This window comes from Enterobacter cloacae complex sp. HYC080_NIDB (assembly GCF_056673325.1).
In genome coordinates this window covers 2,758,714-2,870,111 of record NZ_CP114212.1, presented here as the reverse complement: position 1 = coordinate 2,870,111, position 111,398 = coordinate 2,758,714, and the positions used below count along the sequence as shown (strand labels likewise).

General features: G+C 56.1%; 114 protein-coding genes, 2 tRNA genes, 2 other RNA genes, 2 pseudogenes and 1 riboswitch (1 of these 121 running past the window's edge). Of the genes and pseudogenes, 68 read left to right on the top strand and 52 right to left on the bottom strand.

Going from position 1 to position 111,398, the window contains the following annotated elements:
* The 4 genes and pseudogenes from O1723_RS13715 to O1723_RS13700 form a co-directional block, all read left to right on the top strand.
* Window positions 1–945 carry the 3' portion of a DUF2264 domain-containing protein gene (locus O1723_RS13715; protein ID WP_248190793.1) on the top strand. The gene continues 894 nt to the left of window position 1, outside the view, so 945 of the gene's 1,839 nt are visible here — the last part of the coding sequence; its start codon lies beyond the left edge, outside the window; the stop codon is at window positions 943–945.
* Window positions 942–2,220, top strand: a pseudogene (locus O1723_RS13710) (oligosaccharide MFS transporter). The gene O1723_RS13715 and the pseudogene O1723_RS13710 overlap by 4 nt, the downstream one beginning before the upstream one ends.
* A 13-nt stretch (window positions 2,221–2,233) precedes the next feature.
* Entirely contained in the window at window positions 2,234–3,424 is a 1,191-nt protein-coding gene (locus O1723_RS13705) for a glycoside hydrolase family 88 protein (protein ID WP_023332637.1), read from the top strand.
* Window positions 3,425–3,446: 22 nt separating this feature from the next.
* Entirely contained in the window at window positions 3,447–4,022 is a 576-nt protein-coding gene (locus O1723_RS13700; protein WP_023337048.1) for a DJ-1/PfpI family protein, read from the top strand.
* Between the two features lie 132 nt (window positions 4,023–4,154).
* Here O1723_RS13700 and O1723_RS13695 read toward each other — a convergent pair whose 3' ends face one another.
* From O1723_RS13695 to hpxO, 3 genes are read right to left on the bottom strand one after another with little or no spacing between them, the layout of a single operon-like run.
* Window positions 4,155–5,090: a PDR/VanB family oxidoreductase gene (locus O1723_RS13695; RefSeq protein ID WP_023337049.1), complete on the bottom strand. Its 936-nt coding sequence runs from the start codon at window positions 5,088–5,090 to the stop codon at window positions 4,155–4,157.
* An 11-nt stretch (window positions 5,091–5,101) separates the two neighbouring features.
* Window positions 5,102–6,136, bottom strand: a complete 1,035-nt coding sequence (hpxD, locus tag O1723_RS13690) for a molybdenum cofactor-independent xanthine hydroxylase subunit HpxD (protein WP_023337050.1) — start codon at window positions 6,134–6,136, stop codon at window positions 5,102–5,104.
* 15 nt (window positions 6,137–6,151) lie between these two features.
* Window positions 6,152–7,306, bottom strand: a complete 1,155-nt coding sequence (hpxO, locus tag O1723_RS13685; RefSeq protein ID WP_023337051.1) for an FAD-dependent urate hydroxylase HpxO — start codon at window positions 7,304–7,306, stop codon at window positions 6,152–6,154.
* A 240-nt stretch (window positions 7,307–7,546) separates the two neighbouring features.
* Between hpxO and uraD the strand changes: the two genes are divergently transcribed.
* A complete protein-coding gene (gene uraD, locus O1723_RS13680) occupies window positions 7,547–8,047 on the top strand; it encodes a 2-oxo-4-hydroxy-4-carboxy-5-ureidoimidazoline decarboxylase (RefSeq protein ID WP_023337052.1) in 501 nt (166 codons plus the stop codon).
* The gene (gene uraH / locus O1723_RS13675; RefSeq protein WP_023337053.1) at window positions 8,044–8,367 is read left to right on the top strand and encodes a hydroxyisourate hydrolase; all 324 of its coding nucleotides are present in this window, start codon (window positions 8,044–8,046) and stop codon (window positions 8,365–8,367) included. Before uraD ends, uraH begins: the two co-directional genes overlap by 4 nt.
* Here the strand turns inward: uraH and guaD are convergent.
* Both guaD and O1723_RS13665 read right to left on the bottom strand, forming a co-directional pair.
* A complete protein-coding gene (gene guaD / locus O1723_RS13670; protein ID WP_023337054.1) occupies window positions 8,347–9,663 on the bottom strand; it encodes a guanine deaminase in 1,317 nt (438 codons plus the stop codon). The two genes, uraH and guaD, sit on opposite strands and share 21 nt — an antisense overlap.
* A 107-nt stretch (window positions 9,664–9,770) precedes the next feature.
* Window positions 9,771–11,267, bottom strand: a complete 1,497-nt coding sequence (locus tag O1723_RS13665) for an NCS1 family nucleobase:cation symporter-1 (RefSeq protein ID WP_023337055.1) — start codon at window positions 11,265–11,267, stop codon at window positions 9,771–9,773.
* A gap of 144 nt (window positions 11,268–11,411) precedes the next feature.
* Between O1723_RS13665 and O1723_RS13660 the strand changes: the two genes are divergently transcribed.
* From O1723_RS13660 to puuE, 3 genes and pseudogenes are all read left to right on the top strand, one after another.
* Window positions 11,412–12,128, top strand: coding sequence for a GntR family transcriptional regulator (locus O1723_RS13660; protein ID WP_023337056.1), 717 nt, complete (start codon window positions 11,412–11,414; stop codon window positions 12,126–12,128).
* A pseudogene (locus tag O1723_RS13655) lies at window positions 12,128–12,999 on the top strand (aspartate/glutamate racemase family protein); the annotation flags it as partial. The gene O1723_RS13660 and the pseudogene O1723_RS13655, both read left to right, overlap by 1 nt.
* A complete protein-coding gene (gene puuE, locus O1723_RS13650) occupies window positions 12,920–13,819 on the top strand; it encodes an allantoinase PuuE (protein ID WP_225990835.1) in 900 nt (299 codons plus the stop codon). The pseudogene O1723_RS13655 and the gene puuE, both read left to right, overlap by 80 nt.
* A 48-nt stretch (window positions 13,820–13,867) precedes the next feature.
* Here puuE and hpxZ read toward each other — a convergent pair whose 3' ends face one another.
* From hpxZ to hpxW, 4 genes are read right to left on the bottom strand one after another with little or no spacing between them, the layout of a single operon-like run.
* Window positions 13,868–14,254: an oxalurate catabolism protein HpxZ gene (gene hpxZ, locus O1723_RS13645; protein WP_023337059.1), complete on the bottom strand. Its 387-nt coding sequence runs from the start codon at window positions 14,252–14,254 to the stop codon at window positions 13,868–13,870.
* A complete protein-coding gene (locus O1723_RS13640) occupies window positions 14,251–15,648 on the bottom strand; it encodes an AtzE family amidohydrolase (protein ID WP_032665412.1) in 1,398 nt (465 codons plus the stop codon). Before O1723_RS13640 ends, hpxZ begins: the two co-directional genes overlap by 4 nt.
* Window positions 15,645–15,833: an oxalurate catabolism protein HpxX gene (gene hpxX, locus O1723_RS13635; protein WP_014883291.1), complete on the bottom strand. Its 189-nt coding sequence runs from the start codon at window positions 15,831–15,833 to the stop codon at window positions 15,645–15,647. The genes O1723_RS13640 and hpxX overlap by 4 nt, the downstream gene beginning before the upstream one ends.
* A gap of 10 nt (window positions 15,834–15,843) precedes the next feature.
* Window positions 15,844–17,427 carry an oxamate amidohydrolase gene (gene hpxW, locus O1723_RS13630; RefSeq protein ID WP_023337061.1) on the bottom strand — a complete coding sequence of 528 codons (1,584 nt, stop codon included), beginning with the start codon at window positions 17,425–17,427 and terminating at the stop codon, window positions 15,844–15,846.
* Window positions 17,428–17,571: 144 nt separating this feature from the next.
* On the opposite strand from hpxW, the gene hpxU reads away from it, so the two are divergent.
* The 7 genes from hpxU (at window position 17,572) to hpxK (ending at window position 23,944) form a co-directional block, all read left to right on the top strand.
* On the top strand, window positions 17,572–18,411 hold the full coding sequence (hpxU, locus tag O1723_RS13625; RefSeq protein WP_014883293.1) for a MurR/RpiR family transcriptional regulator HpxU: 840 nt from the start codon (window positions 17,572–17,574) through the stop codon (window positions 18,409–18,411).
* Between the two features lie 192 nt (window positions 18,412–18,603).
* Complete coding sequence (locus tag O1723_RS13620; RefSeq protein ID WP_014883294.1) at window positions 18,604–19,386, top strand: transporter substrate-binding domain-containing protein; 783 nt, start codon at window positions 18,604–18,606, stop codon at window positions 19,384–19,386.
* Between the two features lie 4 nt (window positions 19,387–19,390).
* Window positions 19,391–20,056: an amino acid ABC transporter permease gene (locus tag O1723_RS13615; protein ID WP_023332651.1), complete on the top strand. Its 666-nt coding sequence runs from the start codon at window positions 19,391–19,393 to the stop codon at window positions 20,054–20,056.
* Window positions 20,056–20,712 carry an amino acid ABC transporter permease gene (locus O1723_RS13610; RefSeq protein WP_014883296.1) on the top strand — a complete coding sequence of 219 codons (657 nt, stop codon included), beginning with the start codon at window positions 20,056–20,058 and terminating at the stop codon, window positions 20,710–20,712. Before O1723_RS13615 ends, O1723_RS13610 begins: the two co-directional genes overlap by 1 nt.
* Window positions 20,693–21,430: an amino acid ABC transporter ATP-binding protein gene (locus O1723_RS13605; protein WP_023292833.1), complete on the top strand. Its 738-nt coding sequence runs from the start codon at window positions 20,693–20,695 to the stop codon at window positions 21,428–21,430. Before O1723_RS13610 ends, O1723_RS13605 begins: the two co-directional genes overlap by 20 nt.
* Before the next feature lie 13 nt (window positions 21,431–21,443).
* Complete coding sequence (locus tag O1723_RS13600) at window positions 21,444–22,685, top strand: pyridoxal-phosphate-dependent aminotransferase family protein (RefSeq protein WP_023337063.1); 1,242 nt, start codon at window positions 21,444–21,446, stop codon at window positions 22,683–22,685.
* On the top strand, window positions 22,682–23,944 hold the full coding sequence (gene hpxK, locus O1723_RS13595) for an allantoate amidohydrolase (protein ID WP_023337064.1): 1,263 nt from the start codon (window positions 22,682–22,684) through the stop codon (window positions 23,942–23,944). The genes O1723_RS13600 and hpxK overlap by 4 nt, the downstream gene beginning before the upstream one ends.
* Here hpxK and O1723_RS13590 read toward each other — a convergent pair.
* Window positions 23,910–24,911, bottom strand: coding sequence for a magnesium transporter (locus tag O1723_RS13590; protein WP_023338231.1), 1,002 nt, complete (start codon window positions 24,909–24,911; stop codon window positions 23,910–23,912). The two genes, hpxK and O1723_RS13590, sit on opposite strands and share 35 nt — an antisense overlap.
* 60 nt (window positions 24,912–24,971) lie before the next feature.
* Window positions 24,972–25,141, bottom strand: a riboswitch (M-box (ykoK) riboswitch).
* Window positions 25,142–25,299: 158 nt separating this feature from the next.
* On the opposite strand from O1723_RS13590, the gene O1723_RS13585 reads away from it, so the two are divergent.
* Both O1723_RS13585 and agp read left to right on the top strand, forming a co-directional pair.
* The gene (locus O1723_RS13585) at window positions 25,300–25,800 is read left to right on the top strand and encodes a DedA family protein (protein ID WP_014883299.1); all 501 of its coding nucleotides are present in this window, start codon (window positions 25,300–25,302) and stop codon (window positions 25,798–25,800) included.
* Window positions 25,801–25,903: 103 nt separating this feature from the next.
* On the top strand, window positions 25,904–27,145 hold the full coding sequence (gene agp / locus O1723_RS13580; protein ID WP_023337066.1) for a bifunctional glucose-1-phosphatase/inositol phosphatase: 1,242 nt from the start codon (window positions 25,904–25,906) through the stop codon (window positions 27,143–27,145).
* A 35-nt stretch (window positions 27,146–27,180) separates the two neighbouring features.
* Here the strand turns inward: agp and O1723_RS13575 are convergent, their stop codons facing one another.
* Window positions 27,181–27,408 (bottom strand): YccJ family protein, encoded by a 228-nt coding sequence (locus tag O1723_RS13575; RefSeq protein ID WP_014883300.1) that lies wholly within the window; start codon window positions 27,406–27,408, stop codon window positions 27,181–27,183.
* 18 nt (window positions 27,409–27,426) lie between these two features.
* The gene (wrbA, locus tag O1723_RS13570) at window positions 27,427–28,023 is read right to left on the bottom strand and encodes an NAD(P)H:quinone oxidoreductase (protein ID WP_014883301.1); all 597 of its coding nucleotides are present in this window, start codon (window positions 28,021–28,023) and stop codon (window positions 27,427–27,429) included.
* A 391-nt stretch (window positions 28,024–28,414) separates the two neighbouring features.
* Between wrbA and O1723_RS13565 the strand changes: the two genes are divergently transcribed.
* Together O1723_RS13565 and O1723_RS13560 are read left to right on the top strand one after the other, a co-directional pair.
* Window positions 28,415–28,585, top strand: coding sequence for a con-10 family general stress protein (locus O1723_RS13565; RefSeq protein WP_023332656.1), 171 nt, complete (start codon window positions 28,415–28,417; stop codon window positions 28,583–28,585).
* 116 nt (window positions 28,586–28,701) lie between these two features.
* Window positions 28,702–29,622: a DMT family transporter gene (locus O1723_RS13560; RefSeq protein ID WP_023337067.1), complete on the top strand. Its 921-nt coding sequence runs from the start codon at window positions 28,702–28,704 to the stop codon at window positions 29,620–29,622.
* A 110-nt stretch (window positions 29,623–29,732) separates the two neighbouring features.
* Here O1723_RS13560 and rutG read toward each other — a convergent pair whose 3' ends face one another.
* Genes rutG through rutA form a run of 7 tightly spaced genes read right to left on the bottom strand, consistent with a single transcriptional unit; the run spans window position 29,733 to window position 35,167 of the window.
* A complete protein-coding gene (rutG, locus tag O1723_RS13555) occupies window positions 29,733–31,055 on the bottom strand; it encodes a pyrimidine utilization transport protein G (protein WP_023337068.1) in 1,323 nt (440 codons plus the stop codon).
* A 21-nt stretch (window positions 31,056–31,076) separates the two neighbouring features.
* On the bottom strand, window positions 31,077–31,571 hold the full coding sequence (gene rutF / locus O1723_RS13550) for an NADH-dependent FMN reductase RutF (protein WP_032665417.1): 495 nt from the start codon (window positions 31,569–31,571) through the stop codon (window positions 31,077–31,079).
* Between the two features lie 9 nt (window positions 31,572–31,580).
* A complete protein-coding gene (locus tag O1723_RS13545; protein WP_014883307.1) occupies window positions 31,581–32,171 on the bottom strand; it encodes a malonic semialdehyde reductase in 591 nt (196 codons plus the stop codon).
* A gap of 9 nt (window positions 32,172–32,180) precedes the next feature.
* Window positions 32,181–32,981, bottom strand: coding sequence for a pyrimidine utilization protein D (gene rutD, locus O1723_RS13540; protein WP_014883308.1), 801 nt, complete (start codon window positions 32,979–32,981; stop codon window positions 32,181–32,183).
* A gap of 7 nt (window positions 32,982–32,988) precedes the next feature.
* Complete coding sequence (rutC, locus tag O1723_RS13535) at window positions 32,989–33,375, bottom strand: pyrimidine utilization protein C (protein ID WP_014883309.1); 387 nt, start codon at window positions 33,373–33,375, stop codon at window positions 32,989–32,991.
* A gap of 11 nt (window positions 33,376–33,386) precedes the next feature.
* Entirely contained in the window at window positions 33,387–34,076 is a 690-nt protein-coding gene (gene rutB, locus O1723_RS13530) for a pyrimidine utilization protein B (RefSeq protein WP_014883310.1), read from the bottom strand.
* Complete coding sequence (gene rutA, locus O1723_RS13525; protein ID WP_014883311.1) at window positions 34,076–35,167, bottom strand: pyrimidine utilization protein A; 1,092 nt, start codon at window positions 35,165–35,167, stop codon at window positions 34,076–34,078. Before rutA ends, rutB begins: the two co-directional genes overlap by 1 nt.
* Before the next feature lie 243 nt (window positions 35,168–35,410).
* Between rutA and rutR the strand changes: the two genes are divergently transcribed.
* Window positions 35,411–36,049: an HTH-type transcriptional regulator RutR gene (rutR, locus tag O1723_RS13520; protein ID WP_014883312.1), complete on the top strand. Its 639-nt coding sequence runs from the start codon at window positions 35,411–35,413 to the stop codon at window positions 36,047–36,049.
* Here rutR and O1723_RS13515 read toward each other — a convergent pair.
* Entirely contained in the window at window positions 36,046–36,441 is a 396-nt protein-coding gene (locus tag O1723_RS13515; RefSeq protein ID WP_023337070.1) for a lysozyme inhibitor LprI family protein, read from the bottom strand. The two genes, rutR and O1723_RS13515, sit on opposite strands and share 4 nt — an antisense overlap.
* Before the next feature lie 102 nt (window positions 36,442–36,543).
* Window positions 36,544–40,506: a trifunctional transcriptional regulator/proline dehydrogenase/L-glutamate gamma-semialdehyde dehydrogenase gene (gene putA, locus O1723_RS13510; RefSeq protein ID WP_023337071.1), complete on the bottom strand. Its 3,963-nt coding sequence runs from the start codon at window positions 40,504–40,506 to the stop codon at window positions 36,544–36,546.
* 422 nt (window positions 40,507–40,928) lie between these two features.
* On the opposite strand from putA, the gene putP reads away from it, so the two are divergent.
* Together putP and O1723_RS13500 are read left to right on the top strand one after the other, a co-directional pair.
* A complete protein-coding gene (gene putP, locus O1723_RS13505) occupies window positions 40,929–42,437 on the top strand; it encodes a sodium/proline symporter PutP (protein WP_023337072.1) in 1,509 nt (502 codons plus the stop codon).
* Between the two features lie 117 nt (window positions 42,438–42,554).
* Entirely contained in the window at window positions 42,555–42,974 is a 420-nt protein-coding gene (locus tag O1723_RS13500) for a DUF3574 domain-containing protein (RefSeq protein WP_014883316.1), read from the top strand.
* A gap of 69 nt (window positions 42,975–43,043) precedes the next feature.
* On the opposite strand, the gene O1723_RS13495 is transcribed toward O1723_RS13500, so the two are convergent.
* Window positions 43,044–44,228 (bottom strand): NupC/NupG family nucleoside CNT transporter, encoded by a 1,185-nt coding sequence (locus O1723_RS13495; protein WP_248190796.1) that lies wholly within the window; start codon window positions 44,226–44,228, stop codon window positions 43,044–43,046.
* 251 nt (window positions 44,229–44,479) lie between these two features.
* On the opposite strand from O1723_RS13495, the gene efeU reads away from it, so the two are divergent.
* The 5 genes from efeU to O1723_RS13470 all read left to right on the top strand — a co-directional run bounded on the left by efeU (window position 44,480) and on the right by O1723_RS13470 (window position 50,973).
* Window positions 44,480–45,313 (top strand): iron uptake transporter permease EfeU, encoded by an 834-nt coding sequence (gene efeU, locus O1723_RS13490; RefSeq protein WP_014883318.1) that lies wholly within the window; start codon window positions 44,480–44,482, stop codon window positions 45,311–45,313.
* A 40-nt stretch (window positions 45,314–45,353) separates the two neighbouring features.
* Window positions 45,354–46,481, top strand: coding sequence for an iron uptake system protein EfeO (gene efeO, locus O1723_RS13485; protein ID WP_023337074.1), 1,128 nt, complete (start codon window positions 45,354–45,356; stop codon window positions 46,479–46,481).
* Window positions 46,482–46,486: 5 nt separating this feature from the next.
* Window positions 46,487–47,770 (top strand): iron uptake transporter deferrochelatase/peroxidase subunit, encoded by a 1,284-nt coding sequence (gene efeB, locus O1723_RS13480; protein ID WP_023337075.1) that lies wholly within the window; start codon window positions 46,487–46,489, stop codon window positions 47,768–47,770.
* A 499-nt stretch (window positions 47,771–48,269) separates the two neighbouring features.
* Complete coding sequence (gene phoH / locus O1723_RS13475; protein WP_014883322.1) at window positions 48,270–49,061, top strand: phosphate starvation-inducible protein PhoH; 792 nt, start codon at window positions 48,270–48,272, stop codon at window positions 49,059–49,061.
* Window positions 49,062–49,467: 406 nt separating this feature from the next.
* Entirely contained in the window at window positions 49,468–50,973 is a 1,506-nt protein-coding gene (locus O1723_RS13470; RefSeq protein ID WP_023332665.1) for an alanine/glycine:cation symporter family protein, read from the top strand.
* Window positions 50,974–51,150: 177 nt separating this feature from the next.
* On the opposite strand, the gene O1723_RS13465 is transcribed toward O1723_RS13470, so the two are convergent.
* From O1723_RS13465 to O1723_RS13450, 4 genes are all read right to left on the bottom strand, one after another.
* A non-coding RNA gene (locus O1723_RS13465) (RtT sRNA) lies at window positions 51,151–51,287 on the bottom strand.
* 42 nt (window positions 51,288–51,329) lie between these two features.
* Window positions 51,330–51,417: transfer RNA gene (locus O1723_RS13460), tRNA-Ser, on the bottom strand.
* A 137-nt stretch (window positions 51,418–51,554) separates the two neighbouring features.
* Window positions 51,555–52,232, bottom strand: a complete 678-nt coding sequence (locus O1723_RS13455) for an isochorismatase family protein (protein ID WP_023337077.1) — start codon at window positions 52,230–52,232, stop codon at window positions 51,555–51,557.
* A 19-nt stretch (window positions 52,233–52,251) separates the two neighbouring features.
* Entirely contained in the window at window positions 52,252–53,112 is an 861-nt protein-coding gene (locus O1723_RS13450; protein WP_023337078.1) for a pirin family protein, read from the bottom strand.
* A gap of 109 nt (window positions 53,113–53,221) precedes the next feature.
* Between O1723_RS13450 and O1723_RS13445 the strand changes: the two genes are divergently transcribed.
* Window positions 53,222–54,127, top strand: a complete 906-nt coding sequence (locus O1723_RS13445; protein ID WP_023337079.1) for a LysR family transcriptional regulator — start codon at window positions 53,222–53,224, stop codon at window positions 54,125–54,127.
* Between the two features lie 131 nt (window positions 54,128–54,258).
* Here the strand turns inward: O1723_RS13445 and O1723_RS13440 are convergent.
* Both O1723_RS13440 and O1723_RS13435 read right to left on the bottom strand, forming a co-directional pair.
* A non-coding RNA gene (locus O1723_RS13440) (RtT sRNA) lies at window positions 54,259–54,395 on the bottom strand.
* 43 nt (window positions 54,396–54,438) lie between these two features.
* Window positions 54,439–54,526, bottom strand: a tRNA-Ser gene (locus O1723_RS13435).
* Window positions 54,527–54,758: 232 nt separating this feature from the next.
* Between O1723_RS13435 and ghrA the strand changes: the two genes are divergently transcribed.
* From ghrA to O1723_RS13415, 4 genes are all read left to right on the top strand, one after another.
* The gene (gene ghrA / locus O1723_RS13430) at window positions 54,759–55,697 is read left to right on the top strand and encodes a glyoxylate/hydroxypyruvate reductase GhrA (protein ID WP_023332669.1); all 939 of its coding nucleotides are present in this window, start codon (window positions 54,759–54,761) and stop codon (window positions 55,695–55,697) included.
* A gap of 84 nt (window positions 55,698–55,781) precedes the next feature.
* A complete protein-coding gene (locus O1723_RS13425; RefSeq protein ID WP_014883328.1) occupies window positions 55,782–56,519 on the top strand; it encodes a phosphatase in 738 nt (245 codons plus the stop codon).
* A 20-nt stretch (window positions 56,520–56,539) separates the two neighbouring features.
* Complete coding sequence (locus O1723_RS13420) at window positions 56,540–57,094, top strand: TorD/DmsD family molecular chaperone (RefSeq protein WP_023337080.1); 555 nt, start codon at window positions 56,540–56,542, stop codon at window positions 57,092–57,094.
* A gap of 96 nt (window positions 57,095–57,190) precedes the next feature.
* Window positions 57,191–57,673 (top strand): DUF1097 domain-containing protein, encoded by a 483-nt coding sequence (locus O1723_RS13415; RefSeq protein ID WP_072093713.1) that lies wholly within the window; start codon window positions 57,191–57,193, stop codon window positions 57,671–57,673.
* A 43-nt stretch (window positions 57,674–57,716) separates the two neighbouring features.
* On the opposite strand, the gene csgG is transcribed toward O1723_RS13415, so the two are convergent.
* From csgG to csgD, 4 genes are read right to left on the bottom strand one after another with little or no spacing between them, the layout of a single operon-like run.
* On the bottom strand, window positions 57,717–58,550 hold the full coding sequence (csgG, locus tag O1723_RS13410) for a curli production assembly/transport protein CsgG (protein WP_014883331.1): 834 nt from the start codon (window positions 58,548–58,550) through the stop codon (window positions 57,717–57,719).
* 26 nt (window positions 58,551–58,576) lie between these two features.
* Complete coding sequence (gene csgF, locus O1723_RS13405; protein ID WP_014883332.1) at window positions 58,577–58,990, bottom strand: curli production assembly/transport protein CsgF; 414 nt, start codon at window positions 58,988–58,990, stop codon at window positions 58,577–58,579.
* A 23-nt stretch (window positions 58,991–59,013) separates the two neighbouring features.
* Window positions 59,014–59,403, bottom strand: coding sequence for a curli production assembly/transport protein CsgE (gene csgE / locus O1723_RS13400; RefSeq protein ID WP_014883333.1), 390 nt, complete (start codon window positions 59,401–59,403; stop codon window positions 59,014–59,016).
* A gap of 4 nt (window positions 59,404–59,407) precedes the next feature.
* Window positions 59,408–60,058: a biofilm master transcriptional regulator CsgD gene (gene csgD / locus O1723_RS13395; protein ID WP_014883334.1), complete on the bottom strand. Its 651-nt coding sequence runs from the start codon at window positions 60,056–60,058 to the stop codon at window positions 59,408–59,410.
* Between the two features lie 756 nt (window positions 60,059–60,814).
* On the opposite strand from csgD, the gene csgB reads away from it, so the two are divergent.
* The 5 genes from csgB (at window position 60,815) to ymdB (ending at window position 63,261) form a co-directional block, all read left to right on the top strand.
* A complete protein-coding gene (gene csgB / locus O1723_RS13390; RefSeq protein ID WP_014883335.1) occupies window positions 60,815–61,270 on the top strand; it encodes a curli minor subunit CsgB in 456 nt (151 codons plus the stop codon).
* A 41-nt stretch (window positions 61,271–61,311) separates the two neighbouring features.
* The gene (gene csgA / locus O1723_RS13385) at window positions 61,312–61,764 is read left to right on the top strand and encodes a curli major subunit CsgA (RefSeq protein WP_014883336.1); all 453 of its coding nucleotides are present in this window, start codon (window positions 61,312–61,314) and stop codon (window positions 61,762–61,764) included.
* A 60-nt stretch (window positions 61,765–61,824) separates the two neighbouring features.
* Entirely contained in the window at window positions 61,825–62,157 is a 333-nt protein-coding gene (csgC, locus tag O1723_RS13380; RefSeq protein WP_023337081.1) for a curli assembly chaperone CsgC, read from the top strand.
* Window positions 62,158–62,316: 159 nt separating this feature from the next.
* Window positions 62,317–62,637, top strand: a complete 321-nt coding sequence (locus O1723_RS13375; RefSeq protein WP_248190798.1) for a fimbrial protein — start codon at window positions 62,317–62,319, stop codon at window positions 62,635–62,637.
* Window positions 62,638–62,718: 81 nt separating this feature from the next.
* The gene (gene ymdB, locus O1723_RS13370) at window positions 62,719–63,261 is read left to right on the top strand and encodes an O-acetyl-ADP-ribose deacetylase (protein ID WP_023337082.1); all 543 of its coding nucleotides are present in this window, start codon (window positions 62,719–62,721) and stop codon (window positions 63,259–63,261) included.
* Window positions 63,262–63,296: 35 nt separating this feature from the next.
* Here ymdB and mdoC read toward each other — a convergent pair whose 3' ends face one another.
* Window positions 63,297–64,436: a glucans biosynthesis protein MdoC gene (gene mdoC, locus O1723_RS13365; RefSeq protein WP_023337083.1), complete on the bottom strand. Its 1,140-nt coding sequence runs from the start codon at window positions 64,434–64,436 to the stop codon at window positions 63,297–63,299.
* 254 nt (window positions 64,437–64,690) lie between these two features.
* Here mdoC and mdoG point away from each other — a divergent pair, with 254 nt between their 5' ends.
* The 3 genes from mdoG to O1723_RS13350 all read left to right on the top strand — a co-directional run bounded on the left by mdoG (window position 64,691) and on the right by O1723_RS13350 (window position 69,078).
* Window positions 64,691–66,244, top strand: a complete 1,554-nt coding sequence (gene mdoG / locus O1723_RS13360; protein ID WP_032628846.1) for a glucans biosynthesis protein MdoG — start codon at window positions 64,691–64,693, stop codon at window positions 66,242–66,244.
* On the top strand, window positions 66,237–68,765 hold the full coding sequence (gene mdoH, locus O1723_RS13355; RefSeq protein ID WP_023338244.1) for a glucans biosynthesis glucosyltransferase MdoH: 2,529 nt from the start codon (window positions 66,237–66,239) through the stop codon (window positions 68,763–68,765). The genes mdoG and mdoH overlap by 8 nt, the downstream gene beginning before the upstream one ends.
* 85 nt (window positions 68,766–68,850) lie before the next feature.
* Window positions 68,851–69,078: a YceK/YidQ family lipoprotein gene (locus O1723_RS13350; RefSeq protein WP_014883343.1), complete on the top strand. Its 228-nt coding sequence runs from the start codon at window positions 68,851–68,853 to the stop codon at window positions 69,076–69,078.
* Window positions 69,079–69,084: 6 nt separating this feature from the next.
* Here the strand turns inward: O1723_RS13350 and O1723_RS13345 are convergent, their stop codons facing one another.
* Both O1723_RS13345 and O1723_RS13340 read right to left on the bottom strand, forming a co-directional pair.
* Window positions 69,085–69,474, bottom strand: a complete 390-nt coding sequence (locus tag O1723_RS13345) for a MysB family protein (RefSeq protein ID WP_021240785.1) — start codon at window positions 69,472–69,474, stop codon at window positions 69,085–69,087.
* A 129-nt stretch (window positions 69,475–69,603) separates the two neighbouring features.
* A protein-coding gene (locus O1723_RS13340; protein WP_100245182.1) for an IS3-like element ISKpn34 family transposase occupies window positions 69,604–70,724 on the bottom strand; the annotation gives its coding sequence in 2 pieces (ribosomal slippage) (window positions 69,604–70,466 and window positions 70,466–70,724; 1,122 coding nt in all).
* A 158-nt stretch (window positions 70,725–70,882) separates the two neighbouring features.
* Between O1723_RS13340 and O1723_RS13335 the strand changes: the two genes are divergently transcribed.
* Complete coding sequence (locus O1723_RS13335) at window positions 70,883–71,308, top strand: class I SAM-dependent methyltransferase (protein ID WP_242527778.1); 426 nt, start codon at window positions 70,883–70,885, stop codon at window positions 71,306–71,308.
* Between the two features lie 141 nt (window positions 71,309–71,449).
* On the opposite strand, the gene mdtG is transcribed toward O1723_RS13335, so the two are convergent.
* Together mdtG and O1723_RS13325 are read right to left on the bottom strand one after the other, a co-directional pair.
* Window positions 71,450–72,667 (bottom strand): multidrug efflux MFS transporter MdtG, encoded by a 1,218-nt coding sequence (gene mdtG, locus O1723_RS13330; protein WP_014883344.1) that lies wholly within the window; start codon window positions 72,665–72,667, stop codon window positions 71,450–71,452.
* Window positions 72,668–72,809: 142 nt separating this feature from the next.
* The gene (locus O1723_RS13325) at window positions 72,810–73,736 is read right to left on the bottom strand and encodes a Kdo(2)-lipid IV(A) acyltransferase (RefSeq protein WP_023332678.1); all 927 of its coding nucleotides are present in this window, start codon (window positions 73,734–73,736) and stop codon (window positions 72,810–72,812) included.
* Window positions 73,737–73,957: 221 nt separating this feature from the next.
* On the opposite strand from O1723_RS13325, the gene trhO reads away from it, so the two are divergent.
* Window positions 73,958–75,007 carry an oxygen-dependent tRNA uridine(34) hydroxylase TrhO gene (trhO, locus tag O1723_RS13320; RefSeq protein WP_014883346.1) on the top strand — a complete coding sequence of 350 codons (1,050 nt, stop codon included), beginning with the start codon at window positions 73,958–73,960 and terminating at the stop codon, window positions 75,005–75,007.
* A gap of 40 nt (window positions 75,008–75,047) precedes the next feature.
* On the opposite strand, the gene O1723_RS13315 is transcribed toward trhO, so the two are convergent.
* The 9 genes from O1723_RS13315 to mdtH all read right to left on the bottom strand — a co-directional run bounded on the left by O1723_RS13315 (window position 75,048) and on the right by mdtH (window position 81,734).
* Complete coding sequence (locus O1723_RS13315; protein WP_014883347.1) at window positions 75,048–75,626, bottom strand: YceI family protein; 579 nt, start codon at window positions 75,624–75,626, stop codon at window positions 75,048–75,050.
* A 1-nt stretch (window position 75,627) separates the two neighbouring features.
* Window positions 75,628–76,194 (bottom strand): cytochrome b, encoded by a 567-nt coding sequence (locus tag O1723_RS13310; protein WP_014883348.1) that lies wholly within the window; start codon window positions 76,192–76,194, stop codon window positions 75,628–75,630.
* A gap of 218 nt (window positions 76,195–76,412) precedes the next feature.
* Window positions 76,413–76,526, bottom strand: coding sequence for a YceO family protein (locus O1723_RS13305; protein ID WP_014883349.1), 114 nt, complete (start codon window positions 76,524–76,526; stop codon window positions 76,413–76,415).
* Between the two features lie 59 nt (window positions 76,527–76,585).
* Window positions 76,586–77,704 (bottom strand): N-methyl-L-tryptophan oxidase, encoded by a 1,119-nt coding sequence (solA, locus tag O1723_RS13300; protein ID WP_014883350.1) that lies wholly within the window; start codon window positions 77,702–77,704, stop codon window positions 76,586–76,588.
* A 116-nt stretch (window positions 77,705–77,820) separates the two neighbouring features.
* A complete protein-coding gene (gene bssS, locus O1723_RS13295; protein WP_008500827.1) occupies window positions 77,821–78,075 on the bottom strand; it encodes a biofilm formation regulator BssS in 255 nt (84 codons plus the stop codon).
* Between the two features lie 272 nt (window positions 78,076–78,347).
* Window positions 78,348–78,593 carry a DNA damage-inducible protein I gene (dinI, locus tag O1723_RS13290; RefSeq protein ID WP_014883351.1) on the bottom strand — a complete coding sequence of 82 codons (246 nt, stop codon included), beginning with the start codon at window positions 78,591–78,593 and terminating at the stop codon, window positions 78,348–78,350.
* Window positions 78,594–78,667: 74 nt separating this feature from the next.
* Window positions 78,668–79,714, bottom strand: a complete 1,047-nt coding sequence (gene pyrC / locus O1723_RS13285; RefSeq protein WP_014883352.1) for a dihydroorotase — start codon at window positions 79,712–79,714, stop codon at window positions 78,668–78,670.
* A gap of 126 nt (window positions 79,715–79,840) precedes the next feature.
* The gene (locus O1723_RS13280) at window positions 79,841–80,401 is read right to left on the bottom strand and encodes a lipoprotein (RefSeq protein WP_014883353.1); all 561 of its coding nucleotides are present in this window, start codon (window positions 80,399–80,401) and stop codon (window positions 79,841–79,843) included.
* Window positions 80,402–80,525: 124 nt separating this feature from the next.
* Window positions 80,526–81,734, bottom strand: coding sequence for a multidrug efflux MFS transporter MdtH (gene mdtH / locus O1723_RS13275; RefSeq protein WP_023337086.1), 1,209 nt, complete (start codon window positions 81,732–81,734; stop codon window positions 80,526–80,528).
* A 236-nt stretch (window positions 81,735–81,970) separates the two neighbouring features.
* On the opposite strand from mdtH, the gene rimJ reads away from it, so the two are divergent.
* From rimJ to murJ, 4 genes are all read left to right on the top strand, one after another.
* Window positions 81,971–82,555, top strand: coding sequence for a ribosomal protein S5-alanine N-acetyltransferase (gene rimJ, locus O1723_RS13270; RefSeq protein WP_014883355.1), 585 nt, complete (start codon window positions 81,971–81,973; stop codon window positions 82,553–82,555).
* Between the two features lie 9 nt (window positions 82,556–82,564).
* On the top strand, window positions 82,565–83,215 hold the full coding sequence (locus O1723_RS13265) for a YceH family protein (RefSeq protein ID WP_014883356.1): 651 nt from the start codon (window positions 82,565–82,567) through the stop codon (window positions 83,213–83,215).
* A gap of 2 nt (window positions 83,216–83,217) precedes the next feature.
* A complete protein-coding gene (locus O1723_RS13260; protein WP_014883357.1) occupies window positions 83,218–84,141 on the top strand; it encodes a Gfo/Idh/MocA family protein in 924 nt (307 codons plus the stop codon).
* Between the two features lie 129 nt (window positions 84,142–84,270).
* Window positions 84,271–85,806, top strand: coding sequence for a murein biosynthesis integral membrane protein MurJ (murJ, locus tag O1723_RS13255; RefSeq protein WP_014883358.1), 1,536 nt, complete (start codon window positions 84,271–84,273; stop codon window positions 85,804–85,806).
* A gap of 59 nt (window positions 85,807–85,865) precedes the next feature.
* On the opposite strand, the gene flgN is transcribed toward murJ, so the two are convergent.
* The 3 genes from flgN to flgA form a co-directional block, all read right to left on the bottom strand.
* Window positions 85,866–86,291, bottom strand: a complete 426-nt coding sequence (gene flgN, locus O1723_RS13250) for a flagella biosynthesis chaperone FlgN (protein WP_014883359.1) — start codon at window positions 86,289–86,291, stop codon at window positions 85,866–85,868.
* A gap of 4 nt (window positions 86,292–86,295) precedes the next feature.
* Window positions 86,296–86,589, bottom strand: coding sequence for a flagellar biosynthesis anti-sigma factor FlgM (gene flgM / locus O1723_RS13245; protein WP_014883360.1), 294 nt, complete (start codon window positions 86,587–86,589; stop codon window positions 86,296–86,298).
* A 93-nt stretch (window positions 86,590–86,682) separates the two neighbouring features.
* On the bottom strand, window positions 86,683–87,342 hold the full coding sequence (gene flgA / locus O1723_RS13240; protein WP_014883361.1) for a flagellar basal body P-ring formation chaperone FlgA: 660 nt from the start codon (window positions 87,340–87,342) through the stop codon (window positions 86,683–86,685).
* 157 nt (window positions 87,343–87,499) lie between these two features.
* Here flgA and flgB point away from each other — a divergent pair, with 157 nt between their 5' ends.
* The 11 genes from flgB to flgL all read left to right on the top strand — a co-directional run bounded on the left by flgB (window position 87,500) and on the right by flgL (window position 97,356).
* Window positions 87,500–87,916, top strand: coding sequence for a flagellar basal body rod protein FlgB (flgB, locus tag O1723_RS13235; RefSeq protein WP_014883362.1), 417 nt, complete (start codon window positions 87,500–87,502; stop codon window positions 87,914–87,916).
* 3 nt (window positions 87,917–87,919) lie between these two features.
* Window positions 87,920–88,324 carry a flagellar basal body rod protein FlgC gene (gene flgC, locus O1723_RS13230; RefSeq protein WP_013097138.1) on the top strand — a complete coding sequence of 135 codons (405 nt, stop codon included), beginning with the start codon at window positions 87,920–87,922 and terminating at the stop codon, window positions 88,322–88,324.
* An 11-nt stretch (window positions 88,325–88,335) separates the two neighbouring features.
* Complete coding sequence (flgD, locus tag O1723_RS13225; protein WP_014883363.1) at window positions 88,336–89,046, top strand: flagellar hook assembly protein FlgD; 711 nt, start codon at window positions 88,336–88,338, stop codon at window positions 89,044–89,046.
* Window positions 89,047–89,072: 26 nt separating this feature from the next.
* Window positions 89,073–90,281, top strand: a complete 1,209-nt coding sequence (flgE, locus tag O1723_RS13220; RefSeq protein ID WP_014883364.1) for a flagellar hook protein FlgE — start codon at window positions 89,073–89,075, stop codon at window positions 90,279–90,281.
* A 20-nt stretch (window positions 90,282–90,301) separates the two neighbouring features.
* Window positions 90,302–91,057: a flagellar basal body rod protein FlgF gene (locus tag O1723_RS13215; RefSeq protein ID WP_014883365.1), complete on the top strand. Its 756-nt coding sequence runs from the start codon at window positions 90,302–90,304 to the stop codon at window positions 91,055–91,057.
* A gap of 11 nt (window positions 91,058–91,068) precedes the next feature.
* Complete coding sequence (gene flgG / locus O1723_RS13210; protein WP_008500810.1) at window positions 91,069–91,851, top strand: flagellar basal-body rod protein FlgG; 783 nt, start codon at window positions 91,069–91,071, stop codon at window positions 91,849–91,851.
* A 57-nt stretch (window positions 91,852–91,908) separates the two neighbouring features.
* Window positions 91,909–92,607 (top strand): flagellar basal body L-ring protein FlgH, encoded by a 699-nt coding sequence (flgH, locus tag O1723_RS13205; RefSeq protein ID WP_003857987.1) that lies wholly within the window; start codon window positions 91,909–91,911, stop codon window positions 92,605–92,607.
* A gap of 12 nt (window positions 92,608–92,619) precedes the next feature.
* Window positions 92,620–93,717, top strand: coding sequence for a flagellar basal body P-ring protein FlgI (locus O1723_RS13200; protein ID WP_014883366.1), 1,098 nt, complete (start codon window positions 92,620–92,622; stop codon window positions 93,715–93,717).
* Window positions 93,717–94,670, top strand: a complete 954-nt coding sequence (gene flgJ, locus O1723_RS13195; protein ID WP_014883367.1) for a flagellar assembly peptidoglycan hydrolase FlgJ — start codon at window positions 93,717–93,719, stop codon at window positions 94,668–94,670. Before O1723_RS13200 ends, flgJ begins: the two co-directional genes overlap by 1 nt.
* A gap of 75 nt (window positions 94,671–94,745) precedes the next feature.
* The gene (gene flgK / locus O1723_RS13190; protein ID WP_248191164.1) at window positions 94,746–96,386 is read left to right on the top strand and encodes a flagellar hook-associated protein FlgK; all 1,641 of its coding nucleotides are present in this window, start codon (window positions 94,746–94,748) and stop codon (window positions 96,384–96,386) included.
* A gap of 16 nt (window positions 96,387–96,402) precedes the next feature.
* Complete coding sequence (gene flgL, locus O1723_RS13185) at window positions 96,403–97,356, top strand: flagellar hook-associated protein FlgL (RefSeq protein ID WP_014883369.1); 954 nt, start codon at window positions 96,403–96,405, stop codon at window positions 97,354–97,356.
* A gap of 75 nt (window positions 97,357–97,431) precedes the next feature.
* On the opposite strand, the gene O1723_RS13180 is transcribed toward flgL, so the two are convergent.
* The gene (locus O1723_RS13180) at window positions 97,432–98,646 is read right to left on the bottom strand and encodes an MFS transporter (protein WP_014883370.1); all 1,215 of its coding nucleotides are present in this window, start codon (window positions 98,644–98,646) and stop codon (window positions 97,432–97,434) included.
* Between the two features lie 16 nt (window positions 98,647–98,662).
* Here O1723_RS13180 and O1723_RS13175 point away from each other — a divergent pair, with 16 nt between their 5' ends.
* Window positions 98,663–99,694 carry a LysR family transcriptional regulator gene (locus O1723_RS13175; protein ID WP_080021206.1) on the top strand — a complete coding sequence of 344 codons (1,032 nt, stop codon included), beginning with the start codon at window positions 98,663–98,665 and terminating at the stop codon, window positions 99,692–99,694.
* A gap of 40 nt (window positions 99,695–99,734) precedes the next feature.
* Here the strand turns inward: O1723_RS13175 and rne are convergent, their stop codons facing one another.
* Window positions 99,735–102,851: a ribonuclease E gene (gene rne / locus O1723_RS13170; protein WP_014883372.1), complete on the bottom strand. Its 3,117-nt coding sequence runs from the start codon at window positions 102,849–102,851 to the stop codon at window positions 99,735–99,737.
* A gap of 572 nt (window positions 102,852–103,423) precedes the next feature.
* Here rne and rluC point away from each other — a divergent pair.
* Window positions 103,424–104,371 carry a 23S rRNA pseudouridine(955/2504/2580) synthase RluC gene (rluC, locus tag O1723_RS13165; protein ID WP_014883373.1) on the top strand — a complete coding sequence of 316 codons (948 nt, stop codon included), beginning with the start codon at window positions 103,424–103,426 and terminating at the stop codon, window positions 104,369–104,371.
* Window positions 104,372–104,450: 79 nt separating this feature from the next.
* Here rluC and O1723_RS13160 read toward each other — a convergent pair whose 3' ends face one another.
* Complete coding sequence (locus O1723_RS13160; RefSeq protein WP_023332694.1) at window positions 104,451–105,035, bottom strand: Maf family protein; 585 nt, start codon at window positions 105,033–105,035, stop codon at window positions 104,451–104,453.
* 140 nt (window positions 105,036–105,175) lie between these two features.
* Here O1723_RS13160 and yceD point away from each other — a divergent pair, with 140 nt between their 5' ends.
* The 8 genes from yceD (at window position 105,176) to fabF (ending at window position 111,378) form a co-directional block, all read left to right on the top strand.
* On the top strand, window positions 105,176–105,697 hold the full coding sequence (gene yceD / locus O1723_RS13155; protein ID WP_014883375.1) for a 23S rRNA accumulation protein YceD: 522 nt from the start codon (window positions 105,176–105,178) through the stop codon (window positions 105,695–105,697).
* A 16-nt stretch (window positions 105,698–105,713) separates the two neighbouring features.
* Window positions 105,714–105,887 (top strand): 50S ribosomal protein L32, encoded by a 174-nt coding sequence (gene rpmF / locus O1723_RS13150; protein ID WP_003857964.1) that lies wholly within the window; start codon window positions 105,714–105,716, stop codon window positions 105,885–105,887.
* Between the two features lie 80 nt (window positions 105,888–105,967).
* On the top strand, window positions 105,968–107,002 hold the full coding sequence (gene plsX, locus O1723_RS13145; protein ID WP_014883376.1) for a phosphate acyltransferase PlsX: 1,035 nt from the start codon (window positions 105,968–105,970) through the stop codon (window positions 107,000–107,002).
* A gap of 6 nt (window positions 107,003–107,008) precedes the next feature.
* On the top strand, window positions 107,009–107,962 hold the full coding sequence (locus tag O1723_RS13140) for a beta-ketoacyl-ACP synthase III (RefSeq protein ID WP_014883377.1): 954 nt from the start codon (window positions 107,009–107,011) through the stop codon (window positions 107,960–107,962).
* Between the two features lie 15 nt (window positions 107,963–107,977).
* Window positions 107,978–108,907 (top strand): ACP S-malonyltransferase, encoded by a 930-nt coding sequence (gene fabD, locus O1723_RS13135; RefSeq protein WP_014883378.1) that lies wholly within the window; start codon window positions 107,978–107,980, stop codon window positions 108,905–108,907.
* A 12-nt stretch (window positions 108,908–108,919) separates the two neighbouring features.
* A complete protein-coding gene (gene fabG, locus O1723_RS13130; protein ID WP_008500795.1) occupies window positions 108,920–109,654 on the top strand; it encodes a 3-oxoacyl-ACP reductase FabG in 735 nt (244 codons plus the stop codon).
* Window positions 109,655–109,808: 154 nt separating this feature from the next.
* Window positions 109,809–110,045, top strand: coding sequence for an acyl carrier protein (gene acpP / locus O1723_RS13125; protein ID WP_003857954.1), 237 nt, complete (start codon window positions 109,809–109,811; stop codon window positions 110,043–110,045).
* Between the two features lie 91 nt (window positions 110,046–110,136).
* Window positions 110,137–111,378 (top strand): beta-ketoacyl-ACP synthase II, encoded by a 1,242-nt coding sequence (fabF, locus tag O1723_RS13120; protein WP_014883379.1) that lies wholly within the window; start codon window positions 110,137–110,139, stop codon window positions 111,376–111,378.
* Window positions 111,379–111,398: the final 20 nt, after the last annotated feature.

Below are 111,398 nucleotides of genomic sequence, written 5' to 3'. Positions count from 1 at the left end.
AAGCAGCCGATATTCGACCGTGACGGCATACTGAGCGTCGGCTACAGCTACCCGAATCTGGTGATGGCGGAAGACTACAACGCGCCGGGTTCACCGTACTGGGGCCTGAAGACCCTGCTGGTACTGGCATTAGATGAGGGCGACGCCTTCTGGCAGGCGGCCGAGCTGCCGCTGCCGCCATTACCCGCGCAGCACACGATAGCCCACGCGGATCAGGTGGTGGTGCATCAGGCCGATCACCTGTGGATGCTGACGTCCGGCCAGCTGGAGCTAAACAACTTCGTGAATACCGAAGCGAAATACTGCAAATTTGCCTATTCCACCCGCTTTGGCTTCACCCTCGAACGCGGGCGCTACGGCCTGAACCATGCCGCACCCGATTCGATGCTGCTGCTGGCCGAAAAAGATAACTACTGGCGTGGTCGCCGTGAATGCCAGCACGTGGTCACCGCTGACGGCACCATTTACAGCCGCTGGCTGCCGTGGCGCGACGTGGTGATTGAGAGCTGGCTGCTGGCGCTGGGCGACTGGCAACTGCGCGTCCATCGTATCAATACTCAACGCGCGCTGGATTGCGCGGAAGGGGGCTTTAGCCTCGCGAACCGCCCACAGCCGCAGGCGCAGGAGATGGAAAGCGCCTGCTGGTTACGCAATGCCCAGGATGCCTCAGCCATTTTCTGTTTACATCCGCACGCCCGCCGCGGCGAAACGGTGGTGACGCCGCCAAACAGTAATCTGTTGTTTGCCGAGCGCGCGGCAGTGCCGCTGCTGCGCGGCGAACTCGACCCCGGCACGCATTTGCTGATAAGCGCGGTGTGGGCGGGAAATGCCGCAGGCTTCGATCCGCAACACTGCCCGCAGGCCTTCATTAGCGATGACGCGGTACGCTTCGTGATGGCACGACAAGAAACGACGCTCGTTCTGGCCCCGGAGACATCGCTATGAGCACATCATCGTCCGTACGCGCCGCACAATACAAAATGAGTACCTTTATTTTTCTCTACTTCTTCACCTGGTCATCCAGCTTTGGCCTGTACGCCTTGTGGCTGAGCCAGAAAGTGGGCCTCGATAGCATCACTATCGGCAGCGTGTTCGCCATCAATGGCGTCTTTGCGGTGGTCCTTAAGCCGGTGTATGGCTACATCATGGACAAAATCGGCATGAGCAAGTGGCTGCTCTATTTTGTCTGCGCCATTTCTGCGCTGATGGCGCCGTTTTGCGCTGGTGTACCAGCCGCTGCTGGAAAGCTATGCGATGGCCGGGATTATCATCGGCGCGCTGTATCTGAGCCTGGGCTGGTACGCTGGCGTGGCGGCGTCTGAATCTTACGCTGACCGCTTTAGCCGCCTGTACGGGCTGGAGTTTGGCCGCATCAGAATGTGGGGTTCGCTGGGCTGGGCGATGGCGGCTTCGGTCTCCGGGCTGTTGTTTAACGTCACGCCGCTGGCCAACTTTCTGCTCAGCAGCGGTACCTCGGTACTAATGCTGCTGGTGCTGATTAGCCTCAAAATCGGCGATGAGCAACTGCGTAATAACAGCGTTATTTCCGCCAATAAGATTGTCTTTGCCGATGTGCTGATGCTCCTGAAAAACCGCAAATTCTGGATGTTCAGCCTCTACGTCGCCGGGGTGGCGTGGATGATGTTTATCGCCGAACAGCAATTCCCGCGCTACTTCGTATCATTCTTCGCCACCAAAGAGCAGGGAAATGCCTGGTACGGCTACCTGAGCACCGTCCAGTCGGGTATGGAATTCCTGATGATGATGTGTATCCCGTGGCTGGTGAATCACTACGGCGCCAAGCGCGGGCTGGTGTTCTGCGGCTGCGTGGTCGGGGCTCGGCTGATCGCCTCCGGACTCACCAGTGACCCGATAGTGATCTCTATCATCAAACCGTTTTATGGCGTCGAGATCGCGCTGCTGCTGATCTCGGTCTTCAAATACATCGCCGAACATTTCCATCGTCGGGTTAACGCCACGATGTACCTGCTGGGCTACCAGGCGATGATTTACGTGGGGTCGATTGTGGTCGCCCCACCTGCTGGCTATCTGTACGACAGGATAGGCTTTGAGCATACCTATCTGCTGATGGGCTGCTGCGCCCTGATATTTACGCTGATTTCCGCCTTTACGCTGTCGCGCTGCCAGTCTAAGTGCGATGTCTCACGCCCCTTTGCTCCGGCATTAGATTCCGCCCCGGTTGAACCGGCCAAACATTAATTCAGGAGTTGTTATGACCAAATCTGTTATCACCGAAGCGCTGCGGCCGATCGAACTGCATCAGGTCGATCGCCTGGCCCTGAGCCAGAAGCTGGAAGCGGCGTTAACCCGCGTAACGCGCAAGCTCGACAAAAATATTGTTGCCTTCGGCGATAAATTCCCCGGCGAAGCCTGTGAGAAGGGCGTCTGGCCGCGCACCGATAACGTGGAATGGACCACCAGTTTTTGGCCAGGCCAGCTGTGGCTGGCGTGGGAGATGACGGGCAAAGCGCATTATCGCGACGCCGCCGAGCGCTATTTACCGTCGTTCGCCCGGCGTATTGAGCAGCGTATCGACACGGCAACGCACGATCTTGGTTTTCTCTATTCGCTCTCCTGCATCAGCGCCTGGCGCCTCACCGGCAACGAAGCCGCTCGCCGGTCGGCGCTGCTGGCAGCCGAGCGCCTGATGGAGCGTTTTAACCCAACGGCCAGGATTATCCAGGCATGGGGTGATTTAAACGACCCGGAGCAGCAGGGGCGAATGATCATCGACTGCAATATGAACCTGCCGCTGCTGTACTGGGCCAGCGAACAGACCGGAGATCCGCGTTATGCGCAAGCGGCGACGGCTCACGCCGGACAGGCCGCGAACTATATCGTGCGGGAAGATGCCTCGACGTATCACACATACTATATGGATGTGCAGACGGGTGAGCCGCGCTTTGGTAATACCCATCAGGGCTACAGCGACACCTCGTGCTGGTCGCGCGGGCAGGCATGGGGCATTTACGGCTTCCTGCTCAGCTATCAGCACACCGGCGATAAGCAGATGGTTGAGCTGTCACGCAGCCTGGCACATTACTTCCTCAACCGTTTGCCGGAAGATGATGTGTGCCACTGGGATCTGGCGCTGCTCGGCACCGACGCCGTGCGCGACAGTTCAGCGGCGGCGATTGCCGCTTGCGGTCTGCTGGAGCTGGTCAAGGCGCTGCCGACGCTCGACGCAAACCGTGCGTATTACGAAGAGATGGCGCTGCGTATTGCGCTGTCGCTGACCGATAACTACCTTGCCCACGACGACGATCCGACCGAAGGGCTGCTGCAACACTCGGTTTATCATATGGGCAGCGGCAAGGGGGTCGATCAGTGCTGTAGCTGGGGAGACTATTTCTATCTCGAGCTGCTGGCGCGGCTGCGACAGATTTGGCACCCGTACTGGTAACCCTGAAGCCATGGAGAGCAAAATGAAAAGCGTAGCCGTGCTATTAGCCCCCGGTTTTGAAGAGGGGGAAGCGATCGTCACCATCGATATCCTGCGTCGCCTGAATATTACGGTGCAGACGATTGCCTGCGGCGAGAGCCGCGAAGTGGTGAGCTATCACGCCATCTCAATGGTGGCGGACAGCACCCTGAAAGCCAGTTTCGATTGCACCTTTGACGCCGTAGTGTTACCGGGCGGCCCGGAGGGCAGCGTTAACCTGGCGAAAAGCGCGGAGGTCATCGCCTTCGTCCGCCGCCACGATGAAATGGGCAAATATATCTGCCCGATTTGTTCCGCCGCCGCCCGTGTGCTGGGCGGTAACGGGCTGCTGAAGGGGCGCCGCTACGTCTGTTCCGGCGATCTGTGGAAAACAGTCAGCGAGGGCAGGTACGTCGATGCCGAGGTGGTGGAAGACGGCAATCTGCTGAGCGGTCGCGGCCTGGGTAACGTATTTGATTTCGCCTTTACCCTGGCAGCGCGATTACAGGGCGATGATGCCCTGGCGCGCGAGCAGGCCAGCCATATTGAGTACGCGTGGCAGGGTAAAGGCGATGTGTGAGTTTCGCCCGGCGGCGCTACGCATGCACGGGCCTACAATGAATAGTGCAATGTATTGATATTGTTACGGATTGTAGGCCGGGTAAGCACAGCGCCACCCGGCAAGAAGGGCCGCTAAAATGTTGATGTCGTTTTACAGCCCAATCACCAGCTCCCCAGAATGGCTCCGCGAGCAGCACAGCGCCACCTGCTGGTTTGTTGCGCCTTTTTCCGCCTCCGACTGCACGCTGTCCCGGTGATCCACCACGCCGTCAATCACTGGCGTCAGGCAGGCGCCGCAGATCCCCATTTCACAGGACAGCGGTACGTCTACGCCGTTTGCCTGTAAGACCTGGGCAATGGTTTTATCCGCAGGCACCGGCCAGCGCTCCCCGGTGGAGGCCAGTTTAACGGTAAAGATCTCGCCGGTTTCATGACCAGCGGCAGGCGCAGCAGGCTGAAACGCCTCGCTGTGAAGGTGGGCGTTATCCCATCCCTTCGTCGTTGCCACATTGCGGACTTTCTCCATAAAACCCGCAGGTCCGCACACCCAGGCATGCAGTCCCGCTTCCGGTATGGGGAGATGTTCTGCCAGCGCTGAGCGGGGGCTGAGGGTATGAATGATGCACTCACCGTACTTTGAGAGTTCCCGAACAAATGCCGCGCTTTCGCGATTTTTAACGTAATAATGCAGCGTAAACGGCGTTCCGGCCGCCTTCAGCTGCAGGGCCATCGCAAACAGCGGCGTAATGCCAATGCCCGCAGCCAGGAGTAAAACCCGCTCTGCCTGAACGAGCGGGAACAGATTGCGTGGGGCGGAGATCGTGAGTTTCTGTCCAGGCCGCAGCGTCTCGTGAACGTAGCGCGACCCGCCGCGCGAGGCGGTTTCGCGCCCCACGCAGATAAGATACCCTTCGTCCTCACAGGCTCCGGTCAGGGAATACTGGCGCACCAGGCCGCAGGGCAGGTGCACATCAATATGCGCGCCGGGCTGCCACGCCGGTAGCGCGGCGCCGTTTTCCGCCACCAGCCTGACGGCGAGGCTTTTATCCCCCTCACGCCACAGCCCATCAACGATAACGCTCAACATATTGGCCTCCGTCATACCAGGAAAAATTCGCCGAATCCCATCTTTTTCAGTCCCCGACGGTAGGCAATCGAGCTTTTATCCGCCGGGATATGGGCTTCGAGCGTCAGATCCAGCGGCAGGCTTTCCGGGCGCTGGGTTTCGACCATCAGACGGTCTTCTTCAAAAATGCGCAGATTGAAGGCATGCACATCTTCCACCGGAATATGCAGATCGAAGTTGCGCGCGATAGGGGCGAACATCCGGGTCACCCGCGATGATACCGGCGACGCGGCGTTCATAATCACCAGTCGGGATTCCCCCGGGAAATGGATCGTCAGCGTGGCGGTAAACGGCAGATGCATTTCAAAATGACGCAGCCACTGGAAGCCCTCCGGAGCCTGGACGTCTGAACTGGCGGGATAGTTGCTCACGGAACTCCAGTAATCGGCCACGAAACCGAACGGCGTCTCCTGCGGCTGATAGGTGGGAACCAGCTGATTATTGGGATCGGCAAAGGTATCGGTGTGGATCCAGGCAAAGTGTGCCACGTCCAGAAATCCTTCCACCTGGCGACCGGCGAAGCCATTCACCTCGAACGCCGGGCAGTTAATCTGCTGGAATCCATCGTCATCCCAGTGCGGCATGGCGGGCAGCGGTACCGGATTATCCGGGTCAAAGGCCAGACAGGTCCAGATCAGGCCAAAGCGCTCCTCCACGGCGAAGTTAATCAGGTTCAGCTTCGCCGGAACGGGCTGGTCGGGGCTGGACGGGATACGGTTGCAGCGCCCGTCCTCTCCGAAGCGTAAGCCGTGGTACGGACAAATAATGCCGTGCTCATCGTGAAAGCCCAGCGTCAGCGGCACGCCGCGGTGCGGACAGACATCCCGGGCGACCACGACCTGGCCGTTAATCCGGTAAATGACCAGCTGTTCATCCAGCAGGGTTGCTTTAACCGGTGCCGGGCCGATGTCGCAGGCGCGTGCAACCGGATGCCAGCATTTCGCCAGGCGCAGCCAGTCCTCTGGCTCAAAGGTGCAGTGGGCGGGTGGAGTCGGTTCTCTTTTCATCGTTGTCCCTCTTGTTCAGCCTAACGGGCCGCCCTGAATGGTTTCGCACAGACCGTTGATGATGCGCTCCCCGGTCTCCTCTTTCAGCTCCTGATACCAGGCCTGCGTCAACGTCATGTCTTTGCCGTGGGTGACGTCGCAGCGTTTGCGCGCCTTCAGCACCAGGTCACGCACCCGGTCGCAGCGCAGCGCTTCGTACTGTCGCAGCGCCAGCGTAATGTTGTGGTTCTCTCGCAGGCATTCGCCCAGCACCACGGCATCTTCCATCGCTGCACAGCCGCCCTGGCCGATATCCGGCGTGGTGCTGTGCCCGGCATCGCCAAGCAGCGCGACGTTGCCGCGCACCAGGGTATCGAACGGTTCGATGTCGTGGATTTCAATCCGGTTAGTGGTGTCAGGATCGAGCGCGGCGATAAGCTTTTGCACCGGCGGCGCCCAGCCGCGGAAGTAGCCCGTGAGATCGGCACGCAGGGTGGTGCGATCTTCTGCCAGACCCGCAGGGAGCGGCACGTCAAAGAAGAAGTAGAAGCGTCCGCCGGAGACGGGCATCAGCGATACGCGTTTGCCCTCACCAACGAAGGTGGTCCACTGGTGCGCCGGGGCAATCTCTTCATCAATCTTCACCAGCCCGTTCCAGTTCACGTAACCGGCGTAGCGGCGCTCCGGCGTATACCCCAGCACATACGGACGAACCGCCGAGTGGCTGCCGTCGGCGGCAATCAGAAAATCCCCGGTTGCCGCGGTGCCATCGGTGAAGGTGACGCTCACGCCCGCGTCATCTTCCCGGACACGTTCGACGCGCTTGCCAAACTGCACGTTATCGCGCCCCCAGAAGTCCAGCATTTCGCGCTGAAGTTCCGCGCGCGAGACGGGGCAGGGACGCCCGCCGGTGCGCTCGACCAGCGGCGCGAGGCTAAAGCGGGTCAGGGTATCGCCGCGCCGGTAATCTTTGTAGGCCATAAAACGCATCGGCCCGCCGTACGTCTCGATGATGTCGCCCATGCCGAGGTGCTGCATGCATTTCACGCCGTTAGGCCAGATGGAGATGGCCGCCCCGACGGGCTTGATCGCTTTGACGGCTTCAAACACGGTACAGTCGATGCCCGCTTTCTTCAGCGCAACAGCGGCGCTCAGGCCGCCAATTCCCGCACCAATAACGATTGCTTTCATGCTTCTCTCCTTTTGCAGGGTGTAAAGCCATTCAGCAATTTGCGTACCAGGCTGCAACGGGGTGAAAACGGCGTTGTGAAGGGCAGGTTTGCACTGCTAAGGTGCGCAGACGCGGTGAGCTTGCCTTTTTTTGAATCAAAAATTTCCAGTTGAGCTATACGGAATCAACTGTTTCACGCTCAGGCAAAGGAGTGGCGTGGTTTGTGCAATGACCTGAAAGAGGATAATCAAGGAGATACTATGATCGCACTGCACGACTTTAATCGGCTTCCTGAGAAAGAATCTCTCGCGTTACTCCACCCCTGCGTGGCGATCCCCGGCTGGGCTGAAGCCCTGGTGCGCGGGCGGCCCTACTCCCGCCGGGAAGACTTGTTCAGTACGGCACTGGCGCTGACGCAATGCTGGGATGAGACGGCGTTAACGCAAGCCCTGAGCGCCCATCCGCGTATCGGGGAAAAGCCAGCGGGTTCCCTGGCGGAGGCAGCACTGTCGCGGCAGGAACAGGGCGCGGTGAATGACCGCGATGCTGCCCTGACGCAGGCGTTACGGGAGGGAAACGCCCGCTATGAAGCCCGTTTCGGACGGGTCTTTCTTATCCGCGCGAAGGGCCGCAGCGGAGAAGAGATCTTACAGGCGCTGAACGCGCGGCTGGAAAACAACGATACGCAGGAAGTATTGACCGCGCTGGAACAGCTGCGGGAAATTACGCTGCTGCGGCTGGAAGGAGTCATTAGCGAATGAGCACACTCAGCACCCATATTCTCGATATTTCAACGGGGAAACCCGCCGAGGGCGTGACGGTTCATCTTGAGCGGGACGGGGAGATCATGGCGACTGGCGTCACGAACGCCAGTGGGCGCATCACAGAATTCGTCCCGAACCTGGCAAAAGGCCGCTACCGGCTGGTGGCCGAAACCGGTAAGTGGTTTAGCGACACAGGCCGCGAGACGATCTATCCCTGCGCGCAGATTGAGTTTGTGACGGGAGAATCGGCAGACGAGCATTTCCATCTGCCGTTTGTGATTGCGCCCGGCGGCTGGTCAACCTACCGGGGCAGCTGACCACACCTGCACGCCGTTGACCCAGGTTTCGCTGATGTTGCGCTCATCGCCCAGGGTCATCAGCACAAAGAGCTGCTCGTAAATGTCCTGGCAGCGGCGATTGCGCAGGCGCTGCAGCGGCGTTACGTCCGGGTCGATGACGACGAAATCCGCCTCTTTGCCGGGCGTGAAGTTGCCAATCTTCTCGTCAAGCCGGAGGGCGTGCGCGCCGCCCAGCGTGGCGTGGTAAAACGCCTCGCTGGCGCGGAGACGGTAGCTCTGGAGCTGACCCACCTTGTACGCTTCCCCCAGGGTACGCAGCATGCTGAAGGTGGTGCCCGCGCCCACGTCAGTGCCGATGCCCATTCGCACTCTGTGCTGCCAGCAGGCGGGCAGGCGAAACAGCCCGCTACCGAGAAACAGGTTCGAGGTGGGGCAAAACGCCACCGCCGAACCGGTGTCATGCAGGCATTGCCACTCGCTGTGGTGCAGGTGGATGGCGTGGGCAAACACGCTGCGCTCGCCGGTCAGGCCGTAGTGGTGATACACATCCAGATAGCGCTCATGCTCCGGCCAGAGGTCGCTCACCCAGGCCACTTCGTTTGGGTTTTCGCTCAGATGGGTTTGCAGCCAGGTATCCGGAAACTCCTCTCTCAGCAGGCTGACCGCGGCGAGCAACTCGGGGGATGACGTCGGGGCAAAGCGTGGCGTAATGGCATAGCCCAGCCGCCCCCGGTGATGCCAGCGCTGGATCAGCTCACGCGTCTGCCGGTAGCTCTGTTTCGCGTCCTCGCTCAGGTAGTCAGGCGCGTGTCTGTCCATCATCACCTTCCCGGCGATAAGGCGCATGTTGAGGCGCAGCGCCTCAGTAAACAGCGCCTCGACCGATTCCGGATGCAGCGTGCAGAACACCAGCGCGGTGGTGGTGCCATTGCTCACCAGCTGGTTAATGAAAAATTCGGCGATCTCTTTCGCGTAGGCTTCATCGGCAAACTGGCTCTCCACCGGGAAGGTATAGGTGGTCAGCCACTCCAGCAGCTGCTCGCCAAAGGCGCCGATCATCTCCGTTTGCGGATAATGCACATGGGTATCGATAAAACCGGGCAGCAGCAGCTTGCCGCGCAGGTCAGTGTAGCCTTTGTGCGGGTCAAGATACTGCTCGCCCTCCTGCCACGCCATGTGCGCCAGAATGTGGCCATTCTGAATAAACAGCAGCCCGTCCTCAAGGTAGCGCGCGTGTTCGGCAATGGTGTCTGCGCTGTCGCAGACCTGGGCAATGTCAAAAAATGTACCGCGTATCGCAGTCTGGTATTCCATCATGGTTCCTGCCTTCGTGTTTGCGTAGCGGGGTGAGAAAGCGCAGCAAGAACAGTGCCAGAATGAACGGGCCGCAGTTACGCTGCGGCCAGAGGAGGAGGGAAGGGTTACTCTTTTTGCGTTGCCACGCGGGAGCTGAACGTCGTCGCGCCTGCTGTCTCGCGATCTTCCCGCGCCAGCCAGCGGTAGGTCACGCCGCCGAGGAAGACGCCGATGAACCAGCTGAAGTTCGCCACCTCATGCAGGGCCGGGATAAAGCTAATCACCAGGCCCACGGCAACGGACGGGATCAGCGCGCCGATGGCTTTCGGGTTAAAGCCGTTGCGATACCAGTATTTGCCCTTTGGCGTGTCATCGAACAGGTCGTCAACCGACACCTTGCCGCGTTTAATCAGGTAGAAATCGGCAATCAGTATGCCGAACAGCGGGCCGATAAACGCCCCGAGCACGTCCAGGGTGTAGTGGATTAACTCCGGTGAGTTGAACAGGTTCCACGGGGTGAGCAGGATCGAGCCGACGGCAGCAATCATTCCCCCGGTGCGGAAGCTGATCTTCTGCGGCGAGCAGTTAGAGAAATCAAAGGCTGGCGAGACAAAGTTCGCCACAATGTTAATCCCGATGGTGGCGGTGATCATCGTCAGCAGGCCAATCGCCACGGCCAGATCGTTACCCACACGGCTGACGGTTTCAATCGGGTCGGTGATCATGCGGCCAAACAGCGACTGGGTACCGGAGACAATCACCACGGTGACGATGGAGAACAGCTGGAAGTTAAACGGCAGACCCCAGCGGTTACCGCGGCGGATCTCCCCCATGCTTTTCCCGTAGCGGGAGAAGTCACCAAAGTTGAGCAGCGGGCCGGAGAAGTAGGAGACCACCAGCGCGGTCGCGGTGATCATTTGCCAGGTTTGCTCGCCCGCGGTCAGGGATTTGCTGGCGAGGGTAAAGGAGATCCCGTCAAAACCGGTCTTGTATACAATCCAGCCCGCAAGGGCCAGCATCACTACGTAGACCGCCGGACCGGCGATATCAATGAAGCGCTTGATGGCGCTCATCCCGTGCCAGAAAACCATCGCCTGCAATACCCACATGATGGCGAAGCAGATCCAGCCCAGATGTGACAGGCCGAGGAACGCGCCGGTGGTGAGTGAAGAGAGCGACGGCCAGAACTTCAGTGCCACCAGCATCAGGGCGTTGGCGGCCAGGTAGGTCTGGATGCCATACCACGCAAAGGCGATAAGCCCGCGGATCACCGCCGGAATGTTCGCCCCAAAGACGCCGAACGCCTGACGGCTGATCACGGCATAGGGCACGCCCGCCATCTGGCTCGGTTTTGCGACCAGGTTGGCGCACAGTTGCACAATACAAATCCCCACCAGCAGGCAGAGTAACACCTGCCAGCTTGCCAGCCCGAGCGTAAAGAAGCTCGCGGCGACCACATATCCCCCCATGCTGTGAACATCCGACATCCAGAATGAAAAGATGTTGTACCAGCTCCAGTTCTGGTCACGCGTGGGTGCCAGATCCTCATTGCAAAGACGTGGGCTGTAAACCGCACCGGAATCAGCGGCCGTACCCTGCTGCGCGTTTTGACTGTTTGGCATGAAACCTGCTCCTGTGAATGAAAACCCGTTGAGTGGGAGTGCAAACGGTGTTGCAGGATCCAGGCCAAAATAATAAATCTTGTATGCAATATTTTATTTTTATGTATACGATTCGATAACGAAAGGTAAAGCACGGAGTGGTGAATGAACAACGTAAATGGCCTGCAGACCGCGCCAGACCTGCATGACAAAGACGAATCCATCTTTCAGGCGCTGATGACCGCAATTGTCGAACATCAGTTGCTTCCGGGGAGCAAATTGCCGGAAGAGGCGCTGGCCGAGGTGTTTGGCGTGAGCCGTACCGGCATCCGAAAGGTGTTGCAACGACTCGCCGCTGTGCAAATGGTCACCTTAACGCCCAAACGTGGTGCACACGTCGCCAGCCCGACGGTAGAAGAGGCGCGGCACATCTTCCGCACCCGCGCGCTGCTGGAGGTCGCTAATCTGCCGGACGTGCTGGCCCACTGTCAGCCGCCGCATCTGGCAGCACTGGAGGCCATTATTTGTCAGGAGCAGCAGGCGCACGAGGCCTATGACGGCCCGGCGGCGATACGTCACTCCGCCAATTTTCACATTCAGCTACAGGCCATCTCCGGCAACCAGGTGCTGACGGAGATGGTGACCGGCCTGAGCCAGCGTTCATCGCTGGTGATTGCCACCTGGGGCGCGCCGTGGCGGCAGGGCTGTCGCTGCAACGATCACGAACAGCTGGTGGATCTGCTGCGCCAGAAGGCGCTCCAGCCGCTCAGCGAGGCCTTAATGCACCATTTTGAACATATCGTCGCCAGCCTCTGCTTCGAGCGGGCGGGCGAGTGTCTGCCTGATTTTGCCCGGCTGTTTGCCGGCCACAAGGAGTCGTAATGTCGTCTGTCTGTATACAAGTGATCAACCCCAACACCAGCCTCGCCATGACGGAAACCATCGGTGCGGCAGCCCGTGCGGTGGCTGCACCGGGAACGGAAATCCTCGCGGTCTGCCCGACCGCAGGCGTGCCGTCCATCGAAGGCCACTTTGACGAGGCCATTGCTGCCGTGGGCGTTCTCGAACAGGTCAAACTCGGCAGACAGCAGGGCGTGGATGGTCACGTTATTGCCTGCTTTGGCGACCCGGGTCTGCTGGCGGCGCGCGAGCTGGCCCAGGGGCCGGTGGTAGGGATTGCTGAAGCCGCCATGCATATGGCGACGCTGGTGGCGACCCGCTTTTCGGTGGTCACCACGCTGCCGCGCACGTTGATTATCGCCCGCCATCTGCTGCATCAGTATGGCTTTCAGGACCACTGCGCGGCGCTGCATGCCATCGATCTCCCGGTGCTGGCGCTGGAAGACGGCAGCGGTCTGGCGCAGGAAAAAGTGCGCGTGCGCTGTATACAGGCGCTGAAAGAGGATGGCTGCGGGGCCATCGTGCTGGGCTGCGGCGGCATGGCGACGCTGGCGCAGGAGCTGACGCGCGAACTGCGCGTGCCGGTTATCGACGGCGTCAGCGCGGCGGTGAAGATGGTGGAGTCGCTGGTGGCGCTGGGGCTGTCGACCAGCAAGCACGGGGATCTGGCCTTCCCGGAAAATAAAGCGTTAAGCGGACAATTTCAGGCACTGAATCCATTTTAATTTTTGGGGGTGGCAATGGGGACTTTTGAACAGGATTACCCGCGTGATCTGCGCGGTTACGCAGGCAACCCACCGCACGCGCGGTGGCCGAATCAGGCGCGCATCGCCGTGCAGTTTGTACTCAATTACGAGGAAGGAGCGGAAAACCACGTTCTGCACGGCGATGCCGGATCCGAGCAGTTCCTGTCGGACATCATCGGTGCCGCAAGCTATCCGGACAGGCACATGTCGATGGACTCGCTCTACGAATACGGCAGCCGCGCCGGATTCTGGCGCATCCACACTGAATTTCAAAAACGCGGTCTGCCGCTGACGGTCTTTGGCGTAGCGATGGCGCTGGCGCGTCATCCGGAAATCGTCGAAGCGATTAAGGCGGCGGATTATGACGTGGTCAGCCACGGCTGGCGCTGGATCCACTATCAGCATATGGACATCGCCCAGGAGCGCGAGCATCTGCATAAAGCGGTGCACGTGCTGACCGATCTGTTTGGCAAACCGCCCACAGGCTGGTACACCGGGCGCGATAGCCCCAACACGCGCCAGCTGGTCGTGGAGCATGGCGGCTTCGACTACGACAGCGACTACTATGGCGATGACTTACCCTTCTGGACGGAAGTGGCCTGTAGCGACGGGACCCGTAAACCGCACCTGATTGTGCCCTATACGCTGGATGCTAACGATATGCGCTTTGCCACCGCGCAGGGGTTTAACACCGCCGAGCAGTTTTATACGTATCTGAAGGACAGTTTTGACGTGCTGTACGAGGAGGGGGAATGCGCGCCGAAAATGATGTCTATCGGCATGCACTGCCGCCTGCTGGGGCGGCCGGGGCGTTTTCGCGCGCTACAGCGGTTCCTGGATTACGTGCAGCAGCATGAGCAGGTGTGGGTCTGTACCCGCCAGCAGATTGCCGACCACTGGCGGGAGGTGCATCCGTTTCTGAAATAATTGTGCGATGTTTTGCCGGGTGGCGGCTGCGCCTTACCCGGCCTACGACTACGACATCAAACTCACCTGCGCCGCCACGATCCGCCACCCACAGGCAAACCGTACCCACGTCTGCTGCTGGCGGCCAATGCGTTCCGTGCCCTCGCGGGTAAACTCGGTGCTGCACACGGCATAATTCTTCCCGAAGGTAGTGATGACGGTGTGACGCAACGTTCGCGCCAGTCCGGCTGACGCGCGCGCCGCACGAAAGGCGCGGATTTCATCAATGCCGTACAGGTTTTCACCTGCCCCCAGACGCACCGTATTTTTGTCGTGCCAGAACAGTTCATCCAGCACGGCAATGTTGTTGCTCACCAGCGCATCTTCATAGCGGTAAAACGCCGCCGTCACTTCGGCAACCACCCACGGCTGGTTAATGTCATCGTGATTCATCATGCGACTACCTCCGCCGGGCGGGCATCGGTGATGCCACTCTCTTCCAGCACGCGCGCGACGCGCAGGCAGGCCTGCTCGTTAAACGGCGCGGCAATCAGCTGCAGGCCAATCGGCATACCCCGGGCGGTGCGTAGCGGAACGGTGGTCACCGGCAAACCCAGGAACGAAATCGGTTGAGTGAGCATGCCCATGCTGGCGCGAATGGGCAGCGGCTGACCGTTAATCTCCATGGTTTGCTCACCTATCCGCGTGGCGCTACGCGGCGTTGCGGGGGCGATCAGGACATCGGCTTGTTCAAACAAGGCGTTGAACGCCTGACGCGCCTGAGCGCGAAACCGCTGGGCCTGAATATACCAGGCGGAAGGGATCATCGCGCCTGCCAGAAGCCGTTCGCGGGAATGGGGTTCAAAACGCTCAGGCTCGCGGCGAAGCGCGGGCAGGTACTGGTTACCCCCTTCCGAGGCGCTGGTGATAAACGCCGCGGAGCGCGCCAGCCCGGCGTCGGGGAACCGCAGCTCCTCCTGCACGTCGAGGGCCTTCGCCACCCGCGCCACGGCGTCCCGGGCCTCCGTGTCGCACCATGTGGTGAAGTAGCCGCCAAGCACCGCACAGCGCAGGCCGTCCAGACCGCGTTCGAGCAGGGGACGCGTCTCCTCGCGCGAGCGTTCTGCCTGAAAACCGTCGCGGGTATCGCGCCCCTGAAGCGCGTCGTACACCGATGCCAGATCGCACACGCGGCGCGCAAAGGGCCCGATATGATCCAGACTCGCGACAAACGGATGGCTACCGGATCGCGACAGGCGGCCAAAGGTGGGTTTCAGGCCATAAATCCCGCACAGGGATGCCGGAACGCGAATGGAGCCGTTGGTGTCGGTGCCGAGCGAAAAATGCACCAGCCCGGCGGCCACGGCGGCGGCTGAACCGCCGGACGAACCGCCCGCGATGCGCGTCAGGTCGTGCGGGTTATGCGTCGCGCCGTAGTGGCTGTTTTCGGTGGTAAAGCCGTAGGCGTAGGCATCCATATTCACCATCCCGGTCAGTAACCCGCCCGCGCTACGCAGCTGACGTACGGCAAAACTGTCAGTGGCCGCGGCAGGGCGCTGGCTGAACAGCTCGGCCCCGGCGAGGGTAGTATGCCCGGCAACGTCAAACAGGTTTTTCACCGCATAGGGCACGCCCGCCAGCGGTGGCAGGGGGCGCTTTTCGCGGCGCAGGGTGTCGATATTCGCGGCCTCGGCGAGCATGCGCGCTTTCGTCACAGTGGTCCAGGCGTTGATCTGCGGGTTCACGCGCGCAATCGCCTCCAGCGTCTGACGGGCAATCTCATGGGCGCTCAGCTCGCCCGCACTCAGCGCCTGCTGGATTGCGCTGATACTCATCTCGTGTAGCGTCATGCTTTATACACTCCTGCGATCTCCAGACGGTCATCGAGCGGCAGCGCCATCAATGGAGCGGCCATGCTGGCAATGCGGCTGAACTGTACCTGTAGCTCGGCGCGGCGGGCATCATCCAGCGTCACGCCAAGAACGGTCTCCATTTGCGCGAGATAGGCTTGCCAGTCGGGTTGTTGTGTCGTCATTATTCTCTCCTCAAAATCCGGCGGCCGCGCCGTTGCTGCGCGGATCAAACGCCCCTTCAAACAGCCCGTTGGGGTGGCGCACAATCGCCCCCGCGTGGCCCATGGCTTCACTGAAGTCCGGGAAGATCTCCACGTCGTGTCCACGCGCCCTGAGCTGTGACACGGTCTCACCCGAAAAGCGTCCTTCCAGTTTTAACGTGTCCGACGTTTGTCCCCAGGTACGCCCCAGCAGCCAGCGCGGGCGAGCGATGCTCTCCTGCAGGGGCGCACCCTGGACCACATAGCGGGTAAACAGCGTGGCCTGCGTTTGCGGCTGTCCATCGCCGCCCATCGAGCCATAGACCATCACGCGCCCGTCCTTGAGGCGCGCCGCCGCCGGGTTCAGGGTGTGGAAAGGCTGTTTGCCCGGCGCGAGGGCCAGAAGATGACTGGGGTCGAGACTGAACGATGCGCCCCGGTTCTGCCAGACGATGCCGGTATCGGGCAGTACCACGCCGCTGCCAAATTCGTGATAAATACTCTGGATAAACGACACGGCAAGCCCGCTGTTATCCATCACGCCCATCCACACCGTATCGCCGGGACCTTTGCCGGTGCCCCACGGCGCGGCACGGCTGTCGTCAACCCTGTCGGCAAGCGCCTGAAGGGCGGTGGGTGCCAGCAGTGCCTGAATATCCGTTTTCAGCTCGCGCGGATCGGTAATGTGCGCATCGCGCAGGCCAAAGGCCAGCTTGGTGGCTTCAACAATACGGTGAATCGTCCCCGCATCGTCAGCCTCCGCCATATTCAGGCGGTCTGTGATGCCGAGTATCGCCAGCGACACCAGCCCCTGCGTCGGCGGGGCGTGGTTATAAATTTCTCCCTGCTGATGCTGCAACTTCAGCGGCGTGGTGCGCCGGGCGACGTGGGCGTGTAGATCGGCCAGCGTGACCGGCAGGCCCAGCGTCTCCATACCCTGCGCCAGCGCCTCCGCCAGCGGGCCGCGATAAAAACTGTCCAGACCGTCTTCCACCAGACGCGAAAGGGTCGTGGCCATGGCGGGCTGGTAAAAACGGCTCCCGACCGGCGGTGGCTTGCCGTCCACCAGCCAGGTTTCGGCAAAGCCGGGAACGTCCTTTAGCTCGTCAAATTTACTGGCGGTGGCATGCGCCTGTGACGCCGTGACCGGGGTACCGTTTTGCGCGTACTCAATGGCGTCGGCCAGCAGGCGGGACAGCGGCAGCGCCTTGCCCGTCATCTCGCGCGAGACCTTCAGCGCCTCGTCCCAGCCGCTCACCGTGCCGGCAACAGTCAGCGCCGCCTGAGGGCCGCGATGGGGGATATGCGGGAGCCCGTCGTAGGCCGCGAGCGTCGCGCGCGATCCCGCCGCACCGCTGGCATCAATGGCGATCGGATCCCCTTCCGGCGGCACGATAAGCCAGAAGCCATCGCCACCCAGCCCGTTCATGTGCGGGTAAACTACGGCAATGGTGGCCGCCGCCGCGACCATGGCTTCTATCGCGCTGCCGCCTTCGCGCAGGACGGCCAGCGCACTCTGGCTGGCAAGGTGGTGGGGGGCAACAGCCATCCCGTGTGTGGAGACATTACTTTGCATGAAGCTTCCTCATAACCCTGAAAGTCACAAGGTGCTGCAAAAGCTGTTCCAGTTCTGAATAAAAAGTTTCATGCCAGTTGCCGCAGAAGCTGGCATGCTTAATGAATAGTGAGTATGAGATGAAACAAACGTTACAGAGGCGTTATGGAACAGCTTGATGAACGACTGAAAGCGCAATACCCGTCACTGTCGCCGCAGGAGCAGCGGGTGGCGGATTTTATTTTCGATCATTTTGACGACCTTATTAGCTATAACAGTGCCGAGCTGGCGCAGCTGAGCGGGGTATCGAAAGCCACGGTAAGCCGTCTGTTCAAGCGTCTGGGCTATGAGAAATATAAAGAGATGCGTGACGAGCTGCGCACCCTGCGTCAGAGCGGGATGCCGCTTACCGATAACCGCGACGCGGTGCAGGGCAACACGCTACTGGCGCGCCATTATAAGCAGGAGATGGCGAACCTGACCCAGTGGGTCAATGCTCTCGACGCGCAGCAGTTTGCCGACGCCATGGCCTGCATGGTGAAGGCGCGGCGCATTGTCATTATTGGCATGCGTAACGCCTATCCCGCGGCGCTCCACCTGCGCCAGCAGCTGCTGCAGGCGCGGGGTCAGGTGCTGGTGCTCCCTCAGCCAGGCCAGAGCCTGAGCGAGGAGCTGGTGGATTTAACCCCTGACGATCTGGTGGTGATGATGGCCTTTCGCCGCCGTCCGCGCATTATCCGCCCGCTGATGCAGCAGCTTCAGAGTAGCGGTATTCCGGTGCTGCTGATGTGCGAGCCGCAGGCGCACAGCCTGTTTCCGCTGGCGAGCTGGCAGCTCTGCGCCCCGCTGGACAGCGTTTCGGCCTATGACAGCTATTCCTCGGTCAACAGCCTGATCAACCTGCTGGCGAATGCCTTCCTGCATGACAGTCTCGATAAAGGCCGTCCGCGCATTCACGAGATTGCTTCCCTTTATCAGCAGCTGGACGAACTCGAACAACGATAATGGGGCGTCAGACTGGTGCTTTGCATTGAAATGGTGCAACGTGGCGGGGCGTGAATATCCTCAGTTTTTCGCTCCGTCCGCGTTTTATCAGGCTTTATAAGAATATCCCCTGTTTCGCCTCACCTGGCACATTAGTTGCAAAATCACATTCAAAGAATCTTTTGTTTCATGTTAACGTTACGGGGAAGCACCATGAAAAAACTGTTGATTGCACTGGCCGGGGCCGCATGCCTCTTCACACAACTGCCTGCAAAGGCTGACCAGCTTCAGGATATCGAGAAGCGCGGCACCCTCCGCATTGCCGTGCCGCAGGACTTCCCGCCGTTTGGCTCGGTGGGGACCGACCTGCAGCCGCAGGGCTACGACATTGACATGGCACGCTATCTGGCGAAACAGATGAAGCTCAAGCTGCAGCTCGTGCCGGTGACCAGCGCCAACCGTGTGCCGTATCTGCAAACCGATAAGGTGGATCTGGTCATCTCCAGCCTCGGGAAAAACCCGGAGCGCGAGAAGGTGATTGATTTTAGCCGCGCCTACGCGCCGTTCTTCCTTGGCGTGTTTGGCCCGAAAGGGGCCGAGCTGAAAGATGCCGCCGGGCTGAGCGGAAAAACTATCGGCGTGACGCGCGGGGCGGTGGAGGACATGGTACTCACCAGCCTGGCGCCGAAAGATGCCAACGTGAAACGTTACGAAGACAATAACACCACGCTCTCTGCATACCTTTCCGGACAGGTGCAGTACGTGGCGACCGGCAACCTCGTGGTGGCGGCGATTTCCCGCCAGAATGCCGATAAGGCCCCGGTGCCGAGCTTTATGCTGAAAGATTCACCGTGCTTTATCGGCCTGAAGAAAAACGAACCGGCTCTGAAGGCAAAAGTGGATGCGCTGATTGAGCAGGGCATTAAGGACGGCACGCTGAACGGTCTGTCTGAGCAATGGCTGAAGGCCCCGCTGCCGGCAAACCTTGGCGCCTGAGCCGATGACTGAGCAACTTCATTTCTCAGAACTGTGGCCGCACTGGCCGGCGCTGCTGGCGGGATTGTGGGTCACCATCCAACTGACGGTGATGGCGACCGTCGGCGGGCTGGCGATAGGGATTTTCGGGGCGGCGATCCGCAGCGGACGCCCAACGTGGTACAGCCGGATCTGGGGCGGTTACGTGGAGATTATCCGCAACACGCCGTTTGTGGTGCAGCTATTTTTCATCGTCTTCGGCCTGCCGAATCTGGGCCTGAAGATGACGGCGGGGGAAGCGGCGCTGCTGGCGATGGTGGTGAACCTTGGCGCCTACAGCACTGAGATTATCCGCGCGGGCATTCAGGTAACGCCGAGAGGGCAGTGGGAGGCCGGACGCGTGCTGGGGCTGACCCGCCTGCAGACCTTTATTCGCGTGGTGCTGCCGCCCGCGCTGCAACGTATTTATCCGGCACTGGTGAGCCAGTGCATCATCGTGATGCTCGGCTCGTCGGTGGTGTCGCAGGTCTCGTATGAAGAGCTGACCTTTGCCGCCAACCTGATCCAGTCCAGAACGTTTTTGAGCTTTGAGGTCTATCTGGTGACAACCGGTATTTACTTAGCGCTGTCGATTACCCTGCGCCAGCTGATGATGGCGGCTGGACGGAAATGGCTGGGGGTGCAGGCATGATGACCACCTTTACCGACTGGGACATTATTCGCAACCTGCTGCTGGCCGGACGCTGGACGGTGCTGCTGTCGCTGGTGGCGTTTGTCGGCGGGGCGGTGGTAACGCTGCCGCTCCTGCTGCTGCGCCTGACGGGCGGGCGCACGGTGAAGCGCATTATCCGCGGCTATATCGAGCTGTTTCAGGGCACCCCGCTGCTGATGCAGCTGTTCCTGGCCTTCTTCGGCGTGGCGCTGTTCGGCATTGACGTCTCGCCGTGGACCGCCGCCTCGCTGGCGTTAACCTTTTACACCAGCGCATTTCTGCTCGATATCTGGTACGGCAGCATTCGCGCCCTGCCGAAGGGGCAGTGGGAAGCCTCGCGCTGCCTGGGCCTGACCTTCGGCCAGACCCTGTTTCGCGTGGTCGCTCCGCAGGCGCTGCGCATCGGCATCGCCCCGACGGTGGGCTTTGCGGTGCAGGTAATCAAAGGCACCGCGCTGGCGTCGATTATCGGCTTTATCGAGCTGACCAAGGCCGGGACCATGCTGACCAACGTGACCTATCAGCCGTTCAAAGTCTTTGCGCTGGTGGCGCTGGGCTACTTCATTCTGTGTTATCCGCTGTCGCGCTACAGCCGCTATCTGGAGACGAAATTCAATGCCTCTCATCACCATTAATCAGGTGCAGAAGTACTACGGTAATAACCACGTGCTCAAGGGCGTCGATCTGGATATCGACATGGGCCAGGTGATCTCTATTATCGGGCGCAGCGGATCGGGAAAAAGCACGCTGCTGCGCTGTATCAACGGCCTGGAGGGCTATCAGGACGGCAGCATTAAGCTGGGCGGCATGACCATTACCGACCGGGATTCCCAGGCGCGTGAAATCAGCCGCTCGGTGGGGATGGTGTTCCAGAGCTTCAACCTGTTCCCGCACATGACGGCGCTGGAAAACGTCATGCTCGCCCCGCGTCGGGTGCTGAAGAAAAGTGCTGCCGAATGCCGGGAGCTGGCGCAGCGCATGCTGGAGAAAGTGGGCTTAGGCGATCGTCTGGATTACTACCCGTCGAGCCTCTCCGGCGGCCAGCAGCAGCGCGTGGCGATTGCCCGCGCGCTGGCGATGTCGCCTAAAGTTTTACTCTGTGACGAGATCACCTCCGCGCTTGACCCGGAGCTGGTGGGCGAAGTGCTCAAGGTACTGGAGCAGCTGGCCGCCGAGGGGATGACCCTGATTCTCGTGACGCACGAAATGAATTTTGCCCGCGAAGTGGGCGACCGCGTGGTGTTTATGCACCAGGGGAAAGTCTGGGAGCAGGGCGACAGCAAAACGCTGTTCGCCAACCCGCAGACCACGGAACTGAAGCAGTTCATCTCCTCCGTGCGCGGCCTCAACTGATAAGGACTGACTCATGGATATTGCACATTTTCCGCAAATTAACCCGCCGCAACGTCTACTGATGGGGCCAGGGCCGATCAACGCCGACCCGCGCGTGCTGCGCGCTATGTCGAGCCAGCTGATTGGTCAGTACGATCCGGCCATGACCCACTACATGAACGAGGTGATGGCGCTCTATCGCGGCGTATTCCGCACTGAAAATCGCTGGACGATGCTGGTCGACGGTACCTCCCGGGCGGGGATTGAAGCGATACTGGTTTCCGCCATTCGCCCGGGGGATAAAGTGCTGGTTCCGGTCTTTGGCCGCTTTGGTCACCTGCTGTGCGAAATTGCCCGCCGCTGTCGGGCGGAGGTGCATACCATCGAGGTGCCGTGGGGCGAGGTGTTCGCCCCGGACCAGGTGGAGGATGCAATTAAGCGTATTCGTCCTCGCCTGCTGCTCACCGTACAGGGCGACACCTCCACCACCATGCTGCAGCCGCTCGCGGAGCTTGGCGCTATCTGCCGCCGCTACGACGTGCTGTTTTACACCGACGCCACCGCGTCGCTCGGCGGCAACGCGCTGGAGACCGACGCCTGGGGGCTGGATGCCGTCTCGGCCGGGATGCAGAAGTGTCTCGGCGGGCCATCGGGTACTTCGCCAGTCACCCTGAGTACGCGGATGGAGGAGGCGATCCGCCGCCGCAAGTGCGTTGAGGCGGGCATTCGCACCGACGCCCACCGCGACGGCGACGAGGAGATGATCTACTCCAACTACTTCGATCTTGGCATGGTGATGGACTACTGGGGCCCGGAACGGCTGAATCACCATACCGAAGCTACCACCGCGCTGTTTGGCGCCCGCGAATGCGCGCGGCTGATCCTGCAGGAAGGGCTGGAGAACGGCATTGCCCGCCACAAGCTGCACGGCGATGCGCTCCTGAAGGGCATTCAGGCGATGGGGCTGGAGACCTTCGGCGACCTGAAGCACAAGATGAATAACGTGCTGGGCGTGGTGATTCCACAGGGCGTCAACGGCGACGAGGTGCGTAAGCTGATGCTGGAGGATTTCGGGATTGAAATCGGCACCTCGTTTGGCCCGCTGCACGGTAAAGTGTGGCGCATTGGCACCATGGGTTATAACGCGCGCAAAGACTGCGTGATGACCACCCTGAGCGCGCTGGAGTCGGTGCTGAACTACCTGAAATTCACCACCACGCAGGGGGCCGCCATGCAGGCCGCGTGGGATCACTATCGCCGCGAGACGCCGCAATGAGCCCGGCGGCAGAACGGGTGATGGCGCGCGCCGATGCGCTGGCCGCCATCAGCGAAACGCCGGATGCGCTGACCCGGGTCTACCTCTCGGCGCAGCATCTGCAGGCCAACCAGCTGGTCGGGCAGTGGATGAGCCAGGCGGGGATGACCGTCTGGCAGGACAGCGTGGGCAATATCTGTGGACGCTATGAAGGTGCTCAGGAAGGCGCGCAGGCGGTGCTGCTCGGCTCGCATCTGGATACCGTGCGCAATGCGGGGCGCTACGACGGTATGCTCGGGGTGCTCACCGCGATTGAAGTGGTGGACAGCCTGCACCAGCAGGGCCTGCACCTGGCGCAGGCCATTGAGATTGTCGGTTTTTGCGATGAAGAGGGCACCCGTTTCGGCATTACGCTGTTAGGCAGCCGGGGGCTGACGGGCACCTGGCCGCAGGACTGGCTGGAAAAAACCGACGCCAGCGGCATCAGCGTAGCGCAGGCAATGGTGCAGGTGGGGCTCGATCCCGGCCGCGTGTCGCATGCCGCACGCCGTCCCGAGGATTTCAGCGCCTACCTGGAGCTGCACATTGAACAGGGGCCGTGCCTTGAGCAGGACGGTCTCGCGCTCGGCGTGGTGGAAGCCATCAACGGCGCACGTCGCCTGAATTGCCGTTTCACCGGCGAAGCCGGGCACGCGGGAACCGTGCCGATGAACCATCGTAAGGACGCGCTGGCCGCCGCTGCCGAATGGATGGTTCTCATCGAAAATACCACCCGGCAGCAGGGCGGCAATCGGGTGGCGACGGTCGGGGAGCTGCGCTGCCTGCCCGGTGCGGTAAACGTGATCCCCGGCGAGGTTCAGCTCTCGCTGGATATCCGCGGTCCGCAGGATGCGCCGCTGGATCGGTTGCTGGCCGAATTGCTGGAAAATGCGCAGGCAATCGCGTCGCGACGCGGACTGCAGTTCAGCGCCGAGGAGTTTTACCGCATCGCGGCCACGCCGTGCGATATCCACCTGCAAAACGTGTTAGGGGAGGCCGTCGAATCGGTGCAGGGGCGTTCACTGTCGCTGCCCAGCGGCGCGGGCCATGATGCGATTGCCATCGCGGAACGCTGGCCGGTAGGGATGCTGTTTGTGCGCTGCAAGGGGGGCGTCAGCCACCACCCGGCAGAGTCGGTGATGGCTGAGGATGTCGCGCTGGCGATTGAGGCGTTTTCGCGAGCGGTGATCCAGCTGGCGGACCGCGTTACTCCAGCCCCAGCGTATATTGCGCGATCTTGAAGTAGATAATCAGCCCGGTACCGTCGATAAGCGTCGCGATAAACGGCGCGGAGACGACCGCCGGGTCAATGCCGCAGCGTTTGAGCACCATCGGAATCACGGACGACACAATCGCGCTCCACAGCGTTATGCACACCAGCGTCAGGCTGACGATAAGCGTGATTTCCAGCCCAATCCCCATCATCCACGCGCGGATACACCCGGCAATCCCGAGCGTCACGGCAATCATCAGCGAAGTGGACATCTCTTTTCGCAGCACGCGCCCGACGTCGCGAAGATGCACCTCTCCCAGCGCCATGGCGCGCACCAGCGTGGAGGTGATCTGCGTTCCGCTGTTGCCGCCCGTGCCGATCAGCAGCGGAATAAAGAACGCCAGCGCAATGGCGGACTCCAGCGCCTCTTCGAAGTGCTGGATCACCGAACTGGTGTAGGCTTCCGCGACAAACAGCAGCAGCAGCCAGACGGAGCGTTTCTTCCACAAGCTGAAGGCGCTGGTTTCCAGATAGGGCTTCTCCAGCGGCAGCGTCGCCCCCTGAAGCTGAGCGTCTTCGGTGACGTCATCTTCCAGCAGATGGGCGATTTCGCGCTCGGTCAGGCAGCCGACGAGCTTGCCGTGGGTGACCACCGGCACCACGTCCGCGCCGCCGTGCGCCAGCTGGCCGGCAACATCGGCACGTTTATCCTCCGGTTTGACCTGTAAAAACTGCGAGATCATCAGCGATTTCACCGGCTGTAGCGTATCGGCGGTTTGCAGCAATTTACGCACCGCAATCATGCCCGCCAGGCGGCCATTGTCTTCAATAAAAATATGCGATGGAATATCGTCGTCTTTTAATTTTGCGAAGAATTGCTCGCGCGCCAGCGCCACGCATAATGCAATATCAAGGACGATAAAATCGGTATTCATATATTGCGCGATGGCGCTGTCATTGAATGCCGGGTTTTGATTGTGAATAGCGTAAGACATAGTGAATTCCCTTTGAATAAAAATATCTCTCAGGGGCGAGCAAGACAGGGCATGTCGAAGAGGAGATCCCCACGTCCTGGGTTCAGCACTGTACACCGTATCCCGCAAGGGAAGTTATACTGACAAAGCCTTGATTCGACAGTGCCTGTTTTACCCTGTGTCGGTTCTCTCGAACCCACCAGAGCGATAACGTGTATTTGTACAGGAGCCTCGCCATAACGAGATCGTTGTAAAACGTGAGGGATAATACGCATATTTAATTTTACCGCTCAGGATTTTAAATAATGTTTAAGAACGGTTTAGAAGAATTTTATTAATACGATGTTGAGGGTTTATTTAAGGTTATTCATTTTAAATAAAAGATTAAATCATCACGAGGATGGGGTAAATGGCGTGGTTTGATCATCTGCTTACTCATTTTGCGCTCTATCCGGCACATCTGTTTGCGTTGTTATTCGTGATGGCGCTGGGTAAATCGACGGTACTGATCTCCTCCGTGCTGCCACCCGCCTCGGTGATGCTGCTGGCGGGCATCGGCGTCAGCCAGGGGAGCATGCATCCTGGGCTCGCATGGCTTGCCGTGGTAATGGGGGCAACGGTGGGATCGGTGCTGAATTACCATGTTGGCCAGCTGATGGGACACACCCGGCTGGTCACGCGTTTCACGTCTAAGCATGCCGACAGGTTTTTGAGAGTGCAGCATCAGCTGCAAAAGAACGGTGAAATTGCGCTGTTTACGTCGCGCTTTCTGGCGGTATTGCGTTATATCGTGCCGCTGGCAGCGGGGATGCTCAGGCTAAGCGCCGTGAAGGTCTACGCCGTCAGCCTGCTTTCTGCCTGCGCGTGGGCGGCGCTGTATGTTGGCATCGTCGCTGGCATCAGCGTCTGAATCGGCGAGTAAGGTATTCATCAGATTGAGAAATGCTTCCCGGAAAATTGTCACGAATCTGTCACACTGAATGCGACATTTTAAAACGAGTGAGGAATTAGGGATGAGAAAAGCACTACTCGCGCTGGCAGTCGCCGGTTCCATTTCAGCAACGTTTGGCGTGCAGGCACAAGAGACGCCGGAAGGGTATCAGCTGGAGCAAGTTTTAATCATGAGTCGCCATAACCTACGCGCACCGCTCGCCAACAACGGCAGCGTGCTGGAGCAGTCCACGCCGAAACAGTGGCCAGAGTGGGAGGTACCGGGTGGTCAGCTCACCACCAAAGGCGGCGTGCTGGAAGTCTATATGGGTCATTACATGCGCGAGTGGCTGGCGCAGCAGGGGATGATAAAGACTGGAGAGTGCCCGCCAGCGGACACCGTTTATGCATATGCCAATAGCCTGCAGCGTACCGTTGCGACCGCACAATTCTTCATTACCGGCGCGTTCCCGGGGTGCGATGTGCCTGTGCATCATCAGGAAAAAATGGGCACGATGGATCCCACCTTTAATCCGGTCATTACCGATAACTCGCCTGAGTTCCGCGAAAAAGCGCTGAAGGCGATGGAGACCGAGCGGCAGAAAATGCAGCTTTCAGAAAGCTATAAGCTGCTGGAGCAGATGACGAACTACGCCGATTCGCCGTCCTGCAAAGAGAAAAAAGTCTGCTCGCTGGCGGACGCGAAAGATACGTTCAGTGCCGACTATGAAAAAGAGCCAGGCGTGTCAGGTCCGCTGAAAGTGGGTAACTCGCTGGTGGATGCGTTCACGCTGCAATATTACGAAGGTTTCCCGGCTGACCAGGTGGCCTGGGGTGAGATCAAGACTGACCAGCAGTGGCGTGTGCTGTCGAAGCTGAAAAACGGCTATCAGGACTCGCTGTTTACCTCCACCGAGGTGGCGCAAAACGTCGCCAAACCCCTGGTGAAATATATTGATAAAGCGCTGGTCACCGATCAGGCGAAAGCGCCTAAAATCACCCTGCTGGTGGGGCATGATTCAAACATTGCTTCGCTGCTGACCGCGCTGGATTTCAAACCGTATCAACTCCACGATCAGCACGAGCGCACGCCAATTGGCGGCAAAATAGTCTTCCAGCGCTGGCATGACAAAAACGCTAACCAGGAACTGATGAAAATTGAGTATGTCTACCAGAGCTCAGAGCAGCTGCGAAACGCCAGCGTGCTGTCGCTGGAATCCCCCGCGCAGCGTGTGACGCTGGAGCTGAAAGGCTGCCCGGTGGATGCTAACGGCTTCTGCCCGGTTGATAAGTTTAATGCGGTGATGAACAGCGCGGCAAAATAGAGGATACCCCCCCGCAAAGGCGGGGGGGGAAACGCTTAGACGTTTTTACGTTCGATGGTCTGTTCGCCCCAGAAGAGCGAGTCTTTGTCCGTCTTTTCGAAGGCGCGAACCAGCACTTCGTCGCTACCTTCTTCCCAAATCTGCTCTGCCAGTTTCTCGTCATATTTCGCGACTTCAAAAATGGCTTCGGCAATCTCCGGAGAGGTATTGCGTAAACTTGCCCATTCACCCACGCGGTGGGCTTTTGATTCCTGAGTTGGCATGCTTGTCCTCCTGTTGAGTTAGCCGTTCAGTTTTTTGGCGAGGCCCGCGACATGCTCACCCTGATAACGGGCGATGGCGAGCTCTTCGTCGCTCGGCTGTCGGGAACCATCGCCGCCGGCAATGGTGGTTGCACCGTAGGGAGTACCGCCACGTACCTGAGAAACATCAAAGAGTTCCTGCGCGCCGTAGCCAATCGGCACAATCACCATCCCATGATGAGCAAGGGTAGTCCAGGTTGAGGTAATCGTCTGCTCCTGACCGCCACCGGTGCCGGTAGAGCTGAAGACGCTGGCGAGTTTGCCGTATAAAGCGCCTGAGGCCCATAGCCCGCCCGTCTGATCGAGGAAGGTGCGCATCTGGCCGGACATATTGCCGAAACGGGTTGGCGTCCCGAAAATAATCGCATCGTAATCTGCCAGCTCCTGAGGCGTGGCGACCGGGGCATTCTGTGTTTTTCCCCCGGCTTTGGCGAAGGCTTCCGCCTGCATGGTTTCCGGTACGCGCTTCACAACAACCTCAACGCCGTCCACCCTGTTTGCACCTTCTGCGACTGCGTGAGCCATGGTTTCAATGTGTCCATACATGGAATAATAGAGCACCAGAACTTTTGCCATTTTGCATCACTCCTCGTTTGTGTTTTCTGACAGCGGATCGCTGCGTTCATTTAAAGATATGCCATCACGGCCAGACTGCAAAAATGAACACCATTTCTTTGATTTATAACAATATGATTGGGGAAGCGTGCTGTAGCAAAATGAAACAACTTTCTCGCCTCCGTTTTTTGAAATGATAAGAAAGAGTTATGAATCTCCGTCGCGTTATCTCACCCGAAAGACTGAGATCCTGTTGCAGGATATTACCAGCGGCTTGCCGGACAGCCTTAGTCCACTAAGCTTAGTTTCACGCGGCACAGATAAAGGCACTGTCCTCATGCCGCGAGGTGAAAGAATCCTCTTTTACTGAATGCAATATGATGTCTAATGTTTCACACTCTGGAGGTTAGAGATGGCAAACCATCGTGGTGGTTCAGGTAATTTCGCTGAAGACCGTGAAAGAGCATCAGAAGCAGGTCGTAAAGGTGGCCAGCATAGCGGGGGCAACTTCAAAAATGACCCTCAGCGCGCATCAGAGGCTGGCAAGAAAGGGGGTAAAAACAGCCACGGCAGCAATAAGTAACGCGCCAGGCTGAACCCTGCCGCCGGGCGTTCCCGGCGGTTTTTTTATTTCTGCAACATTGAACTGTAACCAAAGGCGACGCACACTACAGAATTGTTCTCATTTGCTGGTGTCGCATGTCTGTCTCACGCTTTAAATTCTCCGTAAAACCGCAGGAAGCCATCCTTATTCTCATCACCATGTTCTGGGGCGGGACGTTTCTGGCCGTCCAGTACGCGGTAACGCTGAGCGATCCGTTCTTTTTTGTTGGTCTGCGCTTTGCGACGGCGGCGATAGCCGTGGCGCTCGTATCGCTAAAATCCCTGCGCGGATTAACCCTTAAAGAGCTGAAGGCCGGGGTGGCGATCGGGGTGGCGATTGCAATGGGCTACAGCCTGCAGACATGGGGATTACAGACTATCTCCAGCAGCAAATCGGCATTTATCACCGCCATGTATGTACCGCTGGTACCGCTCCTGCAGTGGCTTTGCCTGGGACGGCTGCCGGGGATGATGTCCTGCATCGGTATCGTGCTGGCATTTATCGGCCTGATTTTGCTGGCCGGGCCGGAAAATAACCTGCTGGCACTGGGACCGGGCGAGATCATTACCCTCGTCGGGGCGATTGCCATTGCGGCGGAAATTATTCTGATTAGCGCCTGGGCGGGCAAGGTGGACGTCAAGCGCGTGACGGTGGTCCAGCTCGCCACGGCCTCGCTGGTGGCGTTTGCGACGATGGTACCGGCCGGAGAGTCCGTGCCGCCGATGTCTACCGGTCTGATCGTGGTCGCGTTGGGGCTGGGCATCTTCAGCGCCATTATTCAGGTCACCATGAACTGGGCGCAGCGCAGCGTCTCCCCGACGCGGGCAACGGTGATCTACACCGGCGAACCGGTATGGGCGGGGATTTTTGGTCGCCTCGCCGGAGAGCGCTTGCCGCTGCTGGCCCTGGTCGGTGCGGCATTTATTGTCGCCGGGGTGCTGGTGAGCGAGCTGAAGCTAAAAAAACGACGCAAGGCGATTACCGGGGTGGGGGCTGAACAAGGGGCAGATAGCTAACAACGTGCACGCTGCCCGTTTTGCCCGGCGGCGCTACGCTTGCGCGGGCCTACATGCTCATTGTAGGCAGGGTAAGCGTAGCGTCACCCGGCAAGAAAGCAGCACTCATTTCAGGTTGAGGGGGTGATGGCTTCAGCCTGCGCTTCATCCCCTTTCCGGCGGCTCAGCAGGGCGTTAAGCAGAATTGCCCCGAACGTTGCCGTGCCGATCCCACCAATCGTAAATCCGCCCAGCGTCAGGGCGAAATCACCCGCGCCCAGCACCAGCGTGACCGCCACCATAATCAGGTTGCTGTTCTGGCTCAGATCGACCCGATGCTGCACCCAGATTCGCGCGCCAGCCACGGCGATCAGCCCAAATACCACAATCGATGCTCCGCCGATGACCGGCGACGGAATGGTGTGGATCAGCGCGCCGAACTTCGGAGAGAAACCAAGCAGTATCGCCATCGCCGCTGCCGCGACGAAGACCAGCGTCGAGTAGACTTTGGTCACCGCCATCACGCCGATATTTTCGGCATAGGTGGTGACGCCGCTGCCGCCCACGGAGCCGGAGATCATGGTTGCCAGACCGTCACCGACAAATGCCCGGCCCATGTACGGGTCCATACTGAGGCCGGTCATTCCCGCGACCGCCTTCAGGTGACCTAAGTTCTCCGCCACCAGGATCACCGCCACCGGTGCGATAAGCATCATTGCCTGGGTGTTAAAGGTGGGGGAAGTGACCTGCGGCAGGCCAAACCAGGCAGCCTGATGGAGCAGGGTAAAATCGACCGGCTTGCCGAGACCGAAAACGTTCGCCAGCAGAGCGTAAACCAGACAGGCGACAATCAGCCCGACCAGAATCAGCAGACGCTGGATCATCCCGCGCGTAAACACCGCCACCAGGCCGATACACAGCACGGTGATCACCGCCATCCAGCTTTCAAACGGCGAGCCGGAGACGCTTTTCACTGCGATCGGCGCCAGGTTCAGGCCAATCGCCATGACGACGGCACCGGTCACCACGGGAGGCATCATGCGTTCGATCCAGCGCGTGCCGATCTTCATCACCACCAGACCAATCAGGGTATAGACCAGGCCGCAGGCGATGATGCCGCCGAGCGCCACGCTCAGGTTAGGGTTGATCCCCTGGCCGTTAAATCCGGTTGTGGCGATAACCACCCCGACAAACGCGGCGCTGGAGCCCAGATAGCTGGGCACGCGCCCACCGGTGACAAAAAAGAACAGCAGGGTGCCGATACCCGACATCAGAATCGACAGGTTGGGATCAAGCCCCATCAGCATCGGCATGAGTACGGTCGCACCAAACATCGCGACTGCATGCTGGACGCCCATCACCATCGTTTGTCCGAGCGGGAGTCGTTCATCCGGCGCGACCACGCCTGCTTCTGTGGAGGTCGATTTCAACTGCCAGTGGGGAAATCCGAACATGGTCTGTCTCCTTAAAGCGCCTTAGCAGGCGGGTCGCATAAGCGCGTGGTAGCCGCGGTCAAACCACACCAGCCCTTGCGGCGCGGGGTGGCGAACAATCGAAACAATGTCGCAAAACAGAATGTCGTGGGTACCGACGCTCACCACCTGGCTGATGCGGCAGTCAAACGAGGCCAGCGCATCCTCCAGACGCGGACACCCCGTATCGCCCGATTGCCAGCGGGCGGCGGCAAAGCGCGTCTCCATTGGCGTTTTGCCGCCAAACAGGTTGGATAGCGGCTCTTGTCCGGCGCTCAGGGTGTTCACGCACAGCGTGCGGTTTTCGCTAAACGTCGGCCAGACGGACGCGCCGCGGTTCAGGCATACCAGCAGGGTGGGAGGCGAATCCGTGACGCTGCACACCGCGCTGGCAGTGAATCCCGCCATTCCCGCCGGGCCGTCGGTGGTGATGATGTTGACTGCCGCGCCGACGCAGGCCATGGCGTCGCGAAAGGTTTGTTTATCCGGTGTCGTCATGATTGCTCCTTACGCCAGCCCGCAGGCATCTTCGAACGCCAGACGCGGCAGGCGTCCGTAAAGTTTGTTCGTATCACCATAGCCAATGTTGATCAGCAGATTGCTTTTAAGCAGCGTGCCGGTGAAAAAGGCCTCGTCGACCTTTTGTCGGTCAAAGCCTGACATCGGGCCGGTGTCCAGCCCGAGGGCGCGACAGGCGAAAATTAGGTAAGCAGCCTGCATGGAGCTGTTGCGAAATGCCGTCTCTTCGGCGAGCGCCGGGCTGGTGGTAAACCAGCTTCTGGCATCGCCGTGCGGGAACAGTTCCGGCAGGCGCTCATAAAACTCGCTGTCCCAGGCAACAATCGCCGTGACCGGCGCGGTGAGCGTTTTTTCCAGATTGCCGCTGGAGAGCGCCGGGCGCAGCTTCTCTTTTCCCTCTGCGCTGCGCACAAACACGATTCGCGCCGGGGAGCAGTTGGCGGAGGTTGGGCCCCATTTCATCAGGTCGTAGATTTCGCGCAGCGTCTCGTCGCTGACGGGCAGATTCTGCCAGCCGTTGTGGGTACGGGCGCCGGTGAATAGCGTTTCGCGCGCCGCAGGATTAATGGCTTCGCTCATTAAAGCTCCTTATAAAGCGGGTTCAGAACTGTGCAGCAGGCTGGCAAGCCCGTTCAGCAGCAGGGTGTTAAAGGTGTTCGGTTCGGTGACGTTGCAGGCATGCCCGCCCTGACGCATGACCACGCTGTGGCTGCGTGGGAGAGCCGCCTGTAGCTCAGTCGAGCAGACACAGGGCACCAGCATGTCGTCGGCGGAACAGATGAGGTGTACCGGACAATGAATACGCGCGGCGTGGCGGCTGAAATCCGCTTTCTTCAGGGCGCTGAGCCTGTGCAGCAGGTTGCTTTTGCCCTGGAAATGGGCCAGCGCCAGCGCTTCTTCGGCCTCCAGGCGGGGCGCACGAGCAGCCATCCAGTCTGCCGGGTAGAGAAACAGCGGCTGCGCCTCTACCCACGCCTGCGCGCCGCCGGAATGCAGCAAACGCTCGCGGATCTGAAAACAGCGTCGGGTATGGGCGTTGAGGGTTAGCCAGCCGTTGACGCACACCAGCGCGGTGAGCGCATCAGGTCTGTCGAGGGCCAGCTGTAGCCCGATCAGCGCGCCCAGCGCATGCCCTACCACGCAGTAGCGGGCAATTCCGGCTTCAGCCAGCGCTATGGCCAGTTCGTCCGCCATTTGCGCCAGGCTATAGCCTTCCGGCAGGGTATCGCGGTTATTACCCGTCCCCCGCTGGTCATAGCACACCACCTGATACTCCGGCTCCAGCGCGGCCAGCTGGGGCAGCCAGTAGCTGCCGCTGCCGCCGAGACCGGCAATGAGGACTACCACGGGTGCCCCCTCATACGGGGGCGGTGAGACGGAGAGTTTCATGGCTGCCTCACTTCGCAATGTGCGCAACGGTGGCAATTTCAACCAGCGCGTCAGGCTTCACCAGCCCGCACTGTATACAGAACCGGGCCGGCTTATCGCCGGGGAAGAACTCGGCGTAGATCTCGTTAATCGCGGCGTAGTTTTTCCAGTCGGTGATAAAGATGCTGTTGAAGGTCACATCCTCCATCGTGCCACCCGCCGTTTCGATCACGCTTTTGATCGTCTCCAGCACGTGGCGGGTTTGTGCCTTTGGGTCGTTGATAAACACCACGTTGTTGTCTTTATCAAACGGCAGCGTACCGGAGACATACACCACGCCGTCGGCGAGCGTTCCGGGGACAAACGGGGCAATCGGTGTGCTGGTGCCCGGCGGAATAATCACGGATTTCGGCATCGTCGTTCTCCTCAGGCGATACGGGCGAGCGGCGGATTCAGGGCATCGCAGAACGCTGCGACGTTACTCACCCAGCCAAAAAAGGTTTCGATATTGAACAGGGCCGCTTTCTGCGCGAATTCCGGCCCGGCCTGATGGGTCGCGTCTTCCAGCACCACGCCAAAATACTCAAGGAAAAAGCCGTCGCGCAGGGTCGACTCCACACAAACGTTGGTGGCGATGCCGGTAAAGACCAGGTGACGAATGCCCCGGCTGCGCAACAGGCTGTCGAGCGGGGTGTTGAAAAAGCCGCTGTAGCGCGGTTTGGGCAAGACAATATCACCTGCCTGCGGGACCAGCTCGTCCACCAGCTGATAATCCCAGCCGCCTTTTGCCAGCAGCTTGCCCTGCAGTTCAGGGTTTTTGCGCATCGTTTTCAGGGCGTTGGACTTGTGGAAGTTGGGCGAGCCGGGGCCACCGGCCTCCACGTACTGGTCGTCCCAGCCGTTCTGGAACCAGACGATGAGCATGCCGGCTTCCCGTGCGGCGCTGACGGCGGTGTTGATGTTCGCAATGACCGGCTGCGTGGCGGAGACGTCGAACCCCGCCAGATCCAGATAACCCCCTTTACTGGCGTAGGCGTTTTGCATGTCCACCACGATCAGCGCGCTCTGCTGCGGCGCAAAGGTGATGGCTTCCGGGCGAGCGTTTAAGGTCGTCATTACGCAACCTCCTTCGTGACGGCAGGAATGTGGGCGCGGCATTGCATCAGCGGCTGGATGCGCTCGCCGAAGGTTTCCACACCGGTGAGGAAATCATCGAAGGTCAGCAGAACGCCCTCTGCGCCGGGTACGGCGGCGACTTCGTCGAGCATTCTGGCAACGCTGGCATAGGATCCAACCAGCGTGCCCATATTGATATTGACGGCGGAGGTGGGGTCAGCCATCTGGCGGACGTTGGTGTCTGCGCCGGAACGGGTATCTTTCTGGCTCTGCTCGGTAAGCCAGCTCAGGGCCTCCTCGTCAGCACCGTCCTTGTAACACTCCCATTTCGCGCGTGCGGCCTCGTCGGTTTCGTCGGCAATCACCATAAACAGCACGTAGGAGCCCACGTCGCGCCCGGTTTTGTCGGCAGCCTCTTTCATGCGCGCCGCGGTGGGGGCGAAAGCGGCAGGGGTGTTAACGCCTTTCCCGAAGCAGAAGTTAAAGTCGGCGTATTTGGCGGAGAATTCCATCCCCGCGTCGCTCTGCCCGGCGCAGATCACTTTCATCGGCACCGACGGTTGCGGGCTGACGCGGCAGTCGTTCATGGTGAAGAAGTCACCTTTGAAATCGCTTTTGCCGGTGCCCCAGAGATCGCGCAGGACCTGCACGTATTCGGTCAGGTAGTCGTAGCGACGCGAGAAGTAATCGTCACCCGGCCAGAGCCCCATCTGCTCGTACTCCGGCTTTTGCCAGCCGGTCACCAGGTTCACGCCAAAGCGTCCTCCGGAGATCGAGTCGATGGTTGAGGCCATGCGCGCGACGATCGCCGGTGGCAGGGTGAGCGTGGCGGCGGTAGCGTAGATCTGAATCCGCGAGGTGACCGCGGCCAGTCCTGCCATCAGGGTGAAGGACTCCAGGTTGTGATCCCAGAATTCGGTTTTGCCGCCAAAGCCGCGCAGCTTGATCATCGAAAGTGCAAAGTCGAAATGGTAGTGCTCCGCTTTTTGCACGATGGCTTTATTCAGCTCAAAGGTCGGCATGTATTGCGGGGCAGTGGTCGAGATAAGCCAGCCGTTGTTGCCGATAGGTACAAATACGCCAATTTTCATCACGAACCTCTCTTCACTACGTTGCAGGTACTGGCGTTTTTGCAAAGGGAGTGCCAGTTTTGAAAATGACTTTGTTATTAATGTGTTAATCGAAAGTTGGCGTATTGATGCGGTTAAAAGTGGACTAACTGGTCAAAAACATTGCACAGAAAACAGGCATTCATGCGCGATGGGAGTGCAGAATGTCGTGGCGAGACGGGGGTTTTGCTATGCTGAGGGCAACGCAGAATAAGGAGAGCGGGAATGACACAAGGCGCAGTGAAAACACCAGGTAAACGGTCACAGGCAGTCAGCGCCAAGAAGCAGGCTATTCTCAGCGCGGCGCTGGAGACGTTTTCACAGTTTGGCATTCACGGCACGCGGCTGGAGCAGGTAGCGGAGCAGTCCGGGGTTTCCAAAACCAATCTGCTCTACTACTACCCGTCGAAAGAGGCGCTCTATGTGGCGGTGATGCAGCAGATCCTCGATATCTGGCTGGCGCCCCTGAAAGCGTTCCGCGCAGAGCTGGCCCCGCTGGTGGCGATCAAAGAGTACATCCGCCTGAAGCTGGAGGTGTCACGCGATTACCCGCAGGCGTCGCGCCTGTTTTGTCTTGAGATGCTGCAGGGCGCGCCGCTATTGCAGGCTGAGCTGACGGGGGATTTAAAGCAGCTGGTGGACGATAAGTCGGCGATTATTGCCGGGTGGGTCGCCAGCGGAAAGCTGGCGCCGGTCGATCCGCAGCATTTGATCTTTATGATTTGGGCCGCCACCCAGCATTACGCTGACTTTGCGGCCCAGGTCGAGGCGGTGACCGGGAAAACGCTCCAGGATGAAGCGTTTTTCCACAGCACCCTGGAAAACGTACAGCGGATGATTATCGAAGGGATCCGCGTGCGTTAGTTTCCCGGCGGGAGAGGGCAGCTTAAATCGCCCTCTTCACATTGCATCAGCGAGGCCAGAAACGCTTCTCGCTCCGCGGTTTTCTCTGCCAGGCACTGACTGACAATCATTGGCTGAATGCTTCCACCTTCCGTACCCGAACCGATAAACGTGCAATCTGCATCCCGCAGGGTAATCCACGCCTGCTGCGCTTTTTTTAGCAGGTCACGCTGGGGGGCTGCCGCACGTTTGATAGCGGCCTGATACGTCGCGTTGAGCTTCTTATCCGCCGCCTGGTACTGCTGCGCGCTACAGGTGTTCAGTTCAAGCTGGGTGGTGGTGTTGTCGCACTCGTTGGCCAGCGCGCTGGTGCTCAACAGCAGTGCGGCACCTGCGAGAAATACTCTTTTCATCATCCCCTCCGTGTAAAAAAAAGCCGGATGCGCTATGCATATCCGGCCTACGATTCTTAGTAGCCCCGGTAAGCGTAGCGCCACCGGGGAGAGTTTACACGATTAACCGATGGTCATCAGGCTGGCGTTACCGCCCGCCGCCGCGGTGTTGACGCTGAGCGAACGCTCCACGTACAGACGCTCCAGCAGCAGGTTGGTTTCCCCACGCGCAAAGCCCTGTACCGAAACAATCGCCCCGCTGCGGGCCGCTACCTGTTCGCACAGTTCGCGCAGCTGGTCGGAATCACCGTGATAAATCACGGCGTCAAACGGCTGCGTCAGCAGCGCATCGGCCTTCGCGAAGCGAATGCGGGCTGAAACGGCTTTTGGCAGCTGTTTTGCCAGGTCGCGATGCAGCGCATCTTCCGGCCACAGCACTTCACATCCGGTTGCCATCGCGGCAGCCAGCTGTACCAGCGCATCCTGCTCGTTATCCGCTACGCAGAGTACGTGCTCGCGCGGCATCAGCGTCCAGGTGTTGCGCTCGCCGGTTGGCCCCGGAAGCAGACGCTGCGTGCCAGCCTGCGCCAGCTCGCCGTACTGCTGCGCAATGGCACGCAGTTCAGGACGTTTTTCCGCCCAGGCGATCAGCGCTTCAAGCGGCTGCGTCAGCACGGTTTTCAGCTGCGCGTCGACCGGATAGTCTGCGTCCTGACGTGCCAGCGTCACGCCCAGCGCGTTCTCCGGACGGTTCGCCAGCAGACGGTACAGGTAAAGCGGACCGCCCGCTTTCGGACCGGTGCCGGACAAACCTTCACCGCCGAACGGCTGTACGCCCACGACCGCGCCGACCATGTTGCGGTTAACGTACAGGTTGCCCACTTTGGCACTGCCGGTCACCTGCGCGATGGTTTCGTCGATACGGGTGTGTACGCCAAGCGTCAGGCCATAGCCGGAGGCGTTGATCTGATCGATCAGTTCATTAAGGTTGTTACGGTTGTAACGCACCACGTGCAGCACCGGACCGAAGACCTCTTTTTTCAGCTCGTCGAAGCTTGCCAGCTCAATCAGCGTTGGCGGCACGAAGGTGCCGGTCTGCCACTCGCGGGCATCTTCGCTGTTCTCACGCACCGCCTGGAACACCGGACGGCCTTTGGCGCGCATGGTCTGGATGTGGTTTTCGATATTGGCTTTGGCTTCCGCGTCAATCACCGGGCCGATGTCGGTGGTGAGACGCCCCGGGTTGCCCATACGGCATTCGGCCATCGCGCCGCGCAGCATTTTCAGCGTGTGGTCGGCCACGTCATCCTGCAGGCACAGTACGCGCAGGGCGGAGCAGCGTTGACCGGCGCTGTCGAACGCCGAGGCCAGCACGTCGACCACCACCTGTTCGGTGAGGGCAGAGGAGTCAACGATCATGGCGTTCATGCCGCCGGTTTCCGCGATGAGCGGGGTAGGACGACCCTGCGCATCCAGACGGGTAGCAATGTTGCGCTGCAGCAGAGAGGCAACTTCGGTCGAGCCGGTAAACATCACGCCGCGTACGCGGTTATCGGAGGTCAGTTTAGCGCCGACCGTTTCGCCGCGGCCTGGCAGCAGCTGGACCACGCCCGCAGGTACGCCGGCTTCCAGAAGAATGTTGATGCCCTGCGCGGCAATCAGCGGGGTCTGCTCTGCCGGTTTGGCCAGCACGCTGTTACCTGCGGCAAGGGCTGCGGCAATCTGGCCGGTAAAAATAGCCAGCGGGAAGTTCCACGGGCTGATACACACGACCGATCCGAGCGGACGGTGGGTTTCGTTATCGAAATCATCGCGCACCTGACCCGCGTAGTAGTGCAGGAAGTCCACGGCCTCACGCACTTCAGCGATAGCGTTGCTGAAGGTTTTACCCGCTTCACGCACCAGAATACCGATAAGCGACTGCATCTGATCTTCCATCAGCACGGCAGCACGCTCCAGAATGGCGGCACGCTCCTGCGGCGGGGTGGCAAACCAGATTGGCGCGTTGTTGACCGCACTGTCCAGCGCCTGATCCACTTCCGCTTCGGTGGCTTCGCGTACATAGCCGACGATATCTTTTGGCTCTGCCGGGTTGATAACCGGCTGCATCTCACCGTCCTCGACGGACTGCTCAAGGATCGGTTTCGCCTGCCATTTCTGCAGCGCGCTGTTGAGCAGGGCAGAGGAGAGGGACGCCAGACGATGTTCGTTCGCCAGGTCCAGACCCGCAGAGTTGACGCGGCCTGCGCCATACAGCTCGCGCGGCAGGGCAATCTTCGGATGCGGCAGACCAATCTGACCTTCCTGGGCCGCCATCTTCTCAACGGCCTGCACCGGATCGGCCACCAGCTCGTCGAGCGGCAGCGTGGTGTCGGCGATGCGGTTTACGAAAGAGGTATTCGCGCCGTTTTCCAGCAGACGACGCACCAGGTACGCCAGCAGCGTTTCGTGCGTACCTACCGGCGCATAAATGCGGCATGGGCGGTTCAGCTTGCCATCCGCTACCTTACCGGTCACCTGCTCGTACAGCGGTTCACCCATGCCGTGCAGGCACTGGAACTCGTACTGGCCAGGATAATAGTTTTGACCCGCCAGGCTGTAGATTGCCGCCAGGGTGTGGGCGTTATGGGTAGCGAACTGCGGGTAGATCAGGTTCGGCACGCCGAGCAGTTTTTTCGCACAGGCGAGGTAAGAGACGTCGGTGTAGACCTTACGGGTATAGACCGGATAGCCTTCCAGACCTTCCATCTGGGCGCGTTTGATTTCGCTGTCCCAGTAGGCGCCTTTCACGAGGCGGATCATCAGGCGGCGACGGCTGCGGCTTGCCAGGTCAATCAGATAATCAATGACGAACGGGCAGCGCTTCTGGTACGCCTGGATAACGAAGCCAATGCCGTTCCAGCCCGCCAGCTCTGGCTCGAAGCACAGTTTTTCCAGCAGATCGAGGGAGATCTCCAGACGGTCGGCCTCTTCGGCGTCGATATTGATGCCGATGTCATACTGGCGCGCCAGCAGGGTCAGGGATTTCAGGCGCGGGTAAAGCTCCTCCATCACGCGGTCGTACTGCGCGCGGCTGTAGCGCGGGTGCAGGGCGGACAGTTTGATAGAGATACCCGGACCTTCATAAATACCGCGGCCGTTAGAGGCTTTACCGATGGCGTGGATCGCCTGCTGATAAGAGACCATGTAGGCCTGCGCGTCGGCGGCAGTCAGGGCCGCTTCACCGAGCATGTCATACGAGTAGCGGAAACCTTTGTCTTCCAGCTTGCGGGCGTTCGCCAGCGCTTCGGCAATGGTTTCGCCGGTCACGAACTGCTCGCCCATCAGGCGCATCGCCATGTCCACGCCTTTGCGGATCAGCGGCTCGCCGCTCTTACCGATGATGCGGTTCAAAGAGCGTGACAGGTTGGCTTCGTTATGGGTTGAGACCAGTTTGCCGGTAAACAGCAGGCCCCAGGTGGCGGCGTTAACGAACAGGGACGGGCTGCGGCCAATGTGCGAATGCCAGTTGCCGTTGCTGATCTTGTCGCGGATCAACGCGTCGCGGGTGGCTTTATCCGGAATACGCAGCAGCGCTTCCGCCAGACACATCAGCGCCACGCCTTCCTGTGAAGAGAGGGAAAACTCCTGCAGCAGACCCTGCACCATCCCGGCGCGGCCGGTGGCGGTTTTTTGGTTGCGCAGCTTGTCGGCCAGCTGATACGCCAGGCTGTGCGCCTGGGCGGCAATGGCTTCCGGCAGGCGGGCCTGCTCCAGCAGCATCGGCACGGCGTCGGTTTCGGCACGACGGTAAGCGCCGGTAATGGCGGCACGGCTGACGGACTGCGGCAGGATCTGCTCGGCGAATTCGAGGAACGGCTGGTGGCTTTCGTCACCAGCGGCGGGCGCATCCTCGCTTTCATTGGCGGCACCCGCCAGCAGGGCAGGCAGTTCTGGCAGGCCTTCGTCGCTCTCCAGTCTTTCCAGATAGTTAAAAATCGCCTGCTTGATTAACCAGTGCGGTGTGCGGTCAATGCGGGTCGCTGCGGTTTTAATCCGTTCGCGGGTAGCGTCATCCAGCTTAACCCCCATGGTGGTCATCCCCATGCCAAAACTCCTGTTGTTCTGTAATCGCGTTTTGTAGATGGCATGAAATATCCACCATGTTGCAACTTTGTGCAACCGTGTTAAATGTGACCTGGTTTGCAACCCAGAAAATGAATGGATTGTTAATGATTGGTTAGCTGGAAAAAAGCGCTGGCTTCTGCATGAGAAGCCTGTTTTTATGCGGTACTTAACACTTTTAAAAGGTGCAACCCGTATAAGTGTGAGCGAGTGCAACCTATAGGAAACTCGTATCAAACCGGGGATGAATTTGATGTAAATGCAGTGTTAAATCGTTTGTCAGCGGGATGCGCATACGGCAGGATAGCGCGCCCAATGGAAACACATACACACATCACTACGTTCCGGTGATGACATAACAAGGCAACCCGGACGGTTGTCGCTCGACATTTTGGAGAATTTGAATGGCTATTAGCACACCGATGCTGGTGACATTTCTCGTTTATATTTTTGGCATGATCCTGATAGGGTTTTTGGCATGGCGTTCAACAAAGAACTTTGACGACTACATTCTCGGCGGCCGCAGTTTAGGCCCGATGGTGACCGCGCTGTCTGCGGGCGCATCCGATATGAGCGGCTGGCTGCTGATGGGGTTACCGGGCGCGATTTTCATCTCCGGTATCTCTGAAAGCTGGATTGCCATCGGCCTGACCCTTGGGGCGTGGATCAACTGGAAGCTGGTAGCAGGCCGTCTGCGCGTGCATACCGAAGCGAACAACAATGCCCTGACGCTGCCGGATTACTTCACCGGACGTTTTGAAGATAACAGCCGCATTCTGCGCATTATCTCCGCGGTGGTGATTCTGCTGTTCTTCACCATCTACTGTGCTTCCGGCATCGTGGCGGGCGCGCGTCTGTTTGAGAGCACCTTCGGCATGAGCTATGAAACCGCGCTGTGGGCAGGTGCCGCGGCGACCATTCTCTATACCTTCGTGGGCGGATTCCTGGCGGTAAGCTGGACCGACACCGTGCAGGCGAGCCTGATGATCTTCGCCCTGATCCTGACCCCGGTGATTGTGATTTTCACCGTTGGCGGCTTCGGTGAATCGCTGGAAGTGATCAAGCAGAAGAGCATTGAAAACGTCGACATGCTGAAAGGGCTGAACTTCGTGGCCATCGTCTCTCTGATGGGCTGGGGTCTGGGCTACTTTGGTCAGCCGCACATTCTGGCGCGCTTTATGGCCGCTGACTCTCACCACACGATTGTTCATGCCCGTCGTATCAGTATGACGTGGATGATCCTCTGTCTTGCGGGTGCCTGTGCGGTTGGCTTCTTCGGCATCGCTTACTTCAACAATAACCCGGCGCAGGCAGGTGCAGTAAACCAGAATGCCGAGCGTGTGTTCATCGAACTGGCGGGCATTCTGTTCAACCCGTGGATTGCCGGTATTCTGCTCTCCGCAATTCTGGCGGCGGTGATGTCGACTCTGAGCTGCCAGCTGCTGGTCTGCTCCAGTGCGATTACCGAAGATCTCTACAAAGCTTTCCTGCGTAAAGGTGCGAGCCAGAAAGAGCTGGTATGGGTCGGGCGCTTTATGGTGCTGTTAGTGGCGCTGATTGCCATCGCGCTGGCGGCCAATCCTGATAACCGCGTTCTGGGTCTTGTGAGCTATGCGTGGGCGGGCTTTGGTGCGGCGTTTGGTCCGGTGGTTCTGTTCTCCGTTCTGTGGTCACGCATGACCCGCAACGGCGCGCTGGCGGGGATGATCATCGGAGCGGTGACCGTTATCGTCTGGAAGCAGTTCGCGTGGCTGGGTCTGTACGAAATCATCCCGGGCTTCATCTTCGGCAGCATCGGTATTGTGGTGTTCAGCCTGCTGGGTAAAGCACCGTCTGCCTCCATGCAGAAACGCTTTGCGGAAGCGGACGCGCACTACCGCACTGCACCACCGACGAAGCTTCAGGCTGAGTAAAAAAACCTATTCCCTCCTGTAAGCCGGGTAAGCGCTAGCGCGACCCGGCTTTTTTCTTGCCAAAATGCGTAAATTACGTTGATATCGCTGCACTTATAACAATGAGGATAGCGAACAATGACCATCAAAACAGGGCTTATGGCGGCGGCATTATTGATGCTCGCAGGCTGCAACGCACCCGCGCAACACGCGGCAATGGAGACCTGCAAAGCAGATAACCAGATGCAGCAAACCACGCTTTATTTCGGACTGAATCGTCCGGCCGGAGCGCAGATCACCGGCAACGAGTGGCAGCAGTTTGTTGACCAGGACGTGACGCCGCGCTTTCGGGACGGCTTAACGGTGTTTGATGCACGTGGCCAGTGGCTGGGGAATGACGGGAAAGTGGCGCGCGAGCCGAGCAAAGCGCTGATGCTGATCCACGGTAAAGACGCGCAGAGCGAGAAGAATATCGAAGCGTTGCGCGGGATTTATAAATCTCGCTTCGCGCAGGAGTCGGTGATGCGGGTCGATCAGCCGGTGTGCGTGCAGTTTTAAGCAAAATGGCGGGATAGTTTTGTAGGCCCGGTAAGGCGTAGCCGCCACCGGGCACAAACCGCACAAAACTTACAACACTAATCCCGCAAAGCTCGCCGACAGCAGGCTCACCAGCGTCGCGCCGTACACCAGGCGCAGACCAAACCGCGAAACCACGTTCCCCTGCCGCTCGTTCAGGCCCTTGATGGCGCCTGCGACGATACCAATAGACGCGAAGTTAGCGAACGACACCAGGAAGACGGATAAAATGCCCAGCCCGCGCGGTGACATCTGATGGGCAATTTTTTGCAGCTCAATCATCGCCACAAATTCATTCGCCACCAGCTTGGTTGCCATAATACTGCCGGCGTTGAGCGCATCACTGAGCGGAATACCGATGAGCCACGCCAGCGGATAAAACACATAACCCAAAATCTGCTGGAAGCTCATGCCGAATACGCTGGAGAAGAGGGCGTTAACGGCGCTAATAAGCGCGATAAAGCCAATCAGCATCGCCAGAATAATCATCGCTACCTTAAAACCGGCCAGAATATACTCCCCGAGCATTTCGAAGAAGCTCTGGGATTCATGCAGTTTTTCCAGCTTGATATCCGGCTCCGCTTCCGGACGCACCGGATTAATGACGGAGAGAATAATGAAGGTGCTGAACATGTTCAGGATCAGCGCCGCAACGACAAATTTGGCGTCAAGCATGGTCATATATGCGCCGACAATCGACAGGGAAACGGTCGACATGGCGGTCGCAGCCATGGTGAACAGACGGCGCGAGGAGAGATCCCACAGCACGCCTTTGTAGGCAATGAAGTTTTCCGACTGGCCGAGGATCAGCGAGCTCACCGCGTTAAACGATTCCAGCTTGCCCATACCGTTCAGTTTTGACAGCAGCGTCCCGATAACCCGAATAAAAATCGGCAGGATCCGCCAGTGCTGGAGAATACCAATCAATGCGGAAATAAAAATAATCGGGCAAAGCACGCCAAGGAAAATGAACGCCAGCCCTTTTTCACCCATTCCGCCAAAGACAAAATTGGTGCCTTCGCCAGCAAATTTCAGCAGGGATTCAAAGAAGCCAGAAACGTATTTAATCAGGAATAACCCGCTTTCGGCGTGCAGGAAAAAGAACGCCAGGGCAATTTCAATAACAATCAGCTGTAAAACATAACGAATGCGAATTTTTCGGCGGTCGAAACTCACCAGCCAGGCGAGCGCAAGAATAATCACCAGCGCCAGCAGGAAATGGATAATCTTAAACATGGTTTATTTTCACTTGGTTTTCGAGGCAGATATTTAGCCACAGCGCTGATTAACCGTAAACGGGCATTTTCGTTATAACTTATAAACGTAATGATTACGTTGACAACTATTATCAGGCTTCGCGTTTACAACTCGTCATCAAAACATCCCACATTTCGCTTGTTTTTCTTCTCGGCGTAATGATAATCACTATCACAAGAATTTACCTTTCTTTGCATCAGTTGACCGCGATAAACATTTAAGGTGTCGGCATGTTTGTTCCATTTCTCATTATGTTACGTGAAGGGCTCGAAGCGGCTCTGATTGTCAGCCTTATCGCCAGTTATCTGAAGCGAACCCAGCGCGGACGCTGGATTGGCGTCATGTGGATTGGCGTGTTCCTCGCCGCGGCGCTCTGTCTGGGCCTGGGTATCCTGATCAACGAAACCACCGGCGAGTTCCCGCAGAAAGAGCAAGAGCTGTTTGAGGGGATTGTCGCCGTCATTGCGGTGGTGATTCTGACCTGGATGGTGTTCTGGATGCGTAAGGTCTCCCGCAATGTGAAAGTCCAGCTGGAGCAGGCGGTGGATAACGCCCTGCAAAAAGGCAACCATCACGGCTGGGCGCTGATCATGATGGTCTTTTTTGCGGTGGCGCGTGAAGGGCTGGAATCGGTCTTCTTCCTGCTGGCCGCCTTCCAGCAGGACGTAGGCATCTGGCCGCCGCTGGGGGCAGTGCTGGGGCTGGCAACGGCCGTCGTGCTGGGTTTCCTGCTCTACTGGGGCGGTATTCGCCTTAACCTGGGGGCGTTCTTCAAATGGACCAGCCTGTTTATTCTGCTGGTCGCCGCGGGGCTGGCGGCTGGGGCGATCCGCGCCTTTCATGAAGCGGGCCTGTGGAACCACTTCCAGGACGTGGCGTTTGATCTCAGCAATGTCCTCTCCACACATTCTCTGACCGGCACTCTGCTCGAAGGTATCTTCGGTTACCAGGAGACACCGAGCGTGAGCGAAGTGGCGATGTACTTTATTTATCTGGTGCCGGCGCTGGTGTTGTTTGCGATGCCGCCGCGTACCGGCACACAGGCGACGCGCGTCGCGCCGTAATAGTTGATTTAGTTACAACATACTTTTAAAGGGAAGAGTCATGGCAATTCAGTTCCGTCGTAGTGCGTTATGCGCAGGCATTGCCGCGCTGTTCGCTTCCGCATTTTCCGCCTGGGGGGCCGATGTTCCTCAGGTCAAAGTGACCGTCAATGACAAGCAGTGCGAGCCGATGACCCTCACGGTGAACAGCGGTAAAACCCAGTTCATTATTCAGAACCACAGCCAGAAGGCGCTGGAGTGGGAGATCCTGAAAGGGGTGCTGGTCGTCGAAGAGCGTGAAAATATCGCCCCTGGCTTCAGCCAGAAGATGACCGCCAACCTGCAGCCGGGCGAGTATGAAATGACCTGCGGTCTGCTGACCAATCCTAAGGGTAAGCTGATCGTTAAAGGTGAAGCGACGGCGGATGCGGCGAAAGGCGCTGCGGTGCTGAGCCTGGGTGACGCGATTACCGCTTATAAAGCATACGTTACCAAAGAGACGGCAGATCTGGTGGCGGGCACGAAAGCCTTTACCGATGCGGTGAAAGCCGGTGATATCGAAAAAGCCAAATCCCTTTATGCACCAGCTCGTCAGCACTACGAGCGCATCGAGCCGATTGCCGAGCTGTTCTCAGACCTTGATGGCAGCATTGACGCCCGCGAAGATGATTTCGAGCAGAAGGCCGCCGATCCGAAATTCACCGGCTTCCACCGTCTGGAGAAAGCCCTGTTTGGCGACAACACCACCAAAGGGATGGAAAAATACGCCGAACAGCTGAACGGCGACGTGCTGGAACTGCAAAAGCGCATCAGCGAGCTGGCTTTCCCACCGTCAAAAGTGGTGGGCGGCGCGGCGGGTCTGATTGAAGAAGTGGCCGCAAGCAAAATCAGCGGTGAAGAAGATCGCTACAGCCACACCGACCTCTGGGACTTCCAGGCCAACGTCGACGGTGCGCAGAAAATTGTCGATCTGCTGCGTCCTCAGCTGCAGAAAGAGAACAGCGAACTGCTGGCAAAAGTGGATGCCAACTTCAAAAAAGTCGACACCATTCTGGCGAAATACCGTACCAAAGACGGATTTGAAACGTACGATAAGCTGACCGACGCCGACCGTAATGCGCTGAAAGGCCCGATTACCGCCCTGGCGGAAGATCTCTCTCTGCTGCGCGGCGTACTGGGTCTGGACTAAGCACGATGAACAAGAATGGTAAGTTCGACGAGGTAGAACCTTCCCGTCGTCGGTTGTTAAAAGGGGTAGGGGCGCTGGGCGGCGCGCTTGCCCTTGCAGGCGGCTGCCCGGTGGCGCATGCGGCGAAACCGCAAAGCGCACCCGGCACGCTGTCCCCCAATGCCCGCATGGAGACGCAGCCTTTTTACGGCGATCATCAGTCGGGCATTCTGACGCCGCAGCAGGCCTCCATGATGCTGGTGGCCTTTGATTCGCTGGCCAGCGATAAAGCCGATCTGGAACGTCTGTTCCGCCTGCTGACGGCACGCATTGCGTTTCTGACCGCAGGTGGACCGGCGCCGGACACGCCGAATCCGCGCCTGCCGCCAATGGACTCCGGTATTCTCGGGGCGTTTATCGCGCCCGATAACCTGACCATTACCGTGTCGGTCGGAGAGTCGCTGTTTGATGGCCGCTACGGCCTGACAAAGCAGAAGCCGAAAGCGCTGCAAAAAATGACGCGTTTTTCAAACGATTCCCTCGACGCGGGGTTGTGTCATGGCGACCTGCTCCTGCAGATTTGCGCCAATACCCAGGACACGGTGATCCACGCCCTGCGCGATATCATCAAGCACACCCCGGATCTGCTCAGCGTGCGCTGGAAGCGGGAAGGGTTTATCTCTGACCACGCTGCGCGCAGTAAAGGGAAAGAGACGCCGGTTAACCTGCTGGGCTTTAAGGACGGCACGGCCAACCCGGACAGCAGCAATGCTGCGCTCATGAAAGAGGTGGTGTGGGTGACAGCGGATCAGGGCGAACCGGCGTGGGCCGTCGGCGGCAGCTACCAGGCGGTGCGCATTATCCAGTTCCATGTGGAGTTCTGGGACCGCACGCCGCTGAAAGAGCAGCAGACCATTTTCGGCCGCGACAAGCAGAGCGGGGCGCCGCTCGGTATGACGCATGAGCATGATGTGCCCGACTATGCCCGCGATCCCAATGGCGATGTGATTGCGCTGGACAGCCATATTCGCCTCGCCAATCCGCGCACCAAAGAGACGCAGTCCAGCCTGATGATGCGTCGTGGCTACAGCTACTCCCTCGGCGTGACCAACGCAGGCCAGCTCGATATGGGGCTGCTGTTCGTCTGCTATCAGCATGACCTTGAAAAGGGCTTCCTGACCGTGCAGAAGCGCTTAAACGGCGAAGCGCTGGAAGAGTATGTAAAACCCATCGGCGGCGGCTACTTCTTTGCCCTGCCGGGCGTGCGCGACCGGAACGCGTATCTCGCGCAAGATCTGATTGAAGCCTGATAATTGTCCCTGCGAGAGTTCGCGGGGACATTATTTTTTCCTATGACAAACATATTGTTATATTTCTGTAATATTTCTATATAAGACTGAATCCGCTGCAGGAGCAGTCTGAAAAGTTGCAATCAGGTAAAATAAATGTTGCATTTATGATAACTCCTGATGTACTTAAGATAAGACAGCGGTAGTTCCCGGCAGTGATGCTGAATCACTATGGAGATCGCGAATGGTTGCGTCCTGTACTGGACAAGGTAAACATAACAACCGCAGCACCCGGCGCGGAGGCTCGGACTCCGGCAGCGATTTCCTCACCACTAAATTCTCCCCCTCTCCTCAAGAATCTGATTCGACCGACGTGCAGACTGGTGCGCGTAGCCGTTCTGTATCGTCATCTGATAAAGCAAGCAATGGCTTACAAGGAAGCCAACCCTCTGATGTTCGTGCGCATAATCGTGCCGACGCTGGCACGTGTGATGAATACCAACAACTCAAGGTGCTATCCATGGGAAGACAAAAAGCAGTGATCAAAGCTCGTCGCGAGGCAAAACGTGTGCTGAGACGGGACTCACGTAGCCATAAACAGCGTGAAGAAGAATCGGTCACCTCGCTTGTGCAGATGAGTGGCGTAGAAGCAATTGGCATGGCCCGAGACAGCCGTGATCATTCTCCAATTGTGGCGCGCAATGAGGCTCAGGCGCACTACCTGAATGCTATCGAGAGTAAACAGCTCATCTTTGCAACCGGTGAAGCCGGATGCGGGAAAACCTGGATCAGTGCAGCCAAAGCGGCGGAAGCGCTGATCCATAAGGACGTGGAGCGTATTATTGTTACCCGTCCGGTACTGCAAGCGGATGAAGATCTCGGCTTCCTGCCCGGCGATATTTCGGAGAAGTTTGCCCCGTACTTCAGACCCGTCTATGACGTGCTGGTGAAGCGTTTGGGTGCATCCTTTATGCAGTACTGCCTGCGACCAGAGATTGGCAAGGTGGAAATCGCGCCGTTCGCCTATATGCGCGGACGTACATTTGAAAATGCGGTCGTCATTCTTGACGAGGCTCAGAACGTGACCGCTGCGCAAATGAAGATGTTCTTAACGCGCCTCGGGGAGAACGTGACGGTCATCGTTAACGGTGACATTACCCAGTGTGACCTGCCATCCGGCGTGAAATCCGGGCTGAGCGACGCGATGTCACGTTTTGAGGAAGATGAGATGATTGGGGTGGTACGCTTCACGAAAGAGGATTGCGTGCGTTCGGCACTGTGTCAGCGGACGTTGCAAGTCTATTCCGACTGAAGGTAAAACATTACCGTTTTATCCTTCTTCAGTAATCCCTTCCCGGCATCATGCCGGGAAGCTTCTTTTATTCCTGGGCTCTTCTCGCGCCTGGTTATCTTTTAATAGATCGCCTGTCGTGCGGAATTCATCATTTCGGTATTCATTTCAGCGGTGGGTTTTTATCACGCCTGGCGAAATGTGATGCGTATTTATAATATCCACAAAATACCCATGAATATCATGATCGCGCTAATTGTTCGTTCAAATTTAAACGTGAATGTTGTCACATAATGTTACTAAGTTGTAAAAATTAAGTTGGTGTATTGAGGGTAATTATCTATGTTTCGTACTGATTCAAACAACATTCTAACAAGAAAATCCCATGGGGAACCGTTTCCCTGGAACATCACGTTGAGGGTCATACATGAACGAACTGGTTGGTGCAATTAACGGTGTTATCTGGAGCCCGGCGTTAATATTCTTATGTCTGGGTGTCGGTCTCTATTTCTCATTACGTAGTCGTTTTTTGCAGTTACGTCATATAAAACATATGATTACCTTGATGTTCCAGGGGCGTCCTACCGATGCAGGGGTATCGTCTTTCCAGGCACTGACGATGACGCTGGCAGGGCGAGTAGGGACCGGAAACATTGCTGGTGTCGCCACCGCAATCACCTTCGGTGGACCGGGCGCACTTTTCTGGATGTGGATGGTGGCGTTTTTGGGTGCCAGCTCAGCGTTTGTGGAATCTACGTTGGGCCAGGTTTATAAAGAAAAAATCAACGGTGAATATCGTGGCGGTCCTGCCTTTTATATCGAAAAAGGATTAGGGGTCAAATGGTATGCATGGTTATTTGCAGTCGTCACCATTTTCTCCTGCGGTTTATTAATGCCAGGGGTTCAAGCAAACTCGATTGGCGCCAGCCTGGAGATAGCTTTTGGGCTTGATCCCAATGTCACGGCGGCATTACTTGCCGTACTGTTAAGCTTTATTATTTTCGGTGGTGTGAAAAGGATCGCCAGTTTTAGCAGTATGGTCGTTCCGTTTATGGCACTCGGCTATATTATTGTGGCTTGCGTTATTATCGCGATTAATATTACCGAGCTTCCTGGTGTTATTCTGCTGATCTGGAAAAGTGCTTTTGGCTTTGAAGCGGGCTTTGGCGCGATTCTGGGTCAGGCGATTATGTGGGGCGTTAAGCGCGGCGTCTATTCCAACGAAGCGGCACAGGGGACCGGACCGCATGCTTCATCTGCGGCAGCGGTGAGCCATCCGGTGAAACAGGGGCTGGTGCAGGCCTTCTCAGTTTATATCGATACGCTGTTTGTCTGCTCCGCGACCGGGTTTATGCTGCTGATCACCGGGCTGTATAATGTTCAGGGCGTCGATGGCGCTGCACTCTATACGGGGATTGCAGGCGTGGCCGCAGGTCCTGGCTATGTTCAGACGGCGATGGAAAGTATGATGCCGGGCTTTGGTAATTACTTTGTTGCCATTGCGCTGTTCTTCTTCGCCTTTACCACCATTATTGCGTACTACTATATCGCCGAAACCAATATCGCCTACATCAACCGTAAAATTCACCGTCCCTGGCTGACATTCCTGCTCAAATTATGTCTGATGGCTTCCACAGTGTACGGGACCGTCCGCACCGCGGATCTCGCATGGGGACTGGGGGATATTGGGGTTGGGATGATGGCATGGCTTAACATTATTGCCATTGTACTTTTACATAAAAAAGCCTTTGTCAGCCTTAAGGATTATGAAACCCAGAATGCACAGGGACTGGATCCACAGTTTGATCCGGTTCGACTGGGAATTAAAAATGCCGATTACTGGCTGGGAGAGCGTAAGGATGAACCGGCTGCGAATCCGGGGCAGACGACTTCTGTCGTGAGAGAGCAAAGCGCAGGGAAACTGAACAATTAATCGTGACAGCCCGTATCGCAATACGGGCTCAGACTGCTGACAACGTTTCGCCCGGCGGCGCTACGCTTGCACGGGCCTACGGGTTTTGTCGAACCCCGGTCGGGGATTCTCATCCCCCCTGTTGGAGAATATAAAAGAAAAAAGCCCGTACTTTCGTACGAGCTCTCATCTTGAATATGGCGGTGAGGGGGGGATTGACTCGCTTCGCTCGCCCTGCGGGCAGCCTGTTCGCTGCGCTCTCAGTCTGTCCAACTGGCTACGCCAGTTGTCGAACCCCGGTCGGGGATTCTCATCCCCCCGCTGGAGAATATAAAAGAAAAAAGCCCGTACTTTCGTACGAGCTCTCATCTTGAATATGGCGGTGAGGGGGGGATTCGAACCCCCGATACGTTGCCGTATACACACTTTCCAGGCGTGCTCCTTCAGCCACTCGGACACCTCACCATATTGTTTTGCTCCCTGACCGCGTGGGGGGCAACGGGGCGCTACTATAGGGAGTTGCGCTTACACGGTCAAGCAGATTTTCTGTATTCGTGCTTGTTCGGTTAAGCCTTAATCAGCACATGCCGCTGAGGGCTGAATTAACGCTGTGAATCGAGCACTTCGCTGTTTTTAACCACTTCCTGAGCTTTGCTATAGCTTTCGATCAGCAGCTGGTACGCCGGGAAGATATGGGTGTACACCTCAGCCCACTCCGCAGCATCTTCGCGGTTCCAGGTTCGCTGGATCTCAGACGCCACCGCCGCGGTGTCCATCGGTACCACACCGGCCTGCATCACACGCGCGAGGGTGATCTCCTGCGCCATTTTGCTGTAGGTCCCGGAGGCGTCAATTACCGCAAAGACTTTATACCCATCCGCAACCGCGCTGATGGACGGGAAGGCCATGCAGACGCTGGTGATCGTGCCCGCAATGATCAACGTGTTGCGCCCGGTGGCTTTTACTGCCGCCACAAACTCCGGGTTATCCCAGGCGTTGATCTCACCTTTGCGGGCCACGTACTGAGCATGCGGCGCATTGGCGTGGATCTCCGGGATAAGCGGGCCGTTCGGTCCTTGTGGGACGGAAGCGGTGGTGATCACCGGGATCTTCGCCAGGGTGGCGATTTTTGCCAGCGCCGCCGCACGGGCGCGCAGTTCTGGCATCGGCATATCGCCGACGGTCTGGAACAGCCCGCTCTGGTGGTCGATAAGCAGCATGACTGCATCGTTTACGTCAATGACGGGACGTGTACCGTTGAAGTTTGCAGGGGTAGACATTTTGCGCTCCTTATTACGTTTAGATCTGGCCGAAGCGGCCGGAGTTGAAATCACGAATGGCTTCCGCGATTTCGGTTTTACTGTTCATCACAAATGGGCCATAGCCCACAATCGGTTCATTCAGCGGCTCGCCGGCCATCAGCAGTACTTTTGCGTCGCCGTTTGCTTCCAGATGAAGCTTGTCGCCTTGCTGACTGAATACGATCAGCTGTGCCTCACCCGCTGGCGTGGTGCCGTTCACCGTTACGCTGCCCTCAAGTACCACCAGCGCCGTGCTCCAGCCTTCAGGCTGATTGAGCGTCAGGTGGCTGCCCTGGCGTAGTGTCAGATCCCACACATTCAGCGGTGAGAAGGTATGAGCCGGGCCAGTCACCTCGTCAAAGCGGCCGGCGATGACGCGCAACGTTCCGCTGCTATCCGGCAGCGTGACGACAGGGATATCCGCCTTCGTGATGCTCTGGTAACCGGGCGCTGCCATCTTGTCTTTGGCGGGCAGGTTGACCCACAGCTGCATCATTTTCAGTTCGCCGCCTTTCTGCGAGAACGCGCTGGAGTGGAACTCTTCGTGCAAAATGCCTGCGCCCGCCGTCATCCACTGCACGTCGCCCGGTCCGATGACCCCGCCTTTGCCGCTGGAGTCACGATGTTCCACTTCGCCGGAGTAGACGATGGTGACCGTTTCAAAGCCACGGTGAGGGTGCTCGCCCACGCCACGCTTCGCGCCATCCGCCGGGAAGGTGTAGGGACCGGCATAGTCCAGCAGCAGGAACGGACTGAGTGATTCACCGTGCGTCTGGTAGGAAAACATCGAACGAACCGGGAAACCGTCTCCGACCCAATGGGGACGAGGTGCGGTATAGACGCCTGTTACGTTTTTCATGATTAACTCCTGATGTGCTGTTGATGTAATTAGCTTATATTCAGAGCTAATATCCCGGTAGAGAGTGAAAATGACATTCACTGTTCTTAAAATGGAACAATGAGGGCGTATGCAGGATCTCAATAATTTCGTGTGGTTTGTGAAAGTGGTGGACCACGGTGGGTTTGCAGCGGCAGGTCGGGCGCTCGATCAGCCTAAATCGAAACTGAGCCGCCGGATTGCGCAACTGGAAGAGCGGCTGGGTGTGCGGTTGATACAGCGTACCACGCGGCAGTTTACGGTGACGGAGGTGGGGCAAACGTTCTATCAGCACTGTAAAGCCATGCTGGTCGAGGCTGAAGCGGCGGAGGAGGCGGTGGCTGCCTTACAGGCTGAACCGCGCGGTGTTGTCAGGATAACGTGTCCTGTCACGTTGCTGCACGTTCATGTGGGGCCCATGCTGGCGCGGTTTATGGCGCGCTACCCGGGGATCAATCTTCAGCTGGAGGCCACCAACCGGCGGGTTGACCTGGTAGGTGAAGGCATTGACGTGGCGATCCGCGTTCGTCCGCGTCCCTTTGATGACAGCGATCTGGTGTTAAGGGTGCTGGCTGACAGAGGACACTGCCTGGTGGCGAGCCCGGCGTTGATTGAGCGGATGGGCAACCCGGTGATGCCTGCTGAACTCAGTGACTGGCCGGGTTTAAGTATGGGGGCGGGCAAGCAACTGCATAAATGGGATCTGAGCGGTCCGGAGGGAGCGAAAGCCGAAATCCACTACACGCCGCGCTTTATAACTACCGATATGCTGGCGCTGCGGGAAGCGGCAATGGCGGGCGTAGGCGTGGTGCAGTTGCCGATTTTAATGGTTAAAGATCAGTTGGCGAAAGGGGAATTGGTGCGGGTTCTGGATGCCTGGGAGCCCAGACGGGAAGTGATCCACGCGGTGTATCCTTCGCGGCGCGGTCTACTGCCATCGGTCAGGGCGCTGGTCGATTTTCTAACCGAAGAGTATACGCGGATGGTTGAGGAGTAAATTCTTTGTAGGTCGGGTAAGCGAAGCGCCACCCGACACCATCACCGCAGAGGAAGCAAAGTTCTCATCCCCCCGTTGGAGAATATAAAAGAAAAAAGCCCGTACTTTCGTACGAGCTCTCATCTTGAATATGGCGGTGAGGGGGGGATTGACTCGCTTCGCTCGCCCTGCGGGCAGCCTGCTCGCTGCGCTCTCAGTCTGTCCAACTGGCTACGCCAGTTGTCGAACCCCGGTCGGGGATTCTCATCCCCCCCGCTGGAGAATATAAAAGAAAAAAGCCCGTACTTTCGTACGAGCTCTCATCTTGAATATGGCGGTGAGGGGGGGATTCGAACCCCCGATACGTTGCCGTATACACACTTTCCAGGCGTGCTCCTTCAGCCACTCGGACACCTCACCATATTGTCATCCCGTTGTTGCCGGGACGGGCGCTAATGTAAGGAAAAGCCGAACTGCCGTCAACTCACTTTTTCAGTAATTTAGCGTGTTTAGACAAACTTCAGGCAACCTGATTCCGAAATGTGCGAAAAGCGCCTTTTTTATCAGCAATAACATAGCGCCATAAATTTGTTATGCTGACAATCCATTTGAAAATGAAAACAAAACAGCGCGAAAAAAAGCAGGAATGACTATGGATATACTCTTCTATCACCCCACTTTTGATACGGCTTATTGGATTAAAGCACTGTCGGCAGCACTGCCGGGCGCGCGCGTTCGTGAGTGGAAGCGGGGCGATAACGAACATGCTGACTATGCGCTGGTCTGGCATCCGCCCGTTGAGATGCTTCAGGGCCGTAAACTGAAGGCCGTGTTTGCGCTTGGCGCTGGCGTGGATTCCATTCTGAGCAAACTGAAGGCACACCCGGAGATGCTGCCGGAAGATATCCCCCTGTTCCGCCTGGAAGATACCGGTATGGGCCAGCAAATGCAGGAATATGCCGTCAGCCAGGTCCTGCACTGGTTCCGTCGCTTTGATGATTATCAGGCCTTTAAGCAGCAATCCCACTGGGAGCCGCTGCCGGAATATCAACGTGAAGACTTTACCATCGGTATCCTCGGGGCGGGCGTGCTGGGCTCAAAGGTGGCTGAAGCCCTTGCCCCGTGGGGCTTCCCGTTACGCTGCTGGAGCCGTAGCCGTAAAGCGTATCCGGGCGTTGAGAGTTTTGCCGGAACGGATGAACTCCCGGCGTTTCTGAAAGGCACACGCGTGCTGATCAACCTGCTGCCGAATACGGCGGAAACGGTGGGGATTATCAACGAAGCCTTGCTCAATCAGCTGGCCGATCGGAGCTACCTGATGAACCTTGCGCGCGGGGTGCATCTGGTGGAGCCGGATCTGCTGAAGGCGCTGGATAGCGGAAAGCTTAAAGGTGCCATGCTGGATGTTTACAGCCGTGAGCCGCTGCCTGAAGAAAGCCCTCTATGGCGACACCCTCGCGTGGCAATGACCCCGCATGTCGCCGCCGTGACGCGACCGGCTGAGGCGGTGGCTTATATCTCGCATACTATCGGTGAAATAGAGAAGGGGAACGCGGTTACCGGTCAGGTCGACCGACAGCGCGGCTACTGAGAGAAACCCGGCGTTGGCCGGGTTTTTGCTAATATTCGCCGCTGATAACTGCTATCCTTTGGAAAAACCGCAGAGGAGAGAAAGATGTATCCCGTTGACCTGCATATGCACACCGTCGCCAGCACCCACGCGTATAGCAACCTCCATGATTATATCGCCCAGGCAAAGCTAAAAGGTATTAAGCTCTTTGCGATAACCGATCACGGCCCGGATATGGCGGATGCGCCGCACTACTGGCATTTTGTGAATATGCGGATCTGGCCACGTCTGGTGGATGGCATTGGGATACTGCGCGGCATTGAGGCGAACATCAAAAACACCGACGGTGAAATCGACTGCACCGGCCCGATGCTGACCTCCTTAGATCTGATCCTTGCCGGTTTCCATGAGCCGGTTTTCCCGCCGCAGGATAAAGAGACCAATACCGCGGCGATGATTGCCACCATTGCCAGCGGCAATGTGCATATCATCAGCCATCCGGGTAATCCTAAATACCCTATTGATATTCAGGCCGTGGCGCAGGCCGCCGCGAAACACCGTGTGGCGCTGGAGATTAACAACTCCTCGTTCGTGCACTCGCGTAAAGGCAGTGAAGCCAACTGTCGCGAAGTGGCAGCCGCCGTGCGTGATGCCGGAGGGATGGTGGCGCTGGGCTCTGATTCGCACACGGCCTTCACGCTGGGGGATTTTGGCGAGTGCATGAAAGTGCTGCAGGACGTCAATTTCCCGGAAGCACAGATCCTGAACGTCACGCCACGCCGTATGCTCGACTTCCTGGAGTCGCGCGGCATGACGCCCGTTGATGAATTTGCCGACCTTTAATTGAATAACGGAATAACACAATGAATGAATTCTCCATCCTTTGCCGCGTGCTGGGCTCCCTGTATTATCGCCAGCCGCAGGACCCGCTGTTGGTTCCGCTGTTTACGCTCATTCGCGAGGGTAAGCTGGCGCAGAACTGGCCGCTGGAACAGGATGAGTTACTGGAACGTCTGCAGAAAAACTGTGATATGCAGCAGATCTCAACGGATTACAACGCATTGTTCGTGGGGGAAGAGTGCCGCGTTTCGCCCTACCGTTCTGCCTGGCAGGAAGGGGCGACCGAAGCGGAAGTGCGGGCATTCCTCTCTGAGCGCGGTATGCCGCTGAGCGATACGCCAGCCGATCATATTGGTACTCTGCTGCTGGCGGCCTCCTGGATCGAAGACAACGCGGGTGATGATGAAAATGAAGCCATCGAAATCCTCTTCGAGACGTATCTGCTGCCGTGGGTTGGAACATTCCTGGGGAAAGTTGAAGCCCACGCCACCTCTCCGTTCTGGAGAACGCTGGCTCCGCTGACGCGCGACGCCATCGCAGCAATGTGGGATGAGCTGGAAGAAGAGAGTGTAGAGTGATTTACATCACAAAAATTCTGCAACGATACATTTCAACTTGCACGTAATGTGCTTCTGATCTCATTTCCATGGTGCGCATCTGCTAAGATGCGCACCATGAACATATTACTTAGTATTGCAATCACGACGGGCATTCTCTCCGGTATCTGGGGATGGGTGGCGGTGTCTCTTGGTTTATTAAGCTGGGCTGGCTTCCTTGGCTGCACGGCCTATTTCGCCTGCCCGCAGGGAGGGCTGAAAGGGCTCTTTATCTCTGGTTGCACGCTGATGAGCGGCGTTATATGGGCGCTGGTTATCATCAAAGGCAGCGCGCTGGCGCCGCATCTGGAGATCCTGGGCTACGTCATGACGGGGGTCGTTGCCTTCCTGATGTGTATTCAGGCGAAGCATCTGCTGCTGTCGTTTGTACCGGGCACCTTTATGGGGGCGTGCGCGACCTTTGCCGGACAGGGGGAGTGGAAGCTGGTCGTCCCTTCACTGGCGCTGGGGTTGCTGTTTGGCTATGCCATGAAGAACAGCGGTCTCTGGCTGGCGGCGCGACGGGAAAAAACGCAAAACATCACCGCGGTGAGTGAATAAAAAAAGGCGAGATAATCATCTCGCCTTTTTTATGCGCTTCCTGTCAGGATTCCGGAGGCACGGACATATCACGGTATTTCACCAGGATCGGGTTCTGCACGTCTGATTTGTTTTGCAGATCCCACAGCCCGCGATCGATACCATCGTTAATCAGGAAGATCACGCCGGTTTCAATGGCTGACATCAGACACATCATGACCGGTTCATTCGAGGTATAACCAATTTCACCTTCCAGTAAACGCTGGTAGTCGATGAAGCGGAATACCCCCGCCTGGACTTCATAAGACAATATCGTTTTGCTGGTGTTTACCGAGGAGAGCACTTCACCGGTACTGACGTTGACGACACGCAGGTTAACGGCAATTTGGTCGAGCTGATACTGGGTATCCGCGCCAATCCCAAAGTAACGTGCTCCCACACCACCCGATTTAACGTTGCTCTCATAACCGATAATCGAGCCTTCGATCATGACGTTTGCCGCAGCCAGAGACTGCAGAGGCATTCGGTTATTGTCCGCGACGGTGCCATTCTCCTGTGCAGCACGAATAATTTTTCGTTCATTTAACAGGTTCTGTAGCCCCTGGCGTTCCAGCGGTATAAACCAGTGCGAATCCTTGAGTGCGGTAACCAGCATGGCGGTGGCGCTTTGCGGCACTGCCGTGGAGAAGTTACTGGCCGGGTAGGGCTTAAATTGCCCTGTTTCATCCTGAATGTTGTATACCGAGACAAATATTTTGCCCGTTGGAGAAGGCAAATGGGTTAAATCACGATAACTCTGAGCCCGAGGCATTAATGTTGGTTTTGCAGCTTCTTTAGGCGGAGCAGTTAAACAACCGCTCAATAAGCACACTGCAACAAATATCAGGAAGCGCTGCATGATCGTTGTCCTTATTTAGCTATTGTTTAAAAGTCAGTTGAATTGCTTTGTAGGCCAGAAACCTCAATGGTGGAGGTTTTTCCGGTTTTACGATCGGTTACGTTCAACTGAAGTTGTCCGTCTCTGTTGGCGATATCGACAATAAAATCGTTGGTCACCATTCGGCCGGGCTTGCCGGTGTTAATGTTTGTCAGCAATCCCCCTAAAATTTGCGACTGGATAGCCTGGGTGAAGTTATCCAGTGCGGAAGGGGTATCAACGGTAAAGTCCTTATAACTGGGATCTTTATAGGAGTTTTGCGCCTGAGCTTCATTCAGCAGGAACGCACCGTTGTTAGGGTTACCGCCAAAGTTAGGGTTACGGAACTGGAACGTCATATTTCCGCCCCAGCAAAGAGGGGTAATAAGCATTATCGAAACAACTGCATATGCAATACGCATGACAGCCTCCGCATATCGGTTCGCTAGAACTCATCTTTTGCTAAATCGCTGGTGCTTAATAGCGCTTTGTCTATTTGCAGGCGATTAATAGCATCTTCAGTTTGAGCCAGTGCTAAGGCCACGTTTTTATCGAAGTCTGTTTTCGAGGGGAATAAAAACGTTTGATAAATAACGTCCTGATTAGCCGTGATGGTTATCCAGCTTCCCCAACGTGCACTGGGCCGCTCGTTGATTGTTAAATTACCCGTGTAGGTACTGTCCCATTTATCACTGAAGGCCCGGTAAAAACTGTGCCCGATCGATGAGACTGTATGGTCAGTTAACAATCCGGGAACTTCGACCTCGACGGCCTGCAGGTTCCCTGCAGCGAGCAAGAAACTCGCTGCGGCGATCCAACTCAACGTGCGCTTCATGTGATTAACGCCTGAGGTTATCGTTTGCCCATGAAACAGCCTGAGTTCGATTTTTAACAGCTATCTTCTTGAAAAGATTATAAAGGTGCGTCTTTACCGTATTTTCGCTGATAAATAACGAACGGGCGATTTCAATATTTGAAGCACCAATGCGTAGTTTGTTCAGGATCTCTTTTTCACGGTGCGTGAGCAGCGCGGATTCCGAACTGTTATAGCGGTAGTTACCGGAGTGCGTGATGAGGTAGCTGGCCAGCTTTTGCGAGAAATAACACTCTCCGCGCAATATGCCCTGCAGACCCTCTACCACCCGGCCTTCTTCTTCAGTGACGTAGAACACGCCATTGATATGCGGCCAGCTTTCAATATCTCTGAAAGGGTATTCATCAGGAGTGTTCAATAATAACACGCGGATATTATTGTTTTTCCTGCTTAAGTTATCTTGCCAGTAATGGATAAGCTTCTTATCAGCTTCCATCATATCAAACAGAATGATGCTGCCAGGCGCAATATCATCAAAAGAACGTTGAATATTATGCAATTTCCCGTTCAATGATAAAGATTGCTTTAAATGTTGTAATAAAGCTGTCGCTTGCAGAGAAGGTTTTGTGATCAACAGTAATGTATGACCATGTAAACTATGGACTTCATTATACATGATGAAACCCCACTTATTTTTGGCACCTGACAGCTGCCCTCCTGAAAAGAGGAAGGCACCAGAAGTACTGACAGATGTTGCACTGCTGTGTGTAGAATCAGAACATAACCTCCACAGGGAGGTAAATATAAAACCAATTTCGTACAGCTAATTTCAATCTAGCTTTTACGAAGTTTAAAGCAAGTGTTAATCATGTAACAAGATGTAAAAATCAATATTAATTTGTGAATATTGGCTGTTTTGAATGTTGTTATTTGATATGAAAGTTGTACATATAAATAGGCGTGCACAGATTTTAAAAATCATACAAATTTTATTAACTGGTTGATTTTATGTCTTAATTTTTATTTTGGAGACGTTAAGCTTTGGTATGAGTAACTGATACTTTCTAAGCCATTATGTTCTCCTCTCTCTGGCTTAAGAAAACACGTCCTGTGTCACGTGATGAACAAAATGCTATCCTGCCGTTACGCTTAAACAACGCGCAGGAACGCGTGGGCAGGCTTGTCGTCGTTGTACGACACAACGCGCATAAATATTCTATAAAAAATTAAACCAGCCTGTGTAATGTGTATTTTTTCTGCAAATTACGACTTTGTGGTGACCTGAGAAATAAAAATAAGCCACGCGGGTGAGATATTTAAAATGTTTCAGCGGACATACTCTTCACCGTAACGACGCGTTAACAAAAAAACGAGTCGTTTAACACGAAATACGAACAGGGTGTTTTCAGGTAGCCGGGTCCAGGGTGACAACATGAAAAACACATCGTTATTTTTGATGTTTACATTACTGGGTGTGCCTGGATTTGTAACCGCGGCTAATACTGATTTGGCAAATGCTGAATATAATTTTGCGGTTAATGAATTAAGTCGTTCATCATTAAATCAGGCAGCCATTATTGGTCAACAGGGCGTATTTAATGACGCTCAGATTCGCCAGGAAGGGTCGAAACTCTTGTCAGTCGTTTCCCAGGATGGTGCAGGCAACAGAGCGAGAGTTGATCAATCAGGGACTTACAATATTGCCTGGATCGATCAGAGCGGTAACGGGAACGATGCAGGTATTACGCAAGATGGATATGGTAATAGTGCAAAAATTATCCAGAAAGGGTCGGGTAATAGAGCAAATATTACGCAGTACGGTACGCAGAAAACCGCAGTTGTAGTGCAGAAACAGTCGCAGATGGCAATTCGCGTTATTCAACGCTAGTTATTTCGCGACGACTTTAATCAATCCGATGGGGGTTTACCATGAAATTTATCAAAGTGGCAGCACTTGCAGCAATCGTAGTTTCTGGTAGTGCTATGGCTGGTATGATTAACCAGGGCGGATGGGGTCATGGACATGGTCATGGCGGATACGGTGGCCCAAATTCAACCCTGAATATTTACCAGAATGGTGGCGGTAACTCCGCGCTGGCCCTGCAGACTGATGCCAGAAATTCAGTTCTGAATATTAGCCAGACCGGTGGCGGTAACGGCGCTGACGTTGGTCAGGGGTCTGACGACAGTAGCATTAACCTGACCCAGAACGGATTTGGCAACAGTGCGACACTTGATCAGTGGAACAGTAAAGATTCCGTGATGAATGTCAGCCAGTACGGTGGCCTTAACGGCGCACTGGTAGACCAGACGGCGTCTAACTCCACCGTCAACGTTACCCAGATTGGCTTTGGTAACCACGCGACAGCTCATCAGTACTGATACTGACATCTGTGCTACAAAAAACAGGGCTGATGCCCTGTTTTTTTTCGGGAGTTAATTATGAATACCTTAATTCTCCTCGCCGCGCTGTCGAGCCAGATAACCTTTCAAACCTCACAGCAGGGCAATATGACCACCATTATTCCGCAGGTCACGTTGACGGAATCGTGTGATTGTCAGGTCCAGATTGTCTCTTTGCGCGAAGGGCAGAGTGGACAAAGTTCATCCCGCCAGCAAAACACACTTTTTATCCCCGCTAATCAGGCGATTGATTTAATGCGCTTGAGTTTAAATATCTCAGCGGGAGACACGGTAACGATCGTGGTAACCGTCACTGATGGAAAAGCACTTCATTTATCACAACAGTGGTCGCCTGGAGGGCGCGCGCTCTAATCATTCATAATATCAATATGTTGCGAAGGTGGCGGGTCTGTGCCGTTGAGCTATGCTGTTATCAGGAACTGTGTCGTAATGTTCCGTAACGTGACACTTCGTTAACATAATGAAGCGCGTTTGCCCCTCATGGACGATTTTCATTGAGGAGTACCTATCGTGACCCACAATTTTGCACATCTTATTTCAGGTTTGGGCCTGCTCGTTTCTGCCTTTATCGTTCCTGCGCATTCGGCCACTTTTGCGGAAGGGGGCGTCATTCACTTTCGCGGTGCAATCGTTGCTGACCCGTGTGAAGTTACGCAGCAACATCGGCAGCTGGCGGTATCGTGCCCGGTTAAAAACCGTATGCAAACCCGTATGGTCAGTTACGACGATGCGCTGAACGGCATGACGACACCTTCCAGCCTGGCGACAGTGGATATGAAATACCTTAATCCTGAAAAAACGCTCGCAGTGGTTCAGATCCAGTACCGCTAATTCGTGTTTTACCGCCGATCGTTTTTCTCAATAACCCCTCTGCGATACACTTAAGAAAAAGGCGGGTAGCAGAGGGCTTTTATGAAACCGCAAATTGAAGTGATTCATGGCGATATTACGACCCAGCATGTCGATGTCATCGTCAATGCGGCCAATCCTTCCCTGATGGGGGGAGGCGGGGTTGACGGTGCTATTCACCGCGCTGCCGGACCGCAGCTGCTGGAAGCCTGTAAAATCGTGCGTCAGCAACAGGGCGAATGCCCGCCGGGCCATACGGTGATTACGCTTGCGGGCAACCTTCCGGCCAAAGCGGTGATTCACGCCGTTGGCCCAGTATGGCAGGGCGGCGACCACCATGAAGCGAGTCTGCTGGAAGAGGCATACCGAAACTGTCTACGGCTTGCCGCCGACAACGGCTACAAAACGATGGCGTTTCCGGCAATTAGCACCGGCGTGTATGGTTATCCTAAGGCGGCAGCGGCGACCATCGCGGTAGAAACCGTCTACCGCTACCTGTCGCTAAAACCGCTGCCAGAGAAGGTGACCTTTGTCTGTTTTGATGAAGACACCCTGCATCTGTATCAGCGGTTGTTGGCGCAGCGCAGACAAGCGCTGGAGAGTTGAAACAAACGTGGCGCACCGTCAGTGCGCCACGCTGCTCAGGCAGTTTTCGTCTGGGGTTTGCCTGAAAACAGGAAACGCAGGAGAGGGATCCGCAGATGGATCTCGTAGAGCACGATCGCCACGCCCACCACAAACACCAGTCCGGTAAAGAAGCCCAGCGTGTTAGAGGCGATATGCGGCGTGATGTAAGCCCCGAAGAACAGCGTCAACGGGTGATGCACCAGATAGATAAACAGTGAAGCATTGACGAAGTAGGTCACGCGGCTGGACTTAAAGTTCAGCAAGCGGTGGCCGAGTGCGAACACCACATTCACCATCCACAAGCCCAGCAGCATAGTGATCACGCTTTCCGTTTCATACATCCAGGCGTCGCCGCTACCGTAGCGCTGGTTCAGCAGATAGGCCGCAAACGCGAAGGCGGCACCCACTGCGCACCACGGTGACGGTGTGGTAAACAAGGCTTTAAGCTTCGGATAAATAAACGCCAGTGCGCCAATTAAAAAGAACGGAATGTAGAACAGCGACTGCATCACCACAAAATTAAACAACCCGTCGCTCAGTATCGGTGGGTAGACGATAAACAGAGTGCGTCTCACGGCGGCATAAGCAACGCCAAGCAGCAAAAAGAGCACCGACAGTTTGCCCAGCGTGACGTTGGCGAAGAAGGCGTCAGCGGTCGTGCTTAAATGACGGCGCAGACGGCTAAAGATCACCAGGCTGACCGTGGTCAGTACCACCAGTACCAGCAGGAACCAGAGGTGAGACACCAGTTCCCAGACCAGCGTATTGTACTTTTCATACAGCGTAAGATTCGGCCAGTTCTCTGCTTTGCCTTTAACATACTGCAGCATAATGAACTGCGGCAGCGTCAGCAGCGGGATGGCGGTCAACATAGGAATACCCACGCGCTCTACGCGGACTTTCCACCAGCGCTTCAGCGGATAGCGTAAAAAAAGCATGTAGGAGAAATAGCCTGAAATGACAAAAAACACCTGCATACGGAAGGCGTGAATAAAGTCATTAAACAGCGTGAGCCACCAGGAGGGCATCTGGCTATTAACATGCCACGTGTGGCTGGAGTAAATCAGTGAAATGTGAAAGGGGATCCCCAATAGCATCAGCCATGCCCGGATCGAGTCGAGGAAATATTCACGTTCTGTTGGTGATGTGCTCATATAACTTTGTGCATTCTCAGACTTTTCGTCTTATCCCTAAGACTCATAATGGTTACATTCGACGCCAACCCTACACCAAGACCGACACACTGTCTCCAGGATAAGCACGCAAAGTGAATCGCGGGTTCTTTCATTTGCTTAATCCATGAGCCAGTAGCTGAACAAAGCAGTGATTATGTTGTCGGATTGCCTGAGTTTCCATTAAAATGGATCGGATCGATATAAGCACACAAAGGGGGAAGTGCTTACTTATTATGAAACATAAACCACAGATGATGAAAATGCGTTGGGTGGGTGCTGCAGTCGTGTTATCACTGTATACCTCATCGGCACTGGCCTTTAACATCGACGATGTCGCAAAACAGGCAAAATCGATGGCAGGCAAGAGCTACGAAGCGCCGAAAAGTAACTTGCCCTCCGTTTTCCGCGACATGAAGTATGCGGACTATCAGCAGATCCAGTTCAATCACGATAAAGCGTACTGGAACAACATTAAAACCCCGTTCAAGCTTGAATTTTATCATCAGGGTATGTACTTCGACACGCCTGTTGCCATCAATGAAGTGACGGCGACCGCGGTACGTAAGATCAAGTACAGCCCGGATTACTTCAATTTTGGCAATGTGCAACACGACAAAGATACGGTGAAAGACCTGGGCTTCGCAGGCTTCAAGGTGCTTTACCCGATTAACAGCAAAGATAAAAACGACGAAATCGTCAGCATGCTTGGCGCCAGCTACTTCCGCGTGATTGGCGCGGGGCAGGTGTACGGGCTTTCTGCGCGTGGTCTGGCCATTGATACCGCGCTGCCATCAGGTGAAGAGTTTCCGCGTTTCCGCGAGTTCTGGATTGAACGTCCAAAACCAACGGACAAACGTCTGACTATTTATGCGCTGCTGGACTCCCCGCGCGCAACCGGTGCCTATCGCTTTGTGATTATGCCGGGTCGTGACACGGTCGTTGACGTGCAGTCTAAAGTCTATCTGCGTGACAAAGTGGGCAAACTGGGCGTTGCGCCGCTGACCAGTATGTTCCTGTTTGGGCCAAACCAGCCGTCGCCGGCAACCAACTTCCGCCCGGAACTGCATGACTCCAATGGTCTGTCTATTCATGCCGGTAACGGTGAGTGGATCTGGCGTCCGCTGAATAATCCGAAACATCTGGCAGTAAGCAGCTTTGCGATGGAAAACCCGCAGGGCTTTGGCCTGCTGCAGCGTGGCCGTCAGTTCTCTCGCTTTGAAGATTTGGACGATCGTTATGACCTGCGTCCAAGCGCCTGGGTTACGCCTAAAGGCGACTGGGGTAAAGGCAAGGTAGAGCTGGTTGAAATTCCAACCAACGACGAAACCAACGATAACATCGTCGCTTACTGGACGCCGGATCAACTGCCGGAAGCCGGCAAAGAGATGAACTTTAAGTACACCATTACCTTCAGCCGCGACGAAGATAAGCTGCATGCGCCGGATAACGCGTATGTGATGCAGACTCGCCGCTCAACGGGTGATGTGAAGCAGTCTAACCTTATCCGTCAGCCTGACGGTACCGTGGCGTTTGTCGTGGACTTCACAGGCCAGGATATGAAGAAACTGTCTCCGGATACGGCGGTGTCGGCTCAGGCCAGCATTGGTGATAACGGTGAAATCGTTGAAAACACGGTGCGTTACAATCCGGTAACCAAAGGCTGGCGTCTGACCCTGCGCGTGAAAGTGAAAGATCCGAAACAGACCACTGAAATGCGTGCTGCGCTGGTCAGTGACGATCAGCCGCTGAGTGAAACCTGGAGCTATCAGCTACCTGCCAATGAATAATACATCTGAATATATTGATGCCATGCCGCTGACGGATATCGAAAAAGCGGCGCTGCCTAAGAGCGACATCCGCGCGGTTCACACCGCGCTGGATGGTGAACATCGTCAGTTTTCCCGTGATGATGATACGCCGCTGGGGTCAGTAAAAGCGCGTCTGGAGCAGGCATGGCCAGACTCGCTGGCAGAAGGGCAGTTGATTAAAGACGACGAAGGACGCGATCAGCTTCAGGCGATGCCGAAGGCGACGCGTTCCTCTATGTTCCCCGATCCATGGCGCACCAACCCGGTTGGCCGCTTCTGGGATCGCCTGCGTGGGCGTGATGTGACGCCGCGCTATCTGTCACGCCTGACGAAAGAAGAGCAGGCCTCTGAGCAGAAATGGCGTACCGTGGGGACTATTCGCCGTTACATCCTGCTGCTTCTGACGCTGGCACAAACGGTTGTCGCGACCTGGTACATGAAAACCATTCTGCCTTACCAGGGCTGGGCGTTTATTAACCCAACGGACATGATGGGCCAGGATCTCTGGGTCTCCTTCATGCAGCTACTGCCTTATATCCTGCAAAGCGGCATCCTCCTGCTGTTTGCGGTTCTGTTCTGCTGGGTTTCGGCAGGTTTCTGGACCGCGCTAATGGGCTTCCTGCAATTGCTGATGGGGCGGGACAAATACAGCATTTCAGCGTCAACGGTCGGGGATGAACCCCTCAATCCTGAGCACCGTACCGCGCTGATCATGCCTATTTGTAACGAAGACGTTGACCGCGTATTTGCGGGCCTGCGTGCGACCTGGGAGTCCGTCAAGGCGACCGGCAACGCGGCGCATTTCGACGTCTATATCCTGAGCGACAGTTACAACCCGGATATCTGCGTTGCAGAACAAAAAGCGTGGATGGAGCTGATTGCAGAAGTACAGGGCGAAGGCCAGATCTTCTACCGTCGTCGTCGCCGTCGTGTGAAGCGTAAAAGCGGTAACATCGATGACTTCTGCCGTCGCTGGGGTAACCAGTACAGCTACATGGTGGTGCTGGATGCGGACTCCGTCATGAGCGGTGACTGCCTGAGCGGTCTGGTGCGTCTGATGGAAGCCAACCCGAACGCGGGGATCATTCAGTCTTCGCCAAAAGCGTCCGGTATGGACACGCTTTATGCGCGCTGCCAGCAGTTTGCCACCCGTGTTTACGGGCCACTGTTTACTGCCGGTCTGCACTTCTGGCAGTTGGGTGAATCGCACTACTGGGGTCACAACGCCATTATTCGCGTGAAGCCGTTCATTGAACACTGTGCGCTGGCGCCGCTGCCAGGTGAGGGTTCGTTTGCCGGTTCTATTCTGTCGCATGACTTCGTGGAAGCTGCGCTGATGCGTCGTGCGGGCTGGGGCGTCTGGATTGCCTACGACCTCCCGGGATCGTACGAAGAGCTGCCGCCAAACCTGCTGGATGAGCTCAAGCGTGACCGCCGCTGGTGCCACGGCAACCTGATGAACTTCCGCCTGTTCCTTGTCAAAGGGATGCACCCGGTTCACCGCGCGGTGTTCCTGACGGGCGTGATGTCTTATCTCTCTGCACCGCTGTGGTTCATGTTCCTTGCGCTCTCTACTGCATTGCAGGTCGTCCATGCTTTGACGGAGCCGCAATACTTCCTGCAACCGCGCCAGCTGTTCCCGGTGTGGCCGCAGTGGCGTCCGGAGCTGGCAATTGCGCTGTTTGCGTCTACCATGGTGCTGCTGTTCCTGCCTAAGCTGCTCAGTATCATCCTGATCTGGTGCAAAGGTTCGAAAGAGTACGGCGGTTTCTTCCGCGTGACCCTTTCACTGCTGCTGGAAGTGCTGTTCTCCGTGCTGCTGGCACCGGTGCGTATGCTGTTCCACACCGTGTTTGTGGTCAGTGCGTTCCTGGGCTGGGAAGTGGTCTGGAACTCACCGCAGCGTGATGACGACTCCACGCCGTGGGGCGAAGCCTTCATGCGTCACGGTTCTCAGCTGCTGCTGGGGCTGGTGTGGGCGGCGGGCATGGCCTGGCTGGATCTGCGCTTCCTGTTCTGGCTGGCGCCGATTGTCTTCTCGCTGATCCTGTCGCCGTTCGTCTCTGTGATCTCCAGCCGTTCAACGGTGGGACTGCGGACTAAACGCTGGAAACTGTTCCTGATCCCGGAAGAGTACTCCCCGCCGAAGGTGCTGGTGGATACCGATACCTATCTGGAGCAGAACCGCAATCGCACGCTGGATGATGGCTTTATGCACGCCGTGTTTAACCCGTCATTTAACGCCCTGGCAACAGCCATGGCGACGGCGCGTCACCGTGCAAGTCATGTGCTGGAGATTGCCCGCGATCGTCACGTTGAGCAGGCGCTTAACGAGACGCCGGAAAAACTCAACCGCGACCGTCGTCTGGTGCTGCTGAGCGATCCGGTCACGATGGCAAGGCTTCACTATCGCGTATGGTCCGCTCCGGAAAAGTATTCTTCGTGGGTGAACTACTACAAAGACGTGAAGCTGAATCCGCTTGCACTGAAGGCGAAGTAAGTTGTTAACCAGGGCGGGTAAGCGTAGCGCCACCCGCCAGATAAAAATACCGGCTTAATCGCCGGTATTTTTTTAGAGGTAACTTATGAGAATAATCATCGTCGTCCTGATGGCATGCCTGCTTAGCGGCTGCGGCAGCATCATCAGCCGCACTATTCCAGGGCAGGGCCATGGGAATCAGTATTACCCGGGTGTGAAATGGGATGTGCGTGATTCCGCGTGGCGCTACCTGACCGTGCTCGATCTGCCGTTTTCGCTGATTTTCGACACGCTGTTGCTGCCCATCGATGCCAGCCACGGCCCGTACGAGTAGCGTAAATCAACGCTCGTCCCACTCATCGGCTGCGGTTTGACCTTCTTCCGTATCCAGCGGAGGTTCGAGCTGAAATTCGCCTTCATCCCACTCGTGCAGGGTGTTCTCTTCCAGCCACTCCTGCCGTAACTCGATTTCGTCATAATCACCATCAAAGACGGCCTGCGCGCCTTCACCGCTCAGGACCGGCAAACATTCCCCTTCTTCACCTTCATCAGCAAAGAATTCGGCCTGCCACATAATATCCCCGTCCTGCAGAACGTATTTTTGGATATTAAGTTGTTGCACGTCAGCATCTTCTTCCTCAACACCGGGATTGTCGGCGAGGAACTCTTCGCGAGCGGCATCAATTGCTTCTTCCAGCGTACTATAGAATACATATTCTTTATCGGACATAATGAGTTCCTCATTGATTATGTTTATCAAATGTATAGGTGCATGAATGCGAACTGTCAAAGCCTACATTTATAGTAGGGTATCGAGCTTACAGCAGGTTTGACCTGCCCCCAGAGTTAGATACAACCTTCAGTTAGTAATGTCGGTTGGTTTTTCTTCATATTTCCCGTTTCGCCAGCCCGCTGCAAATTCAGCCGGCGTCAGGTAATTCAGTGATGAATGTGGTCGACACTCGTTATAATCCAGTCGCCAGTCATTAATGATCTTCCTGGCGTGAACAATATCGCTGAACCAGTGCTCATTCAGGCATTCATCACGAAAGCGTCCGTTAAAACTCTCAATAAATCCGTTCTGCGTTGGCTTGCCGGGCTGGATAAGTCGCAGCTCCACACCATGCTCAAAAGCCCACTGATCGAGTGCGCGGCAGGTAAACTCCGGGCCCTGATCGGTTCTTATCGTAGCCGGATAGCCGCGAAACAGCGCAATGCTGTCCAGAATACGCGTGACCTGCACGCCTGAAATCCCGAAGGCAACAGTGACCGTCAGGCATTCCTTTGTGAAATCATCCACGCAGGTCAGGCACTTGATCCTGCGACCTGTGGCCAGTGCGTCCATGACGAAATCCATTGACCAGGTCAGATTGGGCGCCATCGGGCGGAGCAGCGGCAGACGTTCTGTTGCCAGCCCTTTACGACGTCGTCTGCGTTTTACACTCAGGCCATTAAGTTGATAGATGCGGTAAACCCGCTTGTGGTTAACGCAAAGACCTTCACGTCGCAGAAGCTGCCAGATACGCCGGTAACCAAAACGGCGGCGTTCAAGTGCCAGCTCTGTGATGCGTAGAGACAGCTGCGCGTCAGCAGCCGGACGCTGAGCCGAATATCGGCAGGTTGACAGGGACAGACCTGCCAGCCCGCAGGCACGACGTTGCGACAGACCCTTAGCCTCGCACATGACTTCCACGGCTTCCCGCTTCTGGTCTGTCGTCAGTACTTTCGCCCAAGAGCCACCTGAAGCGCCTCCTTATCCAGCATGGCTTCAGCAAGCAGCTTCTTGAGTCTGGCGTTCTCTTCCTCAAGCGACTTCAGGCGCTTAACCTCAGGCACCTCCATACCGCCATACTTCTTACGCCATGTGTAAAAGGTGGCGTCGGAAATGGCGTGCTTACGGCAGAGCTCACGGGCAGAAACGCCGGCTTCGGCCTCGCGGAGAATACATATGATCTGTTCGTCGGAAAAACGCTTCTTCATGGGGATGTCCTCATGTGGCTTATGAAGACATTACTAACATCACGGTGTATTAATCAACGGGGAGCAGGTCAGCGGGTATCGGACGTCTCAGTTACTACCAGTACTTAAGAAACAACCCAACACACATTACCTGTGTTGAACTCAATCCAGAGTACGTAATGATCGGGAAGAGGGTACTACCTGAAGCTGAATGGATCGTTGGTGACGCTCTCCAGTACTCAGCAGACCGTTTCTATGATGTTGCCTATGGCAATCCTCCTTTCGGCAAGATCAACACATCAGAAGCGTATACAGGCCGTTATACAGGCTCAGAGTTTGAATACAAGGTGATTGAACATGCCAGTACTTTTTCATCCTTTGGGGCATGGATCGTACCGCAAGGTTCCGCAGGGTTTAAGTACTCAGGCCATAGGTACTTTGACGCTACAGTACAGACAGCCAAGTACCAGAAGTTTGTTAATGATACTGGGTACACGTTTCAACCAGGGGTAGGGATTGATACCAGTATCTACAAGGACGAATGGAACGGTACGAAAGTAATTTGTGAGAGCGTCTTAGTTGATTATGACGGCACAAATTCATGATGTATTTTACTTTACGCTTCTTCCAGCGTGGCGTACATGGTCATTGGTGTCTCCCTGTTTTCCAGAAGGTTTCAGGGAAAGAATAGCTGAAGATCGGATTCTGCAAGTATGAATGCGAAAATAAGCCGTCAGGCTTTCGCCTTATTCTGTCGTGGGGCGTAACGCGCGGGATAAACTCAACCACGAATACATCGCGTTGAACAACACCACGCCCGCCGTCACGATAAAGACGGCGCGGAAACCAAAGCTGGCGGATATACCTGCACCGAGAAGCGGTCCGGTCACATTACCAATATCGCGAAATGACTGGTTATAGCTAAAAATACGCCCCGCAATCTGGTTCGTGGAGTTGTAAACCAGCAGGGTCTGTACGGCGGGCAGTAACGCCCCGTCGGCGGCGCCCAGTAAAAAGCGCAGAACCCCCAGTTGCCACGGAGAGTGCACCATCGACATGGGGACAAGCAGCAGGACGGAGATCACCAGTGCGCAGATCAGAATTTTTTCCGGGCCCACCCGATCCCCCAGCTTGCCCAGCCTCGGGGCGCTAAGCAGCGCCGCCACGCCGGGCACGGAGGCAATCAGCCCGCTGATAAAGGCGATGTTACTGACATCACCCGCCAGGTCACGCACGTAGAGCGTCAGAATTGGCGCAATCGAGCCGGTAGCGACCTGAATAATCATTGTCGTGACGAACAGGCTCAGCACCAGTCTGGGATTCTTAAGCGAGGTCAGCACGTCTCTGGCATGGAGCATCTCTTTTTTGGCGACAGGCGTGAAGTTCTCACGGATACAGAGCAGAGTGACGATAAAGCACAGGAACAGCACGCTGGCGGTGATGAAAAAGACCGGGCGCAGGCCGTAATTATCCGCCAGCAGTCCTCCGGCCAGTGGCCCCAGCAAGGCGCCACTTACGCCACCGGTGGAGAGCGTCCCAAGCGCCCAGCCGCTCTTATGGCGCGGAATTTGCGTGGCAATCAGGGCATTCGCATTGGGAATAAATCCGCCCAGTAAACCCAGCAATGCCCGCAATACCAGGAACTGCCAGACGTTTTGCGCGACCCCCATCAGCGCCATGATGATGGCCATCCCCAGTGCAGAACGTAGGAGCATAATTTTTCGGCCCTTGCGATCGGCAAGGCCACCCCAGAAGGGTGAGGCAATCGCGGAGAAGAGAAACGTAATGCTGAAGACCAGTCCAGACCACATATTGAGCGCGCTGTGGCCCGTCACGCCCAGTTGTTCGACGTAGAGCGGCAGGAAAGGCATAACCAGGCTGAACGCCGCACCGGTAAGAAAACAGCCAAGCCACGCAACCGTGAGGTTACGTTTCCAGTTTATGGGGGCATCTGAGGGTGACATAACATTCCGCATAATGAGGTGCTGAGCACCTGAGGCATAAAGTAATAAGCCTGCTAATTATGCGCCTGGGTTATGATTGCCGCAATGCGGAAGCGCTTTTAAAGCTAAAACAGGAGGCGGCCCGAATGGGGCCGCATGAGGATCAATAGCGGGACGGTGTGCCCTGTGGTCGCGTTTTAAAGCGGCGATGTAGCCACATATACTGCTCAGGGGCCAGCATGATGCACTTCTCTACAACGCTGTTCATCCAGCGCGCGGTGGTTTCTGCATCGTCTAACGGCGGCGCGAGCTCCGGTTCGAGCATCATCAGCTCGTAGCCTGAGCCATCCGGCATACGGCGGGGCACAAAGGGGACGATGGCGGCTTTGGACATCCGTGCCAGCATCCAGGTGCCGGTGGTGGTGGCCGCCTCTTCAACGGCAAAGAACGGCACAAATACGCTCGACTGCGGACCGTAGTCGTGGTCGGGAGCATACCAGACCACTTCACCGGATTTAAGGGCGCGGATCATGCCCTTCAGATCCTTACGGTCGATCATGCTTTTATTGGAGCGCATGCGGCCGTTGGTCTGAATGAGATCGATAACCGGGTTGTCGTTTGGACGATAAACACCGATGCCGGGCGCCTGCATGCCAAACATCCGCGCCCCGATCTCCAGCGTCAGAAAATGAACACCGATCAGCAGAACGCCGGTCTGGTTAGCCTGAAGCGTATGCACGGGCTCCATGCCGGTTCCCGTCACTTTGCTCCAGCGCGCCATGCGCTTATCTGACCAGAACCACGCCATACCGGTTTCCATGAGCCCCATACCGACGGATTCGAAATTCTTCGTGACCATATCGTGGCGCTCTGCCTCGCTCATCTGCGGGAAGCACAGCTCAAGATTTCGGTACGCGATGCGCGCCCGACGCTTCATGAACGTTAGCGCGATTCGGCCTAACGATTTACCTAACCGGAAGATAACAGGGTAGGGAAGCTGTACCAGTAGCCATAAAAAGCCAATGCCAAGCCAGGTCATCCAATAGCGAGGGTGCAAAAGGGCGACGGTAAATTTGGGTAACTGGGTCATGTCTTTCCTGTGTTCAAACGTCCTGTTTCGCTATTGTCGCATTTTTTGAGACGTTGCCAAAATATCTGCCAACGAAACCTGTACGACGAGAGCAATTGTTAAACCTGATTAATCAGGGTGTGTGAAATGTAGCGTAAATTGTGTGGATGTAAATTGGTTTTGTTTGCTATATGATGCCGACCGATTTTTCATTCTCTCTAACGATTCCAGGACTGTACACCATGCCAGTGTTACACAACCGCGTGTCGAATGAGATGTTAAGAGCGCGTATGTTGGCTGAAACCGAACCGCGCACAACCATCTCTTTCTATAAATACTTCACGATCGACGATCCGCAGGCGACCCGCGATGCACTTTATCAGGCTTTCACAGCCCTGAACGTTTTCGGGCGCGTCTACCTTGCCCGCGAAGGCATCAACGCGCAGATTAGCGTACCGGAAAGCAAAGTCAGCGCTTTCCGCGAGTGTCTTTATCGCTTCGACCCCGCTCTCGACGGCTTACGCCTGAACATTGCCCTGGACGATGACGGGAAATCCTTCTGGGTGCTGCGCATGAAGGTGCGTGAACGCATTGTGGCGGACGGTATTGACGATCCTGAATTTAACCCGGCGAACGTCGGTGAATATCTGAAGGCAGCGGAAGTGAATGCGATGCTGGACGATCCGGATGCCGTGTTCATTGATATGCGTAACCACTATGAATACGAAGTGGGGCATTTCGAGAACGCGATGGAAATCCCGGCCGACACCTTCCGCGAGCAACTGCCCAAGGCGGTTGAGATGATGCAGGAGCATAAAGATAAAAAAATCGTTATGTACTGCACCGGCGGTATCCGCTGTGAGAAAGCCAGCGCGTGGATGAAGCACAACGGCTTTAATAAGGTCTGGCATATTGAAGGCGGCATTATCGAGTACGCCCGCCGCGCCCGCGAGCAGGGTTTACCGGTGCGTTTTATCGGGAAAAACTTTGTCTTTGACGAGCGTATGGGTGAGCGTATCTCGGAAGACGTTATTGCCCAGTGCCACCAGTGCGGTGCGCCGTGCGATACCCATACCAACTGTAAAAACGACGGTTGCCATCTGCTGTTCATCCAGTGCCCTGCCTGTGCCGAGAAGTTTAACGGTTGCTGCAGTGAACTGTGCAGTGAAGAGAGTATTCTGCCGGAAGAAGAGCAGCGTCGGCGTCGTGCGGGACGAGAAAACGGCAATAAGATTTTTAATAAATCACGCGGCCGTCTGAATACCAAACTGGGTATTCCCGACCCGGAATGATAATAACGCCCGGCAGGCGAGATCCTGCCGGGCGAATCTATTATGACTTCTGCTGCACACCTTCAACAGAAATAACCAGCTCAACATCCTGAGACGCCGGACCCAAATCCGTTGTGATATTAAAATCTTTCAGGTGAATTTTTCCTGCCGCTTCAAAACCTGCGCGTTTACCCCCCCACGGATCGTCACCCTGGCCGATCAATTTTGCATCCAGAGTCACGGGTTTCGTAACGCCATTCAGGGTAAGATTACCGGTAATATTCAACTTATCACCGTCTTTTTTCACGTCCGTAGAGGTGAAAGTCGCTTTCGGGAATTTAGTGACGTTCAGGAACTCTGCGCTGCGCAGGTGTTTATCGCGCTCAGCATGATTGGTGTCAACGCTGTTGGTATTAATGGTCACATTGACTTTATCCGCCGCAGGATTTTTCTCGTCAAAGGTGAATGTGCCGTCAAAATCTTTAAAGGTACCGTACAGCCAGCTGTATCCCAGATGCTGAATACGGAAATTGACGAACGCGTGCTGGCCCTCTTTATCAATTTTATAATCCGCCGCCACGGCGGAACCGGTGGTGAATAACAGAGAGCCCAGTGCGATACCCAGCAGGTGTTTTTTCATTTTATACTCCAGAGTCAACTGACGAGCGGCCAAGCATGCGCTTGAGCGTATCGTCTTTATCAATAAAGTGGTGTTTAAGGGCGGCAAGTCCGTGCAGCACGGACAGGATCACCACGCTCCAGGCAAGCCAGAGGTGGACCACCCCCGCCGTGTCGGCCTGAACCCCAGCATCACTGAGCGTTGCTGGCACCTCGAACAGACCAAAAACGCTGATCGGCTTGCCGTCTGCCGTCGAAATGAGATAGCCGCTGATCAGAATGGCGAAGAGCAGCGCATAAAGTGCAATATGCGCGGCGACAGCACTGAAACGGGTTAATTTACTGTGGGTCTTTGGTGCTGCAGGTGGCGGGGAGATATGTCGCCATATCACGCGGAAAATCAGCCCCAGCATCAGCAAAACGCCGATGCTTTTATGCAACTCCGGCGCCTGGTGATACCAGCCGTCGTAATAGCTGAGCGTGACCATCCATAGTCCAAGTCCGAACATGCCATAGACGGCAATGGCAAATATCCAGTGCAAACTTATGGATATTATTCCGTAGCGCCGGGAGGAGTTACGCAATTGCATCAGAATGTCCATTTTCAAATTAACCGAAACGTAAAAATGAACGGGAAGACAAGATATTGCAACTGAAATAAGAGTATATGGATTTTTATTTTATTTATTTCAGCAATTTTGAAAAGGAACCGCAAAGGTAATTCAAAGGCTTCGTGCAAGGCGCAATAAGCAGGGGGAAAGAGATTAAATAAACATAAAGTAACGTCAATAAATGTCAGTCAACGCTTTCAATAAAATACAATGTAAATAAAATCAACGATTGCAAGTAGTGCCCACAGTAAGATATAGAGCATAAAATGTTCGCGAATATTATTGACGAGAAAACTCACGATCCTGCGCATAATGCCCCATGATTCACCGTAAAGAAAACGGGCCCCGAACTGTCCGGAGCCCATAGCGATTATCCGTTAAAACGCGCGAGTGAGAAGGGCGTCAGATCAAACTGAGGCGTGATACCCTGAGCAAATTGCGCGGCGATTTCACCCAGCACGGAAGCGAACTTAAATCCGTGTCCGCTCAGCCCGGTAATGAGCAGGGTGTTGTCATGTCCTGGCAGCGTATCAATGATAAAGTCTTCATCCGGCGTGTTGTCGTAGGTGCAGGCCGCGCCGTAGAGCAGGCCACCCACGCCCGGGAGAATATTGCGCAGGAATGAGAAGGCTTCTGAACCATCCTGCGGACAAGCACCAAACGGTTTACGCTCGTCAGGTGAGGAGATAACTTGCCCCCCGTTGTGTTTTCCAATCTTGAGCGCGTCTTTTTCGGAAGGGAAACCGTAGAACTGATCGCCATTGGGCAACTCGCCGGTGAACGCCGGGAATTTATTCTGGGCACTGTAGCGACCATCCGACTGGAACCACGAAAAGACCTTACGCACGGGCTGGATCGGCAGGTCTGGCAGCAGGCGGGTGACCCAGGTTCCAGCGCTGATAAGCAAACGAGACGCCGAATATTCACCGTCCAGAGTCGTTACCGTCACGCCATCTGCGTTATGCGTGATGGCCTCCACCGGACAGTTAAACAATTGCGCACAGCCCGCTTTGGCGGCAAGGTCGATCCAGGTTTTGATGGCGGTTTCACAGTGCAACACCCCGGAGTTGGCTTCAAAGAGGCCAATATAATCGTCCGGGACGGTAATTTCTGGCCAGCGCGCGGTGATAGCCGGCGCGTCCAGCTTCTCAACCTCCAGATTAAAGGCCTTTGCGCTGCGTTCCACATTAGCCAGAAATTCCGAACGGGCCGGGCCAAGATTGATGACGCCCGTACGTTCGAAAATGCGCTCTTCAGTCTCTTTAGCCAGCGCGTCCCACAGCGTCTGGGCACGAAGCACCAGCGGAACATAGCGTTCCCCCTCGCCATAGGCATGGCGAATGAGACGCGTGTCGCCGTGGTGGCTACCTTCGCTATGGGGCGGCAGGTGAGAGTCAATCATCAGGACATTGAGTCCTGCCTGTGTCGCGTAATACCCGGCGGCCGATCCTACGGAGCCACTGCCAATAATGATTAGGTCATATCTCATATGCATCTCGTCACGTACGTTTTTTTTAGCAGAGTAATTAACAAAGCGGGTGCAAACAAGCGGGAAATAAATAAGGCACCGCGTGGGTGCCTGTTGAAAGAAAAGTGAGCATTCGGTTAGTGCCGTTTATACTCATTTTCCTGATAGTCGCCAGATTCTATTTTTGCAATTCCTGCCTCTAAAATAGAAATAAACTGACGGGCGACGTCTGTCGTAAGCCACAGCGTCTGTCCAACTTCCGCTTCTTCACGGTTCAGCTGATTTGGGGTCTGGTAGTGCAAACGCAGCATCAGTGCATCGTAGCTGTCTACGGTACTGATATCCCAGCCAACGAGTGGGTGGGTCTGGATGACTTCGCTATTCTTTTCCATTATAACCCCCATAATGCGTGTTAGAAGACAACGACTTCGAGGTTCAATGCATGTTTTTCTGAAAGCAACTTCAGTATACAAGTAATAAGGGTTCCTAAGGGAAAAATAAACAGCTAGCAACACATTTTTCTGCTTTTTAGGATTGTTCGAGCAATAAAACACCATCTTGTTCACGATTTTTAAAGAAGTTGCCGAATTATTTTGAACTTTCTGGAATTTCAGGCAAAAAAAAGCCGGGGCGACCCGGCAAAAAACACAATGAGGGAGCAGTGTTAATCTGTGATGAACCAGTCGTCAGCGCTCTCCCACGTTTCCTGCAGGATTTCGCTGATGCGATCTTTATCTTCTTTTGCACCGCCAATGACGGAAAGGTTGTTCGCCGCGGCGTAACGAACAGTGACGGCGCCTGCATTGTCGGGGAAGGTGTTATGAATACGACGGGATAATTCGCCAGCCAGTGCGTCAAGCGCGCCAGCAGGCAGAACGGTAGTTTTGGCTATGGTGACTTCAATACGCATAAATGCCCCCTGTGTAATATACTGTTTATTTATACAGGTATATTGTTCGTTTGACAACAAGGGGCGTTGATTATTTAGCGTTTTACCGTCCAGTTGACGGTTTCGCCTGCCAGGAAGGGGATCAGCGTATCATCCGTCAGGGCAATGGATGCCTCCACCTGGCTCGCTTTGCGCTCCAGTTCAATGAACGTGTCATTGACCGGCAGGCCGTAAAAGCGCGGGCCGTTGAGGGAGCAGAACGCTTCGAAATGTTCCAGCGCGTCCATCTCTTCAAATACCGTTGCATAGCTGGCAAGGGCCGTAGGGGCGTTGAAACAGCCTGCGCAGCCGCAGCTCGCCTCTTTACGATGGCGGGCGTGAGGCGCGGAGTCTGTGCCGAGGAAAACACGTGAGAAACCGCTGGCAACCAGTTCGCGCAGCGCCTGCTGGTGAACGTTGCGCTTAAGGATCGGCAGGCAGTACAGGTGAGGGCGTACCCCGCCTACCAGCATGTGGTTACGGTTAAACATCAGATGCTGTGGGGTGATGGTGGCGGCAATCAACTCGTTGCCGTCACGCACATATTCTGCGGCGTCTTTGGTGGTGATATGTTCAAAGACCACTTTAAGCGCAGGCAGGCGCTGACGCAGCGGTTCCATTACGGTCTCGATAAAGCGGGCTTCACGGTCGAAGATATCAATCTCGGCATGCGTGACTTCGCCGTGTACCAGCAACGGCATGCCCAGTTTCTGCATACGTTCCAGCACCGGCATGATGGCATCAATGCTGGTGACGCCGTGGCTGGAGTTGGTGGTGGCGTTTGCAGGATAGAGTTTCGCCGCCGTAAAAACGCCTTCGTTAAACCCGCGCTCAACTTCGTCCGGATCGAGAGAATCGGTCAGATAGCAGGTCATCAGCGGGGTGAAATCATGTCCAGCCGGGACGGCATCCAGAATGCGCTGGCGGTAGGCAATCGCGGCATCGACGGAGGTGACTGGCGGAACCAGGTTTGGCATGACAATCGCGCGGCCATAAATTTCACTGGTATAAGGCACGACGGTTTTCAGCATATCGCCATCGCGCAGATGGATATGCCAGTCGTCAGGGCGGCGGATTTTAAGAACCTGGGGTTGTGCAGTCATGGAAGCTCCGGCTTGTCAGGAATCAGTCATAAGGATGGCTGTTTTTGCCGGACACAAATCATAAGCGGAAACGTTTTCGTTTGCACACTTTTCCGTAAAAAAAAGGGCGCCGCAGCGCCCTTCAGGTTAATCGGTGAAAGGAATGATGATTTCTCCCGGTTTCACCTCTATCCCTTTTGCGTATTTTTTCGCAAGGGCTTCACCCTTACTTTTGTCTTCGCTTAAGACATACGCCGGTTGCTGATTGAAATAGTTACGCAGCGACTGGTTCAGATAGGGCATCAGGGTTTGCAGAACCGGTGCCATCTTGTCCGGTGAAACCTGCGCATCGACCACTTCCATCTCCTGCAGGAAAATCGCGCCCTTCTCTTTGTTGAAAACCGGAAGTGCCTTCAGCTTGAGCTTGATGTTGGCTTTCTGGTTGCCAAAAAGGGAGGTCATATCAAGGCTGGCATCCCCGGCGAGGGTGACTTTGTTGGGCTCTTCACGACCAATCTGGCTGGTGAGATTGGTGAGAATGATATGCGCATCGGCAAGGCCTGGCACACCAATGTCTTTGGAGAAATTGTTATGTTTTTCCAGCGCCTGATTAATTTCCTGTTCACTGACGGTGTATTGCGTAAGCTGATTGCAGCCCACCAGCAGGCCGCTAACGATAAATGCGGCGGCAATGACAATTTTCTTCATAGTGTTCCTCAACGAAAAATCGGCGCTTCTGTCCTGTAGCGTCAGTATGTCAGTGTGAAATGGCAGAAACCAGCAGAAAATACTGAGAAGTGAGGCGGGAGAGTTCTCCCGCCAACGAGAAGGATTATGCGCCGGGCTCGAGCATACCGCTCGCGCTGCGCTTCTGGCTGAACTGCCACCAGAGGGCCAGTAACGTCATAAAGCCCACTGCGCCGAGCATCATCCACGGCAGTTCCGGTTGATTCAGCGCTTTACCGGCATCGAACAGCCAGCCGCCGCCGGTGTAGCCTAACGCGCCACCAAAGGCCAGACCGAGTCGGCTGAATGCCATATAGCTGCCGCGGGCACGCGCGTCCGCAAGCGAGGCGCTCAGCGTTTCCCGGGCGGGCTCGGCGATGATGGAGCCGATATAGAAGGTGCAAATCAGTGTAAACAGCTGCTGGAGCGAGCTCACCAGACCGATCGGCATCATGCTCAGCGTCATCAGAAACAGCCCGGCCATCAGGCGATGTTCCAGGCGAAAACGCCGTTCGCTCCAGCGGGCGATGGGGTAGAGCAGCGTCAGTGACAGGCAGGCTTCAATGGCGTACATCCATTTAACGGCAGCAGGCGTGCCCGCAATATCGTTTACCATGATCGGCAGCATCAGCATCACCTGCACGGCCAGCATGTAATACCCGGTCAGGGTCAATACGTAGGTGACAAAACGCTTGTCGCGAAGCACGCGACCTAGCCCTTCGCGCACCGGCGCTTTTACCGTCGACAGTTTCCAGGCGGGAAGATAGAGACCGTTAAACAGCGCGCACAGAATAAAGAGTACCGCCCCGGCCGCACAGACCAGACGGAAATCGTACTGCAGCAGCCAGCTTCCCAGCAATGCGCCAACCACCGCGCCGGCACTGTCCTGCATCATCAGAATGGAGAAGAAACGCCCCCGGTGCTGCGGGCGAATCAGCTTCACCACCAGCGCGGTACGGGGCGGGTCAAACAGCGTGCCGCCGATACCTGAGAGGAAGCAGGAGAACCAGAGCAGCCAGGGCTCGTGGGCAACGGCCATCGTGGCAAAGCCTGCCGCGCGGAGCAGCATACCGGTCACGATCATCGGTTTAGCGCCAAAGCGGTCAGCGATCGCGCCGCCAAAGACGCCCAGACCCTGCTGGACAAACTGACGCAGTCCCAGGGCAATACCGACCATTACCGCCGCCCAGCCCATTTGATCGACAAAGCGGATCGAGATGAGAGGGAATACGACAAAAAAGCCGAGCACGACCAGCATGTTATCGACTAACAGGAAATATTTACCCAGGCTCCTCGCCTGTGATACGCGGGACATTTTCCCTCCAGGGAAAATAAGAAGGTGAGCACGCTAACATTCTGCGGTGTCGCCACGTTTTTTCCCACCCCTGGACGCGACAATATTTTTTTATCAAAAGGGTGCTTTGATAGAGAGTTTTCATTGAAAAAGGTGAAAAGAGGTGAAAATGGTATGTCACTGTTTTCACAGACGGCACGGGCGCAGGTATAGTAAAGCTAATGGGCAAGCTGAAGTGACGGGAAGGAGTGGTATTGATGTTTGGCTATCGCAGTAATGTGCCAAAAGTGCGTCTGACAACGGACCGGCTGGTCGTTCGTCTGGTGCATGAGCGTGATGCCTGGCGTCTGGCGGATTATTACGCCGAGAATCGCCAGTTTTTGAAACCCTGGGAACCCGTTCGGGATGAGAGCCATTGTTACCCCTCCGGCTGGCAGGCGCGCCTCAGCATGATTGCGGAATTTCATAAGCAGGGTAGCGCGTTTTATTTTGCGTTGCTGGATCCAGAAGAGAAAGAAATTATCGGGATCGCTAATTTCTCGAATGTGGTGCGCGGGTCGTTTCACGCCTGTTACCTTGGCTACTCCATCGGTCAGAAATGGCAGGGGCAGGGGCTGATGTACGAGGCGTTAACGGCGGCCATCCGCTATATGCAACGTACGCAACACATTCATCGCATTATGGCGAACTATATGCCGCATAATCAGCGCAGCGGAAATTTACTGGCGCGCTTAGGGTTCGAGAAAGAAGGTTACGCCAAAGACTATTTGTTGATAGACGGCGAGTGGCGTGACCACGTGCTGACGGCGTTAACCACCCGTGACTGGACTGCAGGTCGTTAAGGAGAAAAGATGAAGTATCAGCTAAACGGTACAGAAGCGCGCGTGATTGGGTGCTTACTCGAAAAACAGGTCACCACGCCGGAACAGTATCCGCTTTCTGTTAACGCCGTGACCATGGCCTGTAACCAAAAAACGAACCGTGAGCCGGTGATGAACCTCAGCGAGCATGACGTTCAGGACGTGCTGGATGCGCTGGTAAAACGCCACTATCTGCGCACCGTCAGCGGCTTCGGTAACCGCGTGACCAAATACGAACAGCGTTTCTGTAACTCCGAATTTGGCGACCTGAAGCTGAGCAGCGCCGAAGTGGCGGTCGTTACTACGCTGCTGTTGCGCGGGGCGCAGACGCCGGGGGAGCTGCGCACGCGTGCTTCCCGTATGCATGAGTTTAGCGACATGCAGGAAGTTGAGCAGACGCTGGAGGGGCTGGCCGCACGTGAAGATGGCCCGTACGTTGTCCGTCTGGCCCGCGAGCCGGGTAAACGTGAAAGCCGCTATATGCATCTCTTCTGCGGTGACGTTGATATTTCAGTTAAGTCTCCTGTAACCGATATAACAACTGGCGATGACGATTTGGTTGCCCGTGTGGAGGCTCTGGAAGGTGAGGTTGCCGGGTTGAAACAACGTCTGGATGCATTACTGGCACATTTGGGAGACTGACGGTGAAAAAATTACGCATTGGCGTCGTGGGGCTGGGCGGAATAGCGCAAAAAGCCTGGCTACCGGTTTTAGGGGCTGCGACCGACTGGACGCTGCAAGGCGCATGGTCTCCTGGCCGTGAAAAAGCAGAGCGTATCTGCGCAACCTGGCGCATTCCGTATGCCGCCTCGCTGCAGGATCTGGCCCGCGAGTGTGACGCCGTCTTTGTGCATACCTCCACGGCCACCCACTATCAGGTGGTCAGCGAGCTGCTCAATGCGGGCGTCCACGTCTGCGTGGATAAACCGCTGGCGGAAAACGTGCAGGACGCCGAACGCCTGATTGATCTGGCGGCGCGTAAAAACCTGACCCTGATGGTGGGGTTTAACCGCCGCTTTGCGCCGCTTTACCAGCAGCTGAAAGCGCAGTCCGGCAATATGGCTTCGCTGCGTATGGATAAGCATCGTACCGACAGCGTAGGGCCGAACGATCTGCGTTTTACCCTTCTTGATGATTATCTTCACGTGGTGGATACCGCGCTGTGGCTGAGCAACGGTAATGCACAGCTGAAAAGCGGCACCCTGGTCACTAACGAAAGGGGGGAGATGGTGTACGCGGAACACCATTTTGCCGTTGAGCATCTTCAGATTACCACCAGTATGCACCGTCGTGCGGGCAGCCAGCGTGAGTTCGTTCAGGCCGTCACCGACGGTGCGCTGTATGACATTACCGATATGCGCGAGTGGCGCGAAGAGAAGGGCAATGGCGTTGTTACGCCTCCTGCACCCGGCTGGCAAAGTACGCTTGAGCAGCGTGGTTTCGCAGGATGTGCCCGTCACTTCATCACCTGTGTGCAAAATCAGATGGTTCCTGAAACATCCGGCGAGCAGGCCATTCTGGCGCAGCGCATTGTGGAAAGGCTCTGGCGCGATGCCATGAGTGAATAATTCGCTGTAACATCTGCCGATAGTAATTCGATGAAATCCGGTTAGACTAAGCGCCGCTTGTTGGCTTTGCCGGGTGGCGCTTACGCTAACCCGGCCTACAAATCCGTATGGTTTTGGAAATTCACGTTAATGAACTTATTAAAATCGCTGGCGGCAGTCAGCTCGATGACCATGTTTTCTCGCGTGCTGGGCTTTGCACGTGACGCGATTGTGGCAAGGGTTTTTGGTGCAGGAATGGCGACGGACGCCTTTTTCGTCGCGTTCAAATTGCCAAATCTGTTGCGTCGTATTTTTGCGGAAGGGGCATTTTCGCAGGCATTTGTGCCTATTCTCGCGGAATATAAAAGCAAGCAGGGCGAGGATGCGACCCGCGTTTTTGTCTCTTACGTCTCTGGGCTACTGACCCTGGCGCTGGCCGTGGTGACCGTTATCGGGATGCTGGCCGCGCCGTGGGTGATTCTGGTGACCGCCCCCGGTTTTGCCGATACGGCTGATAAATTTGCACTGACCTCGCAGCTGCTGCGCATTACCTTCCCCTATATTCTGCTGATCTCGCTGGCCTCGCTGGTGGGGGCGATACTGAACACCTGGAACCGTTTCTCCGTTCCGGCGTTTGCGCCGACGTTCCTTAACGTCAGCATGATCGGTTTTGCCCTGTTCGCCGCGCCGCATTTCAACCCACCGGTACTGGCGCTGGCCTGGGCGGTAACCGTGGGCGGCGTGCTGCAGCTGGCGTATCAGCTGCCGCACCTGAAGAAAATCGGTATGCTGGTGCTGCCGCGCATTAATCTCAAAGATGCCGGCGCGATGCGCGTGATTAAGCAGATGGGGCCCGCCATTCTTGGCGTCTCCGTCAGCCAGATCTCGCTTATCATCAACACCATCTTTGCCTCTTTCCTCGTGTCGGGCTCTGTGTCGTGGATGTACTACGCGGACCGTCTGATGGAGTTTCCATCCGGTGTGCTGGGCGTGGCGCTGGGGACCATCCTGCTGCCGTCGCTGTCAAAAAGCTTTGCCAGCGGCAACCATGATGAATACTGCCGCCTGATGGACTGGGGGTTACGTCTCTGCTTCCTGCTGGCATTGCCAAGTGCGGTGGCGCTGGGGATTCTGGCCAAGCCGCTGACGGTGTCCCTGTTCCAGTACGGTAAATTCACTGCCTTTGACGCCGCGATGACCCAGCGGGCGCTGATTGCCTACTCCGTCGGCTTGATGGGGCTGATTGTCGTCAAGGTGCTGGCTCCGGGGTTCTACTCGCGTCAGGACATTAAAACGCCGGTGAAAATTGCCATTGTGACGCTGATTATGACGCAGCTGATGAACCTGGCGTTTATCGGCCCGCTGAAGCATGCCGGTCTGTCGCTGTCTATTGGTCTGGCGGCCTGTCTGAATGCCGGGCTGTTGTACTGGCAACTGCGCAAGCAGGATATCTTTACGCCGCAGCCGGGCTGGGCGAGCTTCCTTGTGCGGTTGATTATTGCAGTACTGGTGATGTCTGCGGCATTACTCGGGATGATGCATATTATGCCAGAGTGGTCCCAGGGCACGATGCCTTATCGTCTGATGCGGCTGATGGCCGTGGTGGGCGTCGGGGTGGTAGCTTACTTTGCCACGCTCGCCGTACTGGGCTTCAAAGTGAAAGAGTTTGCCCGCCGTACGGCATAAACGCCAAATGGGGAGTTCACCTTAGGGTGCTCCCCACTGCATGATTTGCCGCATATGCGTCAAATCGAAATCTTTTTCACACCCGCAATGCGCGCCGTCGCTGTCTGACCATCCGCACCGTAAAGTCCGGTTTCTTTATGCGGCTTCAACACCTCAAGCGCCTGCTGATTACGCTCTATCTGGCCTTCAAGCAGCCAGCCGTTATGCTGGTTGAGGTCGCGCAGGTGCTGGGTTTTTTCCGTTATGGTCTGCCAGCGCTCAACAATATCGTCATTGGCGCTGCGCTTAGGATCCTGCTCAGCGCGTCGTTGCTGCTCCAGATAATCCAGCGTCGCCAGAAGCGAACTCTTATCCTCAGTAATCCGCTGCAGCGCACTGCCGTTGATGTTACCGGAAGAGAGGTGCTGCTGTTCAGCGTCCATTACCGTTTTCAGGTCGTTCAGGACAACCGTCATGTGATCCAGTATTTCTGACAGTCGACTCATACGGTTAGTTACTCTGTAAGAAACTCTGTGCTTCCTGAATCAGGGCGTCAGCGATTTTGCTGGTGTCCATTTTCAGCTCGCCGTTACGAATTGCCGTTTTCAGCGCTTCCACACGTTCCATATTGATATCGTTGCTGCCGGGCTGCATCAGTTTTGCCTGGGCATCGCTCAGCGTCACGCTGGTGCTGTTAGACGTTGACGGTTTTTCCAGACGCGTTTTCTGAGGGGTAGCGTCATTCGTTTCGCGAGGCTGTACAGCGCTTACCGGCTTCAGGGCTGATGTACGATCAATGCTCATAGTGTTGTCCTCATCGAGGGTTCGCGGCGTTTGCGCCTGACATCATCATTAGTTGAATATTTATCGGCACGCGCCGCGAAATCTTTAAAAAGATTATAGGTTAATCAGAATATTCCCATCAGAATCGACGGTTCCGCTCACCACCTGGCCTGAGGACATTCTGACGCGGGCGTTTTGCGCGACCGCGGCATTGTTTAACGCTTTCCCTTCACTGTTGATGCTAAAGCCGTCTCCGTTGGCCACAACCATCACCTGCTGTCCCGCTTTGACACGCCATGCCTGGCGCAGCATTGAAAGCTGAATCGGCTGGCCTGGCGCAACATCGCGCAGGCTGACGGCATCCTGTGCCTGGTTCATTTCCAGCATTGTCCGTGGCGGGAGCTGATCCAGGCGCCCGCGCTTCAACGTCACGCTGTTTGCCTGCAGCAGGCTGCCACGGGCAATAGGCACGGCGGCAACAACATAATTGCCCGTCGCCTGAACGGCAACCTGTAAATAGCGTTTTTCGTTGGCGCAGCGAGCCAGCACGTTCACATTGCCCCACAGCTTCGTGGTTCCCGTGACGCTGAATGACGGTTGCTCACAGGTGGGGTACAGATTCGGGGGCGTACGTACGGTAACGGTAACGTCATCGCTAAAGCCTGCCAGCTTTTCCGCAAAGAAAGCCGTTAGCTGATCCTGTAAACCTTCAGCCTGCACCAGAGGGCTAAACAGCAAGAAAGCCGCCACCAGACCACGTTTTAACGTTTGCATCGCAAGTTCCACCGTTTCCAGAGTTGACTGAATTCTACCTGCAGTGGTTTTGCATCAACGGAATAAATAGCGACGCATTTTGCGCTTATTCCGTCGATAGGGGAGACCGGGTGAGATTTAAGCTGTGAACTGAAATTTTGCCATCAGCGGAGGAGACATGCTCGATAAACTCGACGCCGCGTTACGTTTTCAGCAGGAAGCGCTCAATTTACGCGCCCAGCGGCAGGAGATTTTAGCCGCCAACATCGCTAACGCCGATACGCCCGGGTATCAGGCGCGCGATATTGATTTTTCCAGTGAACTCAAAAAGGTGATGGAGCGTGGACGTGCCGAAGGAACGGGTGTTGCACTTGCCATGACATCCTCTCGCCATATTCCTGCTCAGGCGATGACCGCGCCAGCGACCGATTTACTTTATCGCATCCCCGACCAGCCATCACTCGACGGTAACACCGTGGATATGGACCGGGAGCGTACGCAGTTCGCCGATAACAGCCTGAAATACCAGACGGGCCTGACCCTACTCGGCGGACAAATCAAAGGCATGATGAACGTCCTGCAGGGGGGCAACTGATAAATGGCCTTGCTGAACATTTTTGATATCGCCGGTTCGGCGTTAACCGCTCAGTCCAAACGTCTGAACGTGGCGGCCAGTAACCTGGCGAACGCCGACAGCGTGACCGGACCTGACGGACAGCCTTACCGTGCCAAACAGGTCGTCTTTCAGGTCGATGCGGCGCCCGGTGCGGCCACGGGCGGCGTGAAGGTGTCTGACGTGGTAGAGAGCCAGGCGCCGGACAAGCTGGTGTATGAGCCCGGTAACCCGCTTGCGGACGCTAACGGATACGTGAAGATGCCAAACGTGGATGTGGTAGGTGAGATGGTGAACTCCATGTCGGCCTCTCGTAGCTACCAGGCGAACGTCGAAGTGCTTAATACCGTGAAGAGCATGATGCTCAAAACACTCACTCTCGGCCAGTAAAGGAGACACGCATGTCCATCGCCGTCAATGTGAATGATCCTACGAACACGGGTGTTAATAACACCCAAAGTTCGACAAGCTCCAGCTCCCTGACGGGAAGTAACGCCTCCGATTTGCAGAGCAGCTTTCTGACGCTGCTGGTGGCTCAGCTGAAGAACCAGGATCCCACGAACCCAATGCAGAACAACGAACTGACGACGCAGCTTGCGCAGATCAGTACCGTGAGCGGCATTGAGAAACTTAACACGACCCTGGGTTCCGTCTCCGGCCAGATTAACAGCAGCCAGTCTCTGCAGGCGGCCAGCCTGATTGGTCACGGGGTAATGATCCCGGGCACCACTATTCTTGCCGGCACCAGCACCACAGACGGTACCTCGACCACGACGACGACCCCGTTTGGCGTTGAATTGCAGCAGGCCGCTGACAAAGTGACTGCGACGATCACCGACTCGACCGGCGCGGTGGTTCGCACCATCGACATTGGTGAGCTGAAGGCGGGCGTTCATACCTTTACCTGGGATGGCAGCCTGGCGGACGGCACCAAAGCACCAAATGGCTCCTACAAAGTCGCGATTAGCGCCAGCAACGGGACAACCCAGCTGGTGGCACAGCCGCTGCAGTTCGCGCTGGTTCAGGGCGTGATTAGAGGGGGCGACGGCAACAAACTGGATTTGGGTACCTCAGGTACCACCACACTCGACGAAGTCCGGCAGATTATCTAAGCCTTAACACTTATCAGGAGTAAGTCATGGCCTTTTCTCAAGCGGTCAGCGGCCTGAATGCTGCGGCCACCAACCTGGATGTCATTGGCAACAACATCGCCAACTCCGCGACCTATGGTTTTAAATCCGGTTCTGCTTCCTTTGCAGACATGTTTGCCGGTTCCAAAGTGGGTCTTGGCGTCAAAGTTGCGGGCATCACTCAGGACTTTACTGACGGCACCACCACCAATACCGGGCGCGGCCTGGACGTTGCCATCAGCCAGAACGGTTTCTTCCGTATGGTCGATGCAAACGGCTCGGTGTTCTACAGCCGTAACGGCCAGTTTAAGCTGGACGAGAACCGTAACCTGGTGAACATGCAGGGGATGCAATTAACCGGTTATCCGGTTGCCGGCACGCCATCAACGGTTCAGACCGGTGCGAATCCACAGGCGATTAATATCCCGACCACGCTGATGGCCGCGAAGTCCACCTCCACGGCTTCCCAGCAGATTAACCTCAATTCCACCGACACCGCACCGACCACCGCCTTTGATCCGGCTAACCCGGATACCTACAACAAAAAAGGCACGGTAACCGTCTTTGATAGCCAGGGTAATGCGCACAACATGAACCTGTTTTACGTCAAAGATGCGACTCCGGCCAACTCCTGGAAAGTGTATGCCCAGGACGGTAGCGTGGCAGGCAGCACGGCGGCACTGGCCACCACGCTGACCTTCGATAATAACGGGACGTTGACCGGTGGTGGAAACATCAACCTGACGACCGGGACCATCCCGGGTGCGACCCCTGCGACCTTCGCCATGAGTTTTGCTAACTCTATGCAGCAGAACACCGGCGCAAACAATATCGTGGCGACCAGCCAGAATGGCTTCAAGCCGGGCGATCTGGTGAGCTATCAGATCAACGATGACGGTACCGTGGTGGGGAACTATTCCAACGAACAGACTCAGGTGCTGGGTCAGATCGTGCTGGCAAACTTCGCCAACAACGAAGGCCTGAAGTCTGAAGGCGATAACGTCTGGTCGGCTACCCAGTCCTCCGGCGTGGCGCTGCTGGGTACAGCGGGAAGCGGTAACTTCGGTACGCTGACCAACGGTGCGCTGGAAGCCTCAAACGTCGATCTGAGTAAAGAGCTGGTGAACATGATTGTCGCGCAACGTAACTATCAGTCGAACGCGCAGACCATCAAGACCCAGGATCAGATCCTCAACACGCTGGTTAACCTGCGTTAAGCGGCTAACAGGAAAGCGCAATGGATCACGCAATATATACCGCGATGGGCGCGGCAAGTCAGACGCTCAATCAGCAGGCCGTTACTGCCAGCAACCTGGCAAACGCCTCGACGCCGGGCTTTCGCGCGCAGCTGAATGCGTTGCGCGCGGTGCCGGTAGAAGGTCTTTCCCTGCCGACCCGTACGCTGGTCGCCGCCTCTACCCCTGGCGCAGATATGACGCCAGGGCAGATGGATTACACCTCACGCCCGCTGGACGTTGCGCTGCAGCAGGACGGCTGGCTGGCGGTGCAGACCGCTGATGGCAGCGAAGGCTATACCCGTAACGGGAATATCCAGGTTAGTGCAACCGGCCAGTTGACGATTCAGGGTCATCCGGTGATGGGGGAAGCGGGTCCGCTGACGGTGCCTGAAGGCTCTGAGTTGACCATCGCGGCTGACGGTACCATCTCCGCGTTGAACCCGGGCGATCCGGCCAATACCGTTGCCCCTGTCGGACGACTGAAACTGGTGAAAGCGGAAGGCAAAGAGGTGCAGCGTGGTGACGACGGGATGTTCCGTCTGACCCAGGCTGCTCAGGCTACCCGTGGTGCTACGTTACAGGCCGATCCGAGCATCCGCGTGATGTCCGGCGTTCTGGAAGGCAGTAACGTCAAGCCAGTAGCCGCCATGAGCGACATGATCGCCAGCGCCCGTCGTTTCGAAATGCAGATGAAAATTATCAGCAGCGTGGATGAAAACGCGGGCAAGGCTAACCAACTTCTGTCTATGAGTTAACAGGACTCTTTATGATCAGTTCTTTATGGATCGCGAAAACTGGCCTGGACGCGCAGCAAACCAACATGGATGTGATTGCCAACAACCTGGCAAACGTCAGCACCAATGGTTTCAAGCGTCAGCGCGCCGTTTTCGAAGATTTGCTTTATCAAACCATCCGTCAGCCGGGCGCGCAGTCTTCTGAACAGACGACGCTGCCGTCAGGTCTGCAGATCGGTACCGGTGTTCGCCCGGTGGCCACCGAGCGTCTGCACAGCCAGGGCAACCTGTCTCAGACCAACAACAGTAAAGACGTGGCAATCAAAGGTCAGGGTTTCTTCCAGGTGCAGTTGCCTGACGGTACATCTGCCTATACCCGTGACGGCTCGTTCCAGGTCGATCAGAACGGCCAGCTGGTGACGGCGGGCGGTTTCCAGGTTCAACCTGCGATCACCATTCCGGCGAACGCCCTGAGCATTACTATCGGCCGCGACGGTGTGGTCAGCGTGACCCAGCAGGGCCAGGCTGCGCCGGTCCAGGTCGGACAGCTTAACCTGACCACCTTCATGAACGATACCGGTCTGGAAAGCATTGGTGAGAACCTCTACACCGAAACGCAATCCTCCGGTACGCCAAATGAAAGCACGCCTGGCCTGAACGGTGCGGGTTTGCTGTATCAGGGGTATGTAGAAACCTCCAACGTGAACGTGGCGGAAGAGCTGGTGAATATGATCCAGGTTCAGCGCGCGTATGAAATTAACAGTAAAGCAGTCTCGACGACCGATCAGATGCTGCAAAAACTGACGCAACTCTAAGGTGTAGCCCGGTGCGGTAAACGCCGCACCGGCTCCCTGTTTTCGAAGATGAAGGCAATGCAAAAAAACGCGGCGTTTCGTTATCCGATACTGACTGTCCTGGCCGTCACCCTCAGCGGGTGTGCCTGGATCCCGTCTAAACCATTGGTCCAGGGTGCGACGACTGCCCAACCCGTTCCTGGCCCTGCGCCAGTGGTAAACGGCTCTATTTTCCAGACCGCGCAGCCGATTAATTACGGTTATCAGCCGCTGTTTGAAGATCGCCGCCCGCGTAACGTCGGCGATACATTGACCATTGTTCTGCAGGAAAACGTCAGCGCGAGCAAGAGCTCGTCGGCGAATGCCAGCCGCGATGGCAAAACCAATTTTGGCTTTGACACCGTACCGCGTTATCTGCAAGGGCTCTTCGGCAATGCGCGAGCGGACGTTGAGGCTTCCGGCGGCAATACCTTTAACGGTAAAGGTGGCGCGAACGCCAGCAATACCTTTAGCGGTACGCTGACGGTCACGGTTGACCAGGTGCTGGTCAACGGCAACTTACACGTTGTGGGTGAAAAACAGATCGCCATTAACCAGGGCACTGAATTCATTCGCTTCTCGGGCGTGGTGAATCCACGCACCATCAGCGGCACCAACACCGTTCCGTCCACTCAGGTGGCGGATGCGCGCATTGAGTACGTCGGTAACGGCTACATTAATGAAGCGCAAAATATGGGTTGGCTGCAGCGCTTCTTCCTTAATTTATCGCCGATGTAAGCGAGGTGACCCATGTTTAAATCGATCTTCGCCGTGGCGCTGGTTCTGGTGGCTACCTTTGCCCAGGCTGACCGTATTCGCGATCTCACCAGCGTTCAGGGCGTACGCGAGAACTCGCTGATTGGCTATGGCCTGGTGGTGGGGCTGGACGGTACGGGTGACCAGACAACCCAGACGCCATTCACGACGCAGAGCCTGAACAACATGCTTTCCCAGCTCGGTATTACCGTTCCGGCGGGAACCAACATGCAGCTGAAAAACGTGGCTGCGGTCATGGTCACGGCCTCTTACCCGGCGTTTGCACGCCAGGGGCAGACCATTGATGTGGTGGTCTCCTCTATGGGGAACGCCAAAAGCCTGCGCGGCGGTACGCTGCTGATGACGCCCCTGAAAGGCGTCGACAGCCAGGTCTATGCCCTGGCGCAGGGTAACATTCTGGTCGGCGGTGCGGGGGCCTCAGCTGGCGGTAGCAGCGTGCAGGTGAACCAGCTGAACGGCGGACGCATTACCAACGGCGCGATCATTGAGCGAGAACTGCCGACCCAGTTCGGCGCCGGGAATACCATCAACCTGCAGCTGAACAACGAAGATTTCACCATGGCGCAGCAGATCGCCGACACCATCAACCGCAGCCGCGGCTATGGCAGTGCGACGGCGCTGGATGCCCGTACCGTGCAGATCCGTACCTCCACAGGCAGCAGCAACCAGGTGCGCATGCTGGCCGATATCCAGAATATGGAAGTGAACGTCCCTGTTCAGGATGCCAAAGTGATCATCAACTCCCGTACGGGCTCCGTGGTGATGAACCGGGAAGTCTCGCTGGATAGCTGCGCCGTGGCGCAGGGTAACCTCTCCGTGACGGTTAACCGTTCTGCCAACGTCAGCCAGCCGGATACCCCATTTGGTGGCGGCCAGACGGTGGTGACGCCACAAACGCAGATTGATTTACGTCAGAGCGGTGGTTCTCTGCAGAGCGTACGCTCCAGCGCCAACCTGAACAGCGTCGTGCGTGCGCTGAATGCGCTGGGTGCCACGCCGATGGATCTGATGTCCATTCTGCAGTCCATGCAAAGTGCAGGCTGTCTGCGCGCCAAACTGGAAATCATCTGATGCTGACCGATAGCAAACTGTTGACCAGTGCCGCCTGGGATGCCCAGTCGCTCAACGAACTGAAAACCAAAGCAGGTAAAGACCCGACGGCGAATATCCGCCCGGTCGCCCGCCAGGTGGAAGGGATGTTTGTACAGATGATGCTGAAAAGCATGCGTGAAACCCTGCCGAAAGACGGGATGTTCAGCAGCGATTCAACGCGTCTTTACACCAGCATGTATGACCAGCAGATTGCGCAGCAGATGACCGCCGGTAAAGGCCTCGGTCTGGCTGACATGATAGTCAAACAGACCGAAGCCGCGCAGGGGATCCAGCCGAAAGATGAGCCGCAGCAGGTACCGATGGAGTTTGACCTGCAAACGGTGACCAGCTATCAGAACCAGGCCCTTACGCAAATGGTGCGTAAAGCGATACCGAAGGCGACGGTGAGCAGCGACGAGCCGCTCTCCGGTGACAGCAAAGACTTTCTGGCACAGCTTTCGCTGCCGGCCCGCCTTGCCAGTGAGCAGAGCGGTGTGCCACACCATCTGATTCTGGCCCAGGCCGCGCTGGAATCCGGGTGGGGCCAGCGCCAGATCCGTAAGGAAAACGGCGACCCGAGCTTTAACATCTTCGGCGTGAAGGCCACCTCCAGCTGGAAGGGACCAACAACGGAGATCACCACCACCGAATACGAGAACGGTGCGGCGGTGAAGGTGAAAGCGAAATTCCGTGTTTACAGCTCCTATCTGGAAGCATTGTCCGACTATGTCGGTCTGCTGAGCCGAAATCCACGTTATACCGCCGTTACGCAGGCGGCAACGGCGGAGCAGGGCGCTCAGGCCTTGCAAAACGCAGGCTACGCGACCGACCCGAACTACGCTCGTAAGCTTACCAGCATGATCCAGCAGCTGAAATCTATGGGCGAGAAGGTCAGTAAAGCCTATAGCACAGATATTGAAAATCTGTTCTGAAAGTTCTCAAGTCCCGGTGGAGGTTGCCGATAACCTTCATCAGGACTCGTGTCTGAACGTATAAAAGGAACCCCCATGTCCAGTTTGATTAACAGCGCCATGAGTGGCCTCAGTGCCGCGCAGTCGGCACTCAATACCGTCAGTAATAATATTTCAAGCTATAACGTGGCAGGTTACACCCGCCAGACCACGGTACTGGGTGCCTCTAACAGCACGCTGACCGGCGGTGGCTGGGTGGGTAACGGGGTGTATGTCTCCGGTGTCCAGCGTGAGTATGACGCTTTCATTACCAACCAGCTGCGCGCCGCGCAGACCCAGAGCAGCGGCCTGACGACGCGCTATCAGCAGATGTCAAAAATTGACGATGTGCTCTCCGATACCACGAACTCGCTTTCGACCACCCTGCAGGATTTCTTCAAAAGTCTGCAAACGCTGGTGAGCAACGCCGAAGACCCGGCTGCACGTCAAACGGTGCTGGGTAAAGCGGACGGTCTGGTGAATCAGTTCAAAACGAACGATCAGTATCTCCGTGACCAGGATTCACAGGTTAATACGGCGATTTCTACCAGCGTCGATCAGATCAATAACTATGCGAAGCAGATTGCCAACCTGAACGATCAGATTTCCCGTCTCACCGGTGTTGGCGCGGGTGCATCGCCTAACGAACTGCTCGACCAGCGCGATCAGCTGGTGAGTGAACTGAATAAGATTGTCGGTGTTGACGTCACCATACAGGACAGTGGCACCTACAACATCTCTATCGCCAACGGCTACAGCCTGGTACAGGGCAGCAACGCAAGCCAGCTGGCGGCGGTGAAATCCAGCGCGGATCCTGCGCGTACAACCATTGCTTATGTGGATGCCGTAGCGGGTAGCGTGGAGATCAAGGAAAAACAGATCACCACGGGGTCGCTTGGGGGGCTGTTAACGTTTCGTTCTCAGGATCTGGATCAGGCGCGAAATACGCTTAACCAGATGGCGCTGGCGTTTGCTGATGCCATGAATACCCAGCATCAGGCTGGCTTTGATGCAAACGGGGACCCGGGCGGTAAACTGTTCGACTTTGGATCTCCGGCGGTACTGAGTAATGGCAAAAATACCGGAAGTGCGTCTGTTACGGCCACGATGACGGACAGTACTAAGGTCCAGGCGACAAACTATAAAGTTGAGTACAACGGTACTGACTGGACAATCACGCGTCTTTCAGACAACACCAGCTTCACGGCCCATCCTGATACCAGTGGTAATCTGTCGTTTGATGGTCTCAACGTCAATATTAGTGGCTCAGCCAATACTAAAGACAGTTTCATCGTCAAACCGGTGAATGACGTTATCATCAATATGGACGTTACGATCAGCGACGAGTCCAAACTGGCGATGGCTTCAGCGAATGGAAGCGGAGCAAGCGACAATACCAATGGCCAAAAGCTCCTGGATTTGCAGAGCGCCAGGCTGGTGGGTGGGAATAAAACCTTTAACGATGCTTATGCCTCACTGGTCAGTACGGTGGGTAGCACCACGGCGTCGCTGAAAACCAGCAGTGAAACCAAAGTTAACGTGGTGACGCAGCTTACCAAACAACAGCAGTCAATCTCCGGGGTTAACCTGGATGAAGAGTATGGCAACCTCCAGCGCTATCAGCAGTACTATCTGGCGAATGCGCAGGTGCTTCAAACGGCGAGTACGCTGTTTGATGCATTGATCAATATCCGCTAAGGCTGAGGCATAAAAAATGCGTATTAGTACTCAAATGATGTATGAGCAAAGCATGCGCGGCGTGACGAACTCCCAAAGCCTCTGGCTAAGCTACGGCGAGCAGATGTCTACGGGTAAGCGCGTCAACCGTCCTTCTGACGACCCGATTGCCGCCTCGCAGGCCGTTGTGCTCTCTCAGGCTCAAACACAAAACAGCCAGTATGCGCTGGCGCGCTCCTTCGCTACGACAAAAGTTTCGCTGGAAGAGAACGTGTTATCGCAAGTGACAACCGCTATCCAGGCTGCTCAGGAAAAGATTGTCAATGCGGGCAACGGCACGTTAAGTGATGATGACCGCGCTTCGCTGGCAACGAACCTGCAAGGTATTCGCGATCAGCTAATGAACCTGGCTAACAGCACGGACGGTAACGGTCGCTATATCTTTTCAGGATACAAAACCGAAGCGGCGGCTTTTGACCAGACTACGGGTGACTATAAGGGCGGCGGGACGCCAATCAGCCAGCAGGTTGACTCCGCGCGCACGATGCAAATAAGCCATACGGGCGCAGAAGTTTTCGACAGCTTCACCAGCAATGCGAAACCAGAGCCGGCGGGGAGTACGCAGGAAACGAATTTGTTCAAGATCCTCGACACCGCTATCGGGGCGCTGAATACGCCGATTGGTGATGACGAAACGAAAGCCGAGGCGTTTACTGCGGCTATTGATAAAGCCAACCGTGGCCTGAGCAACTCTCTCAACAACGTTCTGACCGTGCGCGCCGATCTCGGCATTAAGCTGGATGAGCTAGGGAAGCTGGATTCTCTGGGTGAAGACCGTGCTCTGGGCCAGACCCAACAGATGAGTGACCTGGTTGACGTGGACTGGAACTCGGTAATTTCATCCTACACCATGCAGCAGGCGGCCTTGCAGGCCTCGTATAAAGCGTTTAGCGATATGCAGGGCATGTCTCTGTTCCAGCTGAACAAATAACATCTTGACCTCTTAGAACATGTCTTGAAACTGGGCATGTTTTGCTGCCCAATCCGTCTGGATTGGGCATTTTTTTTATGCCATTTCCGCCGGCGCTGAGGCGAGGCGGGCGCTTTCAACCAGACGGATTGCCAGCGCAATGATGCCGCATACCGTTGCCAGAGCGACCACGCCCGTCCAGCCCGCCAGCGTATAAATATTGCTGCCTAATGCGGAGCCCAATGCCATGCCGATAAAGATCACGGTAAAGAGCAGGGCGTTAAGACGACCGCGCGCCTGCGGTTCAAGGCTATAGACCAGATTCTGGTGTGCAACCAGGCTGGACTGCAGACCCAGATCGAACCCGACGGCAGAGAGGGCAATCAGAACCAGCTGTCCGTGCACCCCCAGCGCGGGCATCAGGAACATCAGGGCAAACGAGATGGTCACGAGGATAGCACCGAGCTGCGTGACTTTCCCGGCACCCAGTTTGTCTGCCAGACCACCCGCCAGCGGCGCGGCTAACGCACCGGCCGCACCGGCGATACCAAAACCACCCGCGACTGCACTCCCGAGGTGATAGCGTTCCAGCAGCATGACCGCCAGCGTAGACCAGAAGGCACTAAAGGCAATTGACAGAAAACCCTGAGCCAGCGCCGCACGTCGCAGAGCGGGGTAACGACGCCACAAATGCGCCATTGAGTGCATAAGCGCGGGATAGCTCAGCGTGGAGTGAATGGCAAAACGAGGAAGTACCGCCCACATCACCACGCCGATAAATGCGATGCTTGCCGCAGCCAGCTGATACATCACGCGCCAGCCGAACGCTTCGCCCACGACACCGCTGACGGTTCGGGAGAGCAAAATCCCCAGCAGCAGACCGGTCATCACCGTACCCACGGTTTTCCCCTGTTTACCTTCCGGCGCAAGAATAGCCGCTGCCGGGACAATATCCTGCGCCATGGTGGCGGCCATGCCGATGAGCAGACTCGTCAGCAGCAGGGAGTGGATCTGTCCGGTCAGACTACAGCCCAGAAGAAACAGCGCCAGCGCAGCACTTTTTATCAGTATTAACGTCCTGCGGTCGTGGCGGTCGCCGAGCGGTAACAGGAACAGGATCCCTAAGGCATAACCGGCCTGGGTGAGCGTCGGGACCATGCCCATTCCTTCGATACTCAGGTGAAGGTCTGCGCCCATCAGGGGCAGCAGAGGCTGGGCATAATAGATAGATGCCACGCTAAAGCCAGCCCCGAGTGCCAGCATTAAAATGACCCAGCGGCTTACGGCATGGGCGGCAGTGGTTGTGTTCATAAGACATTCCTCATTCATGGTGTACGGCTATTTTTTACCAGAACGCCTTGCGACGGTAGCGGGCCCGGTGGTAAAACGCTTATACGTTGAACGTATAAGTGGAAAGATAATGAAAAGAGTTGAGCGTATAGACAGGGTGGAGTTAATGCGAACGTTTGTCCGTATTGTTGAGGCTGGTTCACTCTCTGCTGCGGCACGCCAGCTGGCAACAACCCAGGCCACGGTGAGTCGACGGCTGCAATCGCTTGAGACGATGCTGGGCGTACGCCTGATGTTGCGCACCACCCATACGACGCGGCTGACGGATGACGGTGAACGCTGCTATCAGCACGCTCGTCGGGTGATTGACAGCTGGCTGGCACTGGAAGATGAGGTGGGGCAGACGGAAGATGAACCGGTAGGTGTGCTGAGGGTGCGGGCACCGCACGCGTTTGGTCAGGATCAACTCCTGCAACCGTTAACCGAGTTTTTGCAGCGTTATCCGCAGCTTTCCATTGAATGGTTGCTCAACGATCGGTCGGCTGATTTTCTCGGTGACAACCTTGATTGTGCTATTCGGGTGGGGGCTGAAGTCGATCCGGCGACCGTATCCGTGCTGCTGGCGGAAGTGCCGCGCTCGGTGGTGGCATCTCCGGCATTACTGGCCCGTTTCCCGGCGGTTAACACGCCTGAGGATTTGCAACCGTTTCCGTGGATTGCCATTAACTCTTTCTACCAGCGTCATGTAGAGCTTTTTCATGATGCGTCGTCAGCCACCGCGCGAATTGACATTACTCCGCGCCTCAGCACCGACAGCCTGTATGTTGCACGTAAAACGGCACTCACCGGGCTGGGTGTGGCGGTAGTGTCAAGCTGGACGGTACATGACGATATTCGGGAAGGGCGGCTGGTGCATGTGCTGCCAGAGTGGCAACCGGCGGCATTACCGGTGCATCTGGTTTATCCCTGGTCTCGTTATTATCCTGCGCGTTTGCGGCGTTTTCTGGAGTTGATGCGGCAGGTCATGCCGGAGGTAACGGGAATGAGAAAGCCCGTGCAGCAGCCATAAAAAAGCCGACCCGAAGGTCGGCTTTCAGCGCCAGCGTCCGTTATTCAACAGACTGCGGACGGGTGGCTGGTGCAGTAGCCTTGTGCGTAGCACTGTGACCACCGGCTGCACCTTTACCTTCGAAGTTGAATTCCGGGCGAACCCAGTCGCTGTGACGCGGTGCTTCAGGCACATAATCCGGTGCCGGAGCACGTGTCATCGGCGCTGTTGCAACGTGAACTGGCGCAGGCGCGGCGACAATCTTAACCGGCTCTGGCTCCACTTCAGGCGCTTTCACGTCTTCGACAACCGGTTCAACCTGAATCTCAACGTCCTGAACAACGTCTTCAGCGGTGGTTTCGACGATGGCTTCAGCGGTCTCTTCCACTGCGGCTACAGGTTCAGCCTCTTCAGCGACGTCCTTAGCGACCACGACATCTTCTTCAGCAATCAGCTGTGGAGCGGCTTCAACCGGCGCGGCAATCACTTCAGGGTGCGTGGTTTCGACTTCTACAGCCTGAGGTTCTGCTGTTTCAACAGCCTGAGGCTCAACCACGGTTGCGGCTTCAGTCACGACCTCTTCAACCGCGGCGACAGGTGCAATCACCTCTTCGGTCACAGCCTGTTCTTCAACAGCCTGCTCCGGGCGAGCAACCGGGTAACGGATCCAGACTTTGCCGGATGCCATTTCAGGTGACGCGCACGCGACGGTCAACGGCATTGGAGACTGAGTCGGGTAACGCTCGTCACGGTAACGACGACGACGCTGGCCGCTGACGCGCAGATGACGCGGAGAACGACGTGAACGGCGCGGCATGCCTGCGTTGTCACGGTTTTCCCCATTCTCATCCTGCTCAACGTGATTTTCCACAACGGCTGGCAGATCAACTTTTGCAATCTGCGTACCCGTTGCGGCTTCCGGTACTTCAGCCGCTACAGCTGCAGTTTCTTCTGCCTGAGGAGCACCAATGCGCACTTTCTGCGTCAGCTGGCGCTGCTTACGACGTGGCATAACCTGAGTACGTTCTTCCTGCTCGCCGTCCTGCTGCTCTACAGGCTCTTCGCGGTTCAGATTTTTGACTTCCTGCTGCGCCTGACGTTTCTCGTCGTTACGACGACGGCTACGTTCGCGACGTGGCTGCTGGTCGTCACGCTGTTTGCCCTTCTCAGACTCATCGCCCGCCTGCTGGCGAATTTCACGATCTTCAACGTTCTGCTGTTGTTTCTCGCGACGGTTGCGACGGTTGTCTTCGCGTTGCTCGCGGCCTTCGCTGTTGTCTGAACGGTTGTCACGACGGTCGTTACGATCGTTACGGTCGTTGCGGTCATTACGATCGCGGCGGTTGTTCTGACGTTTACGACGATCCTGCTGACGCTCAGGTTTAGCCGCTTTTGGTTCTTCTTTCGGCTGCTCTGGCTGGACTTCTTCACCCGCAAACATCTTTTTCAGCGCGCCGAAGAAGCGGCTCAGCAGACCCGGTTGCGCCGGCTGGGCTTTCGGTGCCGCGGCTTCTGGTTTCTGCACGACAGGTTTAGTGACCGGTTTTTCCAGGGCCGCTTCTGGCGGTGCTTCTGGCATAATAAAAGTGGCTAACGCAGGCTGCTCTGGCAGTTTGCGCTCGGCGGGTTCCTCATCGGAAGGCAGCGCCATCTCTTCTTCGTGCAGCTTCGGCAGCAGGTAGCTGAGAGTGGTCGTCTCTTCGCCCTTACGCACGCGCAGCACGTGATAGTGTGGGGTCTGCATCTGGTCGTTTGGCACGATGATGCAGCGAACGCCGCCCTGACGTGCTTCGATAGCACTTACCGCTGCACGTTTTTCGTTAAGCAGGTAAGAGGCAACGGGCACCGGCACAATGGCGTGAACCTCTTTGGTGTTCTCTTTCAGCGCTTCTTCTTCAATCAGACGCAGAATGGAGAGGGACAGAGATTCGTTATCACGCACGGTACCGGTGCCGGAGCAGCGCGGACAAACGTGATGGCTGGACTCGCCGAGAGACGGGCTCAGACGCTGACGAGACATCTCCAGCAGGCCAAAGCGTGAGATATGGCTAATCTGGATACGCGCCCTGTCCTGACGCACCGCTTCGCGCAGACGGTTTTCAACCGCACGCTGGTGGCGTACAGGGGTCATGTCGATGAAGTCGATAACAATCAGACCACCCAGATCGCGCAGGCGGAGCTGGCGGGCGATTTCATCAGCGGCTTCGAGGTTAGTGTTGTAGGCGGTCTCTTCGATGTCACCGCCGCGTGTGGCACGTGCGGAGTTGATGTCGATAGCGGTCAGCGCTTCAGTGGTATCGATAACGATAGAACCGCCGGAAGGCAGACGCACTTCACGCTGGAAGGCGGACTCAATCTGGGATTCAATCTGATAGTGGCTGAACAGCGGGATTTCACCGGTGTACAGTTTGATTTTGCTGGTGAAATCCGGACGACCCAGTGCGGCGATGTGCTGGCGAGCCAGTTCAAGCACTTTTGGGTTGTCGATCAGGATTTCACCGATGTCCTGACGCAGGTAGTCACGGAAGGCACGCACGATAACGTTGCTTTCCTGGTGGATCAGGAACGGAGCAGGGCGGCTTTCTGCAGCTTTCTGGATAGCTTCCCAGTGCTTCAGACGGAAGCTTAAGTCCCACTGCAGCGCTTCGGCAGATTTGCCCACGCCTGCGGTACGCACGATAAGCCCCATGCCATCCGGCAGCTCAAGGCTTGCCAGCGCTTCTTTCAGCTCGGTACGGTCATCACCTTCGATACGGCGAGAGATGCCACCCGCACGCGGGTTGTTTGGCATCAGCACCAGATAGCTCCCTGCCAGGCTAATAAAGGTAGTCAGTGCAGCACCTTTGTTGCCACGCTCTTCTTTATCAATCTGGACGATAACTTCCTGACCTTCACGCAGAACATCTTTGATGTTTGGGCGGCCATGGGCGTTGTAGTTGGCAGGGAAATATTCGCGGGCGATTTCTTTCAGAGGGAGGAAACCATGACGCTCAGCACCGTAATCAACAAATGCAGCTTCAAGGCTGGGTTCAATGCGGGTGATTTTACCTTTGTAAATGTTCGCTTTTTTCTGTTCGTGTCCAGGACTTTCGATATCCAGATCGTACAGGCGCTGCCCATCCACAAGGGCGACACGCAACTCTTCTTGCTGAGTTGCGTTGATTAACATTCTTTTCATCGTAACTTACTCGTTATTCTTACATTGACGACAAAGCTGCGGGCAAGGTGACGCTTTCCGGGGTATGAACCGATGGCCTCGTGTCTGTTCACGTCGCCAACCTCACGGTTGTCGCTCGCTTAAGAGGCGCAGAGTGTCGGTTGCCTGTATTTCATACGGAAACACAGCGCAATTATCAGGGGAATTGCCTGGGTAGAACTCTCCAGAGAACAATCCTTATACCGGGAAGTACTGCAACCCGCAGCCCGCTAACTGCCTGAAAGATCAATACGTCTTACGCCATTGCTGCGTGGATGATCGGTCAGGCAAAATTGGTCATTCCGTCAACATCCTTACGTAACCAGGATTTAACACGGAAAACGGCTTCATTATTCCACTGCTCGCCGGGTTATAGCAAGATGACTTTTACCAATTATCACCCGGTTACTCACAGTTTCTTCACTTCAAAACGGTGATTGGTTTAATAACCACCAAATCGATTGCGTGAAACGGGGTGCAGGCCGGACAAAAGTAAATATAAGCATAGAAAAATGAGTGGCGCTAATGGCTGACGATATTTAGAATCGCCAACCATGAAAACAGAGACTCCAGCCGTAAAAATGGTTGCTATCGCGGATGATGACGCGGGGCAACGTATCGACAACTTTTTGCGTACCCAACTGAAAGGGGTGCCAAAGAGCATGATTTACCGCATCCTGCGTAAGGGCGAGGTGCGGGTTAACAAAAAACGCGTGAAGCCCGAGTACAAACTCGAGGCGGGTGATGAAGTGCGCATTCCGCCGGTGCGCGTTGCCGAGCGTGAAGAAGAGACCGTTTCACCTAAATTACAGAAAGTGGCGGCTCTGAGTGATGTGATCCTGTATGAAGACGACCACATTCTGGTGCTGAACAAGCCGTCAGGGACCGCAGTCCACGGCGGTAGCGGTCTGAGCTTCGGCGTGATTGAAGGGTTACGCGCGCTGCGTCCGGAAGCCCGTTTCCTCGAGCTGGTTCACCGTCTTGACCGTGATACCTCCGGCGTGCTGCTGGTGGCGAAAAAGCGTTCCGCGCTGCGTTCCCTGCATGAGCAACTGCGTGAGAAAGGCATGCAGAAAGATTATCTCGCGCTGGTGCGCGGTCAGTGGCAGTCCCATGTGAAAGTGGTGCAGGCGCCGTTGCTGAAGAACATTCTGCAAAGCGGTGAGCGCATCGTCCGCGTAAACCAGGAAGGGAAACCGTCTGAGACGCGCTTTAAAGTTGAAGAGCGCTATGAGTTTGCCACGCTGGTACGCTGCAGCCCGGTGACGGGGCGTACCCATCAGATTCGCGTGCATACGCAGTTTGCGGGCCATCCGATTGCGTTTGATGACCGCTATGGCGATCGCGAATTTGATAAGCAGCTGGCGGGAACCGGCTTGTCTCGTCTGTTCCTGCATGCGGCTGCGCTGAAGTTTACCCATCCGAATACCGGGGAAGTCATTCGTATTGAAGCGCCGCTGGATGAGCAGTTGAAACGCTGCCTGAAGGTTTTGCGCGGCTGATTATGTGCCGGGTGGCGCTGCGCTTACCCGGCCTACGAAACCTGTAGGCCCATGCAAGCGAAGCGCCGCTGTGCAAACGTCACAGGGTCAGCGGATTACACGCTTCTCTGCGCAACATCTGGCACAGCGCTATCAACGGTAACCCCACCAGCGTATTCGGATCGCGTCCGTCCAGCTTGTCGAATAGCGCAATCCCCAATCCTTCACTTTTAAAACTTCCCGCACAGTTCAGCGGACGCTCCCGGCGTACATAATCCATGATCTCCTGCTCGCTGAGATGGCGGAAGTGCACGTCAAAAGGCTCACACTCCGTTTGCAGATGACCAGAGGCGGAGTTATAGAGCGCCAGACCCGTATAAAAGGTCACAATGTTGCCACGCGCCTGCATAAGCTGTTTGAACGCGTTCTCTTCAGTGTGCGGTTTACCTGTTATTTCTCCGTCCAGCACACAAACCTGATCGGAGCCTATAATCAAGTGTGAAGGATAGCGCGCGGCGAGCGACTGCGCCTTCTCCTTAGCGAGACGGCTCACCAGATGTCGTGGTGATTCACCAGGCTGTGGCGTTTCATCAACATCCGGTGCGGCACATTCAAACGGGATCCCAAGCTTTTCCAGCAACATTCGGCGGTAAGGAGAAGTGGAAGCAAGGACGAGATTTGGCATATTTTTATCACCAGATATAGCGTATCGATGCCAGCCATTTTAAACTACAGGCCGCAATGTGTGCGAATAATTGGCAAAAGGCAGCTCTGGTTGCCTTTTTCTTTGACTCTATGACGTTACAAAGTTAATATGCGCGCCCTATGCAAAAGGTAAAATTACCCCTGACTCTTGATCCGGTTCGTACGGCTCAAAAACGCCTCGATTACGAAGGTATTTATACTTCCGATCAGGCTGAGCGTATTGCCGAATCCGTAGTCAGTGTGGACAGTGATGTAGAATGCTCCATGTCGTTCGCTATCGACAACCAGCGTCTCGCCGTTTTAACCGGTGATGCAAAGGTGACGGTAACCCTCGAGTGTCAGCGTTGCGGGAAACCGTTTGTACAGCATGTTCACACAACGTATTGTTTTAGTCCGGTTCGTTCTGACGAACAGGCTGAAGCACTCCCGGAAGCGTATGAGCCGATTGAGGTTAACGAATTCGGTGAAATCGATCTTCTGGCTCTGGTTGAAGATGAAATCATCCTCACCTTGCCAGTGGTTCCGGTGCATGATTCTGAACACTGTGAAGTGTCCGAGGCGGACATGGTCTTTGGGGAATTGCCTGATGAAGCGCAAAAACCAAACCCATTTGCCGTATTAGCCAGCTTAAAGCGTAAGTAATTGAGGAGTAAGGTCCATGGCCGTACAACAGAATAAACCAACCCGTTCCAAACGTGGCATGCGTCGTTCCCATGACGCGCTGACTGCAGTTACCAGCCTGTCTGTAGACAAGACTTCTGGTGAGAAACACCTGCGTCACCACATCACCGCTGACGGTTTCTACCGCGGCCGCAAGGTTATCACTAAGTAATCACGCGTCAGCGTGATTAGGCTTAGTGAGGATTTCCCCGTGCAAACGGGGAAGTTACCGAACCAGGCTGCGACGATACCTTGACACGTCTAACCCTGGCGTTAGATGTCATGGGGGGAGATTTTGGCCCTTCCGTGACAGTGCCTGCAGCATTGCAGGCACTGAATTCTAATTCGCAACTCACACTTCTTTTAGTCGGCAATCCCGACACAATCACGCCATTACTTGCAAAAGCTGACTTTGAACAACGTTCACGTCTGCAGATTATTCCTGCGCAGTCAGTTATTGCCAGTGATGCCCGGCCTTCGCAGGCGATTCGCAACAGCCGTGGGAGCTCAATGCGGATCGCGCTGGAACTGGTGAAAGAAGGGCGAGCGCAGGCTTGCGTCAGTGCGGGAAATACCGGCGCGCTGATGGGGCTGTCGAAATTATTGCTCAAGCCGATTGAGGGTATTGAGCGCCCGGCGCTGGTGACGGTATTACCGCATCAACAAAAGGGCAAAACGGTGGTGCTGGATCTCGGTGCTAACGTGGATTGTGATAGTACCATGCTGGCTCAGTTTGCCGTGATGGGATCGGTGCTGGCAGAAGACGTGGTCGGGATTAAGAATCCCCGCGTGGCGTTATTAAATATTGGGGAAGAAGAGACCAAAGGCCTGGACAGCATTCGCGAAGCTGCTGAAATGCTCAAACAGGTTCCCTCCATCAACTATATTGGTTATCTCGAAGCCAATGAGTTGCTGACGGGGAAAACGGACGTTCTGGTGTGCGATGGCTTCACCGGGAACGTCACGTTGAAGACCATGGAAGGGGTCGTGCGCATGTTCCTTTCTCTGCTGAAATCTCAGGGAGAGGGCAAAAAAAGTGCCTGGTGGCTGATTTTATTGAAGCGTTGGTTACAAAAAAGCCTGACGCGGCGATTCAGTCACCTCAACCCCGACCAGTATAATGGCGCCTGTCTGTTAGGATTGCGCGGCATTGTGATTAAGAGTCACGGAGCCGCCAATCAGCGAGCATTTTCTGTCGCCATTGAACAGGCAGTGCAGGCGGTGCAGCGACAAGTCCCTCAGCGGATTGCCGCTCGCCTGGAATCTGTATTAGCTAAAAGTGACTGAGCGTACATGTATACGAAGATTTTAGGTACCGGCAGCTACCTGCCAAAACAAGTGCGTACCAACGCCGATCTGGAAAAAATGGTAGATACGTCTGACGAGTGGATTGTCACGCGCACAGGTATCCGTGAACGTCGTATCGCCGCGCCAGACGAAACCGTGTCCACCATGGGTTACGAAGCCGCACAGCGTGCTATCGAAATGGCGGGCATTGATAAAGAACAGATTGGCTTGATCGTGGTCGCTACGACGTCTGCCACGCATGCTTTCCCTAGCGCAGCGTGCCAGGTGCAAAACATGCTCGGTATTAAAGGCTGCCCGGCGTTTGACGTTGCCGCCGCGTGTGCAGGCTTTACCTATGCGCTGAGCATTGCCGATCAGTATGTTAAATCGGGTTCCGTCAAATATGCGCTGGTGATCGGTGCTGACGTGCTGGCGCGTACCTGCGATCCAACCGATCGCGGGACGATCATTATTTTTGGTGATGGTGCAGGCGCGGTGCTGCTGGGGCAGTCCGAAGAGCCGGGTATCATCTCTACGCATTTGCATGCCGATGGTCGCTACGGCGAACTGTTAACGCTGCCTAACGCCGATCGCGTTAATCCGGATAACTCTATTTACCTGACCATGGCGGGTAATGAGGTGTTCAAGGTGGCGGTGACTGAGCTTGCGCACATTGTCGATGAGACGCTGGAAGCGAACAACCTTGAACGTACCGCACTCGACTGGCTGGTACCGCATCAGGCGAACCTGCGTATCATCAGCGCGACCGCTAAAAAGCTAGGCATGTCGATGGATAACGTTGTGGTGACGCTGGACCGTCACGGCAACACCTCTGCGGCGTCAGTACCGTGCGCATTTGATGAAGCGGTACGCGACGGACGAATCAAACGGGGCCAGTTGGTCTTGCTTGAAGCCTTCGGTGGCGGGTTCACCTGGGGTTCCGCGCTGGTTCGTTTCTAGGATAAGGAATAAAAAATGACGCAATTTGCTTTTGTGTTCCCGGGCCAGGGTTCTCAAACCGTTGGGATGTTGTCTGAAATGGCAGCAAACTACCCGGTCATTGAAGAGACTTTTCGTGAAGCTTCTGACGCGCTGGGTTATGATCTGTGGGCGCTGACTCAACAGGGTCCGGCCGAAGAGCTGAACAAAACCTGGCAGACCCAGCCAGCATTACTGACCGCTTCCGTTGCACTGTGGCGCGTCTGGCAGCAGCAGGGCGGTAAAGCCCCCGCTCTGCTCGCGGGTCATAGCCTGGGAGAATACTCTGCGCTGGTCTGCGCCGGTGTAATCGCGTTTGCTGACGCGGTGCGCCTGGTAGAACTGCGCGGTAAATTCATGCAGGAAGCGGTGCCGGAAGGCACGGGTGGCATGTCTGCCATTATCGGCCTGGATGATGCTGCGATTGCAAAAGCGTGTGAAGAGTCTGCTGAAGGTCAGGTGGTTTCTCCGGTTAACTTCAACTCGCCAGGCCAGGTTGTTATCGCCGGTCATAAAGAAGCGGTTGAACGTGCCGGTGCTGCCTGTAAAGCTGCAGGCGCGAAACGTGCACTGCCGCTGCCGGTGAGCGTGCCGTCTCACTGTGCACTGATGAAGCCCGCTGCCGAGAAACTGGCGGTTGAGCTGGAAAAAATCACCTTTAACGCACCGACGATTTCCGTTGTGAACAACGTCGATGTGAAATGCGAAACCGCGCCGGAAGCCATCCGCGACGCGCTGGTTCGCCAGCTCTACAGCCCGGTACAGTGGACCAAAACCGTTGAGTTTATGGCCGCTCAGGGCGTTGAGCAACTGTATGAAGTCGGCCCAGGTAAGGTCCTCACCGGTCTGACAAAACGTATTGTTGACACCCTGACAGCGTCCGCAATTAACGAGCCGGAAGCGATGTCAGCGGCACTCTCGCAATAAAAGAGGAATACCATGAGTTTTGAAGGAAAAATTGCCCTGGTCACTGGCGCAAGCCGTGGTATCGGGCGCGCAATTGCTGAAACACTGGTTGCGCGCGGCGCGAAAGTGATTGGTACAGCAACCAGCGAGAATGGCGCTCAGGCCATCAGCGAATATCTGGGTGCAAACGGTAAAGGTCTGGTACTGAATGTGACCGAACCTGCATCTATCGAATCTGTTCTGGAAAATATTCGTGCAGAGTTTGGCGAAGTGGATATTCTGGTAAACAATGCCGGGATCACTCGCGACAACCTTCTGATGCGAATGAAAGATGATGAGTGGAACGATATTATCGAAACCAACCTGTCATCTGTATTCCGTCTGTCAAAAGCGGTAATGCGCGCTATGATGAAAAAGCGTCATGGTCGTATTATCACTGTGGGTTCTGTGGTTGGTACCATGGGAAATGCTGGTCAGGCTAACTACGCTGCGGCGAAAGCGGGTCTGATTGGTTTCAGTAAGTCGCTGGCGCGTGAAGTCGCGTCCCGCGGGATTACTGTAAACGTTGTTGCTCCGGGCTTTATTGAAACGGACATGACGCGTGCGCTGACCGATGAGCAGCGTGCGGGTACACTGGCGGCAGTTCCGGCGGGTCGTCTTGGCGACCCTAAAGAAATCGCCAGTGCGGTTGCATTTTTAGCCTCTGACGAAGCGGGTTACATCACTGGTGAAACCCTCCACGTCAACGGCGGGATGTACATGGTTTAATCACGATCGAAAATATTTGCGTTATTAGGGCAAATGGCCTCAAAATAACGTAAAATCGTGGTAAGACCTGCCGGGATTTAGTTGCAAATTTTTCAACATTTTATACACTACGAAAACCATCGCGAAAGCGAGTTTTGATAGGAAATTTAAGAGTATGAGCACTATCGAAGAACGCGTTAAGAAAATTATCGGCGAACAGCTGGGCGTTAAGCAGGAAGAAGTTGTGAACTCCGCTTCCTTCGTTGAAGACCTGGGCGCAGATTCTCTTGACACCGTTGAGCTGGTAATGGCTCTGGAAGAAGAGTTTGATACTGAGATTCCGGACGAAGAAGCTGAGAAGATCACCACCGTTCAGGCTGCCATTGATTACATCAACGGCCACCAGGCGTAAGTGAACATCTCCAGGCGGTCATTCGACCGCCTGAGTTTTATCTTTTTTAGTCCCACGAATCTCTTTTTTTATCCCTCCCTGGAGGACAAACGTGTCTAAGCGTCGTGTAGTTGTGACCGGACTTGGCATGTTGTCTCCTGTCGGCAATACCGTAGAGTCCACCTGGAAAGCTCTCCTTGCCGGTCAGAGCGGCATCAGCCTAATCGACCATTTCGATACTAGCGCCTATGCAACGAAATTTGCTGGCTTAGTAAAGGATTTTAACTGTGAAGAGATCATCTCGCGCAAAGAACAGCGCAAGATGGATGCCTTCATTCAATATGGAATTGTCGCTGGCGTTCAGGCCATGCAGGATTCTGGCCTTGAAATTACGGAAGAGAACGCAACCCGTATCGGTGCCGCTATCGGCTCCGGGATTGGCGGTCTTGGCCTGATCGAGGAAAACCATACATCCCTGATGAATGGCGGCCCGCGTAAAATCAGCCCGTTCTTCGTTCCGTCCACGATTGTTAATATGGTGGCGGGTCACCTGACCATCATGTTTGGCCTGCGTGGTCCAAGCATTTCAATCGCGACTGCTTGTACGTCTGGCGTACATAACATCGGCCAGGCCGCGCGCATGATTGCGTACGGCGATGCAGATGCTATGGTTGCGGGTGGTGCAGAAAAAGCCAGTACCCCTCTGGGTGTCGGTGGTTTTGGTGCAGCGCGTGCGCTCTCTACCCGTAACGATAATCCTCAGGCGGCAAGCCGTCCGTGGGATAAAGACCGTGACGGTTTCGTACTGGGTGACGGTGCGGGCATGCTCGTGCTGGAAGAGTACGAACACGCGAAAAAACGCGGCGCGAAAATTTATGCTGAAGTCGTTGGCTTTGGTATGAGTAGCGATGCTTATCACATGACGTCTCCTCCGGAGAATGGCGCAGGTGCTGCGCTGGCAATGGAAAACGCGATCCGTGATGCGGGCATTACGCCAGCTCAGATTGGCTACGTTAACGCGCACGGTACCTCTACACCTGCAGGCGACAAAGCGGAAGCTCAGGCTGTTAAGTCTATCTTCGGCGAGTCTGCCAGCCGCGTACTGGTCAGCTCCACAAAATCCATGACCGGTCACCTGTTGGGTGCGGCGGGTGCAGTAGAGTCAATCTACTCTATCCTTGCGCTGCGCGATCAGGCGGTTCCACCAACAATCAACCTGGATAACCCGGATGAAGGTTGCGATCTGGACTTCGTGCCTCACGAAGCGCGTCAGGTTAGCGGTATGGAGTACACCCTGTGTAACTCCTTCGGCTTCGGCGGTACCAATGGCTCGCTGATTTTCAAACGCGTGTAATGGTTTCTTGCCCATAAAAA

Bases quoted from the DNA above. Each gene is read 5' to 3' on its own strand.
- rutA (WP_014883311.1), bottom strand. From the start codon at position 35,167: ATGAAAATTGGCGTATTTGTACCTATCGGCAACAACGGCTGGCTTATC.
- putA (WP_023337071.1), bottom strand. From the start codon at position 40,506: ATGGGGATGACCACCATGGGGGTTAAGCTGGATGACGCTACCCGCGAA.
- rluC (WP_014883373.1), top strand. From the start codon at position 103,424: ATGAAAACAGAGACTCCAGCCGTAAAAATGGTTGCTATCGCGGATGAT.
- rutG (WP_023337068.1), bottom strand. From the start codon at position 31,055: ATGTTCGGATTTCCCCACTGGCAGTTGAAATCGACCTCCACAGAAGCA.
- agp (WP_023337066.1), top strand. From the start codon at position 25,904: ATGAGAAAAGCACTACTCGCGCTGGCAGTCGCCGGTTCCATTTCAGCA.
- flgL (WP_014883369.1), top strand. From the start codon at position 96,403: ATGCGTATTAGTACTCAAATGATGTATGAGCAAAGCATGCGCGGCGTG.
- O1723_RS13560 (WP_023337067.1), top strand. From the start codon at position 28,702: ATGTCTGTCTCACGCTTTAAATTCTCCGTAAAACCGCAGGAAGCCATC.
- O1723_RS13705 (WP_023332637.1), top strand. From the start codon at position 2,234: ATGACCAAATCTGTTATCACCGAAGCGCTGCGGCCGATCGAACTGCAT.
- efeB (WP_023337075.1), top strand. From the start codon at position 46,487: ATGAACAAGAATGGTAAGTTCGACGAGGTAGAACCTTCCCGTCGTCGG.
- phoH (WP_014883322.1), top strand. From the start codon at position 48,270: ATGGGAAGACAAAAAGCAGTGATCAAAGCTCGTCGCGAGGCAAAACGT.
- O1723_RS13200 (WP_014883366.1), top strand. From the start codon at position 92,620: ATGTTTAAATCGATCTTCGCCGTGGCGCTGGTTCTGGTGGCTACCTTT.
- csgE (WP_014883333.1), bottom strand. From the start codon at position 59,403: ATGAAGCGCACGTTGAGTTGGATCGCCGCAGCGAGTTTCTTGCTCGCT.
- hpxO (WP_023337051.1), bottom strand. From the start codon at position 7,306: ATGAAAGCAATCGTTATTGGTGCGGGAATTGGCGGCCTGAGCGCCGCT.
- wrbA (WP_014883301.1), bottom strand. From the start codon at position 28,023: ATGGCAAAAGTTCTGGTGCTCTATTATTCCATGTATGGACACATTGAA.
- O1723_RS13700 (WP_023337048.1), top strand. From the start codon at position 3,447: ATGAAAAGCGTAGCCGTGCTATTAGCCCCCGGTTTTGAAGAGGGGGAA.
- rutD (WP_014883308.1), bottom strand. From the start codon at position 32,981: ATGAAACTCTCCGTCTCACCGCCCCCGTATGAGGGGGCACCCGTGGTA.
- yceD (WP_014883375.1), top strand. From the start codon at position 105,176: ATGCAAAAGGTAAAATTACCCCTGACTCTTGATCCGGTTCGTACGGCT.
- flgC (WP_013097138.1), top strand. From the start codon at position 87,920: ATGGCCTTGCTGAACATTTTTGATATCGCCGGTTCGGCGTTAACCGCT.
- O1723_RS13660 (WP_023337056.1), top strand. From the start codon at position 11,412: ATGAACAACGTAAATGGCCTGCAGACCGCGCCAGACCTGCATGACAAA.
- csgD (WP_014883334.1), bottom strand. From the start codon at position 60,058: ATGTATAATGAAGTCCATAGTTTACATGGTCATACATTACTGTTGATC.
- O1723_RS13325 (WP_023332678.1), bottom strand. From the start codon at position 73,736: ATGACCCAGTTACCCAAATTTACCGTCGCCCTTTTGCACCCTCGCTAT.
- mdoC (WP_023337083.1), bottom strand. From the start codon at position 64,436: ATGAGCACATCACCAACAGAACGTGAATATTTCCTCGACTCGATCCGG.
- flgB (WP_014883362.1), top strand. From the start codon at position 87,500: ATGCTCGATAAACTCGACGCCGCGTTACGTTTTCAGCAGGAAGCGCTC.
- mdtH (WP_023337086.1), bottom strand. From the start codon at position 81,734: ATGTCCCGCGTATCACAGGCGAGGAGCCTGGGTAAATATTTCCTGTTA.
- rutC (WP_014883309.1), bottom strand. From the start codon at position 33,375: ATGCCGAAATCCGTGATTATTCCGCCGGGCACCAGCACACCGATTGCC.
- murJ (WP_014883358.1), top strand. From the start codon at position 84,271: ATGAACTTATTAAAATCGCTGGCGGCAGTCAGCTCGATGACCATGTTT.
- O1723_RS13605 (WP_023292833.1), top strand. From the start codon at position 20,693: ATGCCTCTCATCACCATTAATCAGGTGCAGAAGTACTACGGTAATAAC.
- ghrA (WP_023332669.1), top strand. From the start codon at position 54,759: ATGGATATACTCTTCTATCACCCCACTTTTGATACGGCTTATTGGATT.
- hpxX (WP_014883291.1), bottom strand. From the start codon at position 15,833: ATGACGACACAACAACCCGACTGGCAAGCCTATCTCGCGCAAATGGAG.
- ymdB (WP_023337082.1), top strand. From the start codon at position 62,719: ATGAAACCGCAAATTGAAGTGATTCATGGCGATATTACGACCCAGCAT.
- O1723_RS13450 (WP_023337078.1), bottom strand. From the start codon at position 53,112: ATGAAAAACGTAACAGGCGTCTATACCGCACCTCGTCCCCATTGGGTC.
- flgA (WP_014883361.1), bottom strand. From the start codon at position 87,342: ATGCAAACGTTAAAACGTGGTCTGGTGGCGGCTTTCTTGCTGTTTAGC.
- O1723_RS13265 (WP_014883356.1), top strand. From the start codon at position 82,565: ATGAAGTATCAGCTAAACGGTACAGAAGCGCGCGTGATTGGGTGCTTA.
- O1723_RS13305 (WP_014883349.1), bottom strand. From the start codon at position 76,526: ATGCGCAGGATCGTGAGTTTTCTCGTCAATAATATTCGCGAACATTTT.
- O1723_RS13140 (WP_014883377.1), top strand. From the start codon at position 107,009: ATGTATACGAAGATTTTAGGTACCGGCAGCTACCTGCCAAAACAAGTG.
- O1723_RS13470 (WP_023332665.1), top strand. From the start codon at position 49,468: ATGAACGAACTGGTTGGTGCAATTAACGGTGTTATCTGGAGCCCGGCG.
- mdoH (WP_023338244.1), top strand. From the start codon at position 66,237: ATGAATAATACATCTGAATATATTGATGCCATGCCGCTGACGGATATC.
- flgH (WP_003857987.1), top strand. From the start codon at position 91,909: ATGCAAAAAAACGCGGCGTTTCGTTATCCGATACTGACTGTCCTGGCC.
- flgM (WP_014883360.1), bottom strand. From the start codon at position 86,589: ATGAGCATTGATCGTACATCAGCCCTGAAGCCGGTAAGCGCTGTACAG.
- O1723_RS13615 (WP_023332651.1), top strand. From the start codon at position 19,391: ATGACTGAGCAACTTCATTTCTCAGAACTGTGGCCGCACTGGCCGGCG.
- rutB (WP_014883310.1), bottom strand. From the start codon at position 34,076: ATGACGACCTTAAACGCTCGCCCGGAAGCCATCACCTTTGCGCCGCAG.
- csgG (WP_014883331.1), bottom strand. From the start codon at position 58,550: ATGCAGCGCTTCCTGATATTTGTTGCAGTGTGCTTATTGAGCGGTTGT.
- flgJ (WP_014883367.1), top strand. From the start codon at position 93,717: ATGCTGACCGATAGCAAACTGTTGACCAGTGCCGCCTGGGATGCCCAG.
- O1723_RS13585 (WP_014883299.1), top strand. From the start codon at position 25,300: ATGGCGTGGTTTGATCATCTGCTTACTCATTTTGCGCTCTATCCGGCA.
- efeU (WP_014883318.1), top strand. From the start codon at position 44,480: ATGTTTGTTCCATTTCTCATTATGTTACGTGAAGGGCTCGAAGCGGCT.
- hpxD (WP_023337050.1), bottom strand. From the start codon at position 6,136: ATGAAAAGAGAACCGACTCCACCCGCCCACTGCACCTTTGAGCCAGAG.
- putP (WP_023337072.1), top strand. From the start codon at position 40,929: ATGGCTATTAGCACACCGATGCTGGTGACATTTCTCGTTTATATTTTT.
- O1723_RS13175 (WP_080021206.1), top strand. From the start codon at position 98,663: ATGGTGTACGGCTATTTTTTACCAGAACGCCTTGCGACGGTAGCGGGC.
- O1723_RS13415 (WP_072093713.1), top strand. From the start codon at position 57,191: ATGAACATATTACTTAGTATTGCAATCACGACGGGCATTCTCTCCGGT.
- rutR (WP_014883312.1), top strand. From the start codon at position 35,411: ATGACACAAGGCGCAGTGAAAACACCAGGTAAACGGTCACAGGCAGTC.
- rne (WP_014883372.1), bottom strand. From the start codon at position 102,851: ATGAAAAGAATGTTAATCAACGCAACTCAGCAAGAAGAGTTGCGTGTC.
- csgA (WP_014883336.1), top strand. From the start codon at position 61,312: ATGAAATTTATCAAAGTGGCAGCACTTGCAGCAATCGTAGTTTCTGGT.
- uraH (WP_023337053.1), top strand. From the start codon at position 8,044: ATGAGCACACTCAGCACCCATATTCTCGATATTTCAACGGGGAAACCC.
- O1723_RS13315 (WP_014883347.1), bottom strand. From the start codon at position 75,626: ATGAAAAAACACCTGCTGGGTATCGCACTGGGCTCTCTGTTATTCACC.
- csgB (WP_014883335.1), top strand. From the start codon at position 60,815: ATGAAAAACACATCGTTATTTTTGATGTTTACATTACTGGGTGTGCCT.
- O1723_RS13445 (WP_023337079.1), top strand. From the start codon at position 53,222: ATGCAGGATCTCAATAATTTCGTGTGGTTTGTGAAAGTGGTGGACCAC.
- O1723_RS13590 (WP_023338231.1), bottom strand. From the start codon at position 24,911: ATGTCTTACGCTATTCACAATCAAAACCCGGCATTCAATGACAGCGCC.
- flgE (WP_014883364.1), top strand. From the start codon at position 89,073: ATGGCCTTTTCTCAAGCGGTCAGCGGCCTGAATGCTGCGGCCACCAAC.
- uraD (WP_023337052.1), top strand. From the start codon at position 7,547: ATGATCGCACTGCACGACTTTAATCGGCTTCCTGAGAAAGAATCTCTC.
- flgN (WP_014883359.1), bottom strand. From the start codon at position 86,291: ATGAGTCGACTGTCAGAAATACTGGATCACATGACGGTTGTCCTGAAC.
- O1723_RS13665 (WP_023337055.1), bottom strand. From the start codon at position 11,267: ATGCCAAACAGTCAAAACGCGCAGCAGGGTACGGCCGCTGATTCCGGT.
- csgC (WP_023337081.1), top strand. From the start codon at position 61,825: ATGAATACCTTAATTCTCCTCGCCGCGCTGTCGAGCCAGATAACCTTT.
- O1723_RS13180 (WP_014883370.1), bottom strand. From the start codon at position 98,646: ATGAACACAACCACTGCCGCCCATGCCGTAAGCCGCTGGGTCATTTTA.
- solA (WP_014883350.1), bottom strand. From the start codon at position 77,704: ATGAGATATGACCTAATCATTATTGGCAGTGGCTCCGTAGGATCGGCC.
- hpxU (WP_014883293.1), top strand. From the start codon at position 17,572: ATGGAACAGCTTGATGAACGACTGAAAGCGCAATACCCGTCACTGTCG.
- hpxW (WP_023337061.1), bottom strand. From the start codon at position 17,427: ATGCAAAGTAATGTCTCCACACACGGGATGGCTGTTGCCCCCCACCAC.
- O1723_RS13575 (WP_014883300.1), bottom strand. From the start codon at position 27,408: ATGCCAACTCAGGAATCAAAAGCCCACCGCGTGGGTGAATGGGCAAGT.
- fabD (WP_014883378.1), top strand. From the start codon at position 107,978: ATGACGCAATTTGCTTTTGTGTTCCCGGGCCAGGGTTCTCAAACCGTT.
- O1723_RS13695 (WP_023337049.1), bottom strand. From the start codon at position 5,090: ATGTTGAGCGTTATCGTTGATGGGCTGTGGCGTGAGGGGGATAAAAGC.
- dinI (WP_014883351.1), bottom strand. From the start codon at position 78,593: ATGCGTATTGAAGTCACCATAGCCAAAACTACCGTTCTGCCTGCTGGC.
- csgF (WP_014883332.1), bottom strand. From the start codon at position 58,990: ATGCGTATTGCATATGCAGTTGTTTCGATAATGCTTATTACCCCTCTT.
- mdoG (WP_032628846.1), top strand. From the start codon at position 64,691: ATGAAACATAAACCACAGATGATGAAAATGCGTTGGGTGGGTGCTGCA.
- flgG (WP_008500810.1), top strand. From the start codon at position 91,069: ATGATCAGTTCTTTATGGATCGCGAAAACTGGCCTGGACGCGCAGCAA.
- O1723_RS13425 (WP_014883328.1), top strand. From the start codon at position 55,782: ATGTATCCCGTTGACCTGCATATGCACACCGTCGCCAGCACCCACGCG.
- O1723_RS13610 (WP_014883296.1), top strand. From the start codon at position 20,056: ATGACCACCTTTACCGACTGGGACATTATTCGCAACCTGCTGCTGGCC.
- hpxK (WP_023337064.1), top strand. From the start codon at position 22,682: ATGAGCCCGGCGGCAGAACGGGTGATGGCGCGCGCCGATGCGCTGGCC.
- O1723_RS13515 (WP_023337070.1), bottom strand. From the start codon at position 36,441: ATGAAAAGAGTATTTCTCGCAGGTGCCGCACTGCTGTTGAGCACCAGC.
- O1723_RS13345 (WP_021240785.1), bottom strand. From the start codon at position 69,474: ATGTCCGATAAAGAATATGTATTCTATAGTACGCTGGAAGAAGCAATT.
- trhO (WP_014883346.1), top strand. From the start codon at position 73,958: ATGCCAGTGTTACACAACCGCGTGTCGAATGAGATGTTAAGAGCGCGT.
- mdtG (WP_014883344.1), bottom strand. From the start codon at position 72,667: ATGTCACCCTCAGATGCCCCCATAAACTGGAAACGTAACCTCACGGTT.
- flgK (WP_248191164.1), top strand. From the start codon at position 94,746: ATGTCCAGTTTGATTAACAGCGCCATGAGTGGCCTCAGTGCCGCGCAG.
- O1723_RS13455 (WP_023337077.1), bottom strand. From the start codon at position 52,232: ATGTCTACCCCTGCAAACTTCAACGGTACACGTCCCGTCATTGACGTA.
- O1723_RS13215 (WP_014883365.1), top strand. From the start codon at position 90,302: ATGGATCACGCAATATATACCGCGATGGGCGCGGCAAGTCAGACGCTC.
- O1723_RS13620 (WP_014883294.1), top strand. From the start codon at position 18,604: ATGAAAAAACTGTTGATTGCACTGGCCGGGGCCGCATGCCTCTTCACA.
- acpP (WP_003857954.1), top strand. From the start codon at position 109,809: ATGAGCACTATCGAAGAACGCGTTAAGAAAATTATCGGCGAACAGCTG.
- O1723_RS13280 (WP_014883353.1), bottom strand. From the start codon at position 80,401: ATGAAGAAAATTGTCATTGCCGCCGCATTTATCGTTAGCGGCCTGCTG.
- O1723_RS13500 (WP_014883316.1), top strand. From the start codon at position 42,555: ATGACCATCAAAACAGGGCTTATGGCGGCGGCATTATTGATGCTCGCA.
- flgD (WP_014883363.1), top strand. From the start codon at position 88,336: ATGTCCATCGCCGTCAATGTGAATGATCCTACGAACACGGGTGTTAAT.
- O1723_RS13600 (WP_023337063.1), top strand. From the start codon at position 21,444: ATGGATATTGCACATTTTCCGCAAATTAACCCGCCGCAACGTCTACTG.
- O1723_RS13420 (WP_023337080.1), top strand. From the start codon at position 56,540: ATGAATGAATTCTCCATCCTTTGCCGCGTGCTGGGCTCCCTGTATTAT.
- pyrC (WP_014883352.1), bottom strand. From the start codon at position 79,714: ATGACTGCACAACCCCAGGTTCTTAAAATCCGCCGCCCTGACGACTGG.
- O1723_RS13565 (WP_023332656.1), top strand. From the start codon at position 28,415: ATGGCAAACCATCGTGGTGGTTCAGGTAATTTCGCTGAAGACCGTGAA.
- O1723_RS13310 (WP_014883348.1), bottom strand. From the start codon at position 76,194: ATGCAATTGCGTAACTCCTCCCGGCGCTACGGAATAATATCCATAAGT.
- O1723_RS13160 (WP_023332694.1), bottom strand. From the start codon at position 105,035: ATGCCAAATCTCGTCCTTGCTTCCACTTCTCCTTACCGCCGAATGTTG.
- rpmF (WP_003857964.1), top strand. From the start codon at position 105,714: ATGGCCGTACAACAGAATAAACCAACCCGTTCCAAACGTGGCATGCGT.
- efeO (WP_023337074.1), top strand. From the start codon at position 45,354: ATGGCAATTCAGTTCCGTCGTAGTGCGTTATGCGCAGGCATTGCCGCG.
- bssS (WP_008500827.1), bottom strand. From the start codon at position 78,075: ATGGAAAAGAATAGCGAAGTCATCCAGACCCACCCACTCGTTGGCTGG.
- O1723_RS13640 (WP_032665412.1), bottom strand. From the start codon at position 15,648: ATGACGCTACACGAGATGAGTATCAGCGCAATCCAGCAGGCGCTGAGT.
- hpxZ (WP_023337059.1), bottom strand. From the start codon at position 14,254: ATGATGAATCACGATGACATTAACCAGCCGTGGGTGGTTGCCGAAGTG.
- O1723_RS13350 (WP_014883343.1), top strand. From the start codon at position 68,851: ATGAGAATAATCATCGTCGTCCTGATGGCATGCCTGCTTAGCGGCTGC.
- O1723_RS13495 (WP_248190796.1), bottom strand. From the start codon at position 44,228: ATGTTTAAGATTATCCATTTCCTGCTGGCGCTGGTGATTATTCTTGCG.
- fabG (WP_008500795.1), top strand. From the start codon at position 108,920: ATGAGTTTTGAAGGAAAAATTGCCCTGGTCACTGGCGCAAGCCGTGGT.
- O1723_RS13335 (WP_242527778.1), top strand. From the start codon at position 70,883: ATGATCGGGAAGAGGGTACTACCTGAAGCTGAATGGATCGTTGGTGAC.
- rimJ (WP_014883355.1), top strand. From the start codon at position 81,971: ATGTTTGGCTATCGCAGTAATGTGCCAAAAGTGCGTCTGACAACGGAC.
- O1723_RS13545 (WP_014883307.1), bottom strand. From the start codon at position 32,171: ATGAGCGAAGCCATTAATCCTGCGGCGCGCGAAACGCTATTCACCGGC.
- rutF (WP_032665417.1), bottom strand. From the start codon at position 31,571: ATGACGACACCGGATAAACAAACCTTTCGCGACGCCATGGCCTGCGTC.
- guaD (WP_023337054.1), bottom strand. From the start codon at position 9,663: ATGGAATACCAGACTGCGATACGCGGTACATTTTTTGACATTGCCCAG.